General features: G+C 43.5%; 74 protein-coding genes, 2 tRNA genes, 4 pseudogenes and 1 other annotated feature. Of the genes and pseudogenes, 39 read left to right on the forward strand and 41 right to left on the reverse strand.

Translation table 11 applies throughout. The features are described from left to right. Positions 1 to 656: galactose-1-phosphate uridylyltransferase (galT, locus tag PTE_RS05190; RefSeq protein ID WP_036843858.1), on the reverse strand; the 656-nt coding region annotated here is incomplete at its 3' end. Between the two features lie 996 nt (positions 657 to 1,652). Here galT and PTE_RS05195 point away from each other — a divergent pair. Beyond that, positions 1,653 to 4,469 carry an aldehyde dehydrogenase family protein gene (locus tag PTE_RS05195; RefSeq protein ID WP_051477188.1) on the forward strand — a complete coding sequence of 939 codons (2,817 nt, stop codon included), beginning with the start codon at positions 1,653 to 1,655 and terminating at the stop codon, positions 4,467 to 4,469. A gap of 154 nt (positions 4,470 to 4,623) precedes the next feature. Here PTE_RS05195 and PTE_RS05200 read toward each other — a convergent pair whose 3' ends face one another. The 3 genes from PTE_RS05200 to tal all read right to left on the reverse strand — a co-directional run bounded on the left by PTE_RS05200 (position 4,624) and on the right by tal (position 6,944). Beyond that, positions 4,624 to 5,187, reverse strand: coding sequence for a chorismate mutase (locus tag PTE_RS05200; protein ID WP_036843859.1), 564 nt, complete (start codon positions 5,185 to 5,187; stop codon positions 4,624 to 4,626). 137 nt (positions 5,188 to 5,324) lie between these two features. Beyond that, positions 5,325 to 5,900, reverse strand: coding sequence for a molybdopterin adenylyltransferase (gene mog, locus PTE_RS05205; protein ID WP_036843861.1), 576 nt, complete (start codon positions 5,898 to 5,900; stop codon positions 5,325 to 5,327). Positions 5,901 to 5,990: 90 nt separating this feature from the next. Next, positions 5,991 to 6,944 carry a transaldolase gene (gene tal / locus PTE_RS05210; RefSeq protein WP_036844282.1) on the reverse strand — a complete coding sequence of 318 codons (954 nt, stop codon included), beginning with the start codon at positions 6,942 to 6,944 and terminating at the stop codon, positions 5,991 to 5,993. Between the two features lie 238 nt (positions 6,945 to 7,182). Here tal and yaaA point away from each other — a divergent pair, with 238 nt between their 5' ends. Continuing rightward, positions 7,183 to 7,959 (forward strand): peroxide stress protein YaaA, encoded by a 777-nt coding sequence (yaaA, locus tag PTE_RS05215; RefSeq protein ID WP_036843862.1) that lies wholly within the window; start codon positions 7,183 to 7,185, stop codon positions 7,957 to 7,959. Positions 7,960 to 8,020: 61 nt separating this feature from the next. Here yaaA and thrC read toward each other — a convergent pair whose 3' ends face one another. From thrC to thrL, 4 genes are all read right to left on the reverse strand, one after another. Beyond that, positions 8,021 to 9,313, reverse strand: coding sequence for a threonine synthase (gene thrC, locus PTE_RS05220; protein WP_036843864.1), 1,293 nt, complete (start codon positions 9,311 to 9,313; stop codon positions 8,021 to 8,023). A gap of 8 nt (positions 9,314 to 9,321) precedes the next feature. Continuing rightward, positions 9,322 to 10,272, reverse strand: coding sequence for a homoserine kinase (gene thrB, locus PTE_RS05225; protein ID WP_071992943.1), 951 nt, complete (start codon positions 10,270 to 10,272; stop codon positions 9,322 to 9,324). Beyond that, complete coding sequence (gene thrA, locus PTE_RS05230; protein WP_036844284.1) at positions 10,254 to 12,713, reverse strand: bifunctional aspartate kinase/homoserine dehydrogenase I; 2,460 nt, start codon at positions 12,711 to 12,713, stop codon at positions 10,254 to 10,256. The genes thrB and thrA overlap by 19 nt, the downstream gene beginning before the upstream one ends. Before the next feature lie 25 nt (positions 12,714 to 12,738). After that, positions 12,739 to 12,859, reverse strand: a sequence feature (Thr leader region). Then, positions 12,798 to 12,866, reverse strand: coding sequence for a thr operon leader peptide (gene thrL / locus PTE_RS27170; protein WP_110742820.1), 69 nt, complete (start codon positions 12,864 to 12,866; stop codon positions 12,798 to 12,800). It overlaps the preceding feature by 62 nt. A gap of 657 nt (positions 12,867 to 13,523) precedes the next feature. On the opposite strand from thrL, the gene arcA reads away from it, so the two are divergent. Next, positions 13,524 to 14,240 (forward strand): two-component system response regulator ArcA, encoded by a 717-nt coding sequence (gene arcA / locus PTE_RS05235; RefSeq protein WP_036843866.1) that lies wholly within the window; start codon positions 13,524 to 13,526, stop codon positions 14,238 to 14,240. Between the two features lie 66 nt (positions 14,241 to 14,306). On the opposite strand, the gene creA is transcribed toward arcA, so the two are convergent. Then, a complete protein-coding gene (gene creA / locus PTE_RS05240; RefSeq protein ID WP_081738161.1) occupies positions 14,307 to 14,792 on the reverse strand; it encodes a protein CreA in 486 nt (161 codons plus the stop codon). 381 nt (positions 14,793 to 15,173) lie between these two features. Between creA and robA the strand changes: the two genes are divergently transcribed. Then, on the forward strand, positions 15,174 to 16,049 hold the full coding sequence (gene robA, locus PTE_RS05245; RefSeq protein WP_036843867.1) for an MDR efflux pump AcrAB transcriptional activator RobA: 876 nt from the start codon (positions 15,174 to 15,176) through the stop codon (positions 16,047 to 16,049). Here the strand turns inward: robA and gpmB are convergent. Further along, positions 16,046 to 16,693 (reverse strand): 2,3-diphosphoglycerate-dependent phosphoglycerate mutase GpmB, encoded by a 648-nt coding sequence (gene gpmB, locus PTE_RS05250; protein WP_036843868.1) that lies wholly within the window; start codon positions 16,691 to 16,693, stop codon positions 16,046 to 16,048. The genes robA and gpmB overlap by 4 nt on opposite strands. A gap of 54 nt (positions 16,694 to 16,747) precedes the next feature. Here gpmB and yjjX point away from each other — a divergent pair, with 54 nt between their 5' ends. Beyond that, positions 16,748 to 17,278: an inosine/xanthosine triphosphatase gene (gene yjjX / locus PTE_RS05255; RefSeq protein WP_036843869.1), complete on the forward strand. Its 531-nt coding sequence runs from the start codon at positions 16,748 to 16,750 to the stop codon at positions 17,276 to 17,278. Between the two features lie 35 nt (positions 17,279 to 17,313). Here yjjX and trpR read toward each other — a convergent pair whose 3' ends face one another. Both trpR and sltY read right to left on the reverse strand, forming a co-directional pair. Further along, the gene (trpR, locus tag PTE_RS05260; protein WP_036843871.1) at positions 17,314 to 17,634 is read right to left on the reverse strand and encodes a trp operon repressor; all 321 of its coding nucleotides are present in this window, start codon (positions 17,632 to 17,634) and stop codon (positions 17,314 to 17,316) included. Positions 17,635 to 17,693: 59 nt separating this feature from the next. Next, the gene (gene sltY / locus PTE_RS05265; protein ID WP_036843872.1) at positions 17,694 to 19,610 is read right to left on the reverse strand and encodes a murein transglycosylase; all 1,917 of its coding nucleotides are present in this window, start codon (positions 19,608 to 19,610) and stop codon (positions 17,694 to 17,696) included. Positions 19,611 to 19,989: 379 nt separating this feature from the next. Here sltY and ettA point away from each other — a divergent pair, with 379 nt between their 5' ends. Then, positions 19,990 to 21,657, forward strand: coding sequence for an energy-dependent translational throttle protein EttA (gene ettA, locus PTE_RS05270; protein WP_036843873.1), 1,668 nt, complete (start codon positions 19,990 to 19,992; stop codon positions 21,655 to 21,657). Positions 21,658 to 21,695: 38 nt separating this feature from the next. Here the strand turns inward: ettA and PTE_RS05275 are convergent, their stop codons facing one another. The 4 genes from PTE_RS05275 to serB all read right to left on the reverse strand — a co-directional run bounded on the left by PTE_RS05275 (position 21,696) and on the right by serB (position 26,755). Then, on the reverse strand, positions 21,696 to 22,475 hold the full coding sequence (locus tag PTE_RS05275; RefSeq protein ID WP_241826102.1) for an ABC transporter ATP-binding protein: 780 nt from the start codon (positions 22,473 to 22,475) through the stop codon (positions 21,696 to 21,698). A gap of 635 nt (positions 22,476 to 23,110) precedes the next feature. Then, complete coding sequence (gene nadR, locus PTE_RS05280) at positions 23,111 to 24,358, reverse strand: multifunctional transcriptional regulator/nicotinamide-nucleotide adenylyltransferase/ribosylnicotinamide kinase NadR (RefSeq protein WP_036843874.1); 1,248 nt, start codon at positions 24,356 to 24,358, stop codon at positions 23,111 to 23,113. A 12-nt stretch (positions 24,359 to 24,370) separates the two neighbouring features. Beyond that, the gene (gene radA, locus PTE_RS05285; RefSeq protein WP_036843875.1) at positions 24,371 to 25,753 is read right to left on the reverse strand and encodes a DNA repair protein RadA; all 1,383 of its coding nucleotides are present in this window, start codon (positions 25,751 to 25,753) and stop codon (positions 24,371 to 24,373) included. Between the two features lie 24 nt (positions 25,754 to 25,777). Then, entirely contained in the window at positions 25,778 to 26,755 is a 978-nt protein-coding gene (serB, locus tag PTE_RS05290; RefSeq protein WP_036843877.1) for a phosphoserine phosphatase, read from the reverse strand. Between the two features lie 116 nt (positions 26,756 to 26,871). On the opposite strand from serB, the gene PTE_RS05295 reads away from it, so the two are divergent. The 8 genes from PTE_RS05295 (at position 26,872) to PTE_RS05335 (ending at position 42,014) form a co-directional block, all read left to right on the forward strand. Further along, entirely contained in the window at positions 26,872 to 27,519 is a 648-nt protein-coding gene (locus PTE_RS05295) for a YtjB family periplasmic protein (protein WP_036843879.1), read from the forward strand. Between the two features lie 422 nt (positions 27,520 to 27,941). Further along, positions 27,942 to 29,606, forward strand: coding sequence for a ShlB/FhaC/HecB family hemolysin secretion/activation protein (locus tag PTE_RS05300; RefSeq protein ID WP_036843880.1), 1,665 nt, complete (start codon positions 27,942 to 27,944; stop codon positions 29,604 to 29,606). A 60-nt stretch (positions 29,607 to 29,666) separates the two neighbouring features. Next, positions 29,667 to 36,764, forward strand: coding sequence for a two-partner secretion domain-containing protein (locus PTE_RS24875; RefSeq protein ID WP_036843881.1), 7,098 nt, complete (start codon positions 29,667 to 29,669; stop codon positions 36,762 to 36,764). Positions 36,765 to 36,808: 44 nt separating this feature from the next. After that, positions 36,809 to 39,790, forward strand: a complete 2,982-nt coding sequence (locus PTE_RS26955; RefSeq protein WP_131601421.1) for a hemagglutinin repeat-containing protein — start codon at positions 36,809 to 36,811, stop codon at positions 39,788 to 39,790. 32 nt (positions 39,791 to 39,822) lie between these two features. Beyond that, positions 39,823 to 40,545 (forward strand): hypothetical protein, encoded by a 723-nt coding sequence (locus tag PTE_RS26340; protein WP_241826101.1) that lies wholly within the window; start codon positions 39,823 to 39,825, stop codon positions 40,543 to 40,545. Next, positions 40,532 to 40,756 (forward strand): hypothetical protein, encoded by a 225-nt coding sequence (locus PTE_RS05320; RefSeq protein WP_036843884.1) that lies wholly within the window; start codon positions 40,532 to 40,534, stop codon positions 40,754 to 40,756. Before PTE_RS26340 ends, PTE_RS05320 begins: the two co-directional genes overlap by 14 nt. 47 nt (positions 40,757 to 40,803) lie before the next feature. After that, positions 40,804 to 41,700: a hypothetical protein gene (locus tag PTE_RS23390; protein ID WP_070974743.1), complete on the forward strand. Its 897-nt coding sequence runs from the start codon at positions 40,804 to 40,806 to the stop codon at positions 41,698 to 41,700. After that, positions 41,697 to 42,014, forward strand: coding sequence for a hypothetical protein (locus PTE_RS05335; protein WP_036843885.1), 318 nt, complete (start codon positions 41,697 to 41,699; stop codon positions 42,012 to 42,014). Before PTE_RS23390 ends, PTE_RS05335 begins: the two co-directional genes overlap by 4 nt. 50 nt (positions 42,015 to 42,064) lie before the next feature. Here the strand turns inward: PTE_RS05335 and PTE_RS05340 are convergent. Then, a pseudogene (locus PTE_RS05340) lies at positions 42,065 to 42,244 on the reverse strand (SymE family type I addiction module toxin); the annotation flags it as partial. Here PTE_RS05340 and PTE_RS25595 point away from each other — a divergent pair. The 5 genes and pseudogenes from PTE_RS25595 to PTE_RS05360 all read left to right on the forward strand — a co-directional run. Next, positions 42,238 to 43,068: pseudogene (locus tag PTE_RS25595) on the forward strand (VENN motif pre-toxin domain-containing protein); the annotation flags it as partial. The pseudogenes PTE_RS05340 and PTE_RS25595 sit on opposite strands and share 7 nt — an antisense overlap. A 24-nt stretch (positions 43,069 to 43,092) precedes the next feature. Further along, entirely contained in the window at positions 43,093 to 44,139 is a 1,047-nt protein-coding gene (locus PTE_RS26345) for a hypothetical protein (protein ID WP_245218999.1), read from the forward strand. Then, positions 44,136 to 44,741, forward strand: a complete 606-nt coding sequence (locus PTE_RS05350) for a hypothetical protein (protein ID WP_036843886.1) — start codon at positions 44,136 to 44,138, stop codon at positions 44,739 to 44,741. The genes PTE_RS26345 and PTE_RS05350 overlap by 4 nt, the downstream gene beginning before the upstream one ends. A gap of 2 nt (positions 44,742 to 44,743) precedes the next feature. Continuing rightward, positions 44,744 to 46,153 (forward strand): annotated as a pseudogene (locus PTE_RS24415) (DNA/RNA non-specific endonuclease); the annotation flags it as partial. Then, positions 46,150 to 46,482: a hypothetical protein gene (locus tag PTE_RS05360; protein WP_036843887.1), complete on the forward strand. Its 333-nt coding sequence runs from the start codon at positions 46,150 to 46,152 to the stop codon at positions 46,480 to 46,482. The pseudogene PTE_RS24415 and the gene PTE_RS05360, both read left to right, overlap by 4 nt. A 46-nt stretch (positions 46,483 to 46,528) precedes the next feature. On the opposite strand, the gene PTE_RS05365 is transcribed toward PTE_RS05360, so the two are convergent. Further along, entirely contained in the window at positions 46,529 to 46,732 is a 204-nt protein-coding gene (locus tag PTE_RS05365; RefSeq protein WP_036843888.1) for a SymE family type I addiction module toxin, read from the reverse strand. A gap of 68 nt (positions 46,733 to 46,800) precedes the next feature. On the opposite strand from PTE_RS05365, the gene tnpA reads away from it, so the two are divergent. The 5 genes from tnpA (at position 46,801) to PTE_RS05390 (ending at position 48,829) form a co-directional block, all read left to right on the forward strand. Continuing rightward, positions 46,801 to 47,103 carry an IS66 family insertion sequence element accessory protein TnpA gene (gene tnpA / locus PTE_RS05370; RefSeq protein ID WP_036843889.1) on the forward strand — a complete coding sequence of 101 codons (303 nt, stop codon included), beginning with the start codon at positions 46,801 to 46,803 and terminating at the stop codon, positions 47,101 to 47,103. Next, positions 47,097 to 47,303, forward strand: a complete 207-nt coding sequence (gene tnpB / locus PTE_RS05375) for an IS66 family insertion sequence element accessory protein TnpB (RefSeq protein ID WP_422615313.1) — start codon at positions 47,097 to 47,099, stop codon at positions 47,301 to 47,303. The genes tnpA and tnpB overlap by 7 nt, the downstream gene beginning before the upstream one ends. A gap of 19 nt (positions 47,304 to 47,322) precedes the next feature. Then, entirely contained in the window at positions 47,323 to 48,015 is a 693-nt protein-coding gene (locus PTE_RS05380; protein WP_051477194.1) for a VENN motif pre-toxin domain-containing protein, read from the forward strand. An 89-nt stretch (positions 48,016 to 48,104) separates the two neighbouring features. After that, positions 48,105 to 48,404, forward strand: coding sequence for a hypothetical protein (locus PTE_RS05385; protein ID WP_036843891.1), 300 nt, complete (start codon positions 48,105 to 48,107; stop codon positions 48,402 to 48,404). Further along, positions 48,404 to 48,829 (forward strand): hypothetical protein, encoded by a 426-nt coding sequence (locus tag PTE_RS05390; protein ID WP_036843892.1) that lies wholly within the window; start codon positions 48,404 to 48,406, stop codon positions 48,827 to 48,829. The genes PTE_RS05385 and PTE_RS05390 overlap by 1 nt, the downstream gene beginning before the upstream one ends. Before the next feature lie 6 nt (positions 48,830 to 48,835). Here PTE_RS05390 and PTE_RS05395 read toward each other — a convergent pair whose 3' ends face one another. Next, on the reverse strand, positions 48,836 to 49,378 hold the full coding sequence (locus tag PTE_RS05395) for an RNA 2'-phosphotransferase (RefSeq protein WP_036843893.1): 543 nt from the start codon (positions 49,376 to 49,378) through the stop codon (positions 48,836 to 48,838). A 67-nt stretch (positions 49,379 to 49,445) separates the two neighbouring features. After that, entirely contained in the window at positions 49,446 to 49,583 is a 138-nt protein-coding gene (locus PTE_RS26960; protein WP_422615314.1) for a SymE family type I addiction module toxin, read from the reverse strand. A 1,104-nt stretch (positions 49,584 to 50,687) separates the two neighbouring features. Here PTE_RS26960 and PTE_RS05400 point away from each other — a divergent pair. Further along, positions 50,688 to 52,055, forward strand: a complete 1,368-nt coding sequence (locus tag PTE_RS05400; RefSeq protein ID WP_036843894.1) for a pyridoxal-phosphate dependent enzyme — start codon at positions 50,688 to 50,690, stop codon at positions 52,053 to 52,055. Between the two features lie 21 nt (positions 52,056 to 52,076). Further along, the gene (locus PTE_RS05405) at positions 52,077 to 53,231 is read left to right on the forward strand and encodes a trans-sulfuration enzyme family protein (RefSeq protein WP_036843896.1); all 1,155 of its coding nucleotides are present in this window, start codon (positions 52,077 to 52,079) and stop codon (positions 53,229 to 53,231) included. Between the two features lie 88 nt (positions 53,232 to 53,319). Here PTE_RS05405 and deoD read toward each other — a convergent pair whose 3' ends face one another. The 4 genes from deoD to deoC all read right to left on the reverse strand — a co-directional run bounded on the left by deoD (position 53,320) and on the right by deoC (position 57,580). Next, positions 53,320 to 54,036, reverse strand: coding sequence for a purine-nucleoside phosphorylase (gene deoD / locus PTE_RS05410; protein WP_036843897.1), 717 nt, complete (start codon positions 54,034 to 54,036; stop codon positions 53,320 to 53,322). Positions 54,037 to 54,111: 75 nt separating this feature from the next. Continuing rightward, positions 54,112 to 55,335: a phosphopentomutase gene (gene deoB, locus PTE_RS05415; RefSeq protein WP_036843898.1), complete on the reverse strand. Its 1,224-nt coding sequence runs from the start codon at positions 55,333 to 55,335 to the stop codon at positions 54,112 to 54,114. Positions 55,336 to 55,405: 70 nt separating this feature from the next. After that, positions 55,406 to 56,728, reverse strand: a complete 1,323-nt coding sequence (gene deoA / locus PTE_RS05420) for a thymidine phosphorylase (RefSeq protein WP_036843899.1) — start codon at positions 56,726 to 56,728, stop codon at positions 55,406 to 55,408. A 72-nt stretch (positions 56,729 to 56,800) separates the two neighbouring features. Then, positions 56,801 to 57,580: a deoxyribose-phosphate aldolase gene (gene deoC, locus PTE_RS05425; protein WP_036843900.1), complete on the reverse strand. Its 780-nt coding sequence runs from the start codon at positions 57,578 to 57,580 to the stop codon at positions 56,801 to 56,803. Positions 57,581 to 58,163: 583 nt separating this feature from the next. Here deoC and tssI point away from each other — a divergent pair. The 5 genes from tssI to PTE_RS05450 are packed head-to-tail and all read left to right on the forward strand — an operon-like array spanning position 58,164 to position 62,523. Further along, entirely contained in the window at positions 58,164 to 60,176 is a 2,013-nt protein-coding gene (gene tssI, locus PTE_RS05430; RefSeq protein WP_036843901.1) for a type VI secretion system tip protein TssI/VgrG, read from the forward strand. After that, positions 60,176 to 60,670 carry a DUF4123 domain-containing protein gene (locus tag PTE_RS05435; RefSeq protein ID WP_036843903.1) on the forward strand — a complete coding sequence of 165 codons (495 nt, stop codon included), beginning with the start codon at positions 60,176 to 60,178 and terminating at the stop codon, positions 60,668 to 60,670. Before tssI ends, PTE_RS05435 begins: the two co-directional genes overlap by 1 nt. Next, a complete protein-coding gene (locus PTE_RS05440; protein ID WP_036843904.1) occupies positions 60,667 to 61,008 on the forward strand; it encodes a hypothetical protein in 342 nt (113 codons plus the stop codon). The genes PTE_RS05435 and PTE_RS05440 overlap by 4 nt, the downstream gene beginning before the upstream one ends. A gap of 1 nt (position 61,009) precedes the next feature. Next, a complete protein-coding gene (locus tag PTE_RS22700; RefSeq protein ID WP_051477198.1) occupies positions 61,010 to 61,786 on the forward strand; it encodes a restriction endonuclease fold toxin 5 domain-containing protein in 777 nt (258 codons plus the stop codon). Between the two features lie 14 nt (positions 61,787 to 61,800). Beyond that, entirely contained in the window at positions 61,801 to 62,523 is a 723-nt protein-coding gene (locus tag PTE_RS05450; RefSeq protein WP_036843905.1) for an Imm52 family immunity protein, read from the forward strand. A 315-nt stretch (positions 62,524 to 62,838) separates the two neighbouring features. Here PTE_RS05450 and PTE_RS05460 read toward each other — a convergent pair whose 3' ends face one another. From PTE_RS05460 to PTE_RS05490, 7 genes are all read right to left on the reverse strand, one after another. Beyond that, complete coding sequence (locus tag PTE_RS05460; protein WP_192903225.1) at positions 62,839 to 64,104, reverse strand: NupC/NupG family nucleoside CNT transporter; 1,266 nt, start codon at positions 64,102 to 64,104, stop codon at positions 62,839 to 62,841. 301 nt (positions 64,105 to 64,405) lie between these two features. Beyond that, positions 64,406 to 65,179, reverse strand: a complete 774-nt coding sequence (locus tag PTE_RS05465; protein ID WP_036843908.1) for a TatD family hydrolase — start codon at positions 65,177 to 65,179, stop codon at positions 64,406 to 64,408. A gap of 4 nt (positions 65,180 to 65,183) precedes the next feature. After that, on the reverse strand, positions 65,184 to 66,248 hold the full coding sequence (locus PTE_RS05470; RefSeq protein WP_036843909.1) for a patatin-like phospholipase family protein: 1,065 nt from the start codon (positions 66,246 to 66,248) through the stop codon (positions 65,184 to 65,186). A 181-nt stretch (positions 66,249 to 66,429) separates the two neighbouring features. Beyond that, positions 66,430 to 66,807 (reverse strand): BON domain-containing protein, encoded by a 378-nt coding sequence (locus PTE_RS05475; RefSeq protein WP_036843910.1) that lies wholly within the window; start codon positions 66,805 to 66,807, stop codon positions 66,430 to 66,432. 307 nt (positions 66,808 to 67,114) lie between these two features. Further along, positions 67,115 to 68,704: a peptide chain release factor 3 gene (gene prfC / locus PTE_RS05480; protein ID WP_036843912.1), complete on the reverse strand. Its 1,590-nt coding sequence runs from the start codon at positions 68,702 to 68,704 to the stop codon at positions 67,115 to 67,117. Between the two features lie 156 nt (positions 68,705 to 68,860). After that, on the reverse strand, positions 68,861 to 69,307 hold the full coding sequence (gene rimI / locus PTE_RS05485; RefSeq protein ID WP_036843914.1) for a ribosomal protein S18-alanine N-acetyltransferase: 447 nt from the start codon (positions 69,305 to 69,307) through the stop codon (positions 68,861 to 68,863). Continuing rightward, positions 69,276 to 69,689, reverse strand: a complete 414-nt coding sequence (locus PTE_RS05490; RefSeq protein ID WP_036843915.1) for a DNA polymerase III subunit psi — start codon at positions 69,687 to 69,689, stop codon at positions 69,276 to 69,278. The genes rimI and PTE_RS05490 overlap by 32 nt, the downstream gene beginning before the upstream one ends. Positions 69,690 to 69,824: 135 nt before the next feature. Between PTE_RS05490 and rsmC the strand changes: the two genes are divergently transcribed. The 3 genes from rsmC (at position 69,825) to PTE_RS05505 (ending at position 71,236) form a co-directional block, all read left to right on the forward strand. Continuing rightward, complete coding sequence (gene rsmC, locus PTE_RS05495) at positions 69,825 to 70,841, forward strand: 16S rRNA (guanine(1207)-N(2))-methyltransferase RsmC (RefSeq protein WP_036843917.1); 1,017 nt, start codon at positions 69,825 to 69,827, stop codon at positions 70,839 to 70,841. Between the two features lie 173 nt (positions 70,842 to 71,014). Further along, positions 71,015 to 71,101 (forward strand) — tRNA-Leu (locus PTE_RS05500). Positions 71,102 to 71,149: 48 nt separating this feature from the next. Further along, positions 71,150 to 71,236: transfer RNA gene (locus PTE_RS05505), tRNA-Leu, on the forward strand. A 57-nt stretch (positions 71,237 to 71,293) separates the two neighbouring features. Here PTE_RS05505 and PTE_RS05510 read toward each other — a convergent pair. Continuing rightward, a complete protein-coding gene (locus PTE_RS05510; RefSeq protein ID WP_051477200.1) occupies positions 71,294 to 71,560 on the reverse strand; it encodes a DUF1435 family protein in 267 nt (88 codons plus the stop codon). 431 nt (positions 71,561 to 71,991) lie between these two features. On the opposite strand from PTE_RS05510, the pseudogene PTE_RS05515 reads away from it, so the two are divergent. From PTE_RS05515 to PTE_RS22710, 3 genes and pseudogenes are all read left to right on the forward strand, one after another. After that, positions 71,992 to 73,407, forward strand: a pseudogene (locus tag PTE_RS05515) (serine hydrolase domain-containing protein); the annotation flags it as partial. Positions 73,408 to 73,691: 284 nt separating this feature from the next. Continuing rightward, positions 73,692 to 75,287, forward strand: coding sequence for a serine hydrolase domain-containing protein (locus PTE_RS22705; RefSeq protein WP_051477202.1), 1,596 nt, complete (start codon positions 73,692 to 73,694; stop codon positions 75,285 to 75,287). Positions 75,288 to 75,487: 200 nt separating this feature from the next. After that, positions 75,488 to 77,074 carry a serine hydrolase domain-containing protein gene (locus tag PTE_RS22710; RefSeq protein ID WP_051477204.1) on the forward strand — a complete coding sequence of 529 codons (1,587 nt, stop codon included), beginning with the start codon at positions 75,488 to 75,490 and terminating at the stop codon, positions 77,072 to 77,074. Between the two features lie 394 nt (positions 77,075 to 77,468). Here PTE_RS22710 and PTE_RS05530 read toward each other — a convergent pair whose 3' ends face one another. The 8 genes from PTE_RS05530 to PTE_RS05565 form a co-directional block, all read right to left on the reverse strand. Then, entirely contained in the window at positions 77,469 to 78,221 is a 753-nt protein-coding gene (locus tag PTE_RS05530; RefSeq protein ID WP_036843918.1) for an acyl-CoA dehydrogenase family protein, read from the reverse strand. A gap of 223 nt (positions 78,222 to 78,444) precedes the next feature. After that, on the reverse strand, positions 78,445 to 79,200 hold the full coding sequence (locus tag PTE_RS05535) for a pentapeptide repeat-containing protein (RefSeq protein WP_051477206.1): 756 nt from the start codon (positions 79,198 to 79,200) through the stop codon (positions 78,445 to 78,447). A gap of 441 nt (positions 79,201 to 79,641) precedes the next feature. Continuing rightward, the gene (attM, locus tag PTE_RS05540) at positions 79,642 to 80,433 is read right to left on the reverse strand and encodes an AttM family quorum-quenching N-acyl homoserine lactonase (protein ID WP_198539170.1); all 792 of its coding nucleotides are present in this window, start codon (positions 80,431 to 80,433) and stop codon (positions 79,642 to 79,644) included. 155 nt (positions 80,434 to 80,588) lie between these two features. After that, positions 80,589 to 82,031 carry an alkaline phosphatase gene (phoA, locus tag PTE_RS05545; RefSeq protein ID WP_036843921.1) on the reverse strand — a complete coding sequence of 481 codons (1,443 nt, stop codon included), beginning with the start codon at positions 82,029 to 82,031 and terminating at the stop codon, positions 80,589 to 80,591. A 103-nt stretch (positions 82,032 to 82,134) separates the two neighbouring features. Continuing rightward, positions 82,135 to 83,703 (reverse strand): alpha/beta hydrolase-fold protein, encoded by a 1,569-nt coding sequence (locus PTE_RS05550; protein WP_239002522.1) that lies wholly within the window; start codon positions 83,701 to 83,703, stop codon positions 82,135 to 82,137. A 391-nt stretch (positions 83,704 to 84,094) separates the two neighbouring features. After that, complete coding sequence (locus PTE_RS05555; protein ID WP_036843923.1) at positions 84,095 to 85,540, reverse strand: 4-hydroxyphenylacetate 3-hydroxylase family protein; 1,446 nt, start codon at positions 85,538 to 85,540, stop codon at positions 84,095 to 84,097. A gap of 462 nt (positions 85,541 to 86,002) precedes the next feature. Next, positions 86,003 to 86,599 carry a DUF3156 family protein gene (locus PTE_RS05560; protein ID WP_036843925.1) on the reverse strand — a complete coding sequence of 199 codons (597 nt, stop codon included), beginning with the start codon at positions 86,597 to 86,599 and terminating at the stop codon, positions 86,003 to 86,005. Next, the gene (locus tag PTE_RS05565; RefSeq protein ID WP_036843926.1) at positions 86,574 to 88,067 is read right to left on the reverse strand and encodes an APC family permease; all 1,494 of its coding nucleotides are present in this window, start codon (positions 88,065 to 88,067) and stop codon (positions 86,574 to 86,576) included. The genes PTE_RS05560 and PTE_RS05565 overlap by 26 nt, the downstream gene beginning before the upstream one ends. 446 nt (positions 88,068 to 88,513) lie before the next feature. On the opposite strand from PTE_RS05565, the gene PTE_RS05570 reads away from it, so the two are divergent. Further along, positions 88,514 to 89,185: a response regulator transcription factor gene (locus tag PTE_RS05570; protein WP_036843929.1), complete on the forward strand. Its 672-nt coding sequence runs from the start codon at positions 88,514 to 88,516 to the stop codon at positions 89,183 to 89,185. A gap of 168 nt (positions 89,186 to 89,353) precedes the next feature. After that, positions 89,354 to 89,713, forward strand: a complete 360-nt coding sequence (locus tag PTE_RS05575) for a hypothetical protein (RefSeq protein WP_241826099.1) — start codon at positions 89,354 to 89,356, stop codon at positions 89,711 to 89,713. 432 nt (positions 89,714 to 90,145) lie between these two features. Here the strand turns inward: PTE_RS05575 and PTE_RS25600 are convergent. Next, positions 90,146 to 90,346, reverse strand: a 201-nt coding sequence (locus tag PTE_RS25600) for a hypothetical protein (RefSeq protein ID WP_036843931.1), incomplete at its 5' end; no start/stop codon positions are given.

Below are 90,346 nucleotides of genomic sequence, written 5' to 3' on the forward strand. Positions count from 1 at the left end.
GGGGTATTAACCACGACTCGCTCACCATCAGCTAATTCAGCCTGAACATAATCCACCAGTAAGTTAGAATTATGTTCCTGGTAATAGGCTCGCAACTGTTTATCTTTACGCTCAATTTCATTTGGCAAAAAACTATTTGCCCAGATTTGCCCATGCGGGTGAGGCTGAGAACACCCCATTGTTTCTCCTTTATTCTCAAATAATTGCACCCAGAGATACTCTTTACCCAGCATTTCAATTTGTTCATGCCAGGTATCAATTAATTGACGAATTTGTTCAACAGACAATTCAGGCAAGGTTTTACTGTGATCAGGAGAAAAACAGATCACGCGGCTTAGTCCCCGTACCCCTTGTGTTTTAAATAACAGGTGATGCGATTGTGGAATATCAGGCGAATCTGGCATTAAAGCCGAAAAATCATTATTGAAAACAAATGTTGCTTGATAAGCAGGATTTTGCTCACCAGAAATACGCACGTTTGATGGACAAAGGAAACATTGCTTATCATAGTTTGGGATATCGTCTATTAATGACTGCTCATCTTGCCCACTCCACGGCCGCTTCACCCGATGGGGAGAAACCAAAACCCATTGCCCGGTTAGAGGATTATAACGACGATGGGGATGTTCAATAGGGTTAAATTCAATCTTAGACATAACAGTCTCTACTTTTTTATATTTTTCAACATCATTTGTGAAAATATTTGTTAATACTTGGACTGACCGCAGTGTAACAATGGGCCTCAACACCAATCTGAGATATCAATCACGCAAATGTAAACGATTTCACCCAAAATACGAAAATGAATCAAATAGATCCCAAAGGAATTACATTAGTTTCATCCATGCTCGTTACTGACCACAGTTTTAACATAGCTGCTTATGCCATCATGATTATTCTCGCTGTGTTGTATGTTGCTTTCTGGTAATGAAATTGTCTCATGCAGAGTTGAGGTGATTTAACTGTATATCCTTAAGTTGGAATCGCCTCATCATCTTGGCTGATGTTGAATTTGTTAATTTTTTCGTTTAAATATCGATTAATTAATGCATTGAAATCCACTCAAATATTCAAATACTTTCCTACTGAAAATATTATCTAAGATTAAATATCCCTTTACATAGTTGATTAAATAGTTTAATTAATATAATGCTTTGACAAAGAGGGTTGTCCTTAGGTAAGGCAACCAATAATACAAGGAAGCAAAACATTTCACATTAAATGCTGTACTCTGGCATAAATATGATTTGTCATGAAATCGGTCACAAGCAATGACATAAACAGAAATCTTTAAATAACATATAATTGAGATTTAGATGGAATTGCATAATAAAGATAATACGATCTCGTCCGAGATAATAATCGCACAGAAGCTATTGAAAAATAGTAATGATTTATTTCCATTGACAAGTTTGCTTCTCCACACTATTGATATCCATTACATAATAATTACTGCCCGTTATTTACCTTGCAGAGAAGATGATATCAATGATGGCAACCTACAATACCTACTGAGCCCAATCTGTATCTTACAGACCAAATCATATCAAAACTTCATATGTTGGACTCATGGTTATGGATAGCTCAATTTCCTAAAGTCATTAACCAATAAGAGTAGAACAACTATAGACTTAGAGAGGTTTTATCTAATTATGAAATGGTTTTTAAAAGAAGCGCTTTATATTCACAATACTAAAGCAAATGACGAAGTCATAAATATCGGTGCAGGATTTGGTCCCACAGGCCTTCCTCATATAGGAACCCTATGTGAAATTATTCGGATCAATTTCGTTAAAACGGAATTAGAAAAACTTGGCCGCAAAGTCAATTTTTTCCTGGTATCAGACGATCTCGATCCTTTCAGGAAAGTACCAGCAAACGTTCCGTTACAAGAAGAATTAAAACTCTATCTTGGTAAACCTATTAACCAAGTACCTGATCCTTATGGTGAGTTCAATTCTTTTTCTGCGATGGCTGAAAATAAATTGATACAACTGGCTGAAAGATACAATATTAATTGTACTTTGATCAGCAATTCATTAGCTTATTCCAAAGGAGACTATAATAAACAACTTACTGAATTAATTAAAAACTACGATAAAATCAACACTATTTGTATGAATTCAACTGGGCCTTTAAGACAAAGGACATATAGCATTGTTATGCCTATATCTCCCATCACTGGAAATGTTATTGAACATATAAAGGTGACAAACGTTGATTGGAATAAGGGAGAAATGACTTATTTCATTCCTAGCAGCGAAGTGATAAATAAGCCTGGTTATGAATATGCCGTTGAGCTAAGTGAATTATACAAGTCTGAAGTTTTGGATGAAGAGCAAACAATTTCTGTCCTCAATGGTAACTGTAAACTCCAATGGAAAGCTGACTGGGCAATGCGATTGCTTTCCAGATCGATTGATTTTGAAATGCATGGTGAAGATCTAAGTGATTCAGCCAAAGTGGCCAAAGAAATCGCAGAAGCATTAAACGCCCCTATACCCAGATTATATAGATACGGGCTTTTTCTGGATGCAAATGGTAAAAAAATTTCTAAATCTAAAGGCAACGGATTTTCCTTATCTGATGCCGAGAATTTATTAAAAAAAAGAGCGATAGAGTGGTATCTGTCTAAAAAACCTCAACGGACATTAAAATTTCATATCGCACTTGCACCAAAACTCAATGACAGCACAGATGAGAAACAATCTGCATGCAATATAGGTTTCGCAAAGGCTGTTCGCATGTTATTTGCCTCTAAGCCTATTGATAAACTTTCAGCCAGAAAATTCTTACTTCTATATGCGAGAAAATCTCAATCTGAAATCACTGATGACGTTATTAATTACAGTTACAATTATCATAAAAAGACATTTAACTACGGATCTAATGGACTAAGTACCGAACATGAAAAACAATATATCTCCACGATAGCGGATAATTTGACGACTGGCTTTGCATGCAATGCCAGTGAACTACATAAATTTGCCATCGATATATTCATCAAATTATTCCCAGAAAGACAACCAAGTGAAGCATGGAATCTACTTAATCGAGCTTTGTTTGGAACTATTCACGGGCCCAAACTTAAAACCTGGTTTGATATTGTCGGGATCGAAGTTGCAACAAAACGTTTGCAAAATCCAATCCTTTCAATGGACACCCTACTTTCCGCAAAAAACCCGGCTATTGAACAACAAGAATTATTAACAAGAAATAATAAAGAGGATGATCAAATGGGCTCTTCTCTACTCTATGAAGATATCGATTTCGAAAGTGTGAAAAAAACCTGCCAATTATTCGCATATGCTTTAGTCGAAAAGAAAGATCATATTATTGAGGCATTATCTTCCTATCAATGTAAAAATGTTACAGAAGATGAAATTAAAAGATCGACAGATTTGCTTTTGAATATTGAGATGAACCAAAACTATTTTAAAAAGAAAATTTACGGAGTGACCTCATTTCTTCCGTTAAATCAGCCTATTTATGCATCTGTATGTTTTGGATTTATTCCCTCTATCATGTCAAAAGATGTTTGTATTCGACCACCGACAACCATGACCCCACATTACAAACGTTTCCTTAATGCAATAGATATCACACAATACTCACCTTCTTTATCGGTATCCTTTGCCGAGAAAGAAAATTTTCTTAGTGACCGGGTAAAAATTACAGATGCAGTGATTTTTACAGGAACACCCGAAAATGCACTAAAAGTTAGAAAACATTTTAAGAAAAAAACACTATTTATCCTCAATGGTGCTGGTCACAATCCTTTAATTGTTTCAGATGATGCAAATATAGAGAAGGCTGTCGAAAGTGCTAAAAGTATCGTTCTTTACAATCAAGGCCAAGATTGCGCTGGCCCTAACACCATATTAGTACATAGTAAAATATATAAGAATTTCAAAGAGCGGCTGTTGTCAGACCTGATCTTGCTTGAAAATAAAGTTGGCCCCTATAGTGTGAGAGAAAATATTGTCGGTCCCAACAGTGATATTGATCACACTATAAAAATTGCCAGTGTATTCAAGCAATATCGTCAGTTCTGTACATATGGCGGTGAAATCAACCCCATTAACGGTATGATTAAACCTACAGTATTTGAGAAGCCTATTTATCTTGGGGGGAATTATAAGGAATTTTTCGCGCCTGTATTTTTTCTTCAAGAATATAATACTGACTCCGACCTTCATCTTTACTTCTCAGACCCACAATACCCGAACAACGCTATGTACATCTCCTTATTTGGAACCAGTGATTATATTTCTCATCAACTGGATGAGAAATTACACCACAAAGAAAGCATCCTCCATAATACGGATCTCCATAGAGAAGAACGTGGTTTTCTTCCCTATGGTGGACAAGGCCCTGCGGCTTCATGTATTTTTTATGACGGTGAACGTTTTAATGGAAGCACTCTGCCACAAAGAGATATATACACTTACCTGGTAAACTCCATTTAAGAAAAATATATAATACATGTTAGATTCAGTGCGCAAATTCTGGCTATCCACTCAGTTATCGCCAGTATCACTAGACTAATCGGTCTGGCGTTCGGGTATTCCATCCTTGTTGTGGCACTGAAACTAACTGACTTTGAAGAGTAAAACGCAACTATTATTTCAATTTCACTTTTTCAAGCGCAGCAAAAATTTGCTGTTTATCCGAATCCTTTAAGTTATGTTGTTGAATATTTGCCATAAACATTTCCTTGTCAGAAACGTTTATCTTTTCTCCGTCTTTTAGCAGAACCGCAATTTGTTGGAGAATTTCAGTACTTAACCCACTAATTTTAATACGAACATCATCCAGCGGTTTTGGTTGCCAGCCATTTTCAGGAACTGACAACCAATCGGCCCGATAACGATATTGAATCGCCTTCGCAGCATCCATCTGGATTACAATAAATGGCCTGACTGACTCCCCGCTTAATCCAAAAGACTCGGCTTCACTTATTGATTTGGCAAGCACCTTATCTTCCTGAGCCATAACCTCAACAGGTAAATGGTTTTCGGCCTTGTATCCTGCCACATCTTTCATGTAAGAAAGACGCTGATTAATTAACTGGGCTACCGTCGTCTTTGTTTCCGTTGCTTGCACCGCCATTGAGGCCATTATGCTCACAATCAATGCTAAACCAGAAATCAAGCCAATTACCTTTGCTTTTTTTGACCGTTTCATTTTTTCACCTCGGAATTTATTCCAAACAACTAATCAACATGCTAAATGAATTATAGACTTATAATGTTGAAGTTGCTTTCGATAAGTATCAGATAAAAGCTCGATTTTTTTGATTCCTTCCACAGTGAGTTCATTGTTCAGCGACGAGCACTTTTCGGTCTAAAAGCAGCAACTACCTTATCATCGGTTTCGATATATGGGCCATCCAGCAATTGGATACAATACGGCACGCTGGCAAAAATGCCGGATACCAGAACATTGCTATTTTCGTCTTTCAAACCTTCCAACGTTTCTGCTATTGCTTTTGGTTGTCCTGGTAAGTTCAAAATAAGCGCCTGTTTGCGAATAACGCCAACTTGGCGGGATAGGATTGCGGTTGGAACAAATTTCAGGCTGATCTGGCGCATCTGTTCGCCATAGCCTGGCATTTCACGATCTGCAACCGCTAATGTTGCATCAGGAGTCACATCACGGCGTGCAGGGCCAGTTCCACCGGTAGTCAAAACCAGATGACAGCCGATTTCATCCACCAGCTCGCACAGGGTTTGTTCAATGATAATCTGCTCATCAGGGATCAGACGCGTTTCTATATTGAAAGGTGTTGTAATAGCACTTTTCAACCACTTTTCCAGTGCCGGAATCCCTTTGTCCTGATAAACACCGCTTGATGCACGATCAGAGACGGATACCAGGCCAATGCGCAATTCATTCATACAAACCTCAATAATACATAATTAACTAACAGCAAAAAGGCGGCTAATTATGCCGCCTTTAAAGCAAAAAGAATAGTTTATAACCTGTAATTACAGCAGCTCAGCGATCATCTTCTCAAGTTTTCCCTGATCTACAGCAAATTTACGGATGCCATCCGCCAGTTTTTCTGTAGCCATTGCATCCTGATGATGTTCCCAATAGAACTGAGCTTCATTCAGTGGCGCCGGGCGCGCTTTAATTTCACCGCTATAACCCAGCTTATATTCAACCTCACCCTGAGTTTCAGACAGCTCTTTCAGCAGCGCAGGTGCAATAGTTAAACGGTCACAACCCGCTAATTCCAAGATCTCACCGGAGTTACGGAAACTTGCGCCCATCACAACAGTGTCATAGCCATGTTCTTTATAATATTGATAGATTTCCGTCACAGAAACTACGCCCGGATCTTCGTGTGGAGCGTACTCTTTCTGATCGCTGTTCGCTTTATACCAATCGAGGATACGACCAACGAATGGAGAAATCAGGTAAACACCCGCTTCTGCACAAGCGCGGGCCTGAGCGAAAGAGAACAGCAGAGTCAGGTTACAGTTAATACCTTGTTTTTCTAACTGTTCAGCCGCACGGATACCTTGCCAGGTTGAAGCGAGTTTGATCAAAATACGATCATTGCTGATACCCGCCTCGTTATACAGCTTAATCAGGCGCTTAGCTTTAGCTACGCTACCTTCGGTGTCATAAGACAGACGGGCATCAACTTCTGTAGAGATACGGCCAGGGATCAGTTTCAGAATTTCCAGACCAATATTCACAGCCAGTTTATCGCTGGCATCCACAATCTGCTGCTCACGGGAATCACTTTGTTCACGCGCCCACGCAATGGCTTCATCAATGAGTTTGCGGTATTCAGGGATCTGTGCAGCGTTAAGGATCAGAGATGGGTTAGTTGTAGCATCTTGTGGCTGATAAAGTTTCATCGCCGCAATATCCCCGGTATCTGCTACTACTGTTGTCAGTTTACGCAGGGAAGTTAGTTTATCGGTCATTTTGTCATATCTCATCGTTATGCGTGAAATTAAGGCATTGTTACTGAGCCATCCATTGATGATAACACGGCAAGGCCTTGCTGCAAGGCGGTAAAAACGATCACTGACAGTTAGTTGGTTCGCAAATGTTTTCAAACAGTGTAAATAAAATGCCTCACAGTTTCCGTTATCGTTGTTATTATTCTTTTCACCTGAGTTTTTATTAAAGTAGCTCAATCTGAACAACCGGGACGATATTATGCTTATTACTATTTCACCAGCAAAAACCCTTGATTATGAAAGTCCGCTTGCCACGGAAAAATACAGTCAGCCAGAATTACTCGACCAATCAAAGCAGTTAATCAGTATCTGTCGAGAACTGACGCCTGCTCAAATTGCCAGCCTGATGGGTATCAGCGATAAACTTGCTGGTCTGAATGCAGCCCGTTTTGGTGAATGGCATGCTGATTTCACACCAGAAAATGCACGTCAGGCTATTCTGGCATTTAAAGGTGATGTTTATACCGGTATGCAAGCTGAAGTTTTTTCCGATAGGGATTTTGATTTTGCTCAGGATCATCTGCGGATCTTGTCCGGCCTTTACGGCGTGCTTCGTCCTTTGGATCTGATGCAACCTTACCGACTGGAAATGGGGATCAAACTGGAAAATAAACGCGGTAGAGATCTCTACTCTTTCTGGGGAGATCTGATCACGGAAAAGCTTAATGAAGCCCTGGCGCAGCAAGGCGATAATATATTGGTTAATCTGGCTTCCGATGAATACTTCAAATCCGTTAATACGAAAAAGTTAGCCGGTAAAATTATCAAACCCGTATTCCTTGATGAGAAAAACGGTAAATATAAAATCATCAGTTTTTATGCGAAAAAAGCCCGTGGACTGATGAGCCGGTTTATTATTCAAAATCAGCTAACCCAAACTGACCGTCTGGTGGAGTTTAATCTGGATGGCTATACCTTTGATGAGTCGTTATCCAAAGGGAACGAGCTGGTATTCAAACGCCCGGAACAACACTAAAACTTTTATCATTGATAAGAAAATAAACGCCGCATGATCTGTGCGGCGCTTATTTTCTTAATTACTCAGGTGCTCTTTCCAGCAGGAAAGCCCGCAATTCAGCAAAATTTGCGGGTAAGCAATGGGACAATAACGCTAAATCAGCCCGTTCTGCCAAAGCTTCAGGCAAGGGTAATTCCTCTCCCAAAATTTGCTCCACACTCTCTTTAAATTTCGCCGGATGAGCCGTACCGAGAAACAGCCCATACTCACCTTCCTGTAACTGATCACGCAGAACACGGTAAGCAATAGCAGCATGAGGCTCAGAGATATAACCCAGTTTAGCCAGCGCCTTAATCGTCTCTTTAGTCACTTCATCACTGACTACACCATGTCTCAATTCACTTAGCGGCCAGGATTTACGATAAAACAATTCTTCAATACGCGGCCAGTTGTTTGGCTGACTAACATCCATTGCATTGGAAAGCGTGGCAACTGTCTGATGAGGCACCCATTTTCCATCGGTCAGGTAACGTGGAACGGTATCGTTAACATTAGTCGCCGCAATAAAGCGTTTTACCGGCAACCCCATTGATTTCGCCAATAAACCCGCGGTCAAATCACCAAAATTCCCACTGGGTACAGAGATAACCAGTTGTCCACGTTTATCTTCTGGTAATTGAGCAACCGCCTCAAAGTAATAGCAAATTTGCGCCAACAAGCGGCTGATGTTAATTGAGTTAGCTGAATTGAGATACAGAGCCTGTTTTAATTCATTATCATCAAACGCCTGCTTAACCAGTGCCTGGCAATCATCAAAATCACCATCAATCGCTACCGTATGAATATTACCGCCCAATGTACAGAACAGTTTTTCTTGTAACGGGCTGATTTTTCCCTGCGGATAAAGGATAACCACCTGTACATTGTCCAACCCATAAAAAGCGTGTGCTACCGCTGCACCGGTATCGCCGGAAGTCGCTGTCAGGATAGTCACAGGCTGCTCACCAGCAACCTGTGCCAGCATTTGCGCCATAAAACGACCACCAAAATCTTTAAATGCCAGAGTCGGGCCGTGGAACAATTCCAGTGTTGCAACATCCTCTTCCACTTTTGCCACCGGTGCCGGGAAAGTAAAAGCGCTCTTAATCCGGACGGCTACGTGCTCTAGCGGAATCTCATCACCAATAAACGCCGAAAGAATATGGCTACTACGGGTAACAAAATCCAGTTTCAGTAGTTGATCAATTTCTTCACGGTTAAATTCAGGTAAATCTTGCGGGAAAAAAAGCCCTTGCTGTTTGCCTAATCCTTGCTTTATCGCCTGCGCAAAACTCACCTGCTCGCTATTGTCTTTTAAGTTATACAGTTTCATCTGTTCCGTTACCCTATCTGTCGTGCGCCTGCAAGATCCAGACGGCAAATGTGTACAAAACCTTCATCATTCTGAACATAATGCTGTTGCAGCCACTGCGCCATTTTCTCCGCGGTAGTCATATCATTACAAATGGAAAACAACGTCGGGCCGGAACCAGAAATACCACAGGTCAACGCACCTATCGCTTTTGCTGCCTCACGGGCCTCGGTAAAACCCGGGAGCAGTTGCGTCCGATACGGTTCAGCAACCACATCTTTCATCAATCTGGCTGCCAATTCTGGCTGCCGTGTATGGCAAGCATGAATAAAACCAGCCAGAAAACGTCCGTGGTCGATAACATCCTGTTTCGAATATTTTGCCGGTAAAATGGCTCTGGCTTCCGCAGTGGAAACGTTGATTCCCGGATAGACCATCACCCATAGCCACTCATCAAATGACGGTACCGGCTGACAGATAATGTCCTCCTGTTCCATAATCAATTGCAAACCACCAAGGTAGCATGGAGCGACATTATCATAGTGAATGCTGCCGGAAATACGCCCTTCCAGTTGCCCCATCATTTCCAGTAATTGGTGTTCACTGAATGGGTGCCCCGTAAATTCGTTCAGCGCCATCAAGCCCGCCACAACCGAACACGCGCTGGAGCCAAGACCAGAACCAATTGGCATATTCTTTTCCAGCGTCATTTCCACGGGTAATTGTTTACCTAAATGCTGGCAAAACAGCTGCCAGCACTGATACACAATATTGTACTCCGGCTCCGCAGGTAACTTTCCGACAAACCGTCCTTCATTACGCAAGCTAAAACTCTCCGCAACCCGGACAGTAACACAGTCACCTAATAAAGTACCATCAACAGGAGAGACCGCTGCTCCCAGCACATCAAACCCAACACTGACATTCCCGATAGATGCGGGCGCATAGACTTTAACCACAATTAAACTCCCTGTTTCCAAGATAAAGTACGCAACATATCTGCGAAAACACCTGCGGCAGTGACATCATTACCTGCCCCGTAACCCCGCAGTACCAACGGTATTGGTTGGTAGTAACGCGTATAGAATGCCAGCGCATTTTCGCCATTTTTAACTTTATAAAGCGGATCATTACCATCCACCGCGGAGATTTTCACTCTGCACCGGCCATTTTCAATCATACCAACATAGCGCAACACTTTTCCTTGTTCCTTCGCTTCTGCCACACGCTGGCTGAAAACTTGATCAAGAAAGGGCAAATGTTCAAGGAAAGTATCCACACTACCGCTACTATCAAAAGAGGCTGGCAGCACAGGCTCCACATCAATATCCCCCAGTTCAAGTTCATAACCTGATTCACGAGCAAGGATCAATAGCTTACGGGCAACATCCATACCGGAGAGATCATCACGAGGATCCGGTTCGGTATAGCCTTTCTCTTTCGCCAGTAAAGTCGCCTGAGATAATGACATCCCTTCATCCAACATACCAAAAATGAAAGAGAGAGAACCGGAAAGAATACCATTGAACTGCACCAGTTCATCACCCGCGTTAAGCAGGTTTTGTAAGTTCTCAATAACCGGCAAACCCGCACCCACATTGGTGTCATACAAAAATTTACGTTTAGATTTCTCTGCTGCCTTACGGATCTGACGATAATAAGCCATTGACGAAGTATTGGCTTTTTTATTCGGCGTTACCACGTTGAAACCATCACTCAGGAAACTGGCATATTGGTCAGCAATTTGCTGACTGGAGGTACAATCGACTATCACCGGATTAAGCAAATGATACTCTTTCTCCAGGCGAATTAGACGGCTTAGGCTAAATGGCTCTTTGGCCTCAGATAAACATTGCTGCCAGTTATCAAGACAAATACCTCTCATATCCGTCAGCATAGCTCGTGAATTGGCGATACCACATACCCGTAAATCAATGTGCTTTTGTTTCAGCCAGGTTTGCTGACGACGGATCTGCTCAAGTAAAACACTGCCAACACCACCAACACCAACAACAAAGAGCTCGATCACCTGATCGGTATTAAATAACATCTGATGACACAGACGAACCGCTGTCGTTGCCATTTCATTGTCGATAACCGCAGAGATAGAACGTTCAGACGATCCCTGTGCGATGGCGACGATATTGATATTACCGCGAGCCAGTGCGGAGAAGAAACGGGCAGAGATGCCACGTAAGGTACGCATACCATCACCCACAACAGAGATAATGGAAAGATTTTCCATCACATCCAGAGGATCAAGAACACCCTCTTTCAGCTCGAGATAGAATTCCTCACTCAACGCCTGACGAGCACGTTCCAATTCACGTTGAGGGACACAGAAGCTGATGCTGTATTCTGAAGATGACTGAGTAATCAGCACGACAGAAATCCCTTTACGGGACATAACAGCAAATACCCTTGCGGCCATACCAACCATCCCTTTCATACCGGGGCCTGATACGTTGATCATTGCCATATTGCTCAGGTTGGTAATCCCTTTCACCGGCGTACTTTCATCTTTCTGTCCGTCACCAATAAGTGTTCCCGGTGCCTCTGGATTGGCTGTATTTTTAATCAAACAAGGGATCTGGAATTGGGCAATCGGGGCAATAGTCCGTGGATGAAGCACTTTAGCACCGAAATAAGAGAGTTCCATCGCTTCCTGATAGGACATGCCTTTTAATAGCCGAGCATCCGGTACAACTCTGGGATCACAGGTATAAACGCCATCCACATCCGTCCAGATTTCGCAGCATTCAGCCCGCAAACAAGCAGCCAAAACAGCAGCAGAATAGTCAGAACCATTCCGACCCAGAACAACCAACTCCCCTTTATCATTGCCGGCAGTAAATCCAGCCATCAGGACAATATGGTCATCAGGAATATTCAGAGAAGAAATACGCTTGGTAGACTCATTAATATCTACTGTAGATTCAAGGTAATGACCTTGTGCCAATAGATTTTTTACCGGATCAATCACCGTGACTTTGTGACCACGTGCCTGCAATACAGACGCCATGATTGCGATAGAGAGTTTTTCACCACGACAAATCAGTGAAGCGTTAATACTGTCCGGGCATTGACCCAATAATGAAATACCATGCAGAACCTGTTTCAATTGAGCAAATTCTTGCTCCACCACCATTTTTAACCGCTCATAATCAAAACCAGGTTGTGCTTGCACTAACCCCTGCAATAAATCAGCAAAGATCCGCTCTGCATCGTGCATATGGGTAATAACATCTTGCCCAACCACCGTTTTTTCGATCATCGCCACTAAATGGTTGGTAATTTTTGCCGGGGCAGAAAGCACTAACGCAACCCCTCCCTGAGAAAGTTTTTTCTCTGCAATATCGGCGACGCTCTGCACACGCTGGCAATTAGCGACCGAAGTTCCTCCAAATTTAAGCACTCGCATTAACATTTTTCTCCTGATTTCACGCCAAAAAAAAGCCCGCATCTGATTTGGATGCGGGCTTTTCTCTCTATCTTAATATATGCGTCAGCCCGCCCCGCAACCTGTGGTTCCGGTGGTGATAATAATTGTCGTTTTCAGGCTGATAGTTTGCATAGGTTCCTGTCTGTCATTTAATTAGTTCGACCCTATACTGGTTAAATGAATTCTTTCACAAAGTCAAACATTTTATCTAAATAATCTTATTTTTTTGATATTTTTCCCATTGGAATAATTCATTTCATAGTCATCAATACCAACAAATATATCTTACTGAACGTAATATTTTAGTTGTTAAATCTACTTTTAACAAAATTAACAATATGTTTTATCTTTTAGTAAAAATCAGTTATTTTTGTTCGCCGACAAACTTATTGTGGATTATTTTTCGCACAATAACGATCGTCACATTAACAGGAATTTGTCATTTGCCTGACATAGTACAAGGTATAAAATAACAAATATAAATAATATTAACGTGCTACAATCAATTTTGATGTACGTCAATAAAAGGTAGTTTTTTTAGATGGTAAATGCATTGCAAGCTGTTATATTGCTGTTAATAGACTAACATAACACTGTTTAGCTAGTTTTTTCGGGTATATGCCCACAAAGGAAAAACAACTTTTACTTTCAGTGTAAAACATATCAATAAATGTTATTACTGACTTAAGCTATAATTTCAGTGATGACAAACAATAACCAGTAAATATCCTGAGATAAGAGTAGTTTGAGTCATTCTGATTTTATTTTAAGCGATTCTAGGTAGCAACCATGCAAACCCCGCACATTTTGATTGTTGAAGACGAAATTGTCACTCGCAATACCCTAAAAAGCATTTTCGAAGCTGAAGGGTATATCGTTTATGAAGCCACTGATGGTTCAGAAATGCACCATATTCTGTCAGACAATGACATTAACCTGGTGATTATGGATATTAATCTTCCAGGCAAAAATGGCTTGTTACTTGCCCGCGAGTTGCGTGAGCAAGCGAATGTTGCTTTGATGTTCCTGACCGGCCGTGATAATGAGGTAGACAAGATCCTTGGGTTGGAAATTGGTGCAGATGATTACATCACCAAACCCTTTAACCCACGTGAATTAACTATTCGGGCCCGCAACCTGCTTTCCCGTACCATGAATCTGAGTAATCTCAGCGAGGAACGCCGCCTGGTTGAGAGCTACAAATTCAATGGCTGGGAATTGGATATCAATAGCCGTTCTCTGATCAGTCCTGCTGGTGAGCAATACAAATTGCCACGCAGTGAGTTCCGCGCCATGCTTCATTTCTGTGAAAATCCGGGTAAGATCCAGACTCGCGCAGAATTACTGAAAAAGATGACAGGCCGCGAGCTGAAACCTCATGACCGTACTGTTGATGTGACTATCCGGCGTATCCGTAAACATTTCGAATCTAACCCAGATACGATGGAAATTATTGCCACCATTCATGGTGAAGGTTATCGTTTCTGCGGTGATTTAGAAGCGTAACGTGAATCATCGATACATCTAAATAAATGAAGGATGGGATATCCATATGGGACCCCATCCTGCCTCTCAGTTTTCCACAACTTTCCACGGCATAATGGGTACAGCACTGATCGCATTCTTCGGTGAACCATCAATCATTTTGTCAGAATAAGTCAGATAGACTAATGCATTACGGTTTACATCGTAGAAACGAACAACCTGAAGTTTTTTAAACACCAGTGAAGTGCGTTTCTGGAAAACAATCTGACCTTTCTTATCGCCCTTTTTAATCTTATCTGTCAGTTCAATAGATCCAACCTGCTGGCAGGAAATAGCCGCATCAGCGGTATCTTCCGCAAGCCCCAATCCCCCTTTTATTCCGCCTGTTTTTGCTCTGCTCAGGTAGCAAGTCACATTTTTAACATCTGGATCATCAAACGCTTCCACCACAATTTTGTGATCTGGCCCGATAAATTTAAAAACGGTGTCTACCGAGCCAATTTCTTCAGCCTGAGTAGCCAAAGGTACGAACAACAATGTAGTTGCTACTAATATCTTTATGATTTTTAACATATATAATCTCATACCTTAATTAATTAAGCCTAAAATTTCACCACAGTAATACCAAACAATATGGTAATACCAACAACAATAATAGTTACTCATTAATATAATTTCATAAAGTAATGAGTGAAATAATAATACGAACAAGTATCCTATTGTAAATAGAAGACTTGTCTTACACTTAGTGTTTATATCCAGTAGAGTTATTGTTGAATGCTACTCTTGTCAATAAATTATGAACACGAGCAGCACGCAGAGACCAAAACGTACACAATATATGTGAATGATTCGTTTCACTTAGCCTGCGAGACTGTTCAAATAGCAAACAAAATAGCCTAATGGTATAGGCTCTTATATTATTCTTTCTGGTCTTAATGACTAAGGAGATGTATGGATCAAACCAGCATCATTCGTGATTTATTACGTTGGCTAGATAGTCATCTGGATCAACCGTTATCACTCAACAATGTTGCAGCCAAAGCAGGTTATTCTAAATGGCACCTGCAACGTATGTTTAAAGATGTTACCGGCCAGGCTATTGGCTCCTATATCCGTGCCAGAAGGTTATCGCGGGCAGCCGTTGCTTTGCGTTTAACCAGCCGTCCTATTCTGGATATTGCTTTACAATACCGATTTGACTCCCAACAAACTTTCACTCGTGCATTTAAAAAACAATTCAATAAAACTCCGGCACTTTACCGGCTCAGTGAGGAATGGTGTGCAGCCGGTATTTGCCCCCCCATATTGCTGGATAAGAGGCATATTCCCGAAGCAACATATATCACGCTGGAGGAACAACCTCTGGTTGGTATAGAACAGACCTGTTCCTATACGCTGGAACAGTGGTCCAGTTCTTGTACTGAAATGCGCCATAATTTCTGGACCTACTATCTGCAAAATGCAGAAGTGTTACCGCCGGTGCTTTATGGCCTTCACCACGCTATTCTCAACCCAGACAAAGAAGATGAGCAGACGGTATTCTACACGACAGCAGTAGAACCCAAATATGCACAGTTTGATGTGGCAGGTAGTCAACCTGTTACATTGCCAGCTGGAGAATATGTCTCATTCAGTTACTATGGCACCAAAGATGGCTTACAGGATTTCCTGTTCACCGTCTATGGTATTTGCTTGCCAATGTTAAATCTGACACGCCGAAAAGGATACGATATCGAACGCTATTATCTCACCAATACCAATGACCGGGAAAAGGAAGCAGCGAATCATATCATCGAATTTCAGTATCTCATTCCTATCCAGCACTAACGCTGTAATTCATCCAGTGCGGGCATATCAAGATGTGTGATATCGCCTGCCGTTTCCACAATCCAGCCTGATGCTAGCCACGGGCTGTGCTGATAATCCACTCTAGACAGAGAGCAATTACGCAAACGAAGACGACGTTCAGCATGTGCGGGTAATCCCAATATCGTGCTAACTAAACATCCCAAAGCGATTCCATGACTGACCAGTAACGGCCGGCTACCACTAGGCAAATGACGGCAAGTCTCCAGCGCGGCCCTCATTCGCACGGAGAGTTCCTCCATAGATTCACCTTCAGGGATGCGCCCGCCCGGTGTACCATCAAGGACTTTCTTACGCCACCTTTCTTCTTCTGAAGTCAGTGAGTCAATATTTCTGCGCTCAAGCACTCCCATGTGCAATTCACGCAAACGTGGCTCCAAAACGACTTCACAACCGCAAACTTCAGCAATGATTTCCGCGGTACGGCGTGTACGCCCGAGGTCACTAGTAATAATATGGGTAATATTTTCAGACTTTACTCTTTGCGCCACTAATCTGGCCTGATATTTGCCTGTTTCGGTTAAAGGGCTGTCAGATTGTCCCTGGATACGACGTGCCGCATTCCATTCAGACTCCCCATGACGAACAAGATATACCTGTAACATTTTCATTTTCCGTTATACTGCGTAAATATTAGTTCAAAGGATAACTTATCTATTATGTATCACGTTATTGCTGCAACCACCAACCCCGCCAAAATTAAAGCCATCAGTCTCGCATTTGATGACGTTTTTGGACCAGGTGCTTACCGGATCGAAGATATCAATGTAGACAGCAGTGTCCCACAACAACCCATAGGTAACACAGAAACCCGTACCGGCGCCCGCCAGCGTGTGATGGCAGCCAGGCAGGTCCGCCCCGAAGCAGATTTTTGGGTAGGTGTGGAAGCAGGTATTGAAGATGATATGACATTTGCCTGGATGGTAATAGAATATCAGCAAATTCGCGGAGAATCCCGCTCTGCCAGCCTGATGCTGCCAGAGAAAATTCTTGATGGTATCCGCGAAGGTCGTGAATTAGGCCACGAAATGGCTTACCTCACAGGTGTTGATAACATCAAACAGAAAGGCGGTGCTATTGGCTTTTTCACTGATGGCATCCTGACTCGTACCAGTGTGTACCATCAAGCCCTGATACTCGCTTTAGTGCCTGTCCATCATGAAATTTATAAAGAACTGAATACTCGTTAAAACAGGCATTCACCTAGGCCGCAGTCGGCGGCCTGTCATTTCAGCAATTGTTCTTCTAACCACGCTTTCACATCGTTTGAAGCAAACTTCAAGCTATTAGAACCACGAGTGATAGTCGCAATTCCAACCCCAAGTTCATTTTTCAGCTCACGTTGGCTCATTTGCCCACTCATCAATTCTTTGATAATCCGTACTCTTGTAGCCAGAGCTGTCCGCTCATCAGGCGTCAATAATAACTGCAAAACCGGATGTTGCAGATCTTGCGCAAAAGCCTGTTGGAGTAACGTCACGAAGCGTTGCCAATCTTCATTATCTTGGGGCGAAAGCGCCGGGTCTGTCAGATGATTTGGAGTCATAATTAATCAGTTGTCATACTATTTAACTAGTACAGCAGCATAGCATAGTTTGCCATAAATCAGTATCGCCTTTGCCATTCTGCGTTAGCCAACACATTTGATGACTTACCCATAAAGTTACTGTAGAAAACATCATAAGCCAAAACATTTTTGACATAACTGCGCGTTTCGGAAAACGGAATGCTTTCAATAAAAGCTATCGCATCCAACCGCCCACCACTGTCAGATAACCAACGATCCACACGGGCCGGACCCGCATTATAAGCAGCACTGGCGAGTATTCGGTTATGACCAAAACGCTGATAGACCGATTCGAGATAAGCCGTACCAATTTCGATATTCGTCAGCGGGTTCATCAACTGGCTACTGTTTACATATCCCTGAATACCATTTTGCTTAACCGTATCCGCCGCCGTTCCCGGCATCACCTGCATCAAACCCATTGCACCGACTGGAGAACTGGCTTGAGGATTCCAGGCGCTTTCCTGACGGGCTATCGCCATTGCATAACTTTGAGAAATCCCCTTATCTGACGTGAAACGACTGAAATCTTGCTGCCATGCCAACGGAAAACGCTCTTCAAGATGGTCCCACATTTTCCCGGTTATTGTCGCCTGTACACTAAGAGCCGCCCATTTTTGGTTAAAAGCATAACGTGCCAACTGCTGCTGCTGTGATTTATTCTGGCTGGCAACCAAATAACTCCACTCTATGCGGGCAAGATTATCCATCTGCCAATATATCAGTTCCCTTACTCTTCGCACTTCGGGCATCGAAGCCATCGTCGCATCTGGCTTTTCTGCGGTATTAATCGTCAGTGGATAACGGATATTCAGTCTTTGCGCAGCAACCATTGGGTAAAAACCGCGACCTTCTGTCAACTTACGCAGTATCGCCTCACCTTCGCTTTTATTACCCTGCGTCAATAAAATATTAGCCCACCAATAACGCCATTCCTCTTTGTTCTGGTTCGCTGACGGTAGCAATTTGATCCACTGAGCCAGACCCGGCTCATCTGCATGACCCAACGCCAGACGAACACGACGCTCAAGCAGTGAAACAGATTGGCTATCGCGGATCACATCATCGCGCCACTTCTCCTGCTCATCGTTTACATCCCCCATTAACTGCCAGGCAACAATATCTTTTAACCGCTGACGCTCGCCGTCATTCATCTTTTGCGCTCTGGCAATTGATGGAATAATTGCTCTTGCCTGATCCGGATCTTGACGGGCAAGGAGTGAGAAAGCCGTTAAAGTAGCGACACGGGTAAAATCAGTCGGCCCGGTATTATCAGCAAAAACAGAGACAGTCGCAGGATCATCCTGCAACTTAATCAAGCCATCACCGATACTTTTGTATCCCAGCGGCAATCGCTTAGCGAGGTAACTGACCAGCGAAGTGTTCCCTGCTTTCAATGCGAGGCTAATACGCTGTAATATCAGTTCCGCCGATAAGTAGCCCGCTCGCTGCCAGACATCAAATAATTTATCGCAACTGGCAGGTAAAGAGCGACCATTCAACCAAATGTCTTTCGCTCCCTGCCAGGCAACCGGCTCTTCACCAGTCGCCCATTTGGCAAAATAGTAATTACAACGGCTTGTAATCGATTTCGGTGCTGTAGGGCTAAATGCCAGCAACCCACGCCAATCTTCACGATGTGCAAGTTCATTGATAAAACGGGATGGTAAAGAGCGTGCTGGTGGCAGATTAGGGTAACTATCAATAAAGCTACGGATCTGTTCTGGTGTCACCAGCGCCAAATCCTGAGTCAGTTCCCGGTATTTAAGATAAGGATAAAGCGGGTAGTCTTTCAATGTTGGCATCAATCTCGCCACCTCAGCCATATCACTGGCATCCCACGCTTGCTTAATTTGCTGATATCGCTGCCGCTGATCGTCCAGAGAATCAGCGTTTGCTGCGACAGACACAAAAACCAACCCTATAGCCACCGCAAAGTGTTGCCATTTAGCCATTACCACACGCTCCTCCCGGAGATCAAATTGAATAGGTTAATATTACAAATGTATACACATCATAATAATATAATCACCGCCACTTACCACATTAATTCACTCCATGATGAAATATTTAACCATATATACTAAACAGGTAAGTTTTTTATCCAATAAATTGATCCATCCTAACAAACTCTCCCCAGAGTCATCCTATTCCGGCAATTGGGTTATAGAGTTTATTAACTTAAATCGGGTAAACTGTGATAAATCGTGTTCAGATGAACATAAATAACCTAACTGGATATAATCAGATACCAACACGCCCTGTTCATGCGATTGACTTCGCAAAACAGGCATTATCATCACAACAATCAGAGATAGCGAGGCTTATAGCAACGTGGCTCAATATGTTTACAGCATGCATCGGGTCGGCAAAATTGTCCCCCCGAAGCGTCATATTCTAAAAAATATCTCCCTGAGTTTCTTTCCGGGAGCCAAAATTGGTGTTCTTGGCCTTAACGGCGCGGGCAAATCAACCTTACTGCGGATTATGGCCGGTATTGATAAAGATATTGAAGGCGAAGCCCGCCCACAGCCGGGAATTAAAATTGGCTATCTACCACAGGAGCCAAAATTAAACCTTGAGCACACTGTCCGCGAAGCAGTAGAGGAAGCAGTTAGCGAAGTGAAACACGCGCTGACCCGTCTGGATGAAGTCTACGCAGCCTATGCTGATCCTGATGCTGATTTTGACAAACTGGCGAAAGAGCAAGGTGAGCTGGAAGCAATTATTCAGTCCCACGATGGTCATAATCTAGATAACCAGCTTGAGCGTGCAGCTGACGCGCTGCGTCTGCCGCCGTGGGATGCAAAAATTGAGCATTTATCCGGGGGTGAACGCCGCCGTGTAGCACTCTGCCGTTTACTGCTGGAAAAACCAGATATGCTGCTGCTGGATGAACCGACGAACCACCTTGACGCCGAATCCGTCGCCTGGCTGGAGCGCTTCCTGCACGATTACGAAGGTACTGTTGTTGCAATTACGCACGACCGTTACTTCCTTGATAACGTTGCCGGCTGGATCTTGGAACTTGACCGTGGTGAAGGTATTCCATGGGAAGGTAACTACTCTTCATGGCTGGAGCAGAAAGACGCTCGCCTGGCTCAGGAAGCATCAACAGAAGCTGCCCGCCGTAAGTCTATTGAAAAAGAGCTGGAATGGGTTCGTCAAAATCCAAAAGGCCGTCAGGCAAAAGGTAAAGCACGCCTGGCCCGATTTGAAGAATTAAACAACGTTGAATACCAGAAACGCAACGAAACCAGCGAACTATTTATCCCACCTGGGCCACGCCTGGGCGACAAAGTTCTGGAAGTGGAAAATCTGACCAAATCCTATGGCGACCGGGTGCTTATCGACAATCTGAACTTCTCTCTGCCAAAAGGGGCCATTGTCGGGATTATCGGGCCTAACGGTGCAGGTAAATCCACCCTGTTCCGTATGCTTTCCAACCAAGAACAACCCGATTCTGGTACTATCACATTAGGTGAGACTGTCAAACTGGCCTCTGTAGATCAGTTCCGTGACAATATGGATGATAAGAAAACCGTCTGGGAAGAGATTTCCGGCGGTCAGGATATCATGCGTATCGGCAACTTCGAGCTGCCAAGCCGGGCTTATGTTGGTCGTTTCAACTTCAAAGGTGTTGATCAGGGTAAACGTGTCGGTGAACTGTCTGGTGGTGAAAGAGGCCGGCTACATTTGGCTAAACTGCTGCAAGTTGGCGGTAACATGCTGCTACTCGACGAACCAACCAACGACCTGGACATTGAAACCCTGCGTGCACTGGAAAACGCCCTATTGGAGTTCCCAGGTTGTGCAATGGTTATTTCCCATGATCGTTGGTTCCTTGACCGTATCGCAACCCACATCATTGATTATCAGGATGAGGGTAAAGTGACTTTCTTTGAAGGTAACTTTAGTGAATACGAAGACTATAAAAAGCGGACTCTTGGTGCCGAAGCGCTAGAACCGCATCGCATTAAATATAAGAGAATCAGCAAATAATCATATTGAAAATGGCCTGATAACAGGCCATTTTTCTCTCAATTATTTGCATATAAGCTCGTAGTTTTATTCATTATGCTATGTGTTAGATAAGTATCATGAATAATTTTTCCTTCTTTCAACGTAATAATACGATCTGCATGCCTAATAAGCCTATTATCCTGTGAAGCCACAATAACCGTTCCTCTTTGGTTATGAGCAATAAAACTTAAGATATCAATAGCTACCTGACAGTCATAATTATCAAGATAACTGGTTGGCTCGTCAGCAAACAAATACAAGGGGCTTTTCACAATAGCTCTGGCTATTGCTACCCGTTGTTTTTCATTATCATGTAATTCATTGGGATATATATCTTTCTTGTGTTTCAGACCAACAATATTGAGTGCCTTAGTTGCCCTGATCATGGCTTCCCGATGAGAAGCTGTGATTCCACAGGACAGAGATAATAGCAAATTATCCAGGACCGTAAGTTCATTAGATAAATTAATTCTTTGAAAGATAAAACCACAATTCATCAAATGAAATCTATCTAATTCGCTGTTATTCAGTTTACCCAATTCTTTGTTAGCAATTAATATTTTTCCTCTATCAAGACGCAATAACCCAGAAATCGTTGCCAGGAAAGTACTTTTTCCCGAACGGAGATCCCCAGTAACTAAAGTAAATTCACCTGGAAAAATAGAAAGAGTGATGTCTGAAATCATTTTCTGGTTAACTTTACTGTTAGAAAAACCACATGAAATATCAATGGCTTCAATCGTAGCAATTTGATTCAAATTCATTATCTCAGCATAATAGTGTAAGAAATCTGGCATTATCAGTAACACTTGCAGCCAGAGCAATCCGTAAAAATACAGATATTCATCATTATAAGATTACACAAACGAGGGGAAATCATATAAGAAATATTTCAACTAAAAGTATATCAATATTTCTACCAGTGACTATTTCAAATGGCTATCTGTATGCTAAAATTAAAATTTTACTAAACAAGATCAACCCATTCCTATCAACCACTCATTAACAATAGGCCATTATCTTGTTAGTTCAAATACAAAAATAACATCAGAAAAATAATTTTTTATATATAAAAACACCTTAATATCATAACAACAAGTTAAAATTAATATTTAATTCCCATATAACAACGATATATAGAAAATCTAAATTTTTAATAAAAAAACCAACCTTATCTTATTCGAAAATAAATCACAAACATAAAAATTTTTATTTATAAATCAACATGGAAGTATTTAATTATTAATTTTGTTTTTATTCAAGAAATAAATAATCAATAGAAGTATCAAAAATGTTAATAGCCATTATATATTTTATTACTTATAAGTAATAAAAACATCCAACCACAATTCATATTGTGGTTAGATATACATCGAATATATTTATTAATTTATCATATAAAATATTATATATGAATCTAATTATAAATGATTCAACTAACGTGTTGCTTAGGATTCACAGCTAAAAGTTGCTGAATTAGCTCTATACAATGCAGAAAACGCTGATCATAATCTGGTGAATTCACATTTATATATTCAATATTGTTATCTTTCAGCATATTTTCCAACAATTGCTGGAACGCTTTACGATCCTGCTCGCTGCCAAGGCTACGCAAACCATCAGAAACCCAAGGTGTGTTGTTTTCCAATAAAATAACCAAATCAAATCGGTATTCATCAATTAATGCCTGAACAAATGGGTGCTCACGTCCTTCATACCGCTTACAGAATGCCTGAGTAGTCACGAAATCAGTATCGACAAATGCGACTTTATTCGCATATTTTACTGCGAAATCAATATATTGAGCCTGCCCCAACGCAATTTTGTCATAGTCCGAATATTGCAGCGCCATCTCATCGCCTCCCAAATGAGAAAAAACATAATCACGACCATATTCCCAGGCACTGGTAGTATTAAAAATATTTGCCAATTTATTAACCAATGTGGATTTACCACTGGATTCCCCACCGAGAATCGCTACAGTACGCACAAAGAAAGGCTTTACTTCCGTAGGGATATATTCCCAATGACGGAATGGATCCTGACGAATATGCCGACCACTGATCTTCATAAACGAGCGCTGTGGATCGATAAGAATAGTCTCAATTCCCAATTGCTCTTTATAACGAGGAGCATCCTGAGCTTCACTGGAATAAATATAACTTGGATTAATCCCTTTTTTTGACATAAAGGCTTTCATGCCTTTACTCCACACATCCCAACCATGTGGATATGGCTCAATGCCCTGTTCATCAAAAGAGTGAATATGAATGTTTTTCTGATACTTAAACGTCTGAAGTAACCAGCGCAGACGATCACTGACCGTCGGTTGCTGCGACATGGAGCTGCTCATAAACAACGCCTTATCTCTGGGCTCATCATGGCAAAGGATGATATGTAACTCATCCACCTGACTACAAGCCCGTTGAATCAGATAGATATGCCCGGTATGCAATGGATAGAACTTACCGAATATCACCCCAACCGTTTTATTCTGCACAGGATATTGCACCCCCAAATAGTTATGAAGAGATGCCAGTTTTTGAGCGCTGGGACTTTTAATTTTGTCATTAATTAACTGGCTGAGATAACCTTTGGTCATACCGCTTGCATCAGCAACTTGTTGCAACGTACAACCCGTTTGTTTAATCGCTTCTTTAAGGTAGTCAAATTGACCCATATCTCCTCCCGTTTAATCAAGATCTTCCATAACAGATAACGCATCTGACAACTTTTTCACACCAAAAACTTTCATCCCTGGCAGCTCTTTTTTCGGCATATTGGCATAAGGCACTATCGCCCGTTTGAAACCATGTTTAGCCGCTTCTGATATCCTTTCCTGCCCGCTGGGTACAGGACGAATTTCACCGGCCAGCCCCACCTCACCAAAGACAACCAAATCACGCGGCAGGGGCCGGTCGCGAAAACTGGAGACTAAAGAGAGAAGTAAAGCGAGATCCGCGCTGGTTTCCGCGACCTTAACCCCACCAACCACATTGACAAATACATCCTGATCGGACATTTGCAAGCCACCGTGACGATGAAGAACCGCCAACAAAATAGCCAACCGGTTTTGCTCCAAACCCACAGCCACCCGCCGTGGATTAGTCATCATCGAATGATCCACCAGCGCTTGAATCTCCACCAGCAGAGGACGAGTTCCCTCCCACACTACCATGACGGAACTACCCGCCGTAATTTCATCGCCACGGCTAAGGAAAATCGCTGATGGGTTACTGACTTCGCGCAATCCCTGCTCTGTCATGGCAAACACCCCAAGCTCATTGACAGCACCAAAACGGTTTTTATGACTGCGTAAAGTACGAAAGCGGGAATCCGCTTCACCATCAAGCATTACTGAACAGTCAATACAGTGTTCCAACACTTTCGGGCCTGCCAGCGAGCCATCCTTGGTGACATGACCTACCATAACAATGGCAACACCGCGGGTTTTGGCAAACCGGGTAAGATAAGCAGCGGTTTCCCTGACCTGAGCGACACTCCCCGGAGAAGATTGAATATCCGCCATATGCATCACCTGGATGGAGTCAATCACCATCAGTTTTGGCTGCTCCTGCTCCGCAATCAGACAAATCTGCTCAATACTTGTTTCTGACAGCATATTCAGATTATCAACCGGCAACCCCAACCGGTGCGCACGCATCGCAACCTGCTGTAATGACTCCTCTCCGGTGACGTATAAGGTTTTCATCTGTGCGGACAACTGACACATCGTCTGCAACAATAAGGTACTTTTCCCTGCGCCGGGGTTCCCGCCAATCAGAATCGCGCTACCGGGTACAACACCACCACCAAGAACCCGATCGAACTCTTTAAATCCAGTGGAAAAACGGGGAAGCTCTTCCAGACTAATCTCTGATAATTTCTGAACCCTGCTGACACCAGCATCTCCCGCATAACCACTGAATCTGTCATTACGAGAGGAAGATACTGCGGCTAAACGCACCTCAGTAATGGTATTCCAGGCATGACATGCACTGCATTGCCCCTGCCAGCGCGGATAATCCGCCCCACACTCATTACAGACAAATGCCCGTTTTGCTGCTTTCGCCACTCTGTACTCCCTAAAACGACTTTATTAACGTTCTTCGTGTTTAAGACCGCCACTTAACACACACAGTACTCCCATTAGATCAGCATGACGAATTGTCACTTTCGACTGTGCATAAACTTTCGGTTTAGCATGATAAGCAACACCCAGCCCCGCTTTGCGAATCATTTTCAGATCATTGGCACCATCCCCAATAGCGATTGTTTGTTCCAACGGGATATCCCATTTTTTCGCCAGCTTCATCAATGTGGCAGCCTTATATTTAGCATCAACAATTGGCCCGATAACCTTACCTGTTAACTTGCTGTTTTTGACTTCTAACTGGTTTGCTACCGCAGCAACTAAACGTAAATTCTGGCGCAAATGGTCGGCAAAATAGGTAAACCCCCCCGATGCGATTGCCACATGCCAATCAAAAGATTGTAACTTACGTACCAAACTGGTCAGCCCCGGCATAAGCGGCAAATCTTGAACAACCTGCCGCAAAATATCAGCATCAGCCCCTGCAAGTTGAGCAACCCGCTCCCGCAGGCTATCAGAAAAATCCAGTTCTCCTTGCATTGCCCGCTCGGTAATTTCGGCTACTTGGTCACCTACGCCGGCCAAACGGGCAATTTCATCAATACATTCAATTTGAATTGCCGTTGAATCCATATCCATCACCAGCAAACCGGGTGAGCGCAACCGAGGGATCTGCCCCAAAGGAACCACATCCAACCGGCACTCATCAGCCAGCCTCTTAATACGCGAAGTCAAACTTCCGGCAATACGTACCACCTGATAATCATCAATACGCCATGAAGAGACGATGACAATAGCAGCACCAAGCCGGTGCTGAAAATTACTGATGCGTTGTTTATCCAGGCCACGGCCGTATATCAACCAGCCACTGTCACCCGCCCGGTAATCCAATGGCATCACTTCCTCCCCACTTAACGAAAGTGGTAATCCCGGCCACTTATGGACCTCTTCCGGCAAATAGCGATAAGCCAGGTTATTAGACATTAATCCCTACTCCTGTAATCCCACATGACTCTGGCAGCAAAAAATTGCATTTCAAACTATCCTCCCTATATTGCATCTGGCAACATTGAGTTGACCAACGCCTGGAAGAAATAACCATGACCAAAGCTAAATTAAAATTTCGACTGCATAAAACAGCTATTATATTGATTTGTATTACTTTATTAGTATTTCTAATGCAGGGCGTTTCTTATTTTAGCCGTTCTCACCAACAAGCCCAGATGGATCAATTTGAGGAATTGGCGAAAACCCTGGCAAAACAAGTCGCATTCAGCTTATCCGATTATATGGAGAGTGGCAGCAAAGATCTTAATAATGAACAGATACTGGCTAATTTGCACTACCTGACCAAAAACAGCCGCATACTTGACGCCAGTGTCTATCTTAACAATGGGACACAAGTTGCCCATAGCGGAGAAAATGTATCGGTACGGGATCGCTTATCTTTGGATGGTAAAAAAGCGGGCAGCTATTTTAACCACCAAATAGTCGTTCCCATTCCAGGAAAAGAAGAACCAAAAGGTTTTCTGCGCCTGACGCTGGACACACACAAACTGGCAACGGAATCCAAACAGGTGGATAACACCACCAACCTGCTCAGGATCATGATCTTACTGGCTCTAGCAATTGGTTTTATTCTGGCGCATAACCTGTTGCAATTAACACCCAGCCGCTGGCAACAGTCGCCTTATTTGTTGACTGCCAACAGCAAATCAAACGAGAAAAACCAGCAAGAAGAAGAATAAGTTAAAATATCTGACTGCCATCTCTCAACCCGTAAGAGCTTATTTTTTGGTAAATATGCCAAAAAATAAGCATCCTATATTATGATAAGAAAAATAAACCCCCTCACTATCTAATACCAAAAGCAATAATTCCCAAAATTACATAATAATATTCCCAGTGACACATATCACATACTTACCAATAAATAACATCAGGTCACAAATATCTATATTATTCACATAATTCATTGATTGATATCATATTTCACATTACCCTCTTATTTTTCAATGAAATATAACATATTGTTTTTAATAAAAATTTAAATAAACCCATACATCTATTCCATATCAATTAAGTAATTCTCACATATTGATTGTTAATTTAAATTAATGATTAATAGCACCCCAAAAATCACATGACGTGTGCGGGATGCTGAAGAATAATGCAAAAAAAGGTTATTGTTTTCACTAGCTTTCTTATTGTGACTACCAGTGCTAAAGCTACCGAAATATCAGATCAACAACTTATTCATCAACAGGAACGTCAGAAAGCCCTGGAGGCCCAATTAGCACCGCCACCAGCGGATATTCATCTGTCTATACCTGAAAAAACTGTACCTTCTGAATTTCCGGTCGATACGCCCTGTTTTCCGATTACGCGTGTCGTGCTGGCAGGAACAGAAAACTTCCCGCACTGGTTACCCCTTATGCGCCTAGCCCAACAAGGCGAAAATCAATGCCTGGGCACTCAGGGGATTAATGTGTTGATGACCCGGATACAAAACCGGCTAATCAATCATGGCTATGTCACCAGTAGGGTCTTGGCTCCCAATCAGAATCTTAATTCCAAAACATTAAAATTGGTGATAATACCGGGCAAAATCCGTCACATCCGCTATACCGCTGAAAGCGGAAGTTATATCCAACGGGTAACCACCTTTCCCCCCCGAGAAGGAAAGCTGCTTGATTTACGAGATATCGAGCAGGGATTAGAAAATTTACAGCGTTTTTCTACCGTTCAAGCCAATATGGAAATCGTGCCGGGTGAACAACCAGGGGAAAGCGATATTGTACTAGACTGGCGCCAGTCACGGCATTGGCAGTTAGCCACTTATATGGATGATTCAGGTTCTGAAAGCACTGGGCGCTACCAAGGCGGATTAACTTTATATCTGCACAACCCACTGGCATTGAGTGACCTATTTTATCTCTCCGGTGGGCGCGATATTCACTCCCCCTCCGGTCGCGGCAACAAAAACTACACCATCCACTACTCACTGCCTGTGGGGTATTGGATGGTGGGCATTACTGCCAGTAATTATGATTATAACCAAACGGTAGCCGGGCTACATAAAGATGATAAATACAGTGGTGAAAGCAAAAACCTAAACTTCCAGTTAAGTCGGGTCTTGCATCGTAACGCCAGCCAGAAAACCTCCCTTAACGGAGAAATTTATCGTCGCACATCCAAAAATTTCTTTAATAACATTGAAGTAGACATACAGCGACGGGAAACCGCCGGTTGGAAACTAGGGCTATCTCATCGTCACTACATCGGCAGTGCAACACTGGATGCCGGAGTGACTTACCTGCGGGGAACGCGCTGGTTTGGTGCTCAACCAGCCCCAGAAGAAGCCCGGGATGAGGCAACCGCTCTACCTAAAACAACGCAATTTACGGCCGCGCTTTCCGCGCCATTTACCTTATTTTCTCAGTCATTTTCCTACAAAACCCAATACATGCATCAAATAAGCAACAGACCATTGACACCACAAGATCAATTTTCAATTGGCAATCGCTGGACCGTACGCGGATTTGACGGGGAACGCACGCTAAACGGGGATCGTGGCTGGTACAGCCGTAACGAACTGGAATGGCAAACACCACTGAATGGTCAATCCCTATATATGGGAATGGACTATGGCGAAATTGGCGGACCTGGAAAAGAACGACAGTTGGGAAAACACCTGGCTGGTAGCGTCCTGGGCTGGAGAGGCAGCCTGAAAGGCGTGAGCTATGACCTGTTTGCCGGTATCCCTCTATCCAAACCGGATGGCTTTAAAACCTCACCCGTCACAACCGGATTCAGTTTGTACTGGCAGTACTAATTCAAAATAACAATGCTGCCAGAGCGTAGCAGATATAAAGCGTGTTAGCGGAGAAAAACAATGAACAAGCACCTGTATCGCATTATCTTTAATAAAGCCCGAAACATGTTGATGGTCGTAGCTGATATTGCTACCGCCGGGCAAGGTAGTACGGTACGCCGCCGCAGCCGTCGGCAATCATCACAATGTCTTTGTCGGCTAACCGCGTTAAGGCTAAGTTTGTTGTTGGCAACCGGCTGTATTTCTCTAACCGCACAAGCAGACATTGTAGCCGACCGACACGCGCCAGGTCATCAGCAACCCGCTATCCTTAGCAGCGCAAACGGCACGCCACAAATCAATATTCAGACCCCCAATGCGGCTGGTGTTTCACACAATACCTACAGCAAATTTGATATTGATAAACAAGGAGCGATCTTAAATAACAGTCATACTGCTACCCAAACTCAACTAGGCGGTATGGTGGCCGGCAATCCGTGGCTCGCCAAAGCAGAAGCTAAAATCATTATAAATGAAATCAACAGCCTAGATAAAAGTCGACTTAATGGCTGGATTGAGGTTGCTGGACAAAAAGCACAAGTTATTATTGCCAACCCGGCAGGTATCACTTGCGACGGCTGCGGATTTATCAACGCTCATCGCACAACACTCACCACTGGACAAGTCATGATGGAACAAGGCCGACTAAAAGGCTTTGATATCAGCCAAGGAGAGGTGAGCATTGAAGGGCTGGGTATGGATAGCTCACAACAAAATTACACAGAAATTATTGCCCGTTCGGTAGCAATCAACGGCAAGCTCCATGCGCAGGATCTGAAAGTCACCACCGGGCGTAATATCGTTGATGCCGCTCACAAGAACATTGAGAAAAAATCTACTGACGACAGTAAGCTCCCGAAATTTACGCTGGATGTAGCCGCACTCGGAGGCATGTATGCCAATAAAATCACGCTGATAGGAACAGAGTCTGGCGTGGGGGTACATAACGCTGGTCACATTGGGGCATCAGCCGGCGAAGTACACCTCACAATTAATGGACAAATTGAGAACAGAGGCACAATCGCGGCGCGGGGCAATACCACAATAACCGCGAGTAAAATACAAAGTAACAATGGCAGTATTCTGGCTGCCGGTATTGATGATAAAGGGAAAGCCACGCTGCCCGGTTCACTGACACTGACAGCTAAACAGCAAATTCAAGCCAATGGACAAAATCTGGCAACCAATACCCTGGAAGTACAGAGTAAAAAGATTGATCTCAGCGGCAGCCAAACCTCTGCCAACAACATTCAACTCACTGCCAGTCAAAAAGAGATTAGCACCGCCAACGCTACCATTACAGCTGACCGTTTTACCGCTAAAACACCAGACCAATTTAACAATAATGGCGGTAAACTGGTGGCCCGGGAAATCAACTTAACTACACCAGATTTATCTAACAATCAGGGGGAAATTAACCAGACCGGCAAAGGCGACCTGGTACTCAACACCCAAAAATTAAGCAACCGCGGCGGCACCCTTTTCAATGAAGGGAAACAACTGACGATCACAACAACAGAGCTGGACAACCAACGGGGAAAAATCGCCAATAATGGTCATAACCTGAATCTGACCATACATGAAGCGAACAACACCCTGGGAACAATTCAACTGTCTGGTGAAGGTAAACTATCACTCAACACACAACAGTGGATAGGCGATGGTGGCAAACTCCTCTCCAACGGCGAACTGGATATACAAGCCCACAACCTGCAACTGAACGAAAAAGCCGTCACTACCGCCAACAAAATTACCATAAAAGCAGACACATTGAGCCATCAGAGTGGATTAATGCAACAGAAGGGCAAAGACAAAATGTTCCTCACTGCCAACACGCTGAATAACCACAATGGTGAGATTGAAGGTAATGGCAACCTGACAATTAACGCCACTACAGTGGATAACCGCAAAGGCAAAATAGCGGCTGCCGAAAAAGGCTCTTTGAAGCTGACTGTCAATGACGCTCTGAATAACCAGAATGGCAGCCTGGAGGCAGGTCAAGATATCCAGCTAACATCAAGGCAGCTTGATAACAGCCAGGGTAAAATCGCGGCAACCGGTGGCAATGCAGAACTGATCACCGAGAAAAACATTAAGAACGCCGATGGCCGAATCGAAGCCAAAACAGAGCTCACCACAAAAAGTCAGGCGTTGAATAACCATCAAGGACAATTACTCGCCCAGCAGATAGATATCCAGACCAAAGGACATAAATTCATCAACACCGCAGGGCAAGTTATTGCCCGAGAAAAACTAACCCTAAACAGCGGTGAACTGGATAACACATTTGGTCTGTTACAATCCGGCAATGACATGATAGTCAATACCCACGGACAAAAACTGACTAACGCCAACAGTGACAAAGAAAAAGGCATATTAAGCCAAGGCAATCTGGAACTCAGTACAGGTGATATCAACAACACCGCTGGCATCATTTCCGCTAAAGGAAAAACCACTCTTAACGCCGGTAATGTTAACAATACTGATGGACAATTCTTATCACAACAGATGGCAGAACTGACCACACAGGCATTAGATAATACTCGAGGACAGATCCAATCAGAATCAAGTCTGTTGTTGGATACCCAAAACCAAGTCCTGATTAATATCAACAGCGGTAAAACTGGCGGCATCATTGCCAAAGATTCATTACAGATTTCCAGCGGTAAACTGAATAACGATGCTGGCTTTATTCGTGGTCATGGCATCAACATTGACACCCATCAGCAAGTACTGAGCAACCAAAGCGGCACCATAGCGAGTAAGAAAAACCTGCAACTTGATAGTGGAGAACTTAACAGTACCGGAGGGAAGATAAAATCTGATGGTGATATGACACTGGACACCCACGGGAAAAAGCTGACCACAGCCAAAAATAGCGACACCGGTGGCGTAGCCAGTGAAGGAACGCTGACCTTAACCACAGGTGAAATCGACAACCATGATGGCTCGATCATTGGTACAAGAACGACCACCATCACCGGAGGTGAACTGCACAACCAGCGCGGAAAACTCGCCAGCAAAACCGGCTCCCTGACCTTAACCGTCAACAAAACCGACAACAGCGGCGGATTAATGCAATCCGCTGGCGATCTGACATTGGATACACAAGGTGGACTGCTGACCAACACCAACAGCGGTAAAAACCGGGGCATAACCAGCACAGGCAACATGAAGCTGATCACCCAAGGCGTCAACAATGATGCGGGCCTGATCCATGCGGGTAAAAACCTGATCCTTGATGGGCAGCAAGGAACCATAACCAACCATAACAGCCAGCCTGATCAAGGCATACTAAGTTCAGAGGACTTAACTCTGACCGCAGATGCCATTGATAATCATCAAGGAACCGTGGCAGCCAATCAGCAACTCAAAGTGACATCTGGAACGGTTGATAACACTGGTGGCCTACTAAAATCCGGCTCCACCCTTTCACTCAACACCCAAGGCAAGAGGCTGATTAACACCCAGAGCGGAGATAAACAAGGTATTCGCAGCGGCCATGACCTGACCCTGGAAGCCGGTGAAATTGATAACACAGCTGGTATGATCGAGTCACAAGGTGAAACCACGCTGACCAGCCAAAACCTCAACAATACCGACGGTAACATTCTCTCACAGAAAAAGGCAGGCCTGACAACACAAGCGATCAACAACCAACGTGGACTGATACAATCCGCCGCCAGCCTGGATCTGGATACCCAACAGCACGAACTGGTTAACACTGACAGCGGTGAAAACGGCGGGATAATAGCGCAAGATGCCTTGGAACTGACCACCGGTAAACTTATCAATGACCGCGGTTCTATCCGTGGCGACCAAACCCACATTAACACCCATCTGCAAGCGCTAAACAACTTAGCCGGCACCATAGCCAGCAATAAAAATCTGCAACTCGATAGCGGGGAGTTAGACAGTACCGGGGGCAGGATAGAATCTGCCGGTGATATGACGCTAGACACGCACGGAGCAAAACTGACCAATGCACAAAGCGGGAAAAATGGTGGCGTTATCAGTAAAAGCACACTCACCCTGACTACCGGCGAAATCGACAACCATGATGGCGTCATCATTGGTAAAGGAACAACAACGGTCACCGGTGGTGAACTGAACAACCGGGGCGGGACACTTGCCAGCGAAACGGGTGCGCTGACATTAACAGTAGGCAAAACTGACAACAGTGGCGGCTTACTGCAATCAGCTGACGACCTGACACTGAATACACAGGGCGGACTGCTGACGAATATCAACAGTGGTAAAAGCGGTGGCATAATCAGTACAGGCAATATGAATCTGACCGCTCAAGGCATCAATAATAAAGCAGGTTTTATCCATGCAGGTAAAAATCTGAGCCTGAATGAACAAAAGGGAACCATAACCAACAGCAACAGCCAGCCTGGACAGGGGATCTCAAGCCTGGGAACGCTGACGATGACCGCAGGCACCATCGATAATCAACAGGGAAGAATCATCGCCGATAAGCAGCTCACAGTGACATCAACCGGAACCGTTGATAATACAAGCGGTAAAATGGTCAGCCAGCATCAACAACTGACAATGAATACCGGCGAACTGAATAACACCGGTGGTCTGCTGCGATCCAAAACAACTCTTTCACTCAATACCCACGGTCAGAAACTGATTAACACTCAAAGCGGAGATAAACACGGCATACTCAGCGGCGGTGACCTGACCCTGGAAGCCGGTGAAATCGATAACACGGCTGGCGCGATAAATTCACAAGGCGAAACCACACTGACCAGCCAGAACCTCAACAACACCGACGGAAAAATCCTCTCACAGGGCAAGGCGGATCTAACAACACAAGCAGTCAACAACCAACGTGGACTGATCCAGTCCGCCGCCAGCCTGGATCTGGATACCCAACAGCACGAACTGGTCAACACTGACAGCGGTGAAAACGGCGGGATCGTAGCGCAAAATGCCTTGGAGCTGACGACCGGTAAACTGCTCAATGACCGCGGCTCTATCCGTGGCGATCAAACCCACATTAACACCCATCAGCAAGCGCTAAACAACTTGTCCGGCACCATAGCCAGCAAGAAAAACCTGCAACTCGACAGCGGGGAGTTAGACAATACCGGGGGCAGGATAGAATCTGCCGGTGATATGACGCTGGACACGCATGGAGAAAAACTGACCACGGCAAAAAGCGGCGATACGGGTGGTGTTATCAGTAAAGGCACACTCACCCTAACCACCGGTGAAATCGACAACCATGATGGCGTAATTATTGGCACAGGAAAGACAACCATCACCGGTGGTGAACTAAAAAACCAACGCGGAACCCTAGCCAGCAAAACCGATGCACTGGAATTATCGGTGAACGAAACTGACAACAGCGGCGGCCTGTTACATTCCGCAGGTAAACTGACACTCAATACGAATGGTCACACCCTGACTAACAAGAACAGTCGTGATCAGGGCGGCATTCGCAGCCAGGATGACATGTTAATTACCAGCGGTGATTTACATAATCAGGCCGGTATTATTACCAGCCATAAGATCGCCACCCTGAACACAGCAGCGGTAAATAACACCCAAGGTACCCTAACCGGCACCCAACAAATTGAACTGACTACCCAAGCATTCAATAACTTAAAAGGAACCGTCCGGACTGATGGCAAACTAAGCCTAAACACCCAAGGTCAACGTCTGGATAACAACGGCGACAAAGATAAATCAGGCAAATTCTCTGCCCAGGGAGATTTGAAACTGGATATCGGAGAATTAAATAACAACACCGGTTTTATTGCCGCTGACGGCAAAACCGACATCACCGGCACAACATTGACCAATGACAAGGGCCGTATTGCCGGCAACGGTGGACTGGCGATTCACAGCCAAACACTCACCAACCGCGGTGGCACATTACAATCGGCGAAAACTATCAATATTGATACGAACAAGCAATTACTGGACAACCAGCACGGTCGTATTATTGGTGATGGCAACACCACAGTGACCAGCGGCAAGCTGGATAACCAACATGGACACATTCAGGGTGAGAAACTGGTCATCGACACAGGACGGGCTGATACCGATAATCAGGACGGTAAACTGTTGTCAACAGACACCATGGACTTGAATACCCTGTTGCTCGACAACCGCCACGGACAAGTACAAGCCGTGGGTGACGCGACGATTAACGCGCAGCAACAAACGAACAACACCGGCGGTTTTATCCACGGCAGCCAACAACTGGCATTAAACACGGCAAAACTCATTAACCGGGAAACTAATCGCTCTAACCAAGGTACCGAAGCCCAAAACCTAATAATTGAAGCTCAACAGGTGGATAACACCCAAGGCGCATTACGGGGAGCCGACAGCCTGCAAGCCATCGTCAGCCAGACACTGGATAACACACAAGGAATGATTTCTGGTGGAAAACGGCTCACCATTGAAGACGAAGATCAGGAACTGACGATTAACAACCAAAAAGGCACCCTAATTGCGAGTGAAAAAACCAGCATCAAAGTTGATACCCTAAGCGGTGACGGTCAGGTACTATCGCAGGGCGACATGGAGATAAAGTTAAAACAGGACTTCCACAATACCGGCAACACTGCCGCTAACGGCAATCTGTCTCTGGAAACCGCAGGCAACATTATCAACGACAGCACAATTAAAGCCGGGCAGGCGTACCTGGTAGCAAAAAACCTCACCAACACCCAAGCTGCGGAAATCAGTGCCGGGAAAACCCGCATCCACATCCGCGACACACTGACTAACACGGGACTCATTGACGGCGAACTCACTCACCTGACGACCAAAATACTGGACAACATGGGCACCGGACGTATTTACGGTGACCGGATAGCCCTCCAGACAGGCACGCTCAATAACACCGCTCAGGGAGACAAAGCCGCAGTCATTGCTGCCCGAGACCGAATGGATATCGCCACCGGGACCCTCAACAACCTTAACCATGCCCAGATTTACAGTGTGAGAGACATGCTCATTGGTGGGCAACTGGATGAGAACCTGACGGCTACCAGTCAAGCTGGCCGGCTTATCAACCACGCGGCAACCATTGAGGCTGGAGGCAACTTGGGAATTGATGCTGCTCTTATCCGCAATACCAACAATCAGTAACACACGTTGTAGAAACGGAAAAATCCCAGCGTCATGAAGCCGTGTTGAGCGGCCACACCACCCGCTATGACTGGTCACAGGTGGATACCTCCTACCGAAACAAATATGGTATACGCGATGCCATTATGCCGGACGGTAGCAGAGATAATAAATTTTACGAATACCAATATACCCATACCGTCACAGAAACCCAGATAAAAGAGAGCGACCCCGGTAAAATTCTAGCCGGGGGCAACATCACCCTAAATAGTACAATGCTAACCAACAACGACAGTCAAATCGTAGCTGGCGCAATATTGGGGGGTAATATTGACGAACTACACAATAACTCAACCAAAGGCGAACGTATCACCGCAGATGAAGGCAACCAAATCCGCTGGTACCCCAAAAAGAAAAAACGTCAACTGAGAAGGAGCAAAAGATCCCAGGGAAAAAGCTGGAGCGATTATCGCCCGACACCGATAAAAGAAACCATTGACCTGAAAGCACTGGCCTGGCAGGCCAATACCCGCCCGGATACAGCCGGCATAACGATCAGTGACAGGCAAACGGGCAGTGTTCAGAATTCACCTGCCGGGATTAATCCGGCATCAAGGATGGCAGGCGCGGGTGATGTCTCGCTCACAAATGCGACTATCAATGCCATCACACTCAGCATCCCGACACAGACTAACGACCGGTCGTTGCAGGCTAACGATCGAGGAACTACCGTGGCTATCCCGACTGAGGCAATTAAATTACCGAACAGGGACATACCGGTTGACCGCCCGTTAGTTTCTCCTACAGGCCAACACACTGAGCAGGCATTGTCATCCGGCACATTGACATTGCCGAGCAGAGACGCGCTGACTGAACACCCGATGCTTTCACCGACCAGTCAACAGACTGAGCAGGTATTACCATCCGGCACAGTGGTACTGCCGAACAGAGACGCACTGGCTGAACACCCAACACTGTCACCTACCGGTCAAACTGAGCGGGTGCTGCCACCAAACACCATCACATTGCCGGATAGCGATCCGCTGGATGAACGCCCACTGATGTTACCAACCGGTCAACAATTTGAACTTGCACTTCCACCCACTACCGTCAAAGGGCAAACAGCCGAACCGCTTATCCGCATAATCGCCCCGGAGACCCGCCTACCGGATAACAGCCTGTATATCGTGCAACCGGGTAGTGACAGCCACTATCTGGTAGAGACCGACCCCAAATTCACCCAGTATAAAAAATGGCTGGGCACGGATTATATGCAACAACAGCTCACCAACGACCCGGCACTGACCCACAAACGCCTGGGAGACGGGTTCTACGAACAACGTCTGGTGCGTGATCAGATCACCCAGCTGACCGGACACCGTTATCTGGCCGGTCACAACAACGATGAAGCCCAGTTCAAAGCGTTAATGGAAGCCGGAGTTGCCTTCGGCAAACAGCAACAACTCACCCCTGGCATTGCCTTGAGCCCATCGCAGATGGCGCTGCTCACCTCGGACATTATCTGGCTAACCAACCGCACGGTGACCCTGCCGGACGGCACAACACAGACCGTGACCGTACCGCAGGTCTACGCCCGGGTGAATAAAGGCGATCTGACCGGTGACGGCGCCCTGCTCTCCGGTCACAACGTCACACTGAATAGCCGGGGTGATATCACCAACAGTGGCACCATCACTGGACGTGAAGTGACCCAACTGACGGCTAAGAACCTGACCAACAGCGGCTTTATTCAAGGCGGTAAGGTCAACTTAACCACCCAGCAGGACATCACCAACCTGGGTGGCAGCATTCAGGGACAAGATAGAGTTTCCGTGCTGGCAGGCCGGGATATCACCAGTGCCTCTGCCCTGCGCAGAGAGGGAGTTGATCGCTGGCTGGACCGCCCTGCGGGGATTTATGTCCAGAATGACCAAGGTACCTTATCACTGAAAGCCATCAACAACGTCCGTCTCACCGCCAGTGAAGTAAATAACGCCGGCAAAGACAGTCAGACAGAGATAACAGCAGGCCTTGACCTGACACTGGACACCCTGCGCACCCGCCGCACAGAAAACGGTGACTGGGGGAATGACAATTACCGTCATCTGACACAGGAGCGCGACACCGGCAGCCAAATAAATACAGCGGGCAACCTGGCACTGCGGGCCGGCAATAACCTGAAAGCTACCGCCGCCAACGTCAATGCCGGTCAACAACTGACAGCACAAGCTGGGAATAATCTGACTCTGGATGCTGGTACTGCTTCATCCGATTTGGTCGAGCATAGTAAACAGACCAGCAAAGGTTTACTCTCCAAATCCTCAGTCGAAACCCACGACGAAGTCCATGAGCGCCGGGCAGTGAGTACCACCCTCAGCGGAGACAGCGTCACCGTACAGGCTGGCAATGACCTGAACATCATCGGCAGTAACGTGGCTGGCACCCAAGATGTCAATCTGGCCGCCGGCAATCAGCTTACCGTCACCACTGCGGATGAAGCCCGTCACGAAACTCACCTGCGGAAGGAGAAAAAATCCGGCCTGATGGGCACCGGCGGCATCGGCTTCACCGTCGGCAAAGCCAGCCAAAAATCCACCACCAACATCGACAGCAACCTTAGCAAAGGCAGCACCGTCGGCAGCAGTCAGGGCAGCGTGACATTCAACGCCGGAGAACAACTCAACATTCACGGCAGTGATGTGGTGGCGGGCCGCGATATGCAACTTGCCGGTCAGAACGTCACTATCACCAGTGCCGAAAACAGCCACACCGCTATCTCCAAAACCGAGCAGAAACAAAGCGGCCTGACCGTGGCCCTGTCCGGGACAGCCGGCAGTGCGGTGAATACCGCCGTGCAGACCGTCAAGGCGGCCAGCAATGAAAGTGACAGCCGCCTCAAAGCCTTACAGTGGAGAATAACTATCTTTATGAGGACGAAAGCCGCCGTTTTGATAAAGAGTTGGCCGAATGTAAGGCCAAAGGAGGGGACTGCGGTGCGGTCATTCAGAAGTATTTGGACATCAGCAATAAGAATAGCACCGAATTAGAGGAAAAATGCAAAGGAGGGGGCATTACCTGCGTGACTTATGAAGATCTTATTCAAGCAAATACGAATGTTGCGCTTGATGAGGGATCGTTACAAATTCGGTCGTCAGAGAAATTAAAAGATCCCGACGCCATCAAGATAGTGCAGTATTTGAATGGTAAGGATTTGCAGTTTTTGAAGGATAATATTACCACTTCTAACAGAGTTGCCGCTGTCGCCTTAGATCCAACTTCATGGCCTGTAATGGTTTTTGGTGCAAAGGCGATGATTCAGGGGGCGAAAGGAAAGGAACAGTTACTTGCAGCAGGCGTCACCAGTGGTGTAAATGCAGCTATTCAATATGGTACGACAAAGGAAGTAAAACTTTCTGATTTGATTGGTGCAGGTATCGTAGGAGCTATCACAGCCGGGAAAGGTTACAACCCCACTGTCATGTGGAATGCGGCAGGTGGTTACTACACGGCCGAAATTAAAGGTGATGATCCTTTCTTGAATGCAATAATAAGTAAAGGCGGAGCCAGTGTAGGATATGCAATCGGTAATACTATCAAGGTTCCATTCAATAAAATTTTTAACCCTGTGTCAAAAGAATATGAATGGCAACCTATAGGTATTTGGACAATTACAAGGCCTGCATCAAAAAGTTCCATTCCTTCTACCATGGGTAATTTAGGAGATTCAGCTGCATCAGGTTTATTTAATAGTGGTGTCGGAAGCGCTATAGAAAATAAGGAGAAACAAGGTGAAAAGAAATAAAGCTAAATCGATCATGGTCATGTTGTATTTATCTTGTTCTTTTTTTCTAGCAGTGTTTCTAATGTGTATAATGTTTCACGTACTTGGTTATTGGGTTGGTGGTGGAAAAGAAATTTTTCATTTCATTAGCGATAATATTGGAATGTATCTAAAAATCAGTACGTCAGGATTTCTGGCAGGTTTTGTGTTTTGGTTATTTGGTATTCGTTAGTTACCCGATAAGAACGATCCCAGCAGTTGAGCTGGGATTTTTTTGTTGTGGAGAATAACTATCTGAGTGTGAATGAGCTGGACAATTTTGCGCACAAGGCCCGAACCAGTGAAGGAGAAAGCTGTAAGCAGGTGATCAAGGAGATGGTTGATACCAATATCCGTAATCAGCAGGAAATGATGGACTCCTGTAACAGCAACCCGAACCAGTGTGCGCAGAAGTATGGTTATCTGGTTGATCAGTGGCCTGTGTTTGAGAGTACCCTCAAAAATATGGACAGGGATGGCACATTGCCGGTTGAGTTCAGAAATTACCTGTCTGCGGTGAATACGCTGGGCCAGGCGGCCACAGGCAAAGTAGGCGAACTCGGCTGGACAAAACGCTTTGAAGCGATGGGCATGAGTAAGGAGACTGCCGCTGCGATGGCAATGACGCTACCTATCATTGTTGAAGGCAGCAAAGGGCCGAAATCATCGCCAACAACAAAAGGGACCACAGGTGCGGTTGTTAATACAGAGAAAGCGGCGCTGGAAAAGATTGGGCAAAACAGTCAAGGCACAACGAATCTGGGTGATAAATCGGCTAATACTGTTTACCATCAGCAGCTTATTAAAAATGCTGAGAAAATATCAACGGCAAAACCAGGACAACAAGTTGCCGCGCCAAGGGATCTGAATGAACAAACTTTCTGGAAACAGGTTGAATCAAATCCGTTACAAGGAAGTAAATTGTTAGGCATGAATAAAGATCCCCGTTTTCCTACAGCAGCTGGTTTTCAGAAAATGGAGGCGAAACATAGGCTCCCTAGTGGACAAACGATAACTATACATTATCAATACAACTCAAATACTGGTAAAACCTATGACATGAAGATTACTACCCCTCAGAGAATCCAACAGGATCCTAAAAAGGTAATAGATTCAATAAAGGATAATGTTAAATGAAAATAAAAGAATCAGATGGCTCTATTGTTGATGTTTTTGCCATATATTGGTTTGGTGATGAAACATATTTTTATGGGTTACCACCAAATTATGGAGGTTTACAGGCATATAAATCTAATGAAGTCTCAGTTATTGATACAACGATAGATTTTAGAACTGTTTTTTTCTCGAATGATGATGCTAAGAGTGTTCATCATTGGGCATTAATAGAAGAACAATTATTGGATGATTTACTTGAGTTAGATGAAACTGCTTATCAACGCTTTTTGGAAATCCTAAAGGCGGAAGATAATATAGAACAGGATTTTTGTTAATTAGACGCCCCGGTCAGTTGAAGTGGCCGGGATCTTCCTTCTTTTAGCCGTCAGCTGTTCTCAACAAGCCAGATAACCAACAGCCCGTGCTCAACGCAGACCCGTACCGGCTGTCCGGTCGCAAACCCGGCCTCTTCCAGCCAGTTGCCTTTAAGGTGCAGGCTGGGATGCTGGCTGTAATAACGGGTCATCCCTGTGCTGCGGTCTTCGTGGCGGGTGCTAAGAAGGCCATGCCCAAAGCACCACTCATGCGGCAGTCAGTGATGGCACGATTCCTATCCGCCATGAGCGTGAACCGACATGCCGGCAATGCGTTAAGCCCTATCTTTGATAAAGAGAAAGAACAGAAACGACTGAGACAGGCACAACTCATTCGGGAAATCAGCGCACAGGTGATTGATATTGCCGGTACTGAAGGGTCTATTATCGCCACCAAAGCTGCTAACGCGAAAATGGCGAATATCAGTGAGCAGGACAAAGCGGACGCCAGAGCGAAACTGGCGAAAACCAGCACTNTCCCCCCAACTGAGGATGACATTAAAAACCAAATTTACAACACGGCTTACAATCAGGCATTGAATGATTCGGGCTTNGGNACCGGNGGNAAATACCAGACCGCNTTACAGGCCGCNACGGCAGCCATTCAGGGACTGGCAGGGGGTAATATTGGTCAGGCACTGGCGGGCGGGGCTTCACCGTATCTGGCCGGGGTGATTAAAGACTTGACCACCGACCCACAAACCGGAAGAGTGGATATTGCCACCAATACGCTAGCCCATGCGATTCTGGGAGCCGTAGTTGCGGAAGCCAGTGGCAACAATGCACTGGCCGGGGCAGCAGGTGCCGCTTCCGGTGAACTGGCGGCTCAGGCACTGGTTAAGCACTTTCATGGAGAAAATGTTAAAGTCAGTGAATTAAGTGAAGAGGAGAAGCAGACTATCAGCACCCTCTCCACTCTGGCTGCCGGGCTGGCAGGCGGGATTGCGGGTGACTCCACCGGCAGTGCCGTTACTGGTGCCCAAGCTGGAAGAATGCGGTAGAAAATAACTCGCTGGTGGGAGATAAAGCCAGAGAGTCGGTGAAAGAAAGTACGGAATACTGGAAGTCGCAAGTCAGGGACAAAATGGGGGAAAACCTTGCATCTCAGCTCACCAACGGCGTCTTAAACGCAGTCAGTGAAGCGGGTGATTTTGTTATGGCCGGAGGGGATACGGTACTTGATGCAGCCATGGCCTTAACGAGCTGCGCAACAGGAGACAGCTACTGTAATCAGGCTATAAGTGATCTAAACAAGAAAGATCAGGCGGCAGGAAAAGCTCTGAGCTCACTGGTAAATGGTGAAACATGGAACGCTATCAAGGATACGGCCACTAAAGCTTCGCAGGGGGATCAGGTAGCGCTGGAGAATCTGGCAGGGGTGCTAACGAGTGTGGTTGTCCCTGCAAAAGGCTTGCCTACCGGAGGGAAAACAGGGGCAATATTTGAACAGAATATAGCAAAAGGAACAACAGGCCAGGCAGAGAAATCACCTGCTGTTAACAAAGGTGACAACTGGAGTGCAGGCGAAGGACAATATAGTCCGAAAAATCAGGGAACGGTCACAGATGTTAAACATCTAAGTAGTAAATTTGATGGGAATTCGTTGCCTTATGCTGAGAAAGAACTAAAAACTTCATCATCAAATGCAACTAGTGCATTAGCAACTAAAGCGCAGCAAGATTTAATAAATGAAATTCACAATTTTCCTTCTAAAACTAAAGCAACAGACATCTCTACAATGATTGGAGCTTATGACCCATTAACAGGAAAAACAGCAGTAGGCTCAAGCAATAAAAAGATAACCAGAGATACTTTACATCCGACGACAGTAGAATATGTAGAGAAGCAGTTAGGGGTAAAAATAGGTGAATTTACTAATTTCTGTAAAAATAAAGCCGGAGCTTGTGCTGAGGTTTCAGCAGCTGATCAGTTAGTGCGGCAAGGAGTAGAACCATCAAGAATTAAGTTTACTCAGGCTCTTAGACCTAGAGATGTATGGCGAAAAAAAGATATACCATCTAAGGCAAAAGTTCCTACTTGTGAAAATTGTGGAGTAGTTTGGAAAGACGGGGTAATTGACAAATGAATACATTAAATACTGATTGGGAACCTGGGTTTGGTTCTGTTTTTACATGGTTTGCTATGGATAAGAAAGGTAAGATAGCGGTAATGATAAACAATGGGTTTGGTGATTTACCTAAGGTATTATTATCTATACATGATGCAGACGAGTTATTAGAGCACCTTAATGAGTATATGTGGGAAGAATCTAGTGTGTTCGTAAATTACCCTGTAGATAAACAAGGTAATACTATTTTAGATATGTATTCTGCATATCAATACAACTGTTTTTCTTCCAGAAATGAAGTAGAAAAATATATACAAGACGATTTCATTGAGTCAGGTAATTATAGTGATACTAATTTATCTATCAATAAAGGATTTCATATATACCAAGCTATAGAAGGTAGTAATCCAGGCCAAGATTATCCTGTAGGTTATGATGGAGAAACCAAAATGGGGGACTATTTTAGGTATCTGATGCCAACAGTTTACGCTTCAATAGACGACTTCCCTAGTGAGCTACGAAGAGGGATTGCTGTATCTGATACTATCGATTTTACGGTTGATCGTGTATTAGATAATGATCTTATCAACATCTATTTCCCGAAAATGTACTCAGAATAAATAATGACTCAGGCTTTGGTACCGGCGGTAAATACCAGACTGCCTTACAGGCCGCGACGGCAGCCATTCAGGGACTGGCAGGGGGTAATATTGGTCAGGCACTGGCGGGCGGGGCTTCACCGTATCTGGCCGGGGTGATTAAAGACTTGACCACCGACCCACAAACCGGAAGAGTGGATGTTGCTACCAATACGCTAGCCCATGCAATTCTGGGAGCCGTAGTTGCGGAAGCCAGTGGCAACAATGCACTGGCCGGGGCAGCAGGTGCGGCTTCCGGTGAACTGGCGGCTCAGGCACTGGTTAAGCACTTTCATGGAGAAAATGTTAAAGTCAGTGAATTAAGTGAAGAGGAGAAGCAGACTATCAGCACCCTCTCCACTCTGGCTGCCGGGCTGGCAGGCGGGATTGCGGGTGACTCCACCGGCAGTGCCGTTACTGGTGCCCAAGCTGGGAAGAATGCGATTGAGAATAACTTTTTGAGCGCTGACCAAATCGATGATTTTGCGGCCAGAGCCAAAGGGTGCGAGGCGCGTGGCGACTGCAATCAGATCGTGAAAGAAATGGAAGATTTGAGTCTGACGCAACGCAATGAGTTGATTGTGACCTGTGCTTCCGATCCTGCGGCTTGTAAAGAAAAATACGGTGAACTCCCCGCCAACAGTATGTTAGTACGTCAGGCGATTGATAAGGCACTGGGTGAAGATATTCCATGGAGCATGAAGAATGATCTGTCTGTTTTGCTGATGCAGCAAATGGATGAATTAGGGATTGTGACCAGTACGGAGTTTGCGCAGAAACTTGAAAAGCAGTACAGTCTGGATAAGCAGCGTGCGGAAATTTTGGCGGGTGCCGCATTAGGGGCTGTAACCGGTGGAATGAGCAACAGAGGGGGTAAGTCTGGTGCCGTCACCGAAGGAAAGAATGTTGTTATCGTAGACTCAGGTAAGAAGAGGGCTTGGAATAAGACGCTGAATAAACCTGAGCCGAATACGGTCTATCATGTTGATGGAAATAAAACATTCCAGACCGATTCACTTGGTCGCACTAGCCTTGCTGAAGGATCTCTGTCTTTGTCCAAGAATGATCGTAATACTTATCAACAGTGTAAAGCCGGTAAATGTGGTAATCCAGGAGATGAAGGTGGTCACTTAATCGCCAGTGTATTTAATGGGCCTGGTGAAAAATTAAACCTTGTGCCAATGGATGGAAACCTGAATAAAGGTGCTTGGAAACAAATGGAAAATACTTGGGCTAGTGCTTTGAAGGAAGGTAAGCAAGTTAATGTTAAAGTTGAACCTGTTTATAAAGGTAATAACGTACGTCCCGAAAGTTTTAGCGTAACGTATTCCATTGATGGAGGTAGGCCAATAGTGAAAGATATTAGCAATATACCTGGAGGCGGGAAGAAATGAAGGAATTAGATACTCTTCATAATAAAATTGGTCAATTGCTTGTTGATGCTGGCCCAGAGGATGCACGGGAAATAATTGTGTGTGCTAGGTTATCTCCAGAAGGTGATACTTGCGAATATGAATATGATTATACAGATAACAAAGGGCATCAAGACTGGTTTGTCCCTGATAAAAACGCTAGCTATGATCTTAGATTATTATTAGTAGAATTGAGGAAATACTACATAGAAAACCATCTCACTAATGGGCTTCCGGCATGGAATGGTTGTTTAGTTAAAGTGGATCTTGAAAAGATGAAGATCAATATAGAATTTAAATACGAAGACTAACCAGAAAGAGATCCCAGCCGAGGTGCTGGGATTTTTCCTTTAGTCGTCAACTGTTCTCAACAAGCCGGATAATCAACAGCCCGTGCTCAATGCTGACCTGCACCGGCTGCCCGGTCATAAAGCCCGCCTCTTCCAGCCAGTTGCCCTTAAGATGCAAACTGGGGTGCTGGCTGTAATAGCGGGTCATGCCAGTGTGGCGGTTGGTGTGACATCGGCTGATATAGCCGATTTTATGTAATATTCCGGTCATCTCACCTTGTCCTTCCCCTCCGATCCATGCACGCTACCGTTTCCTTTCTTTATTTGGAGACTGACACCATGAGCCGTAGCCGATATACCCCGGAGCAAAAACAACACCATGTGACCCAATGGCGGCACAGTGGCCTGACCCGAAAACAGTATTGTGAACAGCATCAGCTGAGTTTTTCCTCTTTCCGCGACTGGATTGCCGACAGTCACAAAATGCGCCAACCTCTCAGCCAGACACGGCCCGCCATCTTGCCGGTTTTACTCCAGCCTGACGACACGCACACCGTCACCCTGCCTACCCCAGACGGTTATGCCGTCGCCTGTCCATTGACGCTGTTGCCTGACGTGATGCGGGTACTGGCCCGATGCTGAAACCGCAACAGCTCTTTCTGGTGCGAGAGCCCGTCGACATGCGCCGGGGCATTGATGCCTTGACCCAACACCTTGAGGGACTGAATTTGCGCTGGCAGGAAGAAGCCGCTTTTGTTTTCTGCAACAAGGCCCGCTCCCGTCTCAAGGTTTTACCCGGCGGGATATTCGGACCGCTCTGCACTGGGGCGATACGCAACTGAAAGTGCATCTGAGAAGGCCATGCCCAAAGCACCACTCATGCGGCAGTCAGTGATGGCACGATTGCTATCCGAAATAAGCACAAACAACAGTGATATTGCCGGTACTGAAGGGTCTATTATCGCCACCAAAGCTGCTAACGCGAAAATGGCGAATATCAGTGAGCAGGACAAAGCGGACGCCAGAGCGAAACTGGCGAAAACCAGCACTTTCCCCCCAACTGAGGATGACATTAAAAACCAAATTTACAACACGGCTTACAATCAGGCATTGAATGATTCGGGCTTCGGCACCGGGGGTAAATACCAGACCGCTTTACAGGCCGCAACGGCAGCCATTCAGGGACTGGCAGGGGGTAATATTGGTCAGGCACTGGCGGGCGGGGCTTCACCGTATCTGGCCGGGGTGATTAAAGACTTGACCACCGACCCACAAACCGGAAGAGTGGATGTTGCCACCAATACGCTAGCCCATGCGATTCTGGGAGCCGTAGTTGCGGAAGCCAGTGGCAACAATGCACTGGCCGGGGCAGCAGGTGCCGCTTCCGGTGAACTGGCGGCTCAGGCACTGGTTAAGCACTTTCATGGAGAAAATGTTAAAGTCAGTGAATTAAGTGAAGAGGAGAAGCAGACTATCAGCACCCTCTCCACTCTGGCTGCCAGGCTAGCCGGTCACCGGAAAAGGGACAACAGGTTCAACAATACTGAATGCTAGTGAAGTTCGTTTATCCCAGAACAGTGTTTCATATAATAAAGTTGATCGTACAACAGGTGAAAAATATACCTACGATGATAGTAAACAGTATGAAAACGAATGGTTGGAAAGGAGAGCCTATTGATGTTGTTAAAATGCCTGATGGAAAAATAACAAGCATGGACAATACTCGTATTAGTGCGGCCAGAGAGGCTGGTATTGAGGTAAAAGCTACAGTACGTAGTTTTGATGAACCTCTAACTCCAGAAATGCAAAAGGCTAGAAATTGGGAACAATATCAAACATGGGGAGAAGCTATCCAAGGTAGGATTAATAATCAGTCTGGTAAATTTAGCGAATTAAATCCTTATGGCGCTGAACAATCACCTAAAATTAGAGGTAAGAAATAATGCCTGAGATATATTTATATGATAGTCCAATATTACCTGTGGGGTTTAAGTTTCCAAAGAAATACATTCTATTGGCAACACAAAACTCCATCATTAATATAGAACCGTGGACTTTCCTTTATGGTGATATGGCTACATCCTTAAGCTATTATGGAGCCATGCTGAACAAATATAAAGATAAGACATTAATCCCATTTGCAATAGCCAGTGATCCGTCAGGGTTATATAACGATGGATATGTAGTTTTAGCCTGCTTTGATGGTGATGATATTAGTGGGGATCCTAAAGTTTATTTTCATGATTACGGTTGTAGATCTCAGGATATAAACTGGGATCAACGGTATAACTTAGAAAATTTTTCTGCATGGTTTAACTTAGCAGAAGAAGAATCAGCCCGTTACAAAGCAGAACAAGCTGATGAATAGTAGTGTTTAATCACAAATAAACTGAAAAGGTACTGTTTTAGCTAGCCAAACTCCATTATCAGCCTGATAAAATTTAAAGCCCTGCTCGTACATCGACAGGGCTTTAATCTTTAATACTATTGGATTACCGTGGCGTTGCCCAACAGCTACGGCTGTAGCCTCATTGCTTGATAAATGTACATATTGGCGTGAGCCGGCCATTAATCCCTGCTCACGAATAGAATCAATAAAACGAGTTGCTGTCCCATGGTATAAAAGCTCAGGAGGGATCTGTTGCTTATAGTTAATATCAACCTGCTGTAATGAATGCCCTTGAACAGCTCGAATGCGTAAACCATCTTCAGAAATCGCAAATCGCTTTTTATCACTTCTTTCAACAACAGATTTTATAAGTGACAGACCTAGTTGTTTTCCTTCTTTCTCTGCACAAACAATCAAAGTGTTAATATCTGCCCATCCTTCATTATCCAGAGTCAGACCAATAACTTCAGGTTGGTGGCGTAAAACATAGCTTAGAAATTTACTGACTTCTACGTATTGTTTACTCATATTAGTCTCAAAAAGACCCCGTCTTATATACCGAGGCGATTATTTTACATTGCTATCTTACTGATAATCAACCAGCCTTTTTCCGTAGTAATGATGACGGATTGCCCGGCCCGGTGATGAATCCTAATTCTTCCAACCAGCGCCCCTTAACGGTGATCTTCGGGTACAAGTTGGGCCTGTCCCGGTTAAGGACTGCGGTAGGAATAGCCGTTACCGGCTACCTGTTTATTCCTTTTAGCGCCTGCCTTTTATTAAGTTTAATCATCATCGGATATCGTTTTTTACGTTTAACTAACGTTAATCATACCCACTTTTTATCTTTACTGATGTTGTTTTTTCGGATAATTAGCCGCTTTTTCAGGGCTTAAATCCTGCCAGATTAACCGTTTTATCCCTTTTTTATTGCGTTATTTTATGGTTTTCTTCGTAAAATAACCGGCGAGAAAGCACTTTAATACTCATCTATTCAGGTAATATTCTTTTACATGCGGATTTCTTTTCAACTCGCTATTAATGGTTTATGATCTTCGATTAAATAAAATTAATTCTCCTTTTGAAAAATTGTATTTATCTGATGGGCAGGCTTTAAGCTATTATTAAAAGTCATTTTTTAACTTATGGTTTTAATCGGTATAAAGCTTTAACCGTTGCTTTTACCCCTTTTAGCGCCTGCTTTTTGTTAAGTTTAACCATCATCGGATATCGTGTTTTACATTTAACGAACGCTAATTATACCTGTTTTTATCTTTACTGACTCTGTTTTTCGATTTTTCTATCTTTTCGGATAATCACCCCCTTTTTCAAAGCTTAAACCCTACCAGATTAACCGTTTTATCCCTTTTTATTGCATTATTTTTATGATTTTCTTCGTAAAATAACTGGCGATAAAACGCTTAAACACCCATCTGTTAGGATAATATTTTTTTACGTGTGGATTTTATTCAACTCTCTATTAATGGTTAATGATTTCCAATTAAATACAATTAACTCTCATTATGAAAAGTTGCATTTATTGAGTTAAATCCGTCCTTAATATAAAAGCTTTAATACCTCTGTATTCGTGCTTTTAAATGATTATGTCAGGTTAGGTAAATATTAAATAACAAAGTTAAGATAAATATTTATAAAGCCACCTCATTTAACAAACTAATAAACATACACTTCTAAACGTCCACACATCTCGACATCCAAAATAAAATTAATATATGCCATTTGGCTATATATGGTTGCTATTCATTCTTTCAGAGAAACATATCTACAGAGTTATCCTTTATAACTATCTGAATATAACGGATTATCTGGAGATGATATGACCACGTCACGCTCTGTTCTCGATATGATTGGCAATACCCCATTGCTGGAGTTAACGCATCTGAATACTGGTCAGTGTCAATTATTTATTAAGTTGGAGAATCAAAACCCCGGTGGCTCTATTAAAGATCGCGTCGCTCTTTCAATGATCGAGCAGGCAGAAAAACAGGGGCTGCTTCAACCCGGAGGGACGATTATCGAAGCCACTGCCGGCAATACCGGTATCGGGTTAGCCCTGGTCGCCTCCCTGAAAGGTTATAAGCTGATTCTGGTCGTTCCAGATAAGATGAGCCGGGAGAAGGTGTTTCACCTGCGTGCACTAGGTACCGATGTGCGTCTGACCCGTTCCGATGTCAGCAAAGGCCATCCAGAATATTATCAGGATTATGCCCTGCGTCTGGCTCAAGAAATTCCCGGCGCTTATTATATCGATCAGTTCAATAATCCGGCTAACTCAGCAGCTCACACCGCCACTACCGGCCCGGAGATCTGGCAGCAAATGGATCACAACGTTGATGCCGTGGTGATCGGTGTCGGTTCCGGCGGTACGCTGGGCGGTCTGAGCAATTATTTTGCTCAAGTCTCACCAGAAACCGAGTTTGTACTGGCCGATCCAAACGGTTCTATCCTAGTGGACTATATCGAACACGGTAAATATGGCGAAGCCGGGAGCTGGCAAGTGGAAGGTATCGGCGAAGATTTTGTTCCTCCTCTGGGCGATTTTAGCCGGGTGCACCACGCATATCGCGTCAATGATGCAGAAGCGTTCTCCAGTGCACGTGATCTGCTGTTAAAGGAAGGTGTACTGGCCGGTTCTTCTAGTGGCACTCTATTAGCCGCCGCACTGCGCTATTGCCGTTCGCAAACCACACCGAAACGCGTGGTTACACTAGCCTGTGATAGCGGGAACAAGTACCTGTCAAAGATGTTTAACGATTACTGGATGCTGGAACAAGGGTTCCAGTCACGTGTGCTACAGCACGATCTGAGCGACTATATCACCTACCGCTATCAGGATGGCGCTACGGTTTTTGTGTCGCCGGAAGATACATTGAAAACCGCTCATACCCGAATGCGCCTGTATGAGATTTCTCAGTTGCCAGTGCTGAAAGATGAACAGGTGGCAGGCATTATTGATGAGTGGGATTTGATGCACACAGTACAGGCTAATCCACACAATTTTACTCTCCCCGTTAGCCACGCGATGACTCATCAAGTGAAGACGCTGGATAAAAACGCTTCTTTGCAACAATTGATGGCAACTTTCGATGCCGGACATGTCGCGCTGATCGTCGATAATGGCTGTTTCCTCGGGCTGGTGACTCGTACAGATGTGCTGAACGCATGGCGTCAGCAACTTAATTGATCTTTTTGCAGGAATAATTCTATGACCAAGTTTGATACCAAAACTGTTCACGCCGGCTATACACCTGATCACACCGGCGCAGTAATGCCGGCGATTTATGCAACTTCAACTTATGCCCAGTCAGCTCCCGGCCAGCACACTGGTTATGAATATTCCCGCAGTGGCAACCCGACGCGTGATGCGCTGGAAAGCGCGATAGCCGAACTGGAAAACGGCAGCCGGGGATATGCGTTCAGTTCAGGTCTGGCTGCCAGTTCTACGGTGCTGGAGCTGCTGGATAAAGACAGCCATTTGGTAGCAGTAGATGATCTGTACGGTGGTACCTATCGGCTGCTAGAAAAAGTACGCAGCCGTAGCGCCGGTTTGCGTGTCACTTATGTTGAAGCGCATGATATTGCCGGTCTCGAAGCCGCAATTCGTCCCGATACAAAAATGATCTGGGTGGAAACACCCACTAATCCACTGCTAAAACTGGCCGATCTGGCTGCTATCGCGCAAATAGCACAACGACACGGTATCATCAGCGTGGCAGATAATACTTTCGCCTCCCCGTATATTCAGCGCCCGCTTGATCTGGGATTTGATATCGTGGTGCACTCAGCGACTAAGTATCTTAATGGTCATTCCGATGTCATCGCCGGGCTGGCCGTCGTCGGCAAGGATGCAGACCTGGCAGAAAAACTCAGTTTTCTGCAAAACTCGGTGGGTGGCGTGCTCGATCCATTTAGCAGTTTCCTGGTACTACGTGGAATGCGTACGCTTGCTCTGCGAATGCAGCGTCACATCGACAGTGCGGAAAAGATCGCACACTGGTTGACGCAACAACCACAGATCGAAACTGTTTTTTATCCCGGTCTCCCTTCTCATCCGCAGCATGAGCTGGCTAAGCGCCAGATGAAGGGCTTTGGCGGTATGATTTCTGTTCATTTAAAAGGTGATGACGATTATGCCCGTCGGCTGATTCAAGAGTTGAAATTATTTACACTGGCGGAAAGTCTGGGCGGAGTGGAAAGCTTGATAGGCCAGCCATTTAGTATGACTCACGCTTCTATTCCGTTAGAGAAGCGTCTGGCTTCCGGGATTACTCCACAGTTAGTGAGGATTTCAGTGGGTATAGAAGATGCGGAGGATCTCATCGCAGATTTGGCTCAGGCGTTAGAAAAAGCAGCGCAATAAAAGAGAGAAACGCCAGTCAGCCGCTTAACTGACTGGCATTAGCTAAAAACCGTTCTTTATTATGCAACTGAAAATAAAGAGCAGAGGGTTATTTATCACCCAACAGCACAGATTCCAGCGCGATTTCAATCATTTCGTTAAATGTCGTCTGACGCTCTTCTGCAATAACATGTTCACCTGTACGAATATGATCAGAAACGGTACAGATAGTCAGTGCTTTTGCGCCATATTCAGCTGCAACACTGTAGATACCTGCCGCTTCCATTTCTACACCCAAAATACCGTACTTTTCCATTACATCGTACATTTGTGTATCGGGTGTATAGAACAGTTCAATGGAGAAAATGTTGCCTACATGCGCTTTAATGTTTTTTGCTTTAGCGGCATCAACCGCATTACGGACCAGATCGAAATCAGCAATCGCGGCAAAGTCATGATCTTTAAAACGTATGCGGTTAACTTTGGAGTCAGTACATGCACCCATGCCAATCACCACATCACGCAATTTAATGTCGTGACGTACCGAACCACAGGAACCCACACGGATAAGGACTTTAACGCCAAAATCGGCGATCAATTCTTTCGCATAGATAGAGCAGGATGGGATACCCATACCGTGTCCCATCACGGAAATCGGACGGCCTTTATAAGTCCCGGTGAAACCCAGCATACCGCGAACATTATTTACCTGCCGAACATCTTGCAGAAAAGTTTCAGCAATGTATTTTGCACGTAATGGATCGCCAGGCATCAGAACAACATCTGCAAAATCGCCCATCTCGGCATTAATATGGGGAGTGGCCATAATTAAATTCCTTGTTTCTTATTTACTGGTTATTTTGGTGGTATTTGGCTGCCCGCAAGCAGCCAGTAATCGGGATTAGAACATGGGTTTGCCGTATTCCATTGGCGACAGATCAAAATATTTAGCCACTGTCTGTCCAATATCAGCAAAAGTTTCGCGGTGCCCCAGTGAACCGGGTTTCACTTTTGGTCCATAAATCAGAACCGGAATATGCTCACGAGTATGGTCAGTACCAGGCCATGTTGGGTCACAACCGTGGTCTGCGGTCAGGATCAGAATGTCATCCTCTTTCACCCGTTTCAACATTTCAGGCAAACGTCGGTCAAACAGCTCCAATGCAGCAGCATAACCCGGAACGTCACGGCGATGACCGTAAGCAGAGTCGAAATCGACAAAGTTAGTGAAGACGATGGTGTTGTCACCCGCTTTTTCCATCTCAACCAGAGTTGCGTCAAACAGTGCATCAATACCGGTCGCTTTCACTTTTTGCGTGATACCGACGTTTGCGTAAATATCTGCGATCTTGCCGATAGAAACGACTTCGCCGTTTTTCTCATCAACCAATTTTTTCAGTATCGTTGGAGCCGGTGGCTCTACAGCCAAATCATGACGATTACCGGTACGCTGGAAATGACCTGCTTTTTCACCAACAAATGGGCGGGCAATAACGCGACCGATATTATAATCACCGTCAGTCAGCTCTTCACGGGCGATTTCGCACAGTTCGTACAGGCGATCCAAACCGAAAGTCTCTTCGTGGCAAGCAATCTGGAATACCGAGTCAGCAGAGGTATAGAAAATCGGTTTACCGGTTTTCATATGCTCTTCACCCAGTTTATCCAGAATGACCGTACCGGAAGAGTGGCAGTTACCCAGATAACCCGGCAGGTTTGCGCGCGCTACCAGTTTATCCAACAATTCCTGTGGGAAGCTGTTTTCTTCATCTTTGAAGTAACCCCAGTCAAACAGAACCGGTACACCGGCAATTTCCCAGTGACCTGATGGTGTGTCTTTACCGGAAGAGAGTTCGCTGGCATAAGCGTAAGCTCCGATGATGTCTGCATTTTTATCCAGACCTACAGGGAAAGTTCCACAAGATTCCTCCGCCGCTTTACCCAAACCTAAACGGCTTAAATTCGGCAAGTTCAGAGGCCCTTTACGGCCAACATCAGCATCACCACGGGTGCAGACTTCTGCAATGTGTCCCAAAGTGTTAGATCCTTTATCACCAAATTTTTCGGCATCTTCACTGGCACCAATGCCAAAAGAATCCAATACCATGATGAATGTACGTTTCATAATTTTCTCCTGCGTCAAGTCACGCTAACAATGCGGAAATGCCACCGTTATCTAATAATAAGTATGGTTATTACTCGCTGATTTGGCGATAAACCATTGGTGTGGCTGGTTTGGCTTCTATGCCCAAAATGATAGCTTTACGTACTGCCTCCGCCGCTTCCTGCCATTCGTTTTCATTGTTGGCATGAATAATAGCTAAGGGAGTATCTGCATTCACTTCTGAACCCAGAGCAACGATATTACTCAGCCCCACACTGTAATCTATAAGATCTGCTGCCTTACGGCGCCCCCCACCAAGGGAAACCACAGACATGCCCAAAGCGCGGGTGTCCATGTCTGTGATAAATCCATGCTGTTCAGCCAATACAGGTTGGCTGAAAACAGCGGTTGGCAAATAACGGTCATAACGCTCAACAAAATCAACCGGGCCTTTTTGTGCAGCGACCATGCGACCAAAGATTTCTGCTGCTTTGCCGTTATCTAATACAGACTGGAGTTTATTGCGGGCGTCTTCACGGTTTGTTGCCAGATTACCGGATACCAGCATTTCAACACCCAGTGCCATTGTAACTTCGAGTAAACGTGGATTACGATATTCACCCGTTAAAAAACGAACGGCCTCACGAACTTCAAGTGCGTTACCCGCACTGGACGCCAGAACTTGATTCATATCCGTCAACAGCGCAGTCGTTTTACAACCCGCGCCGTTAGCTACGCTAACAATAGATTCCGCCAGTTGTTCCGATTCTTTATAAGTTGGCATAAATGCACCAGAGCCAACTTTGACATCCATCACCAATGCATCCAAACCTTCAGCCAGTTTTTTGCCGAGGATAGACGCGGTGATCAAGGGGATAGAATCCACCGTCGCGGTAATATCCCGAGTTGCATAGAAGCGTTTGTCTGCCGGTGCCAGCAAATTGGTCTGGCCGATAATCGCTACGCCAACGTCCTGAATAATGTCACGCAAGCGCCTGTCATCAGGAAAAATATCAAATCCTGGGATCGCTTCCAGTTTGTCCAGCGTACCACCAGTATGACCCAGACCACGGCCAGAGATCATCGGAACATAACCACCACAAGCCGCCACCATTGGGCCAAGCATCAAGGATGTGACATCACCGACACCGCCGGTTGAATGTTTATCCACCATCGGGCCATTCAGATTCAGGCTTTGCCAGTTCAACACCGTACCGGAATCACGCATAGCCAGAGTCAGAGCCACCCGCTCTCCCATCATCATATCGTGGAAGTAAATGGTCATCGCCAGCGCAGCAATCTGCCCTTCAGAAACGGTATTGTCACGCACGCCATTGATGAAGAAGCGGATCTCTTCTTCACTCAGTGGATGCCCATCACGCTTTTTACGGATAATTTCCTGTGCCAGAAACAAAGCATTCTCCTCATCATGATTAAAATCGGGAAAGATTCAGCCATTACGCACTCACTGGTAGGTGCATGATTATCAGTAATTGCTGCTTTGTTTTTGCCCCTGATGGCCCAAAGTGTTCAGCAAACTTCCCAACAAACTGGAAGCACCAAAACGGAAATGACGGGCATCAGCCCATTTATCACCCATAATGCGATCAGCTAATGCCAGATATTGTGCTGCTTCTTCAGCGGTACGCACGCCACCCGCCGGTTTGAAGCCAACGGTTTCACCCACCCCCATCTCATGAATAACCTTAATCATGATTTCAGCACTTGCCAGTGTGGCGTTAACGGGTACTTTGCCGGTGGAAGTTTTGATAAAATCGGTGCCTGCTTTAATTGAAATTTCAGCCGCCTTCCGGATCAGAGATTCTTCTTTCAGTTCACCTGTTTCGATAATGACTTTTAGCAAAACACCCGCTTGCGCGCAGGCTTCTTTACATGCTTTCACCATATCAAAACCAATTTGTTCATTACCGGCCATCAATGCGCGGTATGGGAAAACCACGTCAACATCATCAGCACCATAAGCAATCGCCGCGCGGGTTTCAGCTACAGCGATCTCAATATCGTCATTACCGTGTGGGAAGTTTGTCACTGTTGCAATACGGATTTCAGGGGTGCCCTGTTCACACAAGACTTTACGTGCCAGAGGAATAAAACGCGGGTAGATACAGATAGCCGCCGTGTTACCCGCCGGGCTTTTCGCCTGATGACAAAGTGCCGTCACTTTTTCATCTGTATCATCATCATTCAGTGTCGTTAAATCCATCAAACTCAGCGCACGCTGCGCTGCTGCGGTTAAATCGGTCATAAAACTCTCCAACGTTATTATCGCGGCCGGCTTTACGCCTAAACCACACATTTTTTAAGCGATTGTTTGTTGGCGAGCGGACTTGGTTCCTTGAAGATGTAACCATGGTATACCCACAGCGACAGTTGAACTCCTTTTCACCACACTATGCTCTCTTCAGTTTATGGTCCTTAATGCGAGCTTCGCCTTTATTCATACAATATTGGCATACTATTATTTGAACATTTAAACGTTCAAATAATCGAGCTAAACATCACACTAATACAATGTAATTTGCAAGATAATAATTTCATATGTGACACGAATCACATTAAAACAGATTTGCCCTCTGATTTATCTGCAAATTGAACCTTCTTACCAACAGATGATACACGATAAAAAATATAACTCACTCCCAGACAAAAATTTTGGATATGGAAACATGTTTTTTCATTATTAATTCAGCCGAACTGTACTTTCTTCATTCTATATCCAGATTTTTTATTGAGTTTTTTGATTAAAAAATAACACAATTGATCCTTTTTCAATCATTTCATTTGGGTTATATTGCAGTCTGATCACTCAATATAGGTAATAATTGCTTATGGTTAATGATTTTGATTCAGAACGAAGCGGACTGCTCTTTACGTTCACTGCGGGCGATCTCCCAGAAAAAACGTTTGCTGTAGCTGAGTTCTCTTTGCAGGAAGAGTTGTCCGAACTGTTTACCCTATCCTTAACTCTGGTCAGTAAACGGGCCGATATTGATTTGGGATCACTGTTATTACAGTCGGTAAAGTTCCGGGTGGTTTTCAACGATGTTGAACAACGTCAGGTCAGCGGCATTATCGCCCAGGCTGTACGGGGTGATTCTCATACTCACCGCACGATTTATTACCTCACTGTCCGGCCCACTCTTTGGCGAATGAACCTGAATCAGGACAGCCGAATTTACCACCGGCAAAGCGTCCCGGAAATTCTTAAAAGCTTGTTGAAAAAACACTATATTCTGGCCGATTCCCAACTGAATGAGTTTCATTACACGCGCGAATATGTGACGCAAAAACGCGAGTCCGATTATGACTTTTTTGCCCGGTTAGTCGCCGAAGAAGGGCTGAATTTCTGGTTTGAAGACGACAAACTGTTTTTCAGTGACTGCCATTTAGGCATGACGGCCAATTTACCCTTGGTCTACAACCCTGAGATAGCCCAAGCCACCGAAATGAATGTGGTTAATCAAGTGCGTCTGGGGGTCTCCATGACCCCGCAACGGGTGATCTATAAGGACCGAAATCCGCAAAATCCCGCTTACCGCCTGACACACCGGGCCAATGTCGATCCGCGTGTTGTGGGGGAAGAAACCCTGTTTTCGATCTTTGAAAGCTATGGCCGTTTTCAGAAAGATGCTGAGGCGAAACCGTTTGTTCAGCGCCGTCAGCAGGCAGTCCAGAATCAACAACAGGCGGGCAGCGGGCAAAGCAACTGTTTTAAACTGATGCCCGGTAAAATCTTTGACCTCAGCGAACATCCGGTTGATGAAATGAACACCCGCTGGCAAATCGTGACCATTCATCATTACGGCAAGTGTCCGCAGGCACTGCAAGAAACCTGCGGCGGCTCAGGAAGTTATCTGCATAACGAATTCAGTTTTATTTCCGGTTATAAGGACTGGCGAGCGCTCTATCGTTACAAACCGCTGGCGGATGGTGATGAAGTGGCGACCGTGGTTGGCCCGGCAGGGGAAGAGATTTATGTCAACAAAGAGGGTTGCATTCGCGTCCATTTTCACTGGGATCGTTATGATAAAGCCGATGAAAACGCGTCTTGCTGGATACGGTTCGCACAGGGCTGGAATGGCAGCGGTTACGGTTTTATGGCGGTTCCCCGTATCGGCCAGGAAGTGATCGTCTCCTATCTGAACGGCGATATTGATCGTCCGATTGTCACCGGCTGCACCTACAATGGTTTAAATCGGCCACCGCTGGATTTACCTGCCGAAAAAACCCGAACTACCTTTAAAACCCAGACTCACAAAGGGGAAGGTTTTAATGAATTGCGCTTTGAGGATGCAAAAGACCAGGAAGAGGTATTTATCCATGCACAAAGAGATATGAAAACTCAAATTTTAAATGATGAAACGGTCGATATTGCAAATAATCGTCTTCATCATGTGAAACACGATGCCCATTTACGTGTTGATAATGAATATCGTGTTTTGGCTAATAATGATATCTCCGTTTCGACCGGGAAAAAATTGCATGTCAAAGCCGACGATGCGTTATTGATGCAGGGAGGAAATGAAATTCATCTGCGTTCAGGAACCACCTTGATCATTGATGCAGGCGGTGAATTAACTCTCCAGGCGGCAGGGCATTTTCTCAAAATCGATGCGGGCGGTATCACCAGTAGTGCAGGAATTAATTTCGGTAGTGGAGTGCCGGGTATAGGTTCTGGTTGGGGAGGGAAATTGCCTGATATGTTACAAAAAGAGATGAAACAGGTGAGTGTCGATATTCCTACACAAATACCAAAAATACCGGGCAAGGGGCTGTGCATCAGTTGTTTATTGAAAGCAGAACTGGAAGGGGCAACAACGATTATCAGGAAGCAATCATAATGTTGGAATTAAATGAAAAGCTAATGAGCTATCAAGAAGAACACCCTGAAACCCGGCTTTATGCGCTGGTAAATGGCCTGCAATATGAACGCTATTTTCAGGCGAAAATTAAATATATTGCCGGGGTAAATAATCCGTTATTCCGGCACTACCCTGATTCAAAAATTGCGTTTGCGGGTCCCTGGTTATTTGATATGGAATACGGACATCATTGGCGTGATAAATTATCCATGCTAGAAGATACCTTTCCTTCTGTATCATGGATATCGACACCTTTATCATTAGATCAGTTGACCCGGCATCTGGTGCCTTATTTAAATATTCAGTTGCCGACAAAACAGACCGCGCTTTTCCGTTTTTATGATCCTCGTGTTTTACATCGAATTCGTGACACGTTCGATGATGAACAACTGGCGGCGTTTACTCATGGAATTAATAAATGGATTTATCAATATGATACCGCTTATTATTCAGTAACAGGAGTAATGTTATGATTGAATTTACTCAGGTTCAAATCGATAAATTCAATAAATTAGAAAAAGATGAATTTATTGAAAAAATGAAAAATCAAATTTTATCTGAACATGCAGATTTGGTTCCCGAACATGAGTCTCTCAGTCACCGGCTGAAAGCGGCTTATGATTATTTATTGGAATTAAACTTTCAGGAGCAAAATATGCTCCAGTCTTATTTATATCTGGTAGCTTTTAATCCCAACTTTCAGTATGCCTCATCAATTAAATCTGCACTCGAATCCCCCGGTCAAAAGCCAGAGCAGCAATTTAAGGATTGTCTTAGTATTGCAAAAAATAAGATGAATAGGAGACGTTAATATGCCAATACCATTACTAGCCCCTGTCGCAGTGGGTGCTGCTGAATACGTCGCAAGCGCCTGCGCCGGGGTATTAATTGCCGTTGGGGTGATGGAAGCAGGTAAAAAGAGTTCAGTGGAAGAGGATGATAGCATTATTCGGCATAAGAAAACGGATTTTGTGATAAGCCCTGAAATCACCGATGAAGATCGAAATATCGTCTGGAGCGAAGAAGCCCATGCAAACTTTTGGGAAGATGATGACCTGGATGAGGGTCCGGTTGATACCTCTGCGGTTCAAGCCAAAACTGCCGCCAAAACAGAAGCCTGTGAAAGCACAGAAAAGCAGAAAGCGTGTGAAGAATGTCTGGCTATTCCGGTGACAAGTGAAAAGTATCGTAAGGTCAGTCGTTGGAGCGCCATCACGATTAACTATCAGCGATTTATTGCCAAAACCCGCTATGACCCTGCGGCGCAGATGATTCAGGAGTTTCAATGCCTGAAAGTAACGTTTGATGGCTGGCAACTCACACGTTGTTTGTTTCTGGAGGCTAAGGCGCGGTATGACCAGTTTTTTGATATTGGCGGGAATAGAAAAAAATGGTGGAAAGGGTATCGTTCTGCAATTAAACAAGCAGGTAGGCAGCAAGGGATATGTGATCTGTTAGATAGTACGCCCTATGTGGAATGGCATTTTTTGCAGCCGATTAGCTATAGCTATTTTAAGCCGTTACTTGAAACGATGGATAATATTAGTGTTTTCTATACTCCATGTTCTGAGTTGAGCAGCGTTATTTAAAGAGAGATACAACAATGACAGTAATTAATATAGATATTAATGTACGTTATGAACAATGGGAAACCGTCACCACCAAGACAGCGTTAATAGATTTATTCCATATCACTCAACGGCTCAATGTTTTTTTTGATCAAAAGAAAACGTGGTTTTTAACAGGATATTCTAGAAAAGATGCTTTAAAATCAAAAATATTTGATGAACAGGGACCAACAGAAACAGCAAGTACTCATTTTGAAAAATCCTATAAAAAAGATTTTCCCCTTCTTGTAGAAAGCATATGGGACGGTGAAAAGGATGATATAGCTAGTGGAATAGGCTATTACAAAATGAAAATGGCTCGACCTAACTGGGTTTGGTTAGCTCTTGAACTAACAATTGACATCAGTCAGTTTCATCTTTTCCGATTAATTGACTTGATCAAATATTTGGCTACTACCCGTGATTCTCCTTCTATTCAGGTGGAAACCAACGGCTATACCCGGCGAGAAAATAAAGTCTTCCCTGATCGTTTAAGTGTCGGCTGGATGCTTTACCAGCCCAGAGTGATTGATAAATCCTCTCTTCCTATGGCAGAAGAAGTCCTTCCCGTTTATCAAAATGACGAGCAAATCGGCACATTGATTATCACCAAAAAAGGAATTTTCGATGGCCGAAATCAGGACGATATTGATAAATCCAATGACATTGAAATTCAGTTAGTGGATCTGGGATTACTGCCATTAATAACTGAGATTTAATGGCAACGATATTATTTGCCAATGGTAAAACGATGGAGGAAATTGATGTTAAAAGCCGTTATCTTGCTGGGTGATATGACTGATCATGGCGGTAAAGTGATTACCGCCATTGAACAATAGACTTACAACGGTATTTCTATTGCAGGTAAAGAAGATTGGGTTGAATGCCCCCAATGTAAAGGGGTTTTTCCTATCATAGAGGGAAGCAAGGCTGTCGCAAAAGGACGAAGTTTCCCAAAGGAGATCGGATGAAGATAAAACTGGAAGGAAAATGGATTGCAGGCGGGATTATCCCACCTGCATATTGCAACAAAGTTACAGTGCCAGGAAGAAACCGGCAATAGTTGCACTCATCAGGTTGGATAATGTACCTGCTATTACTGCTTTAATCCCCAAGCGAGCGACATCCCCACGACGACTTGGTGCCATACCGCCCAAACCACCCAGCAGGATAGCGACAGAAGAAAGGTTAGCAAAGCCACACAGTGCAAAGGAGATGATTGCTTTGGTGTGACCTGACAGAACCTGTAAACCCGCAGCCGCAACCACATCATCCGATTGCAAATATGGGCCGAAGTTCATAAAGGCAACGAATTCGTTCACAACCAGTTTTTGGCCGATAAAGGAACCGGCAACTGTTGCTTCATGCCATGGAACACCAATCAGGTAAGCAATAGGCGCACAAACCCAGCCCAGCACCAATTCAAGAGAAAGTTGCGGGTAATGAAACCAGCCACCGATACCACCAAGAATACCGTTCACTAACGCAATCAAGGCAACAAACGCCAGTAACATTGCACCGACGTTCAGCGCTAATTGCATACCAGAAGCCGCACCAGAAGCGGCTGCATCAATGATGTTAGCAGGGCGATCTTCTTCCGCAACGAGTGACATCGCATCAACAGTGTCTTGCGACTTTTCAGTTTCAGGTACTATCAGTTTAGCGAATAACAGACCACCTGGAGCTGCCATAAAGGAAGCCGCAATCAGATATTCCAACGGTACGCCCATTGATGCATAACCGGCCAGTACAGAACCGGCGACAGATGCCAGACCACCACACATAACCGCAAACAGTTCAGACTGGGTCATAGTGGCAATATAAGGGCGAACAACCAATGGTGCCTCAGTTTGACCCACGAAAATATTCGCTGTTGCGGACAAAGATTCGGTACGTGAAGTTCCGAGAACTTTTTGCAGGCCACCACCCAATATTTTGATAACGAGCTGCATAACACCGATGTAGTACAAAACAGCTATCAGTGAAGAGAAGAAAACGATAATAGGCAATACACGCAAGGCGAAAACAAAACCACCACCACCAAACAGTTCATACATTTTGGGGGAAACTAATCCACCAAAAATAAAATCCATTCCTTGCTGACCATACTGGATAACACTGGAAACTCCCTCAGACATACCCATTAATATTATCTTGCCTGCGGGAACATAAAGTACAAAAGCGCCGATAGCGACCTGAATCAAAAAAGCACCAAGGACAGTACGAAGTTTAATAGCGCGATAGTTACTGGAGAAAAGTACTGCGATCAAGATCAGCACTACCATCCCGACCAGGCTCATAAAGAGTTGCATTGGAAGAATCCCTGTTCACTTAATAATAAATTAAATATGTCAGTAAGAATGTAAATGTTCACTGACACTGTTTCGGCGCTGATTATACTCAGTCATCGGAATGAACAAGCTATCTACATCACAAATACCCACCGAAAAAAGCAATAGAAAAACGATAAATGTGATACATATCACATAAAATAGCAGAAATAATCTACAATAAGATAATCTAACCATCGGGATGGCAAAATAACAAACAATTAAGAGATGATTATCAGGTAAGCGCAGTTAAAGTTTTATGATATTCCACTTAACTATTCAACCCAAATAACTCAACACCGTTACTATAAAGCTGAACAGCGATTTCATCAGGAGATTCACGGCGAAGCTCACATAACGAAGCAAAAACCCCGGCAATTCTTTCCGGTCGGTTAGGCTCTCCCTGAAACCCGAAAAGTGGCATATCTGGTGCGTCTGTTTCCAGCACAAGAGAAGTTAAAGGAAGTTCAGCAACTGCGCGACGGGTTTTCTGTGCTCTTTCATAAGTAATGGTTCCCCCTACCCCAATGTAGTATCCCAAACGGATAAAAGCCTCTGCCTGAGATAAACTCCCGGCGAATCCATGTACCACGCCGGTACGGGGAAGGTCGATTCTTCTCAGGATCGCGGCCAGTTGATCATGGCTTTTTCTGGAATGAAGTATGACAGGTAATTCACACTGTTTTGCCAGCCGCAATTGAGCGCACAGTAATTCTTTCTGTTTTTCAAACTGAGGCTCAGCCATATAAAGATCAAGGCCAATCTCTCCGACAGCCACCCGCTTTTCATTTTTCTGTTTCAGTGATCGCGCCAGATCAGCAAGATGCGATTCCTGATGTTCATTGATATAAAGAGGATGCAAGCCCAACGCCGCATAAATCTCCGGATAAACGCGAGCCAGTTCAGATACCCGTTGCAAATTTTTCCCACTCACAGCGGGAACAATAATTTTATCCACACCATCCTGTGCCGCCCGTTGCAGGCTCCGCCGTTCGTCACCACGAAACGGGGGAAAATCAAAATGGCAGTGGGTATCAATAAACATGGAACTATCCGTTATTCATCTGTTCTGGCGATTCTGCCAATGTAGTTGATGGTTTAACCAAAACGCTATTTTCTTCACTCCGGCGCGAGACATTACGGCTCAAACGATAATTTTTACGCTCCGCCATACCAAACTTATCACCAACAAATGCATGACCAACCGTCGCCAGGAAATAGCGACCGCAACGACGCCCAAGATGATAATCCTTATTCAGGGCCGGCAAACGACTGCCTAATGCACTGGCAGTTAATGGCGCAGGCGGATAGATTTCAAAAATCTGTACATCATCAGGTGGATTTTCAATAAATTTCTGTGTGCAGTAATAACTTTTCGCATGTTGCTGTAACATCCGTACCATCTTTTGCAGGCTGCTATCCCCCAACCAACGTTCCATCCGTTTCATCCAATCAGGCGTGTAATAGAGCTGCGAAGGAACAGTGCGGATCACCACTATCGTATCAGCACCACGGCGATACGCCTCTTCCACGGGAATGGCGTCACTGATACCACCATCATAATAAACAACATCATCAATCGTCACACCATTGCGATAAAGCCCAGGAATAGCACTCGATGCCTTAATCACTTCCAGCCAATTCTTTCCATCAGGATGAAAATAGGTTGGTTCAAAATTATCTGAACGACACGCACACATATAAAATTCACATCCAGCCTCAAATTTGCGTAAAGCGGCGGGGATGTCCAATGGAAGTTCCTGAGAAACGGTCTGCAAAAACCAGTCTAAATCAACTAAATGACCACCACGAACAAAACGCAGAGGGTTAAAGAAATCAGGTCTGGTTGTATAACGGGTGATAGCCCGCCGGGCATATCCACGCTGCCCACAAATATAGGCCGAAAGGTTCTGAGCACCCGCCGAAGTACCAAGCAATAGATCAAACGGGTTAAATTCAACGCGCATAAATTCATCCAGCACACCCGCAGTAAAAATACCGCGCTGCCCCCCACCCTCACAAACAAGTGCAACCTTTCCAGATTTAATATGCGATTTATATTTATGGGATAATAGATCAATATTTCCCAAAGTTATCGGTATACGTTTCCCCACACAGTCCCCCAAAAAAATAAATGACGGATAGAGAGCATAACTTGGGAAGTTATTATCCGTCATTATATTATGGTGCTACGTAGTCAATATTTTGATAAAAACCCCTGGTGAGGGCGCATATCCGATTAGTACAAAACAAAATTATTTGAATAGAAAACAACCATTCAATTAGAAAAACATATTATTTTTTTATGGTCAGACCGTTTTGAATAGATTTGACCCCTTTCACTTGAGAGATAACATCCAGCACTTTTCTGGATTGCTGCTCACTTTTCACAAAACCAGAAATATAAACAACTCCTTTTTCTGTTTTTACAGCAATGCCGGTACTGTTGATACCTTTTTCCGCCAACAACTCACTTTTAATCTTCGCGGTGATAGCACTATCATCCATGTAACCATCGACACTTTTCATGGAGTCATCAATTTTCTGACCAGCACTGTCAAGTGCTTGTGTCGCTTTATTTTTAAAAGACTCTTCCGCCAACACACTACCGCTGACCAGGGCTGTACCTAAGACAACAGCCATCAATGAGTGAGTCAATTTAACATTCTTCATCTTATACCTTCCTTTTGTCGGTTAGATTTCTGAATCTATAAAGCCATGCAAACTGTTTTTGTATAAAGTAATCTCAACAGAATCACAATCCGCATTAGAATTAAAAATAGGTTATTACCTCCAATAGCTAAGTTAAATTGGAAAATAAAAACATCAATACGGCGAGAGACAAAGAAATAATAACAGGAAAATTAAGCAAAGAGCTATAAAATAAGACGAATCTTACCGACTAAAATTATAAATTACTCTTGTGTTACATATATTTTTGTAAAGAAAAAGGCTAACCCATTGTTAGCCTTATAAAATATTAATGTTCCCGTGTCTTACGGAAATTGACGTCAGGATAACGTTCACGGGTAAGATTCAGGTTAACCATCGTGGGTGCAATATAAGTCAGATTATCACCCCCATCGAGCGCCAGGTTTTGCTCATTCTTACGCTTAAACTCTTCCAGTTTTTTCGCGTCATGACATTCAACCCAGCGAGCCGTTGAAACGTTTACCGGTTCATATAAGGCTTCAACGTTGTATTCACTTTTCAAACGGGCAACAACGACATCAAACTGTAGAATACCTACCGCTCCCACAATCAAATCGTTATTTGCCAGTGGACGAAATACCTGTACCGCGCCTTCCTCAGAGAGTTGAACCAATCCTTTCAGTAGCTGTTTCTGTTTCAGAGGATCGCGCAAACGGATACGACGGAATAATTCCGGAGCAAAGTTAGGAATACCGGTAAATTTCAGATCTTCCCCTTGAGTAAAGGTATCACCAATCTGGATTGTGCCGTGGTTATGCAGACCGATAATATCTCCCGGGTAGGCATGATCTACGTGAGAACGATCACCCGCCATAAATGTCAGCGCATCAGAAATCACTACATCTTTCTTCGTTCTTACCTGACGCAGCTTCATGCCTTTTTCATATTGACCTGACACCACACGCATGAAAGCTACGCGGTCACGGTGTTTAGGGTCCATATTGGCCTGGATCTTAAAGATAAATCCGGTGAATTTATCTTCCTGAGCGGAGACTTCACGCGCATCGGTCTGACGAGGCATCGGCGCGGGAGCCCATTTAACCAAACCATCCAGCATATGGTTAACACCGAAGTTACCCAACGCAGTACCGAAAAATACCGGTGTCAGTTCACCTTGCAAAAATGCCTGATGATCAAATTCATGGGAAGCCCCCTGAACCAGTTCCAGTTCCTGACGCAATTGTTCAGCCAGATCTTCACCAATCGCCGCATCCAGCTCAGGGTTATTCAGCCCCTTGATAGCGCGAACTTCCTGAATAGTATGACCCTTTCCGGTCTGATACAGATAAGTTTCATCAAGATAGAGGTGGTAAACCCCTTTGAAATATTTACCACAGCCAATCGGCCAGGTGATTGGGGAACAAGCGATATTCAACTCATTTTCCACTTCATCCATCAGTTCCATTGGATCACGGATATCGCGATCAAGCTTGTTCATGAACGTCAGAATTGGAGTATCGCGCAGACGGGTCACTTCCATCAGTTTACGTGTACGATCTTCAACCCCTTTAGCGGCATCAATGACCATCAAACAACAGTCAACAGCCGTCAATGTACGGTAAGTATCTTCAGAGAAGTCTTCATGCCCCGGCGTATCAAGCAGGTTAACCAGGCAATCGCTGTAAGGAAACTGCATCACAGACGTGGTAATGGAGATACCACGTTGCTTTTCCATTTCCATCCAGTCAGATTTGGCGTGCTGATTTGAACCACGGCCTTTTACCGTACCGGCTTTCTGAATCGCCTGTCCGAACAGCAACACTTTTTCAGTAATAGTCGTTTTCCCTGCGTCAGGGTGAGAAATGATAGCAAAAGTTCGCCGTTTAGCGACTTCATGCTGAAAAGGGGAATTTGACATCAATAACAATCTTCTGCTTTGTAAACGGGCTTGTACTCAACATTAGACGCTTCCCCGCAAGGAAAACAGCTGCCAAACCCGTGGGTGAATGAAAAATTGGCGCTCATTTTCGCTGAAATTGGTGCTATAAACAATCAATCAATTTTATCGCACTTATTACGCAAATAACGGCAACGCCATGATGATGGCATCTTCTTTACCTGTCGCAGCAGGATAGTAATGCTTACGGACAGTCACTTGATTAAATCCTGACTGTTCATACAACCTAATAGCAGAGCAATTCGATTGTCTTACTTCAAGCCATAAAGTATTAATCCCCTTCCCAGGCAAAATTGCTATTAAATACTCCAGTAGCGCTTTACCGTAGCCTTGACCTTGATAGTCGGGATGAATGGCAATATTAAACAGGGTTGCTTCATCTAATATCAATTGGGTTACAGCAAAACCAATAAGCTGTTCATTAATCACTATTTTATAATTCAGATACCGCTCACCCTGATTACTGAAAAATGTTTTCTCACTCCACGGAAACGCATGACTGGCTTTCTCAACCAGAAAAGCGGACGGGAGATCAGCGGGAGTTAATAGAGAAATGTTGTTCATGTTGTGAAATCTGCTGCCAAAGGGAACGTTTTGCCTTCCCGTCACAATATAAATCATTTAATGCAGGGCTTCTCAAAGAAATTCCCTGCCATGATAGTGTAATATCCACCCCCAACAGCCAACATGGACACTTGACCTGTTCCGGTAACATCGCAACATTATCCGATGTAATGCAGTAAACAGAGGATTTATCCAGCCCCATAGCTGTGAAAATATCTATTAATAATGAATTAGTTAAATCAATTTGGTCATTAGTAATAATCAGCAGACGGGTGGTATCGGGTAAGTGAACAGCTAACTCACCTTGCAAAACCGCCGGGTTACGCAAGCCCCATTGGGTAATCCCCAATAGAGCTAATAACCTGTCGCGCCGGGTTACCATATTTATTCACCTGCTGTAAAAAATAATCAGTAACATGTTATCAGAGGCCACTATCCGCGCCAATATTGGGCTTTAGATTTACCCGTCCCTGATACTTGGCACAGAACATGAAGAACATAAAGGAGCTATAGACAAATGTCTGCGTTAACCCCCGCCAGTGAAGTTATTTTGCGTCACCGTGAGCAATTTAGCTCTCATCACCTGCTCTTCGCCGGTGATATCCAGGACACACTGGCAACCCAAATTGATGCTGCCAGTGTGCAAGTACATACTAGCCAGTATCATCACTGGCAATCACTGATCCGCACCCTGGGCGATAATGCCTTATTCGGCCTGGCAGCAGAAAAAGGATTTACCCAGAGTTGTGACACTCTAATCTACTATTGGCCTAAAAGTAAGCAGGAAGCTCGCTTTCAGTTACGCAGCCTGTTTTCTGTTCTGCCAAAAGGTATTGATATTTTCGTTGTCGGCGAAAACCGTAGTGGAGTACGCAGTGTAGACAAACTGATGGAAAGCATGGCTACTTTCCATAAAATCGACAGTGCCCGCCGTTGCAGCCTGTTCTACGGCCAGCTGGAACATGAAGTGCTGTTTGATCAGGAAAACTGGTGGAACAGTTATCAGGTAGAAAACGTGACCGTGAATACTTTACCGGGTGTATTCAGCCAGGATGAATTGGATGTTGGTAGCCGGTTACTCCTTTCCACTTTTGACAAACCTCTCTCCGGCAGCTTACTGGATATCGCATGTGGTGCTGGTGTTCTGGCCGCCGTGCTGGGTAAGAAAAACCCTGAGTTAGCGCTTACTCTCAGTGATGTCAATGCAGCGGCTATCGCTTCCAGTAAAGCGACGTTAAAAGCTAATAAACTGGAAGGTCATGTTGTCGTCAGTAACGTCTATTCCAACATTGAAGATAAATTCAACTGGATTATCTCTAATCCCCCCTTCCATGACGGGCTAAAAACCAATTTACAAGCAGCGGATGACCTGATCCGCCAAGCGCCTAACTACCTTAAACCCGGCGGCAAACTGCGGATTGTTGCCAACGCTTTCCTGCCTTATCCCGATTTACTGGATAAAACTTTTGGCAATCATGAAGTTATTGCTCAAACGGGTAAATTTAAAGTTTATCAGGCAACGAAAAGGTTCTGATTTATTCAGCCTGTCCCTAGCCCACGGACAGGCTGTTTTAACAAAATCGTAAAAAATGATGATTTTTACGGCAATCATACAACGCCGTAATAAATAATGATTGACGCAGGCTGCAAAACCTCTAGAATTCGCCCCCATGCTATCAAGCTGACTCGCTGATAGTGTCTGAATTTGCGAGGGTGGCGGAATTGGTAGACGCGCTAGCTTCAGGTGTTAGTGTCCTTTCGGACGTGGGGGTTCAAGTCCCCCCCTTCGCACCAAATCAGACAATCGCTGATTAAATTCGGCAACAAAAAATGGCAGTACTTGCGAGGGTGGCGGAATTGGTAGACGCGCTAGCTTCAGGTGTTAGTGTCCTTACGGACGTGAGGGTTCAAGTCCCTCCTTTCGCACCAATCTGTTCATTTTCCGCATCAATCTTCCTTCGCACCTGTTTTTTCTTCAACAAAACATCAAAAACAGCTAAACCGGTGTGCTCCCGCTAATAAGACACACAACACAGCAAACCCCGATGGTATTAGCAGAAAATGGCGTGACTTCTGGTTCAGCAACATGAATAAAGTCAACAGCATCGCAACGACAACCCCAATTTTAAGCTGCTCAGCCCCAGGATTGACGATGACGAATAGCATTCCGGCCAAACTGGATAACCCCATTCCCCACAAACTGGTGATACCCTGCCAGAAAAACGATCTTTCTCTATCTTTAACCCTGATCATAACTTGCACCAACTTAAATGATAATGATTACCAATATCATATACGAAAAAGTGTGAAGTACAAGCCAGTTGCAATAATCGGATTTAGCCGTTAATTTCAGCCAGTCTAATAGTCTTTTCACTTTGGGATGAGCTTGGATTTTATTATTATCTTGGTATTTTTTATTGATATATTCTTCTACCGGATTTTCTTTTGGAGATCTCAATTAAATAATCAAAGGAATCTCCAGCACAATAGGCTGAGAAGGAGTCTATTCTCCTTTATCCAAACCAGTATTATCCTGATTGTTTTATATCGTATTTTTTAATTATTTGGATGAATGATAAACCCCAGGGTGAGAGCGCAAGTGTTCATTTTTTACCCAGCTAACTTAATCCTGCTATTAACACCTTGTCCATATAAGCACTACTCATACTGGTCATCTTCCGTTTGCGCCGAATACTAAATTCTATTTAGCGAATGCTTCAAAACAATTCACGGCTTTTTGCATAGCCTTGCTGGAGAAAGAAGGAAAGCTCAACGTCAAGGATAAAGTCAGACAATATTTGGATTATTTACCCGCGCATTTCTCTGATATTACCATTGAGCATCTTATTCATCATACCAGCGGGTTACGGGATATATTTTTACTTTATAGTCTGGCAGGTAAAAACTCAAGTTTTGACCACTGCAATGCTGATTGAGTGAGAAAATTGATCCAACGACAACAGACATTTAACTCCCCCACTGGGGAATATTATATTTATAGCAACACGGGCTATTATTTGCTGGGGGAAATCGTCAGCGTAGTTTCAGGTAAGTCGTTGAAGAAATATGCAGAAGAAAATGTTTTCGCTTCATTAGAGATGAAAGATACCATTATCTGTGATGATATAACCGAGATTATCTCTAATCGGACGATGGGTTACACTTATAACGAGAAACCGCACCGGTGGGCAAGGTATGATCTCAATGGTTCCGTGGTAGGTAGCACAAGGGTTTATTCTACGGTGAATAATTTGCGTCGCTGGATCAGAACATTTTATTCGCCATCCATTGTTCAGGAGCTGTTGCCTCAATTAGCTAGTACACCAGATTTAACCAATGGCAATCGGAATAACTATGCTTACGGTTTGATTGTCAGCCAACGAGAAGGGCAAAGAATAATACAACATGATGGTTGCTATGCTGGTTTCAAATCTGAAGTTTGTATTTTGCCTGATGCTAAATTAGGTATCGCTATTACCTCTGCAACAAATATTAATGTCATTCAATGGATTGAACAGTGTCTTGATATGTTGTTTAACACGAATATAATTGAACCGGAAAAACCACATTGTCTAACCTGTGATATCGATATCACAGGTATTTTCAGAGGGGCAGAGCCTTATCCTTATATTATTACTAAGGAAGATGTTTATTTGTTAGGTAATTTATTCGGAAAAGGCAACCCGATTACTTTTAACTCTGACTGTTCATTCCAACAGCAAGGAAGTAAGACCCTATTCAGACCTATCATTGAAAATGACAGTGTTATTGCATTAGAACAGATTGATGAAAATGGCAATGTTTTTCATTTTAAAAAGATGACTGATGATGGTGGTATCGATATGAAGCTATTGTCAGGGAATTATTATAGTCATGAAATAGAAGCAACAATTACTATTTTTACTTCTGGAGATGGAATTTATATTGATGGGATTACTTACTCTGGGAATAAAGAAGCCTTGTGGCGGGTTTATAGGAATAGCTATTTCTCTCCGAGCACTGAATTTGTTATCGATTTTGAATTGGACTTTGATACGAATAAACCTCATCTCTATATCAATGATTGGGGTTGCTGGAGGGCAGAATTTGTCGCAGTTTAATTTATAAAGTGATAAATCAGAATGAAGAACGGCATTGTTATAGTAGAATGGAATTAATGCTATTGAGGGCCTAAAGACATTCCCTATTAGATGCACTTTTTCCAGGCAGAACTATTCTATTTATGTTCTGTCTTTTTTTTGTAAACATCAGCTCCCGTAGTTACTTTATATTGCCCTTTATATATTAAATGATAACCATTATCACTTGGATGTTTCCTGTTTACGTCTTACAGTACTGCCCATATATATATGTTCTGTTTTATAACCTTAAAATAAGGAAATTAATGATGAAATCAAAGATATCTACTGATAAAATTGAATTATTTCTCAAGAAAATAGACGAACTGGTTAATATTGAAAATAAAAAAAAGGGTGGCGGATTCGCTGTTGCTGTGACCCACGGTAATAAAACGATTTATCAGCGCCATATCGGAAAGGCTAATATTGAACATACTGTTGCTGTAAAACCTAATACTAAATTCTATTTGGCGAGTGTTTCAAAACAATTCACTGCTTTTTGCATTGCCTTATTGGAAAAAGAAGGAAAGCTCAGCGTCAAGGATAAAGTTGGGCAATATTTGGATTATTTTCCCGCAGAATTCTCTGATATTACGATTGAGCATCTTATTCACCATACCAGTGGATTACGTGATCAATTTTTACTTTATAGCCTGGCAGGTAAAAATTCAGCCTTTGACCACCGTCATATTGATTTGGTGAGAAAACTGACGCAACGGCAACAAGCGCTTAACTTTACGCCGGGGGAATATTACCTCTATAGCAACACGGGTTATAATTTAATGGCGGAAATAGTCAGCGTGGTTTCAGGTCAGTCGCTGAGAGAATATGCAGAAGAAAATGTTTTCGCCCCATTAAAGATGAAAGATACCTTTTTCTATGATGATGTTACCGAGATTATTTTTGACCGGGCAGTGGGGTACTCCTATAACGAGGACTCGAACCGATGGATAAGAGAAGATCTCAACGATGCGGCGGTAGGATGTTCGGGGCTGTATTCTACAGTGAATGATTTGTGTCGCTGGATGAAAGCGTTTTATTCGCCATCTATTGTTCAGGATCTATTGCCTCAATTATCTCGTACACCAGATTTAACTAATGGCAATCGTAATGATTATGCTTACGGTTTTGCGATCAGCCAACGTGCAGGGCAAAAGATAATACGACATGATGGTGGTTATGGTGGCTTCAGATCAGAAGTTTGTATTTTGCCTGATGTTGAATTAGGTATTACCGTTACTTCTGCAATGAATACTAATGTCTCTAAGTTTGTTCGACAGTGTTTTGATGTATTGTTTAATCCCAATGGTACTAAACTAGAAAAACAGCCTTGTCGGACTAATGATATCGATATTACGGGTATTTTCAAAGGAATACAACCTTATCCTTATATTATTACCAAAGAAGATTGCTATTTATTAGGTAATTTATTCGAGAAAGGTAACCCGATTATCTTTAACTCTGATGGAACATTCCAAGAGGAGGATGGGAAAATTCGGTTCAGACCTGTTATTGAAAATGATAGTGTTATTGCATTGGAGCAGATTAATGAAAATGGCAATGTTTTTTATTTAGATAAGATGATTGATGATGGTGGTACCGATATTCAGCTACTGTTAGGATATTATTATAACCACGAAACAGAAGCTGTGCTCACTGTTGCAGCCTCTGGTGATGAACTTTATATCGATGCAATTATTTCTCCTGAAAGAAAAGAAGTCTTACATCGGGTTTATGGGAATAGTTATTTTTCTCCTAGCACAGAGCTTATTATTGATTTTGAATTGGACCCTGACACGAATGAACCTTACCTTTATCTCAGTAATGGTCGTTGCTGGAATGTAGAATTTGTCGCATTTTGATTGAGATGACAGTAAACACACATTGATAACAGTGTTGTTCTGGCAGGATGGTGAATTCTATTGAGATCCTCAAGATATTTTCTACCAGACGGACTTTTTCTTAGGCAGAACTTCCATATTCATGTTCTGCCTTATTACATCGTATTATCAGATTGTATATATGTGCTTTGTTTGTATAACCTTAAATAAGGAAAATAATAATGGAATCTACTATATTTATAAATAAAATGAAGTTGCTTCTCAAGAAAATAGATGAATTGGTTGATATTGAAAAGAAGAAAAAGGGTGGAGCTCTCGCGATTGCTGTTACCCACGGAAATGAAACCATTTATAAGCGCTATATCGGGCAAGCCAGCATTGAACATTCTGCTGCTGTAACCCCAAATACGAAATTCTATATGGCGAGTGTCTCAAAACAGTTCACCGCTTTTTGTATTGCTTTACTGGAAAAAGAAGGAAAGCTCAATGTCAAGGATAAAGTTGGGAAGTATGTGGATTATTTCCCGGCACATTTCTCTGATATTACCATCGAGCATCTTATTCATCATACCAGTGGGTTACGGGATAAATATGTTCCTTATGGCTTGGCAGGTAAAAACTCAGATTTTGACCACCGCAGTATGGGTTTATTGAGAAAACTGATTCAACGGCAACAAAAGCTTAATTTTACTCCTGGGGAATATTTTCGCTATAGCAATACGGGCTATAATTTGTTGGCGGAAATTATCAAAGTTGTTTCAGGTAAATCATTAAGAGAATATGCGAAAGAAAATATTTTTATTCCATTAAAGATGAATAATACCTCTTTCTATGATGATGTGACTGAGGTTATTTCTGACCGGGCGATAGGTTATGTCTATAACGAAGATGTAAATCAATGGATAAGATCGGATCACAACGATTCAACTATAGGGAGTGCGGGGCTACGTTCTACAGTGAGTGATTTATGTCGCTGGATAAAAGCGTTTTATTCACCATCGATTGTTCGGGATATGTTGCCTCAATTATCTCGTACACCAAATTTAACCAATGGCAATCGTAACAATTATGCTTACGGTTTGATGATCAGCCAACGTGAAGGGCAAAAAATAATACGGCACGATGGTTCCTATGGTGGTTTTAAAGCTGATGTTTGTGTTTTACCTGATGTTAAATTAGGTATCGTGATTACTGCTGCAACAGGTATTAATACCGTTGAATTTACTAATCAATGTCTTAATGTATTATTTAACACTGATATGACTGAGCCAGAGCATTGCCGAACCAGTAATATTGATATCACCGGTATGTTCAAAGGGGCAGATCCCTATCCTTATATTATTACCAAGGAAGATTGCTATTTATTAGGTAATTTATTCGAGAAAGGTAATCCGATTATCTTTAACGCTGATGGAACATTCCAAGAGAAGGGGGGAGAAATTCGATTCAGACCTGTCATTGAAGATAATAGTGTTATCGCACTGGAACAGATTGATGAAAATGGTAATATTTTTTATTTGAGAAAAATGACTGATAAAGGCGATATTGATATTCAACGATTATCAGGTCGCTATTATAATCACGAAACGGAATCAATGACAAATATTGAAGTATCTAGTGATGATCTTTATATTGATGCGGTTATCTTTCCTGGGAAAAAAGAGGTCTTACGGTGGGTTTACGAGAATAGTTATTTCCATCCCAGTACTCAACTTATTGTTGATTTCGAATGGGATTCTGATACGGATAAACCTCGCCTCTATCTCAATGATTCACGTTGTTGGAAGATAGAATTTATTCCGGTTTAATTGATAGGGTTGTAAATATGAATTAAGAACCGTGTTTTTCTGGTAGGATGAAGAGATTCGATTGAGATCATAAGGATATTTTCTATCTAATCTATTTATTTTCAGGCAGAACTATTATGACTATGTTCTGTCTGTCCGACATGATTGTGATATTTTAATTGCTTCATGGATTGTTTTTGGTTTATATTCTCATCGTTCTTAAATCATTAAGAACATATTTTTCCTATAATTAGAGATGCAATTTAATATTTATTGTAGTAGAAGGGAGATAAATTTACGATAAAGGGTAATTTATGTGATATTGGCTCATATTTTCTAATCTGGTGTTAGGAAAATAGCTTAAATCATAATATACAGGGTCAAGTAAATAAAACATTTATATTCATCGACGAAATTATATTATTCTGAATGTGATATTGCATTTTTTATAGATGTAATACGTATTTTTAACAACAACGTTGTTAAAAGTGACAGTACGTAAATTAAGACCTTGAACACCCAAATTATTCTGTTCATCACCAACATCCATACCGGAGGCAGATGCAGGAATGACAAAACAGCTAATTCCTGATTGATCATCAGATTGATGTTTTGCAAATACAATAAACACACCAGCAATAGAGGCCCCACCTAACCAACATTTACTACCATTGAGTATCCATGAATCATTATCACGCTTTGTCAGAGTTGATTCCATCCCTCTCGGATTCGAACCCGCAGCAGGTTCACTCAATGCAAAACAGCCAATCATCTCACCAGTCGACATTTTCGGCAGATATTCCTGCTTTATCTCTGAGCTGGCATGTTTGAATATTGAGTGGCTACATGAGTACTGGAGTATAGTGAAAGAGTCAAGGGTAATATCTATAGCCGCTAGCTGCTCAATGATTTGGGCAGTCTCTGAAACAGAAATATCGATACCGTTAAACTCTCTAGGGATTTGCATCCCGAAAAGTCCAAGTTTTCCTGACTGATAAATAAACTGTTTCGATATTTCTTTATTTTTAATTAACTCATAATCTGATTTAGCCGTTAATTTTAGCCAGTCTAATAATGTTTTCACTTTAGGATTAATTTGGATTTCATTATTAACTTGGTATTTTTTATTGATATATTCTTCTACCGGATTTTCTTTTGGAGATCTCAATTAAATAATCAAAGGAATCTCCAGCACAATAGGCTGGGAAGGAGTATATTCTCCTTTATCCAGACCAGTATTATCCTGATTGTTTTATACCCGTTATCTTTCAAGTTGCCTCTTTGTTGGCTGCACTCGCTCACCCCGGTCACATAGTTCGCTATGCTCTCGGGGATTCGCTCCCTTGCCGTCTCTATGCATCTTGAAATCTATAGGGTATATATCGTATTTTTTAATTATTTGGATGAATGATAAACCCCATCTCTTCCATCAAAGAAATCATTTGCCATTCAAATATTTCTACTCCAGAGAAATCTAATGCTCTCACATCTATATTTGCAATCTCCGCATTTCGCAGATCAGCTTTAAATATTGATAGCCCATCATACTGTGAAGGAGAAAAAATAGTATTGGTTAAGTTCGCGCCTTCAAGATTTGCTCTTGTCAATACGACTGAAACTAACTTGCTTTCTGACAAATCGCATTTTTCAAGATAGACTCCCTCAAAGTCTGAATACTGAAAATTTGATTTTATTAATGTTGCTGCACTAAATATCACTTTTCGACTGACTGCTTTCGTAAAGTCAGCCAGTTCGAAATGACATCCTTGTGCTTGACACCTATCAATTGTTATATCGAATAACTCGGCGCGATAAAAGTTACTTGTTGAAATATCACAGAAAATAAATGTTGAACCACGTAAGTCTGCACTATGGAAATTACAACCTTGTTGGTTCTCTTTATTATAAAATAATGTATTTTCAAACTTACCATTTGAAATATTTGCTTCACTAAAGTCACAGTTAAACACTTGACAGTTTTTCAAACGCAAGCCATTTAAATTTGCACCTAAGAATTTCGAATCAATGATAACACAATCTTTAAATACCAGATCTGGTTGATCCTCATGACTCCAATCCAAATTATTAAATTTTCTACCTTCAATAACACAGATTTCTTCTGAAATATCCAACTTATATTCGAACATATTAAAATTTCTCAAACTCTATAAGGATAAATAATACAACTATTTTAATTTATTTACATGATTGATTTAACAATAGAAATAACTGATGATTTTATATAATATTTTTTTGACACTTATTATCTGGACATTATAATTCATTTTTATTGAACAATATCAGCCTTATGCCAAAAATGTAAACCTTGTTGGGCTAATTTTGTGATCGTTATTGGAACAAAATATTATAAATCATCATCACTTATCTCTTCACTTTACATTAAAATCAAAAATTATCCTCTTCAAAAAATTAATAATTACACAAAGAATTAGTTAAATGAATTAAGTAAATTGCTGCGAGGAATAGGACTCAGACCAATATTAAGTGGACATTTAAGCCATCTAATTACCGAGTGAGTCACTGCCGAATGCACACAGTGAGCCCGCTTTCAAGCGGGCTGTATCGGGTTAATCGTAATACTCCGGTGCTTTACGAAATGTTGGCCAGGCATCCGGATCATGTCCCGTTACCACAATCGCATTCGTACGTTCAGATAAATACCGTAGCTTTTGCACCGAACGTACGGTTTCAATAGTAGAGGTGAGGAACCCAGGCAATGCACGTTCTTCCCAATGATCGAGAGTATAAGCAGCATCAACCGTTAACAACAGGCTGCCACTGTTCGACAGAGTGACCAGCAGTGATTGGTGCCCCGGCGAATGCCCCGGAGTAAATACCGTTTTTAAAATACCGTCTCCGTAGATATCAAACAAATCATTGCGTTCCCCATCCAGAAATTCCCACTTCAATCCCGGACGATCAAAATCCTTACGAATGTAGCCACCAACAGCAAACCAGTCCGGCGTGTAGGCGTATTCATATTCAAGTCGTTGTACGATGTGCGTCGCATTAGGGAAACGTCCTATTGCACCAGTGTGATCAAGATGAAGATGGGATTGCACCACATAGCGGATATCTGCGGGATCGATACCCAACTTTTTCACTTGCGCTACACAGCCTTCATCTTCACGCATTACCGGCCGGTAGACTTTTGTGATAGCCCCCCAATAGCCTTCAGGGTCAGTTGCAATTTCAACCGCATTACCGCCGTCAATCAGCGTATGACCTTTAGGATGAATGAGCAAAAAAAACGGAACCGGAATTTCATAATCGGCACCATTCCCCTGATTCATCTTAATATTGTGAACCTTACATTTGATGGATCCGGTTTGCAGCATATACAGGCGAATGTCTGACATAATGATGTTAACCTTTTTATCGGATTTGTAGGGTATTTGGGGTTATGAGACTTGTACACAGATCTGCCCGCTAATCAGAAAATCTGACTAACGGGCGGGATTTTAAAAAAACCTTACTTTCAACTTTTACCACTCAACACATCATTTGGCAAAAATTACTTCAACTCCATTGCATCACGTATGGTGAAATGCAGGTCTGTCTGGTCAGTCAAACCAACAACATTGGCTGCTTGAGGTCCATAAGCAGCAACACGAAGCTGAGTCCCCGTATGTTCCTGATCTTTACCCTCAGAGTTACTGTAGCTAACCGCCATTATTGAACCATCTTTGGTAATTAATGCCTGAGTTAATCCCGGAGATTTCACATCAGCTTCTATAATTTGGCTAGAGTGGGCATGATCGGCTGTAACAATAACCAATGTATCACCATGTTCACGGGCATATTTCAGACCAACTTGAACCGCTTGATCCAATACGACGGTTTCACCAATCTGCCCACAAGGGTTAGCTTTGTGATCCTGCTTATCGATAGAAGCGCTCTCCACTTGCAGGAAGAAACCATTCTCATTTTCTTGCAATAGATCGATGGCTTTCTCCGTCATCTGTGCCAACGTTGGCGCATCAGGATTCCGTTTGGAGTTAACTTTACAACTCACTGGCGGGTTATCAATATTACCGTGATAAACCGCCTTAGGCCCTTCCCAGGCAATATCCATATTTTTTTCATGGAACAGGCCCAACAGCGGTTTTTTCTGGTTTGCTTCAGTAATTGAATTCAAGGACTTAACATCTCTTACCAACTGATAGCCCTGTTCTTGCGCCTGCTCTTCCAGCGTTTTACCCTTTCCAGCGCCGGCAACCGATTTCTGGACGAAAATCCTGGCACCGCCACCCAATGTTACATCAGCACGAGCCATTAATAATTGCTCTGTGATCGAACCACGCCCGCCATTTTCCAGTGCATTAGTCGGACATTTTTCTGTCGTCTCTTTTGGACCATAACACTTACGACCGGTCACATGTGCATAAAGTGCCGCTGGCGTCGCATCCTGAATTGCCGCCGTTGTTACATTACCTGTCGCTTTACCATTCATTTTTGCCAGCTCAAGCAAAGTTTGATGATCTTTACCAAATACATCAACACCCAGCGCGCCATTATAGGTTTTTATACCGGAAGCCCAAGCGGTGGCAGAAGCGGCTGAGTCAGTCACATAGTTGGGTTTCCGGGTCTTTTTATCAAGAGAATAGTGAGTATATTGACCGGTGAATGGCAAGGCATCAATTCCTTTGAAAAATCCACCGGCACCTTCCGCATAGTTACGGGCGAGAGTAATTTCAGAATCTCCCATACCATCACCAATAAACAAAATAACATTCTTGGCTTTATTGTTATTAATTGCTGCTTTTAATGCCTCAGTTTGATTGTGACTCATACGGCGAGCACCACCAAATTCCATAATATTACCTTTTACTGCCCGACCTTCCGCCATAATTTGATTCGCCCCCTGCTCACCCTCCGCCAACACGGGCAAACTGACACCTGAAATTAAGGCTGATATCATCGCTGCAACCAAACTTTTCGTATACTTTTGAGACATAAGATTTCCTTATTAGAAAGCAATCGAAGTAAAAATCATCTTTATCTGATAAAGGGATACTAAATAAACTATGTGACAATTATGTGAAGAAAATAGATCCAATTTACCATTTTGTTACCAACGACTGTGTTCCGTGATAAAGCGTCTCACACCATGAGACATAATTGTGACCACTGGAGACTTCACTGGATTCAACCGGATAACCCTTCTGCAATAACGTTTTTTTCATGCGACGGTTATTATGCAGAATACCTTCCAATTCACCCCGGTTGACTTCAAACAAGCCCGCCTGTAAATAGAAACGAAGCGGTTTTTTCTCTGCTTTGGCAAACTCACGGATCAGCCATTCAGGCTCTTCTCCCTGAGGTGCCCACCAATATGAACCCGACATACTAAGGACATTACCGAACAACTCAGGGTGGTTAAATGCAACCCATGAAGATGCCAGTCCGCCATAGCTGGAGCCTGAAATAATGGTACGTTCCGCCGGAGCTTCAATCCCCTGAGCAGCCAACCACGGCATCAGCTCGCTAGCCATAAATTCAGCAAAATCAGGGTTGGGTGGCAACTCCTGACCCCGGCGTGCGTTATCCAGGCTATCGATAAACACCACATACATTGGTGGAATTTTTCCTTCTTCAATCAGGGAATCAAAAAATCTATCAATATGATACTGCTTACGGTAAATCTTCCCGTCAAACAGCACCAACATGGCAGGCTGTTTCATCGGGATAACCGGTTGATATATCGCAATTTCCCGACTATTGCCCAGAATTCTACTTTGAAGCAGATGAACCTTAACATCACCATGAAAAGGTAATTGCTTGAATTGCTCTACATCACACAGCGTTGGCCTTAGTGCCAGCAATGAATCATGATTGAACGCATCTTCTGACACCGCCGGCACCACATTTCTATTCAACGGATCAGCCTGAGCAGTCACCAGAATCGCGCTACGTTGCTCGTCAGCAGTGCCTTCCAGCTGCGGCAAATCCGGTGCCAATTTATATTGCATCAAGGTATCTGACGGAACGATATAGCTGCGAAACCAGACATCACTTCCTGCCAGATGTGACATAGGATCATGATCGTTACTTGGTGCGCCAAGAATAAAAACATTCGCTTTTGCCCCACGCCACAAGAAAGTTACCCGTTTGTCTTTACCATCATAATCTTCAATCAGTGGTGTACCATGACGGGCCATTTCTCGCCAGAAAGCATGGGTTCCTTTCCCTTTTACTATTTCAGCCTGGAGTTGTTTCAGGCGCGGGCTTTCTGGTTGCTGTCCGTAATCATTATCCCAGGGAATATAATGTGGAAATGACAATGTGAGTTGCCACGGGGCACCAGCCTTCCCCCTGGCTGCCAACCGGTATTTTCCTGCCTGAGGAACGGTAAATCCAATTGACTGCCGGGCATCCGCCGGATTATCGGAAAAAAGCGTACGAATATGTTGTTGATTCCCCTTCTGAACCACCAATTTCTCTATACCCAGTCCCGATCCGCGCACATAATGTTCAGCCTGAATTTTAAATTCAATACAAGCCATTCCCTGAGAATCGAAACTCCCTGTTATTTCTTGTTGATCTTGCTGGAATTTTATTTGGTGACACGGAGATGCAAATACATTGAAAGAAGCCATAAGAGCACATATCATTATCTTTATTTTCATTCTTTTCTCTTTTATTGATTTTCAGTTAAAAATATTCAACCATTTTTCCGCGACAAATCATGCATCAAATTGTTATTTAACAATAATAACAATTACTATTATCAATAGAATAAATTGTGTGCTAATTTTTCCATACAGAGATAAATGTGCAAAAACATTCCAGAGAAATCATTCCCTAACAGGATAAAATAATTTATGGTCGAAAATAGAAATGACTCAATGCGTTGATATAATCTTGCGGATCCCTGTACATTAAAATATTAAGTGATTCATTTACGAAAAAGAGACGGAATATACTCTATTCCGCCTCTGAAAATGTCACAAAGATAAAGTTGTTTAACTACTCACTAAATTAAACTTAATCAAACAGTATGATTATCAACTGCAAAATTTAATTAACCGAAATGGAATCCAAAATCTCTTTGCTCATACTCTTCGCTAAATTCCAGTCATATCGTCCATAAAGACGAGACAGAGCAACAAAATGGGCTCCCGAATAGAACATTTCGTATTGAATATGACGTGAGGCAAATTCAGAACCAACAGCATCCCAGACTAATTTCAGCAATTTTACTCGTTCAATGGGTTCCAGTAAGGTTGAATATTGTGTTTTTTCTATTAAACAACGGATCTCTGGGTTTGCGAAGTCAACATAACTTGACGGTAACATAATCACGCCACCTCCCGAGAGTTTTCTGATGATTTCTATCACCTTGGGATAAATTGACTGAGCAACGACCTGACAAGCATATAATTGTAATTGATTGGGAATATAGTACCCATTATGTCGGTCTGGGTTGTGAAACAAACCACGGAAAAGCCCTTCAATGTTAGTAGCGTAGCAAGCAAGCTCTGCTAACGACTCGCGAACGGCAGGAACCTCATTAACTCCTGTGGCTTCAGTCAGCGCATGAGCTAAACCAGCCAAAAAATGCAACTTAACAGCGTATCGAGCCAGACTTTGACCATCCCCTAAAACTTCGGCGGCAGTTGATTCGAATTGACGACGACACATATCAATATTTTTATAAACAAAAACTCTTTCCCACGGAACGAGAACATCGTCGAAATAAATAACTGCATCGTTTTCATCAAATTGATGCGCTAAAGGGGAATCAAATTTATTGCTCCCTATTTCATAGGATTTTCTGGAAAGAATTTTTATTCCTTTCGTATTCAAAGGCAATGCAAAAGACAAAGCATATTTATCATCAGCTGATTCTTTGAGTGGATTGAACACACTAACAAAAACTTCTTCTGCAAGCACCGCAGCTGTCCCTAACATCTTCGTCCCCCGAACAATGATTCCCTGGGGTTTTTCTTCCAGCACACCGAGAGAGTGAAATAAATTTTTTGTATGCTCACTGGGTGTTTTGGATCGATCACCTTGAGGATTAACTAATGTGAAAGCCAAATAAAGATCTTTGTCACGGGCATATAAGTAGTAGTTTTTTAACGCCTCTGCCCTGTCTCTGGAATATTCCTCAAATACTTCCAGGTGAGTTATCATTCCGGTAATAACAGAAGCGACATGATCCGGGCTCCTGCCTAACCAGCCACCACTCCGGGTTGCCAAGGCATACGCAGCATTGCCTCTGGCAATCAATTTCTCCCGGGTATCCGGAAGTTCCCAATATAAACCCACATTCTTACCGCCAGGTGTTTCGAATCTCATCTGATCGGCATGTTCTGCCTGGTAATCATAAAGTGAAGCTGCGGTCCTGATTACATTCCGAAAAGCAGGATGATCGACATGATTAGTCACTTTTTCTCCATTAAGAAAAACAGTTCTTCCATCACGCAGACTTTCAATATATTGCTCACCTGTTCTGGACATTCTTATTTCCTCCGAAACTTGATCAACTTTAAATAAATCAGTGGCCAATTACTTTCTGGGTATTTCTTTGAATCGGGCAGTGAAATGTCTGAGGATTTTTGGCTCATATTTAAAATCAATAGGTTCAATAACTTTTATACGATAAGGCTCCGGAATTATCACTGCCATTTAAATTTTCCTATTTGTATTATTTTTTGTTTTTTACTTGATATATAAGTTTAGATGGAATCACAGTGATTCGATAAAAGATTTCAATAAATTTTCTAGGGTATTTGTGATATCTATCTTAGTTTATAAATAAGAATACGATTTATTGTGAATATACCTTTTTCGCCATGAGGATTAATATAAACTCACTGGATTATTCATATACCCGTATGGGTTAAATCCTAATTCGTGGTTTAAAATAAAACTCAAGTCGATGTTTTTCCTAATCTTCACAACGCAGAAAAATTGCCTAAATTAAAGCTTTCCCATTAGCTGACTAAACATCAGCAATGTACTGAGCAACAGATGACGTTGTTCCGTCGTCAGGCGTAAATAACGGCGACTGGCTGGCAATCGGCTGACAATCTCAGAAGCAGCAAAATGCTCCACCTCAAACTGCCATTGCCCCTGATGAATATTCAATGTGAGATGCCGAAAATCCAATTCCGCCAACGTTTCACCAATTAACGGATACTGATTAAATAAATCAATAACCTGCTGTCCAGATTCTGCCCCCTGACAACAATAATAAGTCACCAACTTCCGCCGAAATATCCCTTTAACGTTGGCTTTAATAACTATTTTTTCCTTAAGTGAAGTTATTCCGTGCAAACGAAAACAACAACTTACAATGTAGGCCAGAAACAACGCCTTCGGCTTTTCATAAACTTCAACCGGCAATCCATCAGGCAAAATGATTTGCATACTTTTTGCTGATAAACGCTCACAACAATAAGGTGACAGGTTCTGTTTCAGCCGGCTCAGGGTCACACCGGCCTGATAGCCGGCAGGATAGCGGGGCTTATTCAGCCGCCGCCACACACGATCAAACAAGGGAACGAAGCGGTTCAAGTTTCACCCCCGGCAATTCACCTTTAGCAAAAGTATGCGAAAGCACCTGCTCAACGGGTACAGGTTTAAACGGATTCACCCGTTGTACACATAACGTCCAGAACAGAGCATAGCTGGCCGTCAGACCCAATATGATGGCGAATGGAATATATACTTCACTTGGATTCATTCCCGACGGAGTGATATGAATAATCGCCAGGATAATCCCCACACTGGAGATAATCTGAGGTAACGGGAAAAACGGTGATTTATAGGCACGATGCAAATCAGGCCTGCGGATACGCAATAATATCACCGAACATGTCACCAGCAGATAAGCCACACACCAAGCACATACAGCAGCCAGTACCAACGGCATAATCCGGTTCAAATCACCCTGAATAATAAAGGCATGTAAGCAAGGGATCATCACTGCAACCAGAATCCCAAATATTGGCGTCTTAAAACGTGGATGCAGGTAAGCGAAAATACGCGGCAATGCGCCATCCAATGCCATACCGTAGAGAATACGAGGTACCGCCGCCATCAGGGTATTAATCGTTGCCGCTCCCGCCAGTAATAATCCGATACCAATCCAATACTTACCAAAATCACCCATCACCTGACCGGCAAAAGCAGGGATCGCCATTGGCGTTTCAAGTAAACGAACATTATTTTCTGCATCCACCAGCACATTTTCCACCTGATGACTGATTGACACCCCATATATACACATACAAAAAGCCACGCCACACAAGCCAGTCATCATTGCCCGCGGAATCACTCTTGCAGAGTTTTTAATTTCAGGCGCCATCGGCGTCACCAGCTCACAGCCGACAAACATAAACATCGCCATACCCACCAGACTCAGTACCGCCAATGGATCGCCCAGATTCAGCCCTTCACCAAACCAACTCTCCAGCGGCACAGCAAACGGTATCAATAACCCACAAATACTGAAAATAACCAACGTGCTCCACATGCAGAATGTCAGCACAATTTCGACTTTACTGAACGCTTCAATACCCAGCGCATTCAGTAATCCAAATGTAATAACCAGCCCAACACCCACCATCCACGAAGCGTTATGGCTTTCTATCACCGTATTCAGGTTCTCAAAATTAACTAACGCCATAACGCCGGACAGAATCGTTTCTGCCGTACCCGCAAAAATATGGACAATTAAGTAAGCTGAAAGCGCGCCGGTAATCGCCCAGAACCGTCCCATCCCACAAGAGATATAATCATAGACAGAGCCGGATGTAGGCAAAATAGCTGCCGCCTCAGCAAACGTCGTCACCTGAGCCTGCATCATGATAAAACTGATCAACATTGCCAAGGCGAAAGTATCACCACCAATGCCAAAACCACTTGTCACGGTCAGAATAACTGGGCTTGCCATGATAACGCCGACAGAACTTGCCAGTGTGGTAGGAAACCCCACCACTCCCTTTTCAATGTGCGAAGTAAGCCGCGTTGACATATTCATCATGTTCCCTTTTATTCCGGTCGTAAAAATAACGCTCACAACGATTCATATGTGAATTTTTTGTAAACTTTATCGAGGATAAATACACTATAGAAAGTGAACAGGAATACCGACCATCGTCCTAAAGAACGATATCCAAAGGGGGATGAATCACTGAATGAGCATGACGAAAAATACAAACAAATAGCGGAAAATAAAAATAACCAGTTAAATATCAATCAATAAGGAACAAACCCGTTTATTAATACATAAAGAAATTATTTCAGATATGTACCAACAGAGTGTGATGAGTGAGTTATCATCACCTTAGGAAATTTCGTTTATTGCAACCTACATCACGTTATTAATATGTTTGTTTTGTGTTAATTCTGCATTTTAATTAGCATTTGATTAATCGTCGATGATTGATTTATTCAGTTAGGTACTACTCTAAAGAGAGAACTTTCTTGTCTACCGTACTCCCTGCCAGCCGTGAAAATGCCTTAATCAATAGCTGCCTGAATACCATTGCCCATCTGGTTCCTATCTCAGCAGCAGCATTCTATCTGGTGAACAATGAGTTACACCCGGAGAATTACATTCTGTACGGTATTTCAGACGAAATACATAAAAATTATCTGGCGAATTTCCAGCAATTAGATCCACTGAGACCTGCCAATTATCAGCAAAATGAGATAAATATGGTTGGCATGGATCAACAGACACTTACGAAGAATAATAAGTATTACCATGAATTTATGCTGCCGAATAACATACAGGACATTGCGGAAATATTTATCCGTCAGCATAACCGGATTATTGCCGGCATTTCTCTATTACGGGATACACCATTTACCCCACAAGACTTTAACCGCCTCAGTACTATCTTGCCATTAATTGAATTAGCCGCCAGAGATTTACTGCCTGAAACACCGGCTATTCTGACGGCTAAAGAGCAGGAAATTATTAATCTGGTAAGAGAAGGTTCAAGTAACAAACGTATTGCACAAGTACTTGATATTTCCCTGTCTACGGTAAAAACCCACCTACGTAATATCTTTGCCAAAACTAAAGTCACCAACCGCACTGAACTGGTTTCCAGTGGGTTTATTACCCGGCTGAACCTGAATATCGATTAAACTAAGAGGATATCCTAACCTTTTATCCCAAAGAATGTCCATTAAATATGACCTTATACTGGTTTAGTCGTAGTATAAAAATCAGTAGCTTACCGGAATGGAAATGGGTGAAGGCAACCCCCCTACACGGATACACCTGAACAGCGCCGGCAACTGCAACAGGCTTATATGGCCGTTTGGCAGGCCTATAATGCAAAAGATGTGAATACGCTCCGAGAACAACAAAAAGTTGCGCTCAAAGCCTGGGCCTGGGCTACCGGCGAAAATGAAGAGAGTATTTTCATTGAACAGTCTATTAGTGAGATCAATGCAAAAAACTTCAAAATGATACCAATTAATTGGAATGATTACACCGTTAAAATAATGAATCGGGGCAGAATGGTCAGATTAGTGAATAAATCAGATTTAAGGCACTCTCCAATATCCTATTACGTTGATGATGAAGATGGTGAAGATGGTGATAAAGATCTTGCTACTATTGCACCAATCTTTTCATTAATTAACGGGCGTTTTGTCCAGGTGATTTAATTAATAGTATCGGGTTCTTTAACCCGATATTCTTTCTTGATGAGAAATACAGTAAAAATCAGTAATATCGGTAAAAAATCAGGAAAATGCTATTAACATGGTTCAACAGACACTAACGAAGAAGAATAAATATCACCATGAATTTATGCTAAAAAATAACATACAGGACATTGTAGAAATATTTATCCGCCAACATAGCCAGATTATTTCTAGCATTTCTCTATTACGGAATACACCATTTACCCCAAAAAAACTTTAACCATCTCTGTACTATCTTGCCATTAATTGAATTGATTTACTGACTGAAACACTGGCCATTCTGATCGAGAAAGAACAGGAAATTATTAATCTGATAAGGATACGTGCCTGTGCGGTGAATGACGTGAAAGCCTAGAAAATTAAGGATGCATCGGTAAATTTATAAGCCCAAGTTTAGGTATCTATTTCTTGCCAAACTATACCACCTTTATTACTCCACTTAACGATATCAGGAGAATTTAGTGGTTTTCCGGTTAATCCCCATGGATCGATCCATATATTGAGTAGAATAAAAGGCTTATTTTCCTCACAAGAGAAACCAATGTGGATATAGGAACAACCGAACTGACGTGACTGCTCCCCGCCGTAAACGGC

Origin of the sequence: Photorhabdus khanii NC19 (assembly GCF_000517265.1) — a bacterium.
Classification (GTDB): domain Bacteria; phylum Pseudomonadota; class Gammaproteobacteria; order Enterobacterales; family Enterobacteriaceae; genus Photorhabdus; species Photorhabdus khanii.

What these genes read in the sequence shown, in the direction of transcription:
- tnpB (WP_422615313.1), top strand. Translation starts at nt 47,097, where the DNA reads ATGCTGAAACCGCAACAGCTCTTTCTGGTGCGAGAGCCCGTCGACATG.
- PTE_RS22705 (WP_051477202.1), top strand. Translation starts at nt 73,692, where the DNA reads ATGATGAAATCAAAGATATCTACTGATAAAATTGAATTATTTCTCAAG.
- PTE_RS05435 (WP_036843903.1), top strand. Translation starts at nt 60,176, where the DNA reads ATGTTGGAATTAAATGAAAAGCTAATGAGCTATCAAGAAGAACACCCT.
- PTE_RS05295 (WP_036843879.1), top strand. Translation starts at nt 26,872, where the DNA reads ATGACCAAAGCTAAATTAAAATTTCGACTGCATAAAACAGCTATTATA.
- sltY (WP_036843872.1), bottom strand. Translation starts at nt 19,610, where the DNA reads ATGGCTAAATGGCAACACTTTGCGGTGGCTATAGGGTTGGTTTTTGTG.
- PTE_RS05385 (WP_036843891.1), top strand. Translation starts at nt 48,105, where the DNA reads ATGAAAACGAATGGTTGGAAAGGAGAGCCTATTGATGTTGTTAAAATG.
- PTE_RS05440 (WP_036843904.1), top strand. Translation starts at nt 60,667, where the DNA reads ATGATTGAATTTACTCAGGTTCAAATCGATAAATTCAATAAATTAGAA.
- PTE_RS22710 (WP_051477204.1), top strand. Translation starts at nt 75,488, where the DNA reads ATGGAATCTACTATATTTATAAATAAAATGAAGTTGCTTCTCAAGAAA.
- prfC (WP_036843912.1), bottom strand. Translation starts at nt 68,704, where the DNA reads ATGTCAAATTCCCCTTTTCAGCATGAAGTCGCTAAACGGCGAACTTTT.
- deoD (WP_036843897.1), bottom strand. Translation starts at nt 54,036, where the DNA reads ATGGCCACTCCCCATATTAATGCCGAGATGGGCGATTTTGCAGATGTT.
- deoC (WP_036843900.1), bottom strand. Translation starts at nt 57,580, where the DNA reads ATGACCGATTTAACCGCAGCAGCGCAGCGTGCGCTGAGTTTGATGGAT.
- PTE_RS05405 (WP_036843896.1), top strand. Translation starts at nt 52,077, where the DNA reads ATGACCAAGTTTGATACCAAAACTGTTCACGCCGGCTATACACCTGAT.
- PTE_RS24875 (WP_036843881.1), top strand. Translation starts at nt 29,667, where the DNA reads ATGAACAAGCACCTGTATCGCATTATCTTTAATAAAGCCCGAAACATG.
- thrA (WP_036844284.1), bottom strand. Translation starts at nt 12,713, where the DNA reads ATGCGAGTGCTTAAATTTGGAGGAACTTCGGTCGCTAATTGCCAGCGT.
- robA (WP_036843867.1), top strand. Translation starts at nt 15,174, where the DNA reads ATGGATCAAACCAGCATCATTCGTGATTTATTACGTTGGCTAGATAGT.
- trpR (WP_036843871.1), bottom strand. Translation starts at nt 17,634, where the DNA reads ATGACTCCAAATCATCTGACAGACCCGGCGCTTTCGCCCCAAGATAAT.
- PTE_RS05555 (WP_036843923.1), bottom strand. Translation starts at nt 85,540, where the DNA reads ATGTCCAGAACAGGTGAGCAATATATTGAAAGTCTGCGTGATGGAAGA.
- PTE_RS05275 (WP_241826102.1), bottom strand. Translation starts at nt 22,475, where the DNA reads ATGCCAGATTTCTTACACTATTATGCTGAGATAATGAATTTGAATCAA.
- phoA (WP_036843921.1), bottom strand. Translation starts at nt 82,031, where the DNA reads ATGTCTCAAAAGTATACGAAAAGTTTGGTTGCAGCGATGATATCAGCC.
- tnpA (WP_036843889.1), top strand. Translation starts at nt 46,801, where the DNA reads ATGAGCCGTAGCCGATATACCCCGGAGCAAAAACAACACCATGTGACC.
- PTE_RS05510 (WP_051477200.1), bottom strand. Translation starts at nt 71,560, where the DNA reads ATGATCAGGGTTAAAGATAGAGAAAGATCGTTTTTCTGGCAGGGTATC.
- PTE_RS05300 (WP_036843880.1), top strand. Translation starts at nt 27,942, where the DNA reads ATGCAAAAAAAGGTTATTGTTTTCACTAGCTTTCTTATTGTGACTACC.
- PTE_RS05350 (WP_036843886.1), top strand. Translation starts at nt 44,136, where the DNA reads ATGAATACATTAAATACTGATTGGGAACCTGGGTTTGGTTCTGTTTTT.
- PTE_RS05565 (WP_036843926.1), bottom strand. Translation starts at nt 88,067, where the DNA reads ATGAATATGTCAACGCGGCTTACTTCGCACATTGAAAAGGGAGTGGTG.
- PTE_RS05465 (WP_036843908.1), bottom strand. Translation starts at nt 65,179, where the DNA reads ATGTTTATTGATACCCACTGCCATTTTGATTTTCCCCCGTTTCGTGGT.
- PTE_RS05380 (WP_051477194.1), top strand. Translation starts at nt 47,323, where the DNA reads ATGCCCAAAGCACCACTCATGCGGCAGTCAGTGATGGCACGATTGCTA.
- PTE_RS05390 (WP_036843892.1), top strand. Translation starts at nt 48,404, where the DNA reads ATGCCTGAGATATATTTATATGATAGTCCAATATTACCTGTGGGGTTT.
- PTE_RS22700 (WP_051477198.1), top strand. Translation starts at nt 61,010, where the DNA reads ATGCCAATACCATTACTAGCCCCTGTCGCAGTGGGTGCTGCTGAATAC.
- creA (WP_081738161.1), bottom strand. Translation starts at nt 14,792, where the DNA reads ATGTTAAAAATCATAAAGATATTAGTAGCAACTACATTGTTGTTCGTA.
- PTE_RS05550 (WP_239002522.1), bottom strand. Translation starts at nt 83,703, where the DNA reads ATGAAAATAAAGATAATGATATGTGCTCTTATGGCTTCTTTCAATGTA.
- thrC (WP_036843864.1), bottom strand. Translation starts at nt 9,313, where the DNA reads ATGAAACTGTATAACTTAAAAGACAATAGCGAGCAGGTGAGTTTTGCG.
- PTE_RS05535 (WP_051477206.1), bottom strand. Translation starts at nt 79,200, where the DNA reads ATGTTCGAATATAAGTTGGATATTTCAGAAGAAATCTGTGTTATTGAA.
- rimI (WP_036843914.1), bottom strand. Translation starts at nt 69,307, where the DNA reads ATGAACAACATTTCTCTATTAACTCCCGCTGATCTCCCGTCCGCTTTT.
- serB (WP_036843877.1), bottom strand. Translation starts at nt 26,755, where the DNA reads ATGTCTAATAACCTGGCTTATCGCTATTTGCCGGAAGAGGTCCATAAG.
- PTE_RS05460 (WP_192903225.1), bottom strand. Translation starts at nt 64,104, where the DNA reads ATGAGCCTGGTCGGGATGGTAGTGCTGATCTTGATCGCAGTACTTTTC.
- nadR (WP_036843874.1), bottom strand. Translation starts at nt 24,358, where the DNA reads ATGGGTCAATTTGACTACCTTAAAGAAGCGATTAAACAAACGGGTTGT.
- PTE_RS05575 (WP_241826099.1), top strand. Translation starts at nt 89,354, where the DNA reads ATGGCCGTTTGGCAGGCCTATAATGCAAAAGATGTGAATACGCTCCGA.
- tal (WP_036844282.1), bottom strand. Translation starts at nt 6,944, where the DNA reads ATGACCGATAAACTAACTTCCCTGCGTAAACTGACAACAGTAGTAGCA.
- tssI (WP_036843901.1), top strand. Translation starts at nt 58,164, where the DNA reads ATGGTTAATGATTTTGATTCAGAACGAAGCGGACTGCTCTTTACGTTC.
- arcA (WP_036843866.1), top strand. Translation starts at nt 13,524, where the DNA reads ATGCAAACCCCGCACATTTTGATTGTTGAAGACGAAATTGTCACTCGC.
- yaaA (WP_036843862.1), top strand. Translation starts at nt 7,183, where the DNA reads ATGCTTATTACTATTTCACCAGCAAAAACCCTTGATTATGAAAGTCCG.
- PTE_RS05360 (WP_036843887.1), top strand. Translation starts at nt 46,150, where the DNA reads ATGAAGGAATTAGATACTCTTCATAATAAAATTGGTCAATTGCTTGTT.
- deoB (WP_036843898.1), bottom strand. Translation starts at nt 55,335, where the DNA reads ATGAAACGTACATTCATCATGGTATTGGATTCTTTTGGCATTGGTGCC.
- PTE_RS05200 (WP_036843859.1), bottom strand. Translation starts at nt 5,187, where the DNA reads ATGAAACGGTCAAAAAAAGCAAAGGTAATTGGCTTGATTTCTGGTTTA.
- rsmC (WP_036843917.1), top strand. Translation starts at nt 69,825, where the DNA reads ATGTCTGCGTTAACCCCCGCCAGTGAAGTTATTTTGCGTCACCGTGAG.
- PTE_RS05195 (WP_051477188.1), top strand. Translation starts at nt 1,653, where the DNA reads ATGAAATGGTTTTTAAAAGAAGCGCTTTATATTCACAATACTAAAGCA.
- PTE_RS05490 (WP_036843915.1), bottom strand. Translation starts at nt 69,689, where the DNA reads ATGGTAACCCGGCGCGACAGGTTATTAGCTCTATTGGGGATTACCCAA.
- yjjX (WP_036843869.1), top strand. Translation starts at nt 16,748, where the DNA reads ATGTATCACGTTATTGCTGCAACCACCAACCCCGCCAAAATTAAAGCC.
- PTE_RS05335 (WP_036843885.1), top strand. Translation starts at nt 41,697, where the DNA reads ATGAAAATAAAAGAATCAGATGGCTCTATTGTTGATGTTTTTGCCATA.
- attM (WP_198539170.1), bottom strand. Translation starts at nt 80,433, where the DNA reads ATGTCAGACATTCGCCTGTATATGCTGCAAACCGGATCCATCAAATGT.
- PTE_RS05450 (WP_036843905.1), top strand. Translation starts at nt 61,801, where the DNA reads ATGACAGTAATTAATATAGATATTAATGTACGTTATGAACAATGGGAA.
- PTE_RS05365 (WP_036843888.1), bottom strand. Translation starts at nt 46,732, where the DNA reads ATGACCGGAATATTACATAAAATCGGCTATATCAGCCGATGTCACACC.
- mog (WP_036843861.1), bottom strand. Translation starts at nt 5,900, where the DNA reads ATGAATGAATTGCGCATTGGCCTGGTATCCGTCTCTGATCGTGCATCA.
- gpmB (WP_036843868.1), bottom strand. Translation starts at nt 16,693, where the DNA reads ATGTTACAGGTATATCTTGTTCGTCATGGGGAGTCTGAATGGAATGCG.
- PTE_RS05395 (WP_036843893.1), bottom strand. Translation starts at nt 49,378, where the DNA reads ATGAGTAAACAATACGTAGAAGTCAGTAAATTTCTAAGCTATGTTTTA.
- PTE_RS05400 (WP_036843894.1), top strand. Translation starts at nt 50,688, where the DNA reads ATGACCACGTCACGCTCTGTTCTCGATATGATTGGCAATACCCCATTG.
- PTE_RS05475 (WP_036843910.1), bottom strand. Translation starts at nt 66,807, where the DNA reads ATGAAGAATGTTAAATTGACTCACTCATTGATGGCTGTTGTCTTAGGT.